The following is a 115,343-nucleotide window of genomic DNA, read 5'->3' as shown; positions in this document are numbered from 1 at the left end:
GTCTACGGCGCGGTGCGCAAGAAAGTCGGCGACGACTTCCCGGTCTCCGTGCGACTCAATGCCTCGGACGGGGTGCCCGGCGGTTTCGGTGAGGAGGAGTCGCTCCAGGTCGCGCAGAAGCTCGCCGAGCTGGGCGTGGACGTCATCGAGATCTCCGGCGGCACGTACGCCACCCCGTTGATGCTCGGCGACGAGGTCGACGCCACCGGCGAGACCGGGGAGATCTTCTTCGGGGACCACGCCCGCGCCGTCCGTGACGCGGTGGATGTTCCCGTCCTCGTCACCGGTGGCTTCCGGTCTGCCGCGGACGTCGAGCGTGGTCTGGACGAGGGGATGGGTGATCTGGTCGGGATGGCGCGGCCCATGGTGCTGCTCCCGGAGCTGGCCAATGAGATCATCAACCACGGTGACCGTGAGCGCGTGCGTCTGCCCCGGTTGACCACGCATCTCGAGTCGTTGGACGAGCACACCGAGTCACTGATGGGGACGACCTGGTACGAGATGCAGATGGACCGGATCACTGACGGGCGTGCCGTCGGGGGCGACGGGCTGGCCGCCCTGTGGTACGCAGCGAAGCGTCACGGGGTGCGGGCGGTGTTCCCGCGTCGCTGACGTCCGTGCCGCCGGGAGTCGCCAGGAGCCGGTCGTTGATGTCGTTGATGTCGTTGACGGCTGCGGTGGACACACCTACACTTGTGAGCACTGTAAACATTTGGTCGACTCCACGGTACGGAAGGCACGATGGCAGAAGCACACGATCACACAACCACCCCGGAAAGCCCGGAACGCCCCTATGACGTGGTGCTTTTCGGAGCGACCGGGTTCGCCGGCGGCCTCACCGCGGACTACATCGCAGGCCGACTTCCGCAGCAGGGTCGGCTGGCCCTCGCGGGTCGGAACCGGAGCAAGCTCGAGGCCGTCCGGGACCGTCTGACCGGCATCAATCCGGCACTGTCTGACATGGACCTGCTGCACGCCGACTCCACGGACCCCGCGTCCCTGGTCAGTGTGGCACGGTCGGCGAAGGTCGTCATCAGCACGGTGGGGCCGTACCTGGAGTACGGCGCCCCCCTCGTCGCCGCGTGTGCACAGGAGGGGACCGACTACGTGGACCTGACCGGGGAACCGGAGTTCGTCGACCGGATGTTCCTGGACCATGACGCCACCGCCCGCAGGACCGGTGCCCGTCTCGTGCACGCGTGCGGTTTCGACTCTGTCCCCCATGACCTCGGCGCCCTCTACACCGCCATGCAGCTCCCCGGGGAGGGGGCGATGGAGATGCGCGGCGTGGTCCGTACCAATGCGGCGCTGTCGGGGGGAACCCTGCAGTCAGGACTGACACAGTTGTCCCGGCTGTGGCCGATGCGTCAGGCGGCGAGGCAGCGGCGGCAGCTGGAGACGCGGCCGTCCGGTCGTCGGGTCCGTCTGTCGTTGGGGCGGCCACGACGGGACACGGTCACGGGCACCTGGCTGATTCCCCTGCCCACGATCGACGGGCAGATCGTCGTGCGCTCGGCGGCGGCGCGGGCCGACTACGGGACGGATTTCACCTACTCACACAACGCCGGAGCGCGGAAGTTCCGGACGGTACCCGCATCCGTTGTCGGCTTCGCGCTGGGGTTGGTCGCCGTGCAGGTCCCACCGGTCCGGCGGGCGATCGCCAGGCGAATCCCCACCGGGGACGGCCCGTCGCAGGAGCGTCGGGACAGGACGTGGTTCACCGTCGACCTCGTCGGATCCGAAGCAGGGGCGACGGTGCACACGCGGGTCAGCGGCGGAGATCCGGGCTACACCGACACCGCGAAGATGCTGGCGGAGTCCGCACTGTCGCTGGCGTTCGACGACAACCCGGATATCGCCGGCCAGCTCACCCCCGCGACCGCGATGGGGGAGAATCTCATCGACCGGCTCTCTACGGCAGGGATCTCCTTCGAGATCGTCGGCTGAGCGGCACCGGACTCCGGCCGTGTCGCTGGGGTACCCTGTGTGGATGACAGCTCCCCTGGATGACGGCCCCTTCTTCCACGGCACCGCAGTACCCCTGCGGCCCGGCGACCTGTTGACCGCCGGTCACCCGTCGAACTACCGTCCCGACGTGGTCATGAACCACGTGTACTTCACCGCGTTGCCGGACGGGGCGGGTCTGGCGGCGGAACTGGCGGTCGAGCTCAGGGTGGAGCGTACGGGGGACGTCGCCGAGGGTGACCTCGGCGAACAGGCCGTCGTCCCTCACGTCTACGAGGTCGAACCGACCGGGTCATTCGAGAATGATCCGAATGTGACGGACAAGAAGTTCCCCGGGAATCCGACGCGGTCGTTCCGCAGCGCGGAACCGGTGCGGATCGTCCGCGAAGTGAGCGACTGGACACGGCTGACCACCGAGGCGCTGCAGGGGTGGCGTGACCGGCTGATCTCGAAGAAGCCGGAGGAACGTGGCGAGATCCTCAACTAGTTGTCCGGTGCCACCGGCGAGGTCATGATAGACCGCATGACTGATTCCCCACGACCACGGCACCGGGTTCTGAAGACCGTCGGTGCCGTTCTTCTGGCCGTCATCGTCGCTGTCGTCGCCGTCACCGTCGTCTCGTCGGTCCGGCACAGCATCCCCGGCCTCAACATCCCCGAGCCGACCCGCCTGGCCCAGATCGCCACCGAGGCGCCGTCGGCACAGGGGCGGCATTTCCCCAGCCGCCCGGTGGAGAACGCCGGTCCCGTCGACGAGATACCTGCGTCTGACGCATCTGACGCATCTGACGCATCGGGTGCCGGCATGCCGGACACCGTGCCGTGGAAGGGCCGTGACATCCCGGTGCAGGAGATGCTCGACACCACTGAGAGCCGGGCATTCGTGGTGCTGCACAAGGGTGCCCTCGTCGACGAGTGGTACGCCGACGATCTCGCACCGGACAGCAGGCTGTCATCCTGGTCGATGGCGAAGTCGGTCGTGTCACTGATGGTTGGGCAGGCCGTGGGACGGGGAGAACTGTCCGAGGACGATCTGATGGTCGACATCCTGCCGGAGTTCCGCGTCGAGAAGAACGCCGACGGCACTGAGCCGGACTACAACCGGATCACCGTCCGTGACCTGCTCGACATGGCGTCCGGGATCGACGTCCCGGAGAACTACAACCCCTGGTGGCCGATGACCGGTACCGCGCGACTGCTGCTCAGCACCGACCTGCCGGGTTACCTGATGAAGCACCGGGAGACCTCCTTCACGCCGGGGTCGCGTTCGGAGTACCGCAGCGTCGACACCCAGATGCTGTCGATGGTCCTGACCCGGGTCACCGGGAAGCCGTTGTCCGAGCTCGCTTCCGAGGGGATCTGGACGCCCGTGGGTGCGGAGTTCGACGCGACGTGGAACCTCGACCGCGACGGGGGGATCGAGAAGGGGTTCTGCGGCCTCAACGCCGCGCCCCGTGACTTCGCGCGTATCGGGCAGATGGTGCTGGACGACGGCGCGGTCGGTGACCGGCAGGTCGTCCCCACCGACTGGATCGACCGGATCTCGACGCCGGGGGACAGGACGATCGACGGATGGGGGTATTCGGCGCAGTTCTGGGCCGCTCCCGGAGGCGACGGTGACTTCAACGCCCTGGGGGTCTACGGCCAGTACATCTGGATCGACCCGGCGACAGAGACCGTGATCGTCAAACTCAGTGACCTGGGTACCGAGCAGGACGAGCTGGAGACCGTGGAGGCGATGAGGTCCATCGCCGCCCAGCTCGACGGACAAGACTGAACCCCCGCACCGTCCCACCGGTGGGTGGGGAGGTGCGGGGGTCCGTCCTTCGGGGTGGCTGACGGGACTCGAACCCGCGACACCCAGGATCACAACCTGGTGCTCTACCAGCTGAACTACAGCCACCATGCATGCACAACGGCAACCAGGCCCGGCGTCGTTGCTGCAGCGGAGTTCATACTAGACCACGGTCGGCAGGCACGCCAAACGGGCCCCTCACCGTCAGACGGGATTCGCGGCGGACGCCTCGTCGGCGAACTCCTTGGCCTCGTTGTTGCTCGGGCCGGGGGCGGCGACGAACAACGCGCGACGATAGTAGTCGAGCTCCCGGATGGACTCGCGGATGTCTGCCAGGGCCCGGTGCTGCATGCCCTTGTCCGGCTGGTTGCTGTAGGCGCGCGGGTACCAGCGGCGGGCGAGTTCCTTGATCGAGGACACGTCGATCATGCGGTAGTGCAGGAAGTTGTCCAGCTCCGGCATGTAGCGGGCGATGAACTTACGGTCGCTGGCGATGGAGTTGCCGGCCAGGGGGGCGGCGCCGGCGACGGGGACGTAGGTCTTGAGGTACTCCACGACCTGAGCTTCGGCGTCGGCGACGCTCACCGGGCTCTCACGGATCTGCTCGGTGAGGCCCGAGTCCGCGTGCATCTTCGTGACGAAGTCGTCCATTCCGGCGAGTTCGTCCTCGGAGGCGTGGATGACGATGTCGATGCCGTCGTCCAGCGGTGTCAGGTCGGCGTCGGTGACGACGACGGCAATCTCGACGAGGACGTGGTGGTCGGGGTCCAGGCCGGTCATCTCACAGTCGGCCCAGACGATACGGTCATTCTTGGCGATCTGATTCGGAGTCAATGCGGTGTCCTTCTGGGTCTTTACTAGTCTTCGGCCATGCGGGAGTAGGCTGCGCCGAACAAGGGGGCGGTCAGGCGTCGGGGAACGTAGGTGGAGATCACGTTCGCCACCTTCGACAGTCCACCGGGGACGACACGGAGCTTGTTCGCCGCCAGGGCGTCGAGGGTCTCGGTCGCGCAGTCCGGGTAGGTCGTCCACACGAAGTCGGGGGTGGCACGGTCGACGATCGTACGCTCCGCGTCGTCCTTCATCTCCTCGCGGACCGGTCCCGGGGCGAGGAGGGTGCAGCGTACGCCGGTCTTCTTCAGCTCGTAGTGCAGGGCCTCGGTGAAGGTGTTGACCATGGCCTTGGTGCCGACGTAGGTGGCGTTGTTCGGGATCGCGGCGTTGCCGGCGACCGACCCGACGTTGACGATGCCGGCGTCCCCGCCGGCCACCATGCCCGGCAGGACCGCGGCGGTGAGTTCGAAGACCGCCGTGGCGTTGAGTTCGAACTGCAGTCGTTCGTAGGACGGGTCGAGCGTGCGGAACTGCCCGAAGGTCGCCACGCCGGCGGAGTTGATGATGATGTGGACGTCGCGCGTCCTGAGCTCCTCGATGAGCGCGGCGCGCGCCGTGGCGTCGGCGAGGTCGCAGGCGCGGATGTCGACGGTCACGTCCGAGCGTGCCGTCGCGAGCTCGTCGCGGATTCGTTCCATCGGCGCGGTGGTGCGGGCGACGAGGAGCAGGTTGTGTCCGCGGCGGCCGAGCTCCTGTGCGATCGCCTGTCCGATGCCGGACGATGCGCCGGTGACGACGGCGACGCGGTCAGGTCCGGGGGAGGGCAGGGAGGTGGTGCGGGGGGAACGTCGGAACACGGTGGGGGAACTCCTCGGCGGTGACGGTGCGAAATGCCTTTCAGGCTACACGGCGGTCCGGACGGGACGTCGGGCGAGTGTGGGCCTTGCGGGAGTTGGTCGGACCACACGGGGAGATGCATGATCCGGGGGAACGGGGTTGACGACAGGGGTGCCGAGTGTGTGACAGATGCCACCGGTGGCTAGGGTTGGCGGGTCTTTGCCGCACAACGGGGGTGGGCGGTGACCCCGTGCCGTCACCCCTGCGGGTAGCCCCGGGCACAGAAAACATTAGCCATGGGATAGTACCCGCCTTACCCTGGTACTGACGTTCACCGACTTCACGAGAGGACACACCATGTCTGCACACACCGACGGCGACGAGCAGCCGTCTGACCAGGACCGTCCGCCGCACGCCGTCGCCACGGACACTGACCCGGCGGGGCCGGCCGGTACCGGCGACTCCGACGCCCCGTCCGACTCCGCCGACTCCGCCGAGGTGGAGCGCGCCACCAACCGCAGGAAGTTCATCGGCCTCGGTGTGGGTCTGCTGCTCGCCGTCATCATCTACTTCGTCTTCCCGTCGAACGGTGCAGACCTGGTCAACGAGGCACATCCGGAGGACGAGAACGGACCGTTCTCCCTCAGCTCGATGAGTATCACCGCTGCGGTGATGGTGCTCATGGGCGCATGGTGGATGACCGGGGCGCTGCCGTTGGCGGCGACCGCCATGGTGCCGCTGGTCGTGTTCCCGATCCTGCAGGTCGCCTCCATGGCGGATGCGGCGTCGCCCTACGCAGACCCCACGATCTTCCTGTTCATGGGTGGTTTCGTCCTGGCTCTCGGCATCCAGCGCTGGGGCCTGCACCGGCGCATGGCGCTGCTGGTGGTGCGTTTCGTGGGGACCAGGCCGAAGCAGCTGGTGCTCGGATTCATGATCGCCACCGGCTTCATGTCGATGTGGGTGTCCAACACCGCCACCGCGGTCGTCATGCTGCCCATCGGCGTCTCCGTCCTGTCGCTGACCGCCGAGCGCGTCGGCGGGTGGGACAAGCAGAAGAAGTTCGCCACCGCACTGATGCTGGCCATCGCCTACTCGGCGTCCATCGGCTCCCTCGGCACGCTGATCGGTACCCCGCCGAACGCCTTCCTGGCGGCGTACATGTCCTCCACCCACGGCATCGAGATCGGTTTCGGCCGGTGGATGATGGTCGGACTTCCGCTGGCGATCGTGTTCACCGTCATCGCCTGGCTGGTGCTCGTGACCGTGTTCAAACCGGAGATGACCGAGATCCCCGGCGGCAAGGAACTGATCCAGAAGGAGATCGACGACATGGGCGCCATGACGGTGCCGGAGAAGGTCGCCGGGGTGATCTTCCTGCTGACCGCCGTCGCCTGGATCACGATCCCGCTGCTCGCCGAGTACACGGAATGGTGGACCATCAGCATCGCGGACGCGGCGATCGCGATGACGGCCGCCGTGGTGATGTTCACCGTGCCGGTGAACAGGCGAGGAACCCGTGTCATGGACTGGGACCACGCCAAGGAGCTGCCGTGGGACGTGCTGATCCTGTTCGGCGGCGGTCTCTCCCTGTCGTCGATGGTGACCGCCTCCGGCCTGTCGCTGTGGATCGGCGAGATGGTCAAGGGGATGGAGGCGCTGCCGTTGGTACTGCTGGTCGTCGCCATCACGGCGGTGGTCCTGGCGCTCACCGAGTTCACGTCGAATACCGCGACGGCGGCGACGTTCATCCCGATCATGGGTGGCGTCGCCATCGGTATCGGACTGACCGGAGACGGGATGATGAACATCATGCTGCTGGTCGCACCCACCGCACTCGCCGCGACGTGCGCGTTCATGCTGCCGGTGGCCACCCCGCCGAACGCGATCGCCTACGGCTCGGGCTACGTCAGGGCCGGGGACATGCTCAAGGGAGGTATCTGGCTGAACCTCGTCGCGGTCGTTCTGATCACTCTGACGGTGTTCGCCCTGGCTGTCCCCGTGTTCGGGCTGACGCTCGGATAACCCCGCTTCGTCGGGTGGCTGCCCGGACAGGTAGCGTCGGACACAGATGTTCTCAGGTAATGCAGGGAGAGTGGACCGAGTGGACGCCGACGCGCCCCAGCCGTCCGACCCGTCCCCGCGGGGGGAGCGTGACGCTCAGAGCGCTCAGAGCACCCACAGCGCTCACCGTGGCCGGCGAGAATACATCGGACGGGTCGGCTGGGTCGATGCCGCGAAAGGCCTGTGCATTCTGCTGGTCGTCGCCGGACATGCCAACATCACCCTGAACAACAACGGGTACGACACCGGCATCTGGGAGAGAGTAAGCCTGATGCTGGGGCCGTTCCGTATGCCGCTGTTCTTCCTGCTGACGGGCCTGTTCGCGGCGAAAGCCCTCTCCGAGCGGTGGCGGTCGTTCGCCGACCGGCGGGTCTGGATCATGGTGTGGCTGTTCGTGTTGTGGGTGCCGATCCGGGAGATCTGGCTGTCGATGGTGCCGCTCACCTCCGTGGGAAACAGTGACGGTGTCCCTGCCCCGCAAGGGCTCGACCCGGAGAACTGGGGGCCGATGGCAGAACGCATCGCGCTGTCGGTGCTGGGGCCGGAGTCCTACCTGTGGTTCGTCTACGCCCTGGCACTGTTCGCGGTGCTGTCGAAACTGACGCGCCGGGTCCCGCCGGTGGTCCAGGTTCTCGTGGCAGGCGCGGTGAGCGTGCTGAGTCCCCTGGCGGAGTTCGGGTGGCCGTGGAACGACATTCTGCGGACGTACGTCTTCTACCTGGTGGGAATGTACGGCGCCCCGTGGATCCACCGGTTGGCGCAACGTCGGTCGCCGTGGATCATCGCCGGCTCAGTGTCTGTCTACGCAGCGGTGGCGATATGGATCGACGCCACCCACGACCACTTCAACTTCGGGCTCAACGGTCCCGTCCGGCTGTTCCTCGCCCTGGTGGGCATCATCGCGGTGGTCAGCATCTTCTCCTACATGGACTCCTGGCGCATCACCGTGCCGTTCAGCATCGTCGGCTCGCGGACACTACCGGTGTTCCTGATGCACATCATGGTGCTGGCGACCGTGGCCTTCGTCCTCGACCTCGTCCTGCCGGCGGACCCGGGGCTGCCACTGCAGCCACTGATTCTCGCGGGCATCGCCGCGGTGCTCTGCCTGGGGCTGCACAAGGTCCTCCTGGTGTGCGGCTTCTCGTGGCTGTTCCAGCGGCCCCGGTGGATGCGGCAGGCACGCTGAGCGTCACTTCCCGTGCGGGTCGGCCCCGTTCAACGCTGCCACCGTGTCCGCGTAGTCACCCCGGGCCTCGGAGTAGCGCAGGAATTTGACGCGCTCGACCTGGATCTCCGTCGCATCCGGCTGTGACTCGATGAGCTGGACGACTTCGGCGATGAACTCGTCCAGCGGCATCGCGATCGAACTCTCCCGCTGGCCGGGCATCAGGTCGGTGGCGACTGACGGTGGTACCAGCTCCAGGACGCCCACCGGAGTGTCGGACAGTTGGAGACGCAGGGACTCGCTGAGCTGGTGGATTGCCGCCTTGGTCGCGTTGTAGGACGGGGTCGCCTTCAGCGGGGTGAACGCCAGGCCGGAGGAGACGGTCATGATCGTCGCGTCCGGACGGGTCTGCAGGTGGTCGATGAAGGCGGCGATGAGCCGGACCGGGCCGAGCAAATTGGTGGTGACGGTCTGTTCGGCACTGGTGAGGAAGCCCTGGGGTGTCGTCCAGTCCTCCACCTGCATGATTCCGGCCATGGTGACCAGTACGTTGAGGTCGGGATGTTCTGCGAGGATCCGGTCGGCCGCGGCCCCGATGCTGTCGGGACGGGTGGTGTCGATCTCGACGGCGTGGATTCCGGGGTGGTCCCCGGTGATCTGGGCGAGGCGTTCGGTGCGTCGGCCGCCGATGATGACCTCGTTGCCTTTCTCCCGGAGGCTGAGCGCCAGAGCCAGGCCGATGCCGCTCGTCGCGCCGGGAATGAAGATGGTGTTACCTGTGATGTCCATGGCTCCGAGTCTCCGCCGGCACCGGACACGGGTCCAGAGACCGGTTATCGGGGGACTGCGGATCCCTGGTTGAGGAGCATCGCATCGGTGATACTGGGTGCCATGGATCAGACCATGGACCGTGACGCACTCGGAGCTTTCCTGTCCCGTCGTCGGGAGTCCCTCCAACCGGCGGATGTCGGTCTGCCCGTCGGGACGCGGCGACGGGCGGTCGGGCTGCGCCGCGAGGAGGTCGCCCTGTTGGCCGGGATGTCGGCGGACTACTACACCCGGCTCGAACAGGGGCGGAGTACCCGGCCGAGTCCGCAGATCCTCGGATCCCTGGCGCGGGGGCTCCGGCTGAGTCCCGATGAGCGGGACTACCTCTTCCGTGTTGCCGGGCTGAGCGCGCCGGAGCGACAGGACACCGGGGACTACGTCCCGCCGGCGCTGCTGAGGGTGCTGGACCGGTTGTCGGACACGCCCGCGTTGATCATCTCGGTGTTGGGGGAGACGCTGGTGCAGAACGGTCCGGCCACGGAGTTGTTCGGGGACCGCAGTCGTTTCACGGGCATGGAGCGCAGCGAAATCTACCGGTGGTTCATCCACCCGGAGACTGAACGGAGTCACTATCCGGTGCACGACCACGGTCGGCAGGGGAGGGCACAGGTGGCCTCGCTGCGCGCCGCGCTCGGAGCGCTGGGGCAAAGTTCGCGGGCCGCGGAGCTCGCCGGTGAGCTCCGCCGGCGAAGCGACGAGTTCGCCGCGTTGTGGGAGGAGCATGAGGTGCACCAACGGTTCGCGGACCACAAGACCCTCGTCCACTCTGAGCTCGGGCCGATCGAGGTCGACTGTCAGTCGTTGTTCACCGAGGACCGGCACCATGCCCTCCTGGTGCTCACCGCCGAGCCCCGTTCGGAGGCTGCCGGCAAACTCGAGCAGCTTGCCGCTCGCAGTGGGTGGTGAGCTGGGCGGGCCGGTGACGCGTGCAGGGAGGAGGTGACCCGCAGATGGTGCCCCCGGCAGGATTCGAACCCGCGACCGACCGGGTAGAAACCGGTTGCTCTCATCCACTGAGCTACGGAGGCTTGCGGTAGTCATCGTAGTGCACAGTGACCCGGTTGTGCGGAATCGGGGTACAGGGGTCCCAGCTAGTAACGTTCAGTGCATGTCCGACGCGGCCGTAGCCACCGAATCAGCCCCCAGCTCTCCAGGCGCCAACTCTCCGTCCTCCGCCCGTCCCGCCGGGCGCATCGGGTCACCGGTCGCCATCTACGTCATCGCGGCGGTGGTGGCGGGCCTCGTCGCTGCCGTCATCAGCGACGCATTCCTCGGCCAGTCGCTCGCCGCCCTCGGCATCCCGGACCCCGGCCCCGTCACGTCCTGGGGCGTGCCGTTGGTGCGGGGAACGGGCACCGTCCTGGCGTGCCTCGGCGTCGGCTCCTTCCTCATGAGTGCCTTCGGTGCGCAACCGCGCAAGGACGGTTACCTCGACCTCGACGGCTACCGGGCGTCCCGGACCGGCACGTGGGCGATGGCCGGGTGGGCGGTGTGCGCCCTGCTGTTGGTGCCGCTCTACCTCTCCGATGCCTCGAGCCAGCCGTTGCAGGACACGCTGCGCCCCGACATGTGGGGTGTGGCGATCGCGCAGGTCTCCACCGCCAAGGCGGTGCTGTGGATCGCCGGTATCGCCGCGGCCGTCACGGTGCTGTCCCTGTTCACGAGGCGCTGGATCTGGCAGCCGGTGTTCTTCGTGATCGCCGTCGCGTCGTTGATCCCGGTCGCGCTCGAGGGGCACTCCGCCTCCGGCGGCAACCACGACTACGGGGTGAACTCCCTGCTGTGGCACATCATCCTCGCCGCGGTCTGGATCGGCGGGCTCATGGCGCTCGTCGCGCACGCCGCGCGGCGTGGTCCGTTCCTCGCCGAGATCACCGGTCGGTACAGCGTCGTCGCCTTGTTCTGCATCATCGGTATCACGGTTTCCGGGCTGATCAACGCAGGCATCCGGCTGTCCTTCAGTGAGTGGTTCACCACCGACTACGGCCGGGTGATCCTGGCCAAGGCGGTGCTCACCGTCATCCTCGCCGGTATCGGGTTCGCCCACCGCCGGTGGACGATACCGCAGCTCGGCGCGTCTGGCGCGGCGTCCGCCAGACCAGCAGTGTGGTGGCGTCGTCCGTTCGTCCGTCTCGCACTGGTCGAGGTCTTCGTGATGGCGGCGACGGTCGGCGTGGCACTGTCGTTGACCCGCATCCCGCCGCCGGCAGAGGTGGTCGCCGACATCACCCCGGCGGAACTGATCATGGGCTTCGACGTCTCCGAGCCGTTCAGTCTCGCCGCGGTGCTCACCAACTGGCGCTTCGACCTGGTCTTCGGCACGATCGCCCTGCTGCTGCAGGCCGTCTACATGTGGGCCTGGATCGTCGTGCGGCGCCGCGGCGTGGAGTGGAAGGTCAGCCGCCTGGTGTGGTGGACACTGGGCAACCTGGTGCTGATCTTCGTTACGTGCTCCGGGCTCGGAATGTACTCCATGGCGATGTTCGCCCCACACATGCTGCAGCACATGGCGCTGACCATGCTCATCCCGGTGTTCTGGGTGTTGGGCGGTCCGATGACGCTGCTGCTGCGCGCGCTGCGCCCAGCCGGGCGGGACGGCCTGCAGGGTCCCCGCGAATGGCTGGTGGTCTTCATCAACAACCCGGTGTCCCGGTTCCTCACGAACCCGATCGTGGCGTCCTTCCAGTTCGTCGTCGGGTTCTACGCCCTGTACCTGTCGGACCTCTACAGTGACCTGGCCTCCGAACACGCCGGCCACCTGTTCATGATGATCCACTTCCTGATCTCCGGGTACCTGTTCTACTGGGTCGTCATCGGCGTGGACGCCGCACCGCGCCAGCTCAGCCCGTTCATGAAACTGCTCATGACCCTGGCCTCCATGGCCTTCCACGCCTGGTTCGGTATCGCGATGATGCAGATGGCACAGCCGCTGGCGGAGTCCTACTACCTGTCGCTGCAGCTGCCGTTCGACGTCGACCTCATGGAGCAGCAGCACACCGGCGGCGCGATCGCCTGGGGGCTCAGCGAACTGCCGCTGCTGGTCGTCAGTACCGCCCACGCGGTGCAGTGGCTGCGGCAGGACCGTAAGGACGCCGCCCGCTACGACCGCAAGGCCGACCGCGACAACGACGCCGACCTCGATGCCTACAACGCCATGCTCTCCGGGCTCGGCGAAGGACGGGACGCCGCTGCGGACGCGTACTACCGCACCGAGTACCGCGGCGACGAGGTCCAGGGCTACGTGCACTCGGACAAGGTGAAGCGGAACCACCACCACGGCCAACGCGACCAGCGCGACCAGCAGTGACCGGGGTTGTGGACAACTCCGGTCGCATTCCTGCGACGTTGTCCACAGGCGGCGGGGAGGACGTTGACCGCGGGATGCGTCCGGCGCGACAATGTGGCCTACCGGGGGCACTGAGGTGGGGGACCACTCCGCCGGCCACCGGGCGACGCCCGACCGCAGAACGATCACGGGGCGCCGCGGATCCCGGGGAGATCCGGGGGGAGGAGTGTGCCGACGATGGCCACACAACAGATGTCCGTGACAATGACGGGGTTCGCCGCCACGCACCCCCAGCGTCACTCGACGGCGCCGAGACTCGTCACCTTCCGGATGGCGTCGACACCGAGCTGGAACGACAACGGTGAGTGGAAGGACTCCGGAACCCTGTTCATCGACGTCCAGTGCTGGGGCAGGCTCGGCGACCACGTGATGCAGAGCGTGGTCAAGGGGGCGCCGCTGGTCATTGTCGGGCGGATGACGTCCTACACCTACGTGCCCGACAACCCCCGTACGGGCAGGGACGGCCAGAACCTCTCCGAGACCATCTGGCGCCTGACCGCGACGAACGTCGGCCTGGACCTCAGCCACTCCACGTCCACGTGGTCTCTGCGCGACAAGAACAAGGAGAACAAGGAGAAAGACAGGGAGTCGCAGGACGCCTCGGCACCGGCACCCGTGGGCGACGGTGCCGACGCATCGTCCTTCGGCGGGTACTCCGCCGTTGCGGTCTCCACCGGTGACGGGGAAGGGAACGGGGACACTCCCGCTGACACCACCGACCCTGAACTCGCGACCGCCGGCGACTCGGCGCCGTTCTGATTCGGGGACCTCGTCGGGACCGGGCCCGGGAAACTCCCGGAAGCTCCCGGAAAGTTCTCCGGGGGGGTTCGAGGGGGAAGAACTACGGATGATCTGGACGACGGCTGAACTTCTGGACGGGCAGACGGAGAATCAGTTGCGTGCCGCGGTGCGGGACGGACGGCTGTACTCGGTCATGCGCGGGGTGTACAGCGACGAAGAGCCCGACGACCTCCTCACCCTCACAGTTCTCCATGACGTCCGGGGCGTGGTGTTCACCGGTCGTACCGCCATGAGTCTCTACCTCGGTGAACCCGTGGCATGGCCGGCCCAGGCCCGGCACCGGAGCTCGGCACGGCGGACTCGGCACGCCGTTATCCGGACCGGGGTCCCGACGCGGTTGCGGGAGGGCAGCGGGCTGACCATCGTCACACCGCTCCAGGCGGCGGTGGACGCGGACATGCCCGACGAGGACCTCCGTGCGTTTCTCGCCGAGGCATACCGCGGGATCGGTGCGCAGAGCGTCCTGGAGCAGGATCTCGTCGCGCTGGTGTCGGGAAGAGCGAAGGCCCGGAAGCTACTCCGGAGCACGCCCGTCGGTGCAGCCAGCCTGCTGGAGAGACGAGCATTCGCGATCATCCGTGACGCACTCGCTGATCTCCCGGTCACCGTCCAGGTTAATCGGATGGTCGGTAACTACTGCTATGACCTAGTGATACCTGAGGCCAGGGTGGTCGTGGAGATCGACAGCTACATGTTCCACGCCGACGGCGGGGCGGGGACCACCGTAGGGAGTTTCGTCAAGGACGCATGGAAAGGAAACGAGGCCACACACCTGGGCTGGATCCTGCAGAGGTACACGAATTACTGCGTCAATGAGGCGCCTGACGAGATAGCCCGTGATATCCGGCGGGCGGTCGTCTCACGGATGAGCAGGCAGGGCGTGGAGTTCCCCGAACCGCAGGACGATCCGATCTGGCTCCGGCACCCGGCGGCACGACGGTGAGTTGTCAGCGGGAGGCCGGGGGAGAGGGGGAGTCGGGGGAACGGTTTCCGAGCATGGATGCGCTGAGTTACCCGACTCAGCGCATCCATGCCCGGAAACCGTCCGGTGAGACGGAGCGGACCTGTGCCGGGCGGGGAGCGCAGCTTCGGGTAACCACCACGTGGTGGGGTAGGCTCGTCAACCGTATACGACAGGGCTGGATGCACCAGGTGCACGCAGCCGCGCCAGACGGAGGGAACACATTGGCCGAGTTCATCTACACGATGAGGAACGTACGCAAGGCTCACGGCGAGAAGGTTGTCCTGGACAACGTCACCATGAGCTTCTACCCGGGTGCGAAGATCGGTGTCGTCGGACCGAACGGTGCCGGCAAGTCCTCGCTCCTGAAGATCATGGCTGGCATCGACCAGCCGTCCAACGGTGACGCCTTCCTCGACCCCGGCGCCACCGTCGGAATCCTGCTGCAGGAGCCGCCGCTGAACGAGGAGAAGACCGTCCGCGGCAACGTGGAAGAGGGACTCGGCGAGATCTTCGAGGTCAAGACCCGGTATGAGGCCATCGCCGAGGAGATGGCCACGAACTACACCGATGAGCTCATGGAGGAGATGACTGAACTCCAGGAGAAGATCGACGCCGCCGACGCCTGGGAGCTCGACTCCAAGATCGAGCAGGCGATGGACGCCCTGCGCTGCCCGCCGCCGGAGGAGATGGTGACGCACCTGTCCGGTGGTGAGCGCCGCCGCGTGGCCATGGCCAAGCTGCTGCTCAGCGAGCCGGACCTGCTGCTGCTCGATGAGCCGACCAACCACCTGGACGCGGAGAGCGTCCTGTGGCTGGAGAGCCACCTGGCGAACTACAAGGGTGCTGTCCTGGCGGTCACCCACGACCGCTACTTCCTCGACCACGTCGCCGAGTGGATCTGTGAGGTCGACCGCGGCAAGCTCTTCCCCTACGAGGGCAACTACTCGACCTACCTGGAGACCAAGGCGGAGCGCCTCGAGGTCGCCGGGAAGAAGGACCAGAAGCTGCAGAAGCGGCTCAAGGAGGAGCTCGCCTGGGTCCGTTCCGGAGCCAAGGCACGTCAGGCCAAGAACAAGGCCCGTCTGCAGCGGTACGACGAGATGGTCGAGGAGGCCGAGCAGTACAAGAAGCTCGACTTCGAGGAGATCCAGATCCCGACGCCGCCGCGTCTGGGCAACCAGGTCGTCGACGTGAAGAACCTCACCAAGGGGTTCGACGGACGCACCCTGATCAAGGACCTGTCGTTCACCCTGCCGCGCAACGGCATCGTCGGCGTGATCGGCCCGAACGGTGTCGGTAAGTCGACGCTGTTCAAGACCATCGTCGGTCTCGAGGAGCCGGACGACGGCGAGGTCGTCGTCGGTAAGACGGTGCAGCTCAGCTACGTCGACCAGAACCGCGAGAACATCGACCCGGAGAAGACGGTCTGGCAGATCGTCTCGGACGGCCTGGACTACATCATCGTCGGACAGAACGAGATGCCGTCACGTGCGTACCTCTCCGCCTTCGGATTCAAGGGCGGCGACCAGCAGAAGCCGGCGAAGGTGCTCTCCGGTGGTGAGCGCAACCGTCTGAACCTCGCGCTGACCCTGAAGCTCGGCGGCAACCTGATCCTGTTGGATGAGCCGACCAACGACCTCGACGTCGAGACCCTCAGCTCCCTGGAGAACGCACTGCAGAAGTTCCCGGGCTGTGCCGTGGTCATCTCGCACGACCGCTGGTTCCTGGACCGGACCTGTACCCACATCCTCGCCTGGGAGGGCAACGTCGCCGAAGGCCAGTGGTTCTGGTTCGAGGGCAACTTCGAGGACTACGAGAAGAACAAGGTCGAGCGGCTCGGGGCGGACGCCGCACGTCCTACCCGGGTAACACATCGTCGGCTTTCCCGATAGAATCCTCTACGAGACAAAACAGGACTACTGCGGCGTAGCCGTCCAGGCAGGGCCTCAGCGTCACACGCTGGGGTCCTTGGCCTGTGTAAGGAGAGACTTCGATGCCTTTTGTTGACCACGAGGCCACCGGTACCCGCTACCACAGCACACGGGTGAACCTCCGCTGGTCGGACTTCGACCAGTTCCAGCACGTCAACAATGCGGCGTACCTGGAGTTCTCGCAGGACGCACGGATCGACTTCGTGCGCGACGTCGTCACCGAGATCGACATGGCGGTGCCGGCCTTCGTCGTGCGGTGGGCCTCGGTGGACTACCAGAAGTCGGTGTCGTCCAGCGAAGTCGCCGTGGTGGTGGAGTCGTTCATTTACCAGGTGGGCGTGAAGTCCTTCAAGATGCGTCAGTACATCAGGAACGGGCAGCACCGCCTGGTCGCTGTCGTGGATACCGTCAACGTCGGTGTCGATCCGATCTCGGGAAAGACCCGGGCATGGTCGGAGAGCGACATCGAGGTGATCGACAAGTTCCTCATCCCGCTCGACGACGACGAAGCCGCGGAGGACGGGGCCTCCGGGAACAACACGGTCGTCGGGGGGCGGCGCCGCTAGCGTCCGTCATGGCCGGCGTTACCCTGGGAGCCATGATGTTCACCCTGCCGGGAGCCGGCCCTGCCGAAGAACTGTCGCTGACCTTCACCACCTCGTCGCAGCCTGCGGCGGTCCGGGCGTCCGCACTGCGCCGGACGGCTGCCGTGGCGACGCGGGCACTGCGGATGGACTCCGGGGCGATGGCCCGCGTCGTGCGGGTGGGGGAGGACATGGCGGACGTCATCTTCTCCACCCCCCTGGGGTGCATCGTCGCCGAGCGCATCCATGCCGTCCCGTCGGTCGACGACGCCGTCGTGCTGGCTGACCCGTTGCCGCGGCTGCTCTCCGGCGCAGCGGACGCACAGGACGCGCAGGGCACAGCCGAGGTGAGCCTCGGAGGGGTGGTCTCGTTGCTGTGGACCGGGACGGCGCCACCGTCGGGCGGTTACACGGTGGTCGACACTGTCCCGGCGGCGGACGTGAGGGCGTTGTTCGCCGGGATGCAGCGGGAGGCAGACGAACACTCCGGGCCCGCGGGGCTTCCCCCGTCCCTGCTGGACCAGACCCTGCTGGAGCTGACCGGCACGTCCGCCGCCGGAACGGTCGAGATCACCGGGCGGGTCGTCGCCGCGCTCGGTGCGCTCGGCCTGGTGGTGGAGCCGAGGCGGGAGGAGTTGCGTGCCCACGACCTGATCAGGGTGAGCACGACCGGTTCGTGGATCCGGATCGACGCACTGTTCGGCACCGCCTACGTCCCGCGGCCCGGTGGTCTGGCACGCATCCCGTCACCGAACTAGCAGCGGCACCGCGGCAGGGACTAGAACCTGTTGACCAGCATGTCGGCGACGCGGATCATGTGGTCCCACATCGCCTGGCGGGGAGCCTCGGGGAGATCGTCCTCGCTGACGGTCTCCAGTGCGTTGCCCATCAGGACGAGCCACCGGTCACGCGCGTCAGGATTGATGGGGAAGTGCATGTGCCGCATCCGCAGGCGGGGGTGGCCGCGTTGTTCGTTGAAGGTCTGTGGGCCGCCCCAGTACTGCACCAGGAACCAGCGCAGTCGGTCCTCGGCGCCGGCGAGGTCGTCGGCGGGGTACATCGGGCCGAGGATGTCGTCGTCGGGGACCTGGCGGTAGAACTCGTGGACGATGCGGCGGAAGATGTCCTCGCCGCCGACAGCGTCGTAGAAGCTCTGCGGTTGAGTCATCAGCGGGCGTCGAACTTCCTGGCCGTTGCGGCGCGGTCGGCACGCGACAGGCCCTCGGACAGGACGCGACGCAGGCCGGCGGGTGTGGACTCGTCGGCGGCGGTGGTGCGCAGGTCGTCGGCGACGTCTTCGTAGCCGGCCCAGGACGGGAACAGTCCGTCGAGGGTGCGCAGCGCCATCTCCGAGGAGAGTTCCTCCCACATGTCCACCGCGCGCTGCACGTACTCCGGTCCGAACGGGGTGAGCAGTTTGTCCTGGCCGACGTGGGTCAGTCCGGCGATCATGTAGCGCAGCTCCAGGTTGCCGAGGTCCCGGCCGTCCAGCGTGATGGTGTTCCAGGCGGTGCGTTTGACCTCGAAGTCCGGTCGTGCGGTACGGGCCTTGACGGCGTTCATGCGCCCCGAGGAGGACCGGTCGGCCTGCTCCTCGGCGGTGATCAGGGCCTCGGCCTCGTCGTCGGAGAGTACGTCGACCGCGCCGACGAGGGCGGTGAGAAGCCGCCAGCGCAGATCCTGGTCCACGGTGAATCCGGGCAGGAGTTCCCCGGCGTCGGTGTCACCGATGCCCAGCAGGCCACGGATCCAGACGGTGGAGTCGGCGTCCTGCGCGGCGTTGGCGTAGGCGCGGACGAACGCGAGCCGGGCCTGGCCGTCGGTGCGCTCGGCACCGGCGCGCAGGCCGTCGAGCAGCAGGGCCCGTCCCTCGCGACGCCACGCCGGGGCGCTGTAGTTCTCCACGGCACCGACGGCCTGCGCGAGGATCTGCTCGAGTACGCCGAGCTGGGTCTCTGCCCAGGCACCGCGGACGACGAGAGCGACGAAGTCGCGGGCACGCATCTGCGCGTTGCGGGTCATCTGCCAGGCCGCGGACCAGATCAGCGAGCGCGCCATCGGGTCGGTGATGCCGGCGATGTTCTCGACGGCTGTGGTCAGCGACGTGTCGTCGAGGGCGATGAACCCGTAGGCCAGGTCGTCGTCGTTGACGAGGACGAGGTCAGCCTTCTTCTCTCCCACCAGGTCGGGGACGTCGGTGGATGCTCCTTCCACGTCGGTCTCGACACGGCGGCGCAGGACGACGGAACCGTCCCGGATGTCGTACAGGCCGACGGCGAGACGGTGGGTGCGTGTCTCGCCGTCGCCCGGGGCGGCCCCGGACTGGGCGACGGCGAAGGAGGTGTAGGCACCGTCCTTCACCTGGGTCTCGGCACTGAGGGTGTTGATGCCGGTGGTCTTGAGCCACTGGTCTGCCCAGTCGGACAGGTCGCGTCCCGAGGCCTTCTCCAGCGCGCCGAGCAGGTCGTCGAAGGTCGCGTTGCCCCAGGCATGGTTGACGAAATGCGCCCGGATGCCGGCGAAGAAGGGCTCCAGACCGACGTAGGCGGCGAGCTGCTTGAGCAGCGACGCACCCTTGGCGTAGGTGATGCCGTCGAAGTTGGCGTCGACCTCGACCAGGTCGTTGGCGCCGGAGAACACCGGGTGGGTGGACGGCAGCTGGTCCTGCGCGTAGGCCCAGGACTTCTCCTTGTTGGCGAAGGTCACCCAGGCGGTGTCGTACTCGGTGGCGTGGGTCTGTGCCATCGCCGAGGACCAGGTGGCGAAGGACTCGTTGAGCCACAGGTCGTCCCACCAGCGCATCGTGACCAGGTCGCCGAACCACATGTGGGCCAACTCGTGCAGGATGGTGTCCGCGCGCCGCTCGTACTCGTAGTGGCTGGCCGCCGAGCGGAAGACGTACTCGTCACGGATGGTCACGCAGCCGGCGTTCTCCATCGCGCCCATGTTGTACTCGGGGCAGAAGATCTGGTCGTACTTGTGGAACGGGTAGGCCACGCCGAAGTTCTCGGCGTAGTAGTCGAAACCTCGCTTGGTGACGTCGAACAGGACGTCGGCGTCGAGGTACTCCGCCAGGGACTGGCGGACGTAGAGGCCCAGCGGGACGGTGATCTCGCCCTCCGGCACCAGGCGGGTGTCGGTGACTCCCTCGGCCTCGGCGGTGGGGGTCAGCGACCCGGTCCACGAGTCGGTGACGTGGTGCCAGGGACCGACGCAGAACGCGATGAGGTAGGTCGACAGCTGGTAGTCGACGACGGCGCGGTGCGTCGTCTCACCGGTCTTCTCACCACCGGTGGTCGTGGTGGACACCGTGTTGTTCGTGACCACGGTCCAGTTGGTGGGGGTGTGGACGGCGACCTCGTAGGTGGCCTTGATGTCCGGCTGGTCGAAGCAGGCGAAGACGCGTTTGGCGTCCGCCGCCTCGAACTGGGTGTACATGTACACCTGGTTGTCGGCCGGGTCCTGGAACCGGTGCAGTCCCTCGCCGGTGGTGGAGTAGAGCGACTCCGCCACGATCGTCAGCTCGTGACGCCCCGGGGTGAGGTCGTCGAGCTGCAGCCCGCGGGACTCGTCGTAGCGACCTTCACCGTCGCCGGGCAGGGCGAGCGGGAGGATGTCACCGCCGTCCAGCTCGACCGTGGAGATCTCCTCGGCGCGCAGGTCGATGAACGTGGACCCGGCCTTCGTGACGGTGAAGGTCACGGTGGTCACCGACGAGAACGTCCGGTGGTCCAGGTTGCCGCCCTCGGTGAGGTCGAGGTCGATGGCGTAGTGGACGTCGGTGATCAGGCCCGACCGTGCGGCCGCCTCGGATCGGGTGAGATTGGTTGAACTCATAGGGAACCACGATAGTCGGGACGGACCGTCCTGTCCGGACATGGGTGGTCCCAGAGGCGGCTCACGGGCGGCTCACAGGCGGCTCAGGTGCGCGTACCCTCGGGTGTCGAATCACTGAATGTACGTCAGAAGGAGCAGTTTCATGAGCACGAGCACCACACCGGTCACCCTGTACTTCGACGCGACGTGCCCGTTCGCCTGGGTCACGAGTCGGTGGATCAAGGAGGTCGAGGCCGTCCGGGACATCGAGGTGACGTTCGCGCCGATGAGTCTGGCGGTGTTGAACGAGGGCAGGGACATCCCGCAGGAGTACGCCGAGGCGATGACCGCCGCCTGGGGGCCGGCTCTCGTCGCGGCCGCCGTCTACACGAAGGAGCCGGAGAAGGTCGACGCGCTCTACACTGCGCTGGGCACGAGGATCCACGACCAGGGCCAGGGCGGACGCAAGGGGGAGGGCGCCTACGACGACCTCATCGCCGAGGTGCTGGAGGAGGTCGGCCTCTCCGCAGACTACGCTGATGCCGCGCATTCACGCGGGGACGACGCGGACGCCTGGGAGCCGACGCTCCGCAGCTACCAGTCGACGGCGATCGCCAAGGTCGGTGACGACGTGGGGACGCCGGTGGTGGAGTTGGGTGGACACGCCTTCTTCGGTCCGGTGCTGACCCGTGTGCCGCGCTCGGAGGAGGCAGGCAAGATTTTCGACGCCGCAGTGACTCTGGGCAGCTACGACCACTTTTTCGAGCTCAAGCGGACGAGGACGGAAGACCCCAGCGCGGAGTAGGTGCCCTGAAAGGGGTTTACTGTTCTGCTGCTCCTCTACCCCCGGGGGTAACGCAGGTTCATCATTGTGGTCCGGTCAGTGTTCCCTGAGGATACAATTTTCCGTATCGGCAGGTCAGGGAATGCTGTGGCGTTGTCTGGTGTCGAATCACTCTCCAGTTCCTTAATCACCACACGTACAAGGGGTATGTAGATCATGGGTTCACTTGAAGGTATCGCGGGCATCACAGACATTCTCGGCGACCTGCTTAACATCTTCGTCGGTCTGCTCAAGGGCGACCTGACTGTGCTCAGCACGGAAGGCTCGCTGGAGGGGATCTTCGACGGCAGTAGTGAATGGGACCTGACCGGGTCGATCGAGTCGGTCACTGGATCGTTGTCGAACGACGGGGCCGAGGGGTAAGCGGTAGAATGGGCGCCATCATAGAGCTGTTGCCGCTGCTGGGGGAGTTGAAGGAGATTCTTGCCGGCGTTCTGGGCGGAGATTTCGACATGCTGAGTACCGAAGGGTCTCTGGCGGGCGACGGTTCTGCCGCTGACGCCGGCGGAAGTCTCGTGGGTTCGCTGGTCGGGTCGCTGGGAGGCGAAGAGTTGGTTGACTTGATTCCCGGGACAATCGGCGAAGCCATCGGCTCCATCGCCGGGAACTAGGTTCGTCCTGAACGGCCCTGCGGGGTCGGCGTCCGCACCGGGCGTCGACCCCGCAGCTGCATTCAGGGGGGGAAACTTCAGCACAATCAACTGCAGGGTCCCGGCGTCCGATAAACTCAGGGTCATGCGTATCTACCTCGGTGCTGACCATGCCGGATTCGAGATGAAGAATGTCATCGCGGACCACCTCAAGGAGAAGGGGCACACCGTCGTCGACTGTGGCGCCCACACCTTCGACCCGGAGGACGACTATCCCGCCTTCTGTATCGAAGCCGCCCGCAAGACCGTCGACGACGAGGGCTCCCTCGGTATCGTCCTCGGGGGGTCAGGCAATGGTGAGCAGATCGCCGCGAACAAGGTCGTCGGTGCCCGCTGCGCCCTCGCCTGGTCTGTGGAGACCGCCAAGCTCGCCCGTGAGCACAACAACGCCCAGCTGATCGGCATCGGCGGGCGCATGCACTCGGAGCCGGAGATCCTGGAGATCGTCGACGCGTTCATCGCCGAGCCGTGGTCGGGTGTCGACCGCCACCAGCGCCGGATCGAGATCCTCGACACCTACGAGCAGACCGGCCAGACGCCGGAAATCCCCGACGCGAAGTAGGGGGCGTCAGTCTCCGGTACCGTCCGCCGACCGACGGTTTCGGGACGTGTGCCATTCCTTGACTTCCTGGGCGTCCCACAGGGTCAGCCCATGATGTTTCGCGACCGGCTTCGGGGCCCGGTCCCGTCCTGCGTAGCTGGTGAAGGTTCCGCGGGACGTGCCGGCGTAGTCCGCGCATTCAGTCGCGGTCCACAGTTCGCGGCCGCTGTCGGCGTCGACGATGGTGGGCTTCATGAGAACTCACGCTACGTTTCTTCCCTCGGGGAAGTAGTTTTATGGCTGAGAATCATGCGGCGGTGCGGTAAAACCGCTGATCGACTCAGTCCCGACACGGGGGTGGAGGGCACGACGGGGGTAAGGGCAGGCCAAATTTATACTTATCTATGGATTAGCTTTGCCTGTCCGGTGAGGGGTGACCAAGCTCTCTGTGCAGCGTTCCCGCTGTCGGCATAACCTCGGAGGGGTCCTTGTCAGCGAAACCCTCATACTCAGGAGGAGCCACATGGCTCGAAACTATGCCGAACAGCTCGTCGCGGCCCTGGAAGCGCAGGGAGTACGGCGGATCTTCGGTCTCGTCGGCGACAGTCTGAACCCGGTGGTCGACGCGGTCAAGCGGAGCAGTATCGAATGGTTCCACGTCCGTAACGAGGAGGCGGCGGCGTTCGCTGCGGGAGCGGAATCGCAGGTCACCGGACGGCTCGCCGTCTGCGCCGGCTCCTGTGGGCCGGGAAACACGCACCTGGTCCAGGGGTTGTACGACTCCCACCGCAACGGAGCCAAGGTGCTGGCCATCGCCAGCCACATCCCGTCCCAGTTCATCGGTTCCCACTACTTCCAGGAGACCCATCCGGAAGCGCTCTTCGCCGAGTGCTCGGGGTACTGCGAGATGGTGAACTCGGCGGCGCAGGGGGCCACGATCCTGCACCACGCAATCCAGTCCACCATGGCGGGCAACGGTGTGTCCGTGCTGGTCATCCCTGGGGACATCGCCAGTGATGACGCCGTGGACTCGCCCCAGCTCGACTCGGCCATCGCCGCGGAGCGTCCCGTCGTGCATCCGGCGCAGTCCGAGCTCGAGAGCCTGGCAGAGGCGGTCAACACGGCCTCGAAGATCACCATCTTCGGTGGTGCAGGGTGCCGCGACGCCCGCGAGGAGGTCTTCGCCCTCGCTGAGAAGGTCAAGGCCCCGGTCGGTCACGCCTACGGAGGCAAGGAGTTCCTCCACTACGACAACCCCTACGACGTCGGCATGTCCGGACTGCTCGGGTACGGCGCCTGCTCTGAAGCCTTCGACGAGGCGGACCTGCTGATCCTGCTCGGTACCGACTTTCCGTACTCGGAGTTCCTCCCGCGCGACACCGTCACCGCCCAGGTCGACATCAAGGGCGCCAACATCGGGCGACGTACTACGGTGACCCATCCGGTCACCGGTGACGTCGCGGCGACGATCACCGACCTGCTGCCGTTGATCGAGGAGAAGACGGACGCGTCCTTCCTCGAGTCGATGCTCAAGGCGCAGGAGAAGAACCTGCGTCATGTCGTCGACGCCTACACGAAGAACATCGAACACCACACGCCGATCCACCCGGAGTACGTCTCCTACGTCCTCGACGACCTGGCGGACGACGATGCCGTCTTCACCGCCGACACCGGGATGTGCAACGTCTGGCACGCGCGCTACATCACACCGACGGCGGACCGCACGCTGCTGGCGTCCTTCCGCCACGGCACGATGGCCAATGCGCTGCCGCAGGCGATCGGAGCGGCCGAAGCTGTCGAGGGCAACCGTCAGGTGATCGCCATGTGCGGTGACGGTGGTCTCGGCATGCTGATGGGGGAGCTGCTGACGATGAAGCTGCACCAGGTACCGGTGAAGGCGGTCGTCTACAACAACTCGACGCTCGGCATGGTCAAGCTCGAGATGCTCGTCGCCGGCATGCCCGACTTCGGCACCGACCACGAGAAGGTCAACTACGCCGACATCGCCGAGGCCTGCGGGATCAAGGCGTTCCGCATCGAGGACCCCACGGACGTGAAGCCGGTCCTCGCCGAGGCCCTGGCGTACGACGGTCCGGCCGTGATCGATGTCGTCACCGACCCGAACGCCCTCTCCATCCCGCCGGAGATCTCGCTGGAACAGGTCGCCGGGTTCGCCCGCGCGGCTACCCGGACCGTCCTCGAGGGTGGGGTGGGAAAGATGTTCACGATGGCGAAGTCGAACCTGCGCAACGTCCCGCGGCCGTCGGGGTTCAAGGGCCTGTAGGTCAACGCGTGCCCGGGGCAGGTGCCTCGCGTATGCGGGCGTACCCGATCCGGCGGACCGGTGGCAGGGTTCCGTCGGATCCGGTACGCCCGCATCGTCCGGTGGCGTACTCGCCCAGGACGACCACACAGGGCACCTCCACCGTCGGGGCCTGCAGTTTTTCCTGCGCCGCAGACGTGGTGTATCGTCGTTTTCGCACCAACGGGAATGTCGTATAGTGGCTAATACCTCAGCCTTCCAAGCTGAAGACGCGGGTTCGATTCCCGTCATTCCCTCCACAGTGAAGCCCCGACCAGGATGGTCGGGGCTTCACTCATGCCCGGGTACACGGCCGGACTGCTTACGGGACCCCGTTGTTGCCGGGTGTTCAGACCATCCCGTAACGTCGTGGCGAGCAGATCCTCCGGAGACGGCGGTTCTGCGGCCGGGATATGGCGCAGTTTGGTAGCGCACTCGCTTTGGGAGCGAGGGGTCGTGGGTTCAAATCCCGCTATCCCGACGGGTATGGACCGGATGCCGGTCAGACAGGGTGTGTGGCAGGACGGCAGTCCCGGGGCTCAGCGTGCTGGAGTTCAGCCGTGGAGTTCCCGGAGAGCCGACCCCCATGTCAACCGTCGTCGGCAACACGATAAAATCGACAGCGACCATCACCGGTGGCAGCCTCCGGCCGTCCTCACCCCACCCTGTGGTTCACCGTCAGGTGAACGTGCCGCAGGAGGGGTGGCGAGACCCGGAGGTGACGCGGACGGACGATCCCGTGGCTCCACCGGCCGCAAGTACACAGACCAAGAACACACAGGAGTGTGCATCCGTGAAGAGCTCCGTTGAACAGCTGAGCGCGACCCGCGCCAAGCTCACCGTCGAGGTTCCCTTCGAGGAACTGAAGCCTGAGTTCGACAATGCCTACAAGTCCCTCGCCCAGCAGGTCAGCCTGCCCGGTTTCCGTAAGGGCAAGGTTCCGGCGAAGATCCTCGAGGCCCGTCTGGGCCGCGGGTCGATCCTCAATGAGGTTCTCAACGAGATGCTGCCGAGCCGCTACAGCCAGGCCGTCGAAGAGCACGACGTCAAGGCTCTCGGCCAGCCCGAGATCGACATCGCCGAGCTCGAGGACAACGACCACGTCACCTTCACCGCCGAGGTGGACGTCCGCCCCGAGATCGAGGTCCCGGACTTCTCCGACCTCTCCGTCGAGGTCGACTCCCTCGAGGCGGACGACGAGGCCGTCGAGTCCGAGCTGACCAACCTGCGTGCCCGCTTCGGCACCCTGAAGCCGGTCGAGCGTGCCGTGCAGGACGGCGACTTCGTCTCCATCGACCTCACCGCCACCGTCGACGGCGAGACCGTCGACGAGGCCTCCTCCGAGGGCCTGTCCTACGAGGTCGGTACCGCCTCCCTCGTCGAGGGTCTCGACGAGGCACTGACGGGTCTGTCGGACGGCGAGTCCAAGGAGTTCACCACGACCCTGGTCGCCGGCGAGCACGCCGACAGCGAGGCTCAGGCGACCGTGACCGTGAAGTCGGTCAAGGAGCGCGAGCTTCCGGAGCTGGACGACGACTTCGCTCAGCTGGCGTCCGAGTTCGACACCCTCGACGAGCTCAAGGACTCCCTGAAGTCCCAGGTCGAGGAGCAGCTCAAGGGCCAGCAGGCCTCGGAGATCCGCGACAAGGTTCTCGAGGCAGCCCTCGGGAAGACCGAGGTCGCACTGCCGGAGTCTGTCGTCAAGGAGCAGGTCGACGGTCAGATCCAGCAGCTGGTCAGCCAGTTCGGTGGCGACGAGGCCGTCTTCGAGCAGATGCTCGCCGCTCAGGACATCAGCCGCGAGAAGTTCGAGGAGGACGCCCGCGAGGGCGCCGAGGACTCCGTGCGCACCCAGCTGTTCCTGGACGCCCTGGCCGACATCGAGAAGCCGGAGGTCTCCCAGCAGGAGCTGACCGACCACATCCTGTTCACCGCGCAGCGTTACGGCATGGACCCGAACCAGTTCGTCATGCAGCTGCAGCAGTCCGGCCAGATCGCGAACCTGTTCGCCGACGTGCGCCGTGGCAAGGCCCTGGCCATCAACATCTGCAAGGTCACGGTCACCGACGACAAGGGCACCTCCATCGACCCGAAGGACTTTTTCGGCGAGGAGGCGGACCTGAACGAGTCCGCTGACGCGACCGACGCCGACGCAGCCGTCGAGTCCTCCGGCGAGGAGAAGGCCGACAACTAGGTCGAGTCTGGTCAGGCCGACCGGCAGACAGCAGAACACCGCCGCGGCCCGGAACAACTGTCCGGGCCGCGGCGGTGTTCTGCTGTCTGCAGCCCGGGCACGCGTCGCTGCCCCGACACGGGTCACCGATTACGCCGACGCACCCGCATTGATCGTTGAAACGGCTGGTCATCGAGGTGTTCGTCGGCGCAGTGGCGTAATCGGCGGCAGCGGAGGAGGACCGGTCGCCCGTCCACCGTGCGCTGTCAGCGAACACGGCCCCAGGGAGGGGCGTGGGCGCACCCGGTTGACTAGTCTGGTGCACAGTCCAACACGTGAACTTGAGCGAGGAGCATAAGTGAGCACTAACGACATGTCTGCCGGTCAGGCTCTGCGCCAGGCGCAGATGGCCTCTACCGCGGGGATGAACCTCAACGACTCGGTGTTCGAGCGTCTGTTGCGCGAGCGCATCATCTTCCTGGGCACCCAGGTCGACGATGAGATCGCCAACAAGCTCTGCGCGCAGATCCTGCTGCTCAGCGCGGAGGATCCCGAGAAGGACATCTCGCTGTACATCAACTCGCCCGGTGGCTCCGTCACCGCGGGGATGGCGATCTTCGACACGATGCAGTTCGCACCCTGCGACGTCGCCACCTACGGTATGGGCCTGGCGGCGTCGATGGGGCAGTTCCTGCTGTCCGCCGGCACGAAGGGCAAGCGCTACGCGCTGCCGCACGCACGGATTATGATGCACCAGCCGTCGGCGGGCGTCGGAGGCACCGCCGCCGACATCGCCATCCAGGCGGAGCAGTTCGCACAGACCAAGCGTGAGATGGCCGAGCTGATCGCCGAGCACACCGGCCAGCCGCTGGAGCAGATCCAGAAGGATTCTGACCGCGACCGCTGGTTCACCGCTCAGCAGGCCCTCGAATACGGGTTCGTCGACCACGTGATCAGCTCGGCGAAGGAGCAGTAAGCAGAGATGGAAAGCAGCAACATGAACGGTTTCACCCACGCCAGCGAACTCACCGGTCAGGTTTCCGGGGCACAGATGCCCACCTCGCGGTACATCCTGCCGTCCTTCGTCGAGCACTCCTCCTTCGGCGCGAAGGAGTCCAACCCCTACAACAAGCTCTTCGAGGAGCGGATCATCTTCCTGGGCACCCAGGTCGACGACGCCTCGGCGAACGACATCATGGCGCAGCTCCTCGTCCTCGAGGGGCTCGACCCTGACCGCGACATCACGATGTACATCAACTCACCCGGTGGGTCGTTCACCGCCCTCATGGCGATTTACGACACGATGCAGTACGTGCGTCCCGACATCGTGACCGTGTGCCTGGGGCAGGCCGCCTCTGCGGCGGCCGTGCTGCTGGCCGCGGGGACGAAGGGCAAGCGTGCCGCGCTGCCGAACTCCCGCGTGCTGATCCACCAGCCGGCGACGCAGGGTACCCAGGGGCAGGTCTCGGACCTGCAGATCCAGGCGGACGAGATCGAGCGTATGCGTCGTCTCATGGAGACGACCCTGGCCCGTCACACCAACCGCACCGAGGAGCAGGTCCGCGCCGACACCGACCGCGACAAGTTCCTCACCGCCGAAGGTGCCAAGGACTACGGCATCATCGACCAGGTCTTCGAGTACCGTAAGCTCTCCGCCCAGAAGTAGGGGAGAAGTACCGAACACGACAGCCGCGCGGGTGGCCGGAGAAGATCCGGCCACCCGCGCGGCTGTCGTCATGGTCGGACGTCATGCTTCGACGTCGGGGTCGCAATGCTGCTGTCCATACGTGTTTCCTCGTACCCTTAGCCACCCCCCTGGGTGACCCCCGATAGAGAGGATCACGCAGGAAAACTGCAGCACAGAGACATGTCAGCGGGGAAAAGTAGTTCGCTGTGTGAACGGCTTGGCGCGTAGCGCACGGACGGTTACGGTGAGATCCACATCACGTTCCCGCAATCCCGCAGAAGGGGTCACGCCCATGGTTCCCATCAGTAACGTCACCGTCGACGGCAGCTTCGCACCGCTGCACTTCCCCGAGTACCGGACGACCGTGCTCCGTAACCCGAACAACGACCTGCTGATGGTGCCCGAGCGTCTCGGCGAGACCACCGGACCGGTGTTCGGCGACGGCGCGATCGGCGCCGAGGACAACGACATGACCAAAGCCAACGGTGGTGAGGCCATCGGACAGCGCATCTTCGTGCACGGTCGTGTCCTCGGTGCCGACGGCACGCCGATCCCGGACACCCTCGTCGAGGCATGGCAGGCGAATTCGGCGGGTCGCTACCGCCACAAGAACGACTCCTGGCCCGCACCCCTGGACCCGCACTTCAACGGCGTGGCCCGAACCCTGACCGACAAGAACGGCGTCTACAGCTTCTACACCGTCCAGCCCGGCTGCTACCCCTGGGGCAACCACACCAACGCCTGGCGTCCGGCGCACATCCACTTCTCCCTCTTCGGCCGACAGTTCGCCGAGCGGCTGGTCACGCAGATGTACTTCCCCGGCGACCCGATGTTCTTCCAGGACCCGATCTACAACTCCGTGCCGGAGGGCTCGCGCGAGCGCATGATCGCCGCCTTCGACTATGACGAGACCCGTGAGAACTTCGCCCTGGGCTTCAAGTTCGACATCGTGCTGCGCGGCCGCGACGCCACCCACTTCGAGTAGACGACAGCCTTTCCCGCCCGCCCATCCCGACAGGAGAAGACAGATGATCGACAGTGACCCGAAGGGCCAGTACCGCTACCCGGTGTCCGACATCAAGGACCAGGACGAGGCGCCGCAGGGCATCATGCCCTCGCAGACGGTCGGCCCGTACGTCCACATCGGGCTGACCACACCCGGGGCCGAGAACCTCGTCGACGAGGAGTCGATGTCGTTCGCCGCCGGTGACGTCGTCGACGTGACATTCTCGGTCACCGACGGTGCCGGTCACCGTGTCAAGGACGCGATGATCGAACTCTGGCAGGCCGACGGCCAGGGCATCTACCCCTCACCGCTCGACGAGCGCTCCGACGAGGGCTCGTTGAAGGGGTGGAACCCCCTGCTCGGCGCCGGTATCGGCCGCGGCATGGCCGACGACAACGGGGAGGTGACCTTCCGTACCCGACGGCCCGGAAGCACGCCGACCACGTCGGGGGCGTCCGGCACGACCGGTACGTCCGCCGCCGGAGGGGACACGGAGGCCCCGCACCTCAAGGTCGGTGTCTTCGCCCGCGGCATCCTGGAGCGGCTCTACACCCGCGCCTACTTCCCCGGCGACGAACTGGGAGACGATCTGGGCGCTGACCCGGTGCTCGCCGTCGTGCCGGAGGACCGCCGCGCCCGCCTGGTGCTGGCCGAGGACGGCGAGAACGCCTACCGCATGGACATCGTCCTGCAGCACGACGACGCCTCCGCCGAGACCCCTTTCTTCCGGGTCTGACACGGTGGACACGGTGAACGACTCAGGAAGGATCCCGGGCGACGGGCTGGCGCGCACCCTCTACGGTGACATCGCCTCCGGCGACACGACGGCGGCCACGGCCCTGTCGGACGCCGCGTTCGTCGCCCGCATGGTGGACGTCGAGGCCGCGCTGGCGCTCGCCGTCGGCGACGCAGGACTGGTGGACACCACGACGGCGTCGGAGACGGCGCGGGCGATCGCGGAGACCACCTTCGACGGCGCTGACCTCGTCGCACTGGCCGAGGCCTCCGTCGCCGGAGGCAACCCCGCCATCCCGCTGGCCCGACGGCTCAAGGCCGCGGCGACGGACGCCGGTACCGGCGTCTCCGCGGTGCACCGCGGGGCGACGAGCCAGGACATCATCGACACCGCGTTGGTGCTGTGCCTGCGCGAGGCGGGCGGGACGATCCTGGCCACCGCCGACGAGCTGGCCGCGGACCTCGCCGGTCTGGCCCGGACGTACCGCACGACCCCGGTGATCGGTCGGACCCTCGGTCAGCAGGCGGTGCCGACGACGTTCGGCGTGATCGCCGCCGGCTGGCTCCGGCAGACCGACGCCGCCGCGACGCACCTCCGGGACGCCCTCGCCGCTCTGCCGGTGCAGTACGCCGGTGCCGCGGGGAATCTGGCGTCGACCGCGCCGTCCGGCCTGGACGTGCACACCGCCCTCGCCCGACGCCTGGACCTCGCCGATGCCCCGCTGGTCTGGCACACCGACCGGCTCCCGCTGGTCCGGGTCGCCACGGCGTTGGCCGCCCTGGCGGGCGCGGTCCGCAAGATCGCCGGTGACGTGATCGTCTTCTCCGCCACCGAGGTGGGGGAGCTGCGCGAGTCCACCCCCGGCGGCTCCTCGGCGATGCCGCACAAGGCCAACCCGGCCGCGGCCATCGCCGCCGACGGTTACGCCCGACGGACCCCGGCGCTGGCCGCGACCATGCTCGACGGCATGGACCAGCGGATGCAGCGGGCGACCGGAGCGTGGCACGCCGAGTGGCAGACCGTCCGCGACCTCGCCGCGGCGACCGCCGGGGCAGTCAACCGTACCCGCGCCAGCATCGACGGCATCACCGTCGACACCGACGCGATGCGCCGCAACCTGGCACTCACCGGCGGCGCGGTCCTCGCCGAGGCACTGGGACGCCACGTCCCGCGCGCCGACATCGACAGGGCCGTCGCCGACGGCACGCTCGGCGAACTGATGGACACGGCGCACCGCGACCACGGTTTCAGCACCGACCCCGCCGACCACACCGGACACGCGGCCGACATCGTCGACGCCGTCCTGGACGGCCTCACCACACGACAGGAAAGGACAACCCCTCATGAGTGACTCCGACGCCTACCTCACCGGACGCGAGGCCGCGCACGAGCGCGGCATGCGTAACCGGCGCGCCGTCCTCGGCGACGAGCACGTCGACCGGTCCATCGCGAAGAAGACCCCGGTCACCGAGAAGTTCCAGGACTTCATCACCCGCACCGCCTGGGGGGACGTCTGGGAGCGTCCGGGACTCGACCACACGCAGCGCCGCCTGCTGACCATCGCGGTGCTCACCGGCGTCGGCAACGACGGTGAGCTCGACATGCACATCCGCGCCGCCCTGCGCGCCGGGGTCGACGCCGACACCATCGGTGAGGTCCTGCTGCACACCGCCGTCTACGCCGGAGTGCCGAACTCGAACCACGGCTTCTCGCTGCTGAACGCCGCCGTGCAGGACATGTCATGACCGAGCACACCCCCGTCGCCATCATCGGCGCGGGGCCCGCGGGGCTGACCCTGTCCCACCTGCTGCACCAGCACGGCGTGGAGTCGGTCGTCCTGGAGTCCCGTAGCCGGGAGCAGGTCGAGACCACCGTGCGCGCCGGCATCCTGGAACAGGGCACGTTGAACCTGATGCGGCGGACGGGGGTCGGTGAGCGCATGGAGCGCGAGGCCGACATCGACGAGGGCATCGAGATCTCCGTGCAGGGTGAGCGCACCCGGATCGCGCTGACCGAACTCACCGGACACACCGTGGCGGTCTACCCGCAGCACGAGTACCTCATCGACCTCATCGCCCGACGGGAGGCCGACGGAGGTACGGTCCTGTTCGACACCACCGTCGACGCCGTCAGTGGGACGGAGGACGCCCCGGTCATCGACTACACCGATGCGTCCGGGCACGCGGTACGTCTCACCGCCGACTATGTCGTCGCCGCCGACGGCTCCCGGTCGCCGCACCGCGGTACCGTCGACGCGTCCGGTGCCGGACGCCACCGCCACGAGTACCCCTACGCGTGGTTCGGTGTACTGGTCAACGCGCCGAAGACACAGAAAGAACTGATCTACGCCACCCACCCCGAGGGCTTCGCGTTGATCTCCACGCGGTCGGAGTCCGTGCAGCGCTACTACCTGCAGTGCGACCCGTCCGACACGGTGGACGACTGGTCCGACGACCGCATCTGGGAGGCACTGCACACCCGGGCCGACTCACCGGACCTGCGCATCTCCGAGGGCGAGATCTTCGACAAGGCGGTGCTGCGTTTCCGTTCCGCGGTCACCGAGCCCATGCAGCGGGGCAGGCTCTTCCTCGCCGGCGACGCCGCCCACACCGTGCCACCGACCGGGGCGAAGGGCATGAACCTCGCCATCGCCGATGTCGCGGTGCTGGCCCCGGCGCTCGTGCGGGCGCTGCGGGGCAGTCCGGAGCTGCTGGCCGACTACTCCGACATCGTCCTGCCACGGATCTGGCGGGCACAGCACTTCTCCTGGTGGATGTCGTCGATGCTGCACCAGGCGCCCGACGCGACGACCTTCGGGTCCCGTCGTCGTCTGGCGGAACTGTCCTCCGTCCTGTCGTCCGAGGCAGGACGCCGCTACCTGGCCGAACAGTATGTCGGCCGCGATCTCCCCGAATTCGAGGTCTGACGCCATGAACACTGCAGCGAAAACACGGTCCACGGCCTATGTCACGGTCCTGTGCTGGATCGCCGTCCTGCTCGACGGGTTCGACCTGGTCGTCCTCGGCACCACGATCCCCTCGATGCTGGATGACCCGGCCTGGGACCTCAGCGGTGCCCAGGCGACCCAGATCACCACCATCGGTCTGGTGGGCATGACGATCGGCGCCCTGGTCATCGGGTTCCTCACCGACAAGCTGGGACGGCGGCGCGTGCTGATCACCGCGGTGTTCCTCTTCTCGGTGTTCACCCTCTTCCTGGCGTTCACCACCAACGTCACCTGGTTCTCGCTCTGGCGGTTCCTCGCCGGTGCCGGCCTGGGTGGCGCCCTGCCGACGGCGATCTCGCTGGTCACCGAGTTCCGGTCCGGCCGCAAGGCGGGGTCGGCGTCGACCACGCTGATGACCGGGTACCACGTGGGCGCGGTACTCACCGCACTGCTGGGCATGTTCCTCATCGACGCCGCCGGCTGGCACGCCATGTTCATCGCAGGTGCGATCCCCGGTCTGCTCCTGGCACCGGCACTGTTCTTCCTGCTGCCGGAGTCCCCGGCGTTCCTGAGGATCAAGGGCCGTGTCGCCGAGGCCGAGGAGATCGAGCGGGCCTACGGTCTGCAGGTCGACACCGAGATGGACACCCTGCAGGAGCAGAAGGAGGGGGAGAACGCCGACGGTATCCGTGCACTGCTGCAGCCGACCTTCCGGGTCAACACGATCGCGATCTGGGGCACGTCCTTCATGGGCCTGCTGCTGGTCTACGGTCTGAACACCTGGCTGCCGCAGATCATGCGTGAGGCGGACTACGACCTGGGCAACTCCCTGGCCTTCCTCATGGTGCTCAACATCGGTGCCGTGGTCGGCCTCTACATCGCCGGACGGGTCGCCGACGTCCAGTCGCCGCGCAAGACGGCGCTGATGTGGTTCCTCGCCTCGGCGGTGTTCCTCGCCCTGCTGGCGATCCGTCTGCCGCTGGTCGGCCTGTACGTCATCGTCTTCCTCACCGGCGTGTTCGTGTTCAGTTCCCAGGTGCTGATCTACGCCTTCGTCGGCGAGAACCACCCCTCGTCCGCACGTGCGACGGCCATGGGCTTCTCCGCGGGCATCGGACGCCTCGGCGCGATCTCGGGGCCGCTGCTCGGCGGCGTCATGGTCACCGCCGGGATCGCCTACCCGTGGGGCTTCTTCGCCTTCGCGGTCGTCGGGGTGCTGGGCTTCGCGATCTTCTCGTTCTCGAGGACGCTGCGACCGTCCACGATCGCCGCGGTGGAGGGAGCGAAGACACCGGCCTGACCCGTTGCCGGCGCGAGCGCCGGCCCGACCGCCCGTCGCCACATCCGTGACCGGGCCACCACTGTCCCCCGACAGAACTCCTGCCCCGGGACCGAGCACAAGGAGTTTCCCGTGAGTACCTCACCAACTGTTCACGACGGCGCACCCGATTCCACACCCGGGGCGACGCCACAGACGACGCCCCAGAAGACCCCGAAACGGGCAGCACTGTCCAGCTGGGTCGGTTCCGCCCTGGAGTACTACGACTTCGCCGTCTACGGGACGGCGGCGGCGTTGGTCATCAACGTCCTGTTCTTCCCCGAGGACACGTCCCCGGGCGTGGCCGTGTTCGCCTCCATGGCGACCGTGGGCATCGCCTACGTGGTGCGCCCGCTCGGCGCCCTGATCATGGGTCCGCTGGCGGACAGGTTCGGCCGCAAGTTCGTCCTGATGCTGTCGCTGTTCATGATCGGTGCCTCCACCTTCGTCGTCGGATGTCTGCCGACCTACGGTCAGGTCGGCCTGCTGGCGCCGCTGCTGCTGGCACTGTGCCGCATCGTGCAGGGAATCTCGGCGTCCGGCGAGCAGGGCAGCGCGATCGCGGTGTCGCTCGAGCACGCCGACGAGCAGCACCGTTCCTGGACCACCGCCTGGACGCTGCACGGCACCCAGTTCGGCACCCTGCTGGCGACCGCGGTCTTCATCCCCTTCACCGCCTTCCTGTCCGACGACGCACTGATGAGCTGGGGGTGGCGGGTGCCGTTCTGGCTCTCCGCCTTCGTCGTGCTCATCGCCTGGGTGATCCGTCGTCGTCTCGAGGAGCCGCCGGCGTTCCAGGAGACCGCGGCCGAGGTCGAGGAGGCCAAGGAGGACGAGAAGGAGGTCGAGCGTGACACCGCCGACAACCTCGACCCGAAGACCAGGGAGCGTGTCGCCGCCCGCGCCGCGGCCGCGCGGCACAACCCCCTGCAGCTGGTGCTGAAGTACCACCGCACCGCCGTCATCCGCGTGGCGTTCGCCGCCATGATCAACACGGTCAACATCGTCTTCACCGTCTGGTCGTTGTCCTTCGCCACCTCGATCGTGGGGCTGGACCGCTCCACGATGCTGTGGGTCACCGTGACCGGCAACATCTGTGCGCTGGTCTCGATCCCGCTGTCCGGGTCGGCGGCCGACCGCTTCGGGCGCAAGAAGGTCTTCATCACCGGCGCCCTGGGCGCGGCCGTGGTCATGTACCCCTACCTGATGGCGGTCAACGCCGGGAACTGGCCGTTGATCTTCATCCTCGGCGCGATCATGTTCGGCCTCTTCTACTCCATGTCCAACGCCACCTGGCCGGCGCTCTACGCCGAGATGTTCCCGACCTCGGTGCGCGTCACCGGTATCGCACTGGGAACCCAGATCGGATTCGCACTCTCCGGTGGTTTCGCCCCGATTCTCGCCTCCCTGGTCGCCGGGGCGGAGGGTGACAACTACCTCGGTGTCGCGATCTTCTCCTCGGTGGTCGCCGTGCTCGTGTCCGTCGCGATCGCGACGACCCGCGAGACCGCCTTCATGACCCTCGACGAGATCGACGCCGGCGACACCTTCGTGCAGAAAGTGAAGCAGAACCAATGAGAACATCCGTAGCCACCGTGTGCCTGTCGGGCACACTCGCCGAGAAACTCCGGGCAGCCTCCGACGCCGGGTACGACGGGGTGGAGATCTTCGAACAGGACCTGGTCGTCTCCCCGCACTCTCCGGAACAGATCCGGGCCAGGGGAGAGCAACTGGGCCTGAGTTTCGACCTCTACCAGCCGTTCCGGGACCTGGACGGGGTCGGTGAGGAGCAGTTCGCCGACAACCTGCGCCGACTGGAGTCCAAGTTCCGCATCATGCGGCGACTCAACGTCGACATGATCCTGATCTGCACGAACGTCGGTACCGCCACGATCGACGACGACGAGGTGTGCGCCTCCCAGCTGCGCCGGGCCGGGGAACTGGCGGCGGGCTACGGCATCCGGCTGGCGTATGAGGCGCTGGCGTGGGGAAAGTACGTCAACACCTACCGGCACGCCTACCGCATCGTGGAGCTGGCCGACCACCCCAACGTGGGAACCTGCCTCGACAGCTTCCACATCCTCTCCCGCGGCGACGACCCCTCCGGCATCGTCGACATCCCGGCGGAGAAGATCTTCTTCGTCCAGCTCGCCGACGCCCCGCGCCGGGACATGGACCTGCTGTCCTGGTCGCGCCACCACCGTGTCTTCCCCGGCGAGGGAGACTTCGACCTGGTGGAGTTCCTCCGGTTGCTCGCCGTCGCCGGGTACGACGGTCCGGTGTCACTGGAGATCTTCAACGATTCCTTCCGGCAGGCCGACGTCTCCCGCACGGCCGTGGACGGGCTGCGTTCGCTGCGGTGGCTGGAGGACCAGGCCTACCGGGCCCTGGAGACAGGGACCGAGACAGGGAAAGGGACTGGGGCAGGGACCGAATCTGGCGCCGACCCGGGTTCGTACCCGGTGGGGCTCGCGGCACTGCCGGAGGCGACGACCCCGGCAGCCTACAGTTTCGTGGAACTGCACACCGGACGACTCGGCGAGATCACCAAGCTGCTCCACCAGCTCGGCTTCGTGCTGGGCGGGTACCACCGCAGCAAGGAGGACTTCCAGGTCTGGGTGCAGGGTGACGCCCGCGTCGTCGTCCGGGACCTCGGGCCCACCGGCAGCGACACCGTCATCGACAGTTTCGGCGTCGACGTCGAGGGCGCGGAGCGTTCGGCGGCCCGCGCGGAGAAACTCTCCGCGGAACCGATCGTCCGCCAGCGCAGGGAGGACGAGGCCGAACTCCACGGGGTGTACACCCCCGACGGCACCGGCATCTACTTCTGCGAGGCCACCGGGGACGGGGTGCCGGTCTGGGCCGAGGAGTTCGGACTGATCGGCGAGGACGTGCGCACCATCGACGCCGTCACCGACGCACACTCCAGGATCACCGGTGTCGACCACGTCGGTCTGGCCCAACGGTGGCACCGTCACGACGAGGCCGCCCTGTACTTCACCTCGGTACTGGGGCTGCAGGCCCACGCCCCGGACGCGGTGCCGAGCCCGGCAGGGTACGTCCACTCCCGGGTGATGTCGGCACCGCAGGGAGACTTCTCGCTGACCCTCAACGTCGCACCGGAAGGCAGCGAGCAGGGCGACTTCCTCGCCGCGTCCTACCCGGAGCACGTGACCCTGGAGGTCACCGGCATCATCGGCCTGGCACGTCGGGCCCGCCGACGGGGACTGGAGATGCTGCCGGTCCCGGAGAACTACTACGACGACCTGGTCTCCCGGTTCAACCTCGATGACCGGACCGTCGCCGAGCTCCGCGAGTGCAACGTGCTCTACGACCGAGACGACCACGGTGAATACCTGCGGTTCTACACCGGCACCCTGGGCACGATGTTCTTCGAACTCGTTGAACGACGCGGTGACTACGCCGGGCACGGGGTCGACAACACCCCGGTCCGCCTCGCCGCCCAGTACCGCGTGCTGCGTGACGCCGCCCGCGGCATCCCCAGCTGACCCACCACACTGAAGGAAGGTTCCCGACATGAACGCCACAGCCACACCCGCCCACAGTTTCCTGCTCGGACTCATCGGCACGGACCTGTCGCTGTCCCGCACCCCGCCGATGCACGAGGCCGAGGGGCTGGCCCAGGGCCACCCCACGGTGTACCGCCGCCTGGACGTGCTCACCGACCGGCTGAAGGACCGTTCCCTGGACGAGATCCTGTCCAGCGCGATCGACCTGGGGTTCGACGGTCTGAACATCACCCACCCCTTCAAACGTGAGGTCCTGGGGCTCCTCGACGAGATCGACCCGGTCGCCGCCCGTCTGGGGTCGGTCAACACCGTGGCGATCCGCGACGGGAGGACCTACGGCTACAACACGGACGTGACCGGCTACGCCCGGGGCCTGGCGGAACAGTTGCCGGACATCTCCAAGCGCTCGGTCGTCCAGGTCGGCGCCGGGGGAGTGGGCAACGCCATCGCCTTCGCGCTGGCGGAGGCCGGGGTCGAGGAGCTGCAGATCCGCGACGTCGACGCCGGCCGTGCCGCCGAACTCGCCGAGAACCTCAACACCGCCACCGGGACCTCGGTGGCCACCGGCGCGGGCCCGGACGGTGTCGAGGAAGCCATCGCCGCGGCAGACGGTGTCGTCAACGCCACACCACTCGGCATGCTCAGTCACCCCGGTACGTCCTTCGACACGTCCTGCCTGACCCCGGAGCACTGGGTCAGCGACGTGGTGTACATGCCGGTCTCGACCCAGCTGCTGCAGGAGGCGGAGGCCGCAGGGTGCCGTACCCTCAACGGCACACACATGGCCGTGTACCAGGCGGTCGACGCCTTCGAGCACTTCACCGGGCTCGCCGCGGACGCCGACCGGATGCGCGAGACGTTCTACTCGCTGGGCTGAGCCGAAAGTATCGCACCCCATAAGTTACTGAAGATAATGAAAGCCCAGGTCGGAATTTCTGCAGTAACTTATGGGGTGCGATATGTGCAGTCGCTCTGTCGCCCCGGCAGTTCCCCGCACGACTAACCGGGTCACCGTTGCTGCAGCGCACCGGACAGCTCGCCGCGGCCACGGATGCCGAGTTTGCGGTAACAGCTGGTGAGATGGTGTTCCACCGTCTTCGCCGACAGCGTCAGTTCCCGGGCGATGTCCCGGTTGGTGGAGCCGTCCGCCGCCATGACCGCGATCTGCTCCTCCTGGGTGGTCAACGCCCCAGGCGTTGCCCCCGTCGGCAGCACCGAAGCGCCCGTCGCCGTGCCTGACGTCGCCGTGCCTGATACTCCTGTGGCACGACGCTCCCTGCGACAGCGTTCGACCATGGCGGGGGCTCCCATTGACGCGAAGACCTCCTCGGCGCGGCTGAAGATCTCGTCGGCGTGCCGACGTCGGCCGAGGCGACGCAGCACCTGTCCGTACTCCATCAGGATGCGTGACTGGTACGCCCGCATCGGGGTGTCCGTGATGATCTCCACGGCCTCGTCGAAGCACCGTACGCCGGCCTCGACGTCCCCGCGACGCAGCAGGATACTGCCGCGGGGGACGCGGAGTTTGGCGGCCAGGGACGCCAGGCCGCCGGTCCCGGCGCGTTGTTCGGCTTCGGCGACCACCGCCTCGGCCGCGCGGATCTTGCCGGCACGCACGAGGCACTGGGCGTAGACGTCCTCCCAGGGCCAGAACCCGGGCTGCTGGGTGTCTTTTTCGGTCCCGATCCTGGCCAGTGATTCGCCGACGCGCAGGGCGGCGACGAGGTCACTGCTGTTCGCCGTGGTGATCATGCGGCTCATGGCGGCGGGGAGTCGTTGGATGAGGAAGGCCTCGGGGTCGTCGGGCAGCCGGTTGGTGTACTGGTGGGCCGCCGACGCATCCCCCTGGAAGGCGGCGACCTGGGATCCTGTCCAGAGCAGGACAGGATCCAGCAGCACACTTCCGTGGGCATCGCCGGTGGCGAGGCCGCGCTCGACCACCCTGCGGGCCTCCTCGAAGTCGCCGAGGACGTAGTGGGTGCGCGCCAGCCACGCGTCGCGCCAGATCCGTAGCAGCGGCGCGACGGTGTCGGCGGTGGACGCCGTCGAGGTGAGGATCTCACGGGCGCTGAGCGGATCGTCGTTGACCAGGGCGAACCACCCGTCGACCATGCGGTGCTGGGCTCCGGGGCGGCCGGACGGTGGATGGGACCCGGTGAGGATTCCGGTGGCGACGGCGGCGAGCAGGTCGTCACCGGCGGCACCGGCGTGGTCGAGCATGCTGTGCGGGTCCCAGTCGGCGAGGGCGAGCAGTGCACGCTGGTGCGCGACATCGGACGGGGTGCCCGCCGGTCGCAGGGTGTCACCGCCGTCCAACGAGGCATAGGCACGGCGGCGGTCTCCGGCGTGCATCGCGAGGTAGGACTCACCCGGCGCCGCCCCGGCACCGGTCCGGGACCACAGGCGGGCGGCGGGCAGGTTCCCGGCCCTGGCCAGTGCGTCGACCCGGTCGGCGCTGAGAGTGGGGCAGCCGGTGACGTCGGGGTTGCCGGTGTCGTGGTTTCCCGGGGGAACCGTGCACAGCAGCTGGGCGGCGACGCCCCAGTCACCGTGGTCCCGGTACCCCGCGGCGAGAGTGAGCACCTGTTCTACGACGCTGTCCACGGAACCGGTGCCGCCGGCCAGCACGGACTGCAGGCGGTGGTACAGCGAGGCTCCGGGATCGGTTTCCCGGCGCGCGGCGCGCTGGTGGATCTCCGCGAGTACCCGCGGTGGTGTCTGTTCCAGCACGGCGGCGCGGTGGCGGGGGTCCCGGAAGTCGACGGCCGGGCCGGGGAGGGTCCGGAGCAGGTGGGTGAAGACGGCGTCGGTGCCCCCGTCCGACACGTCCCACACCAGGTCCAGGGCGACGGGACCTGCACTGGGGCCCGCGCTGACCGCAACGGTGCGGAGCAGGTCGGTCAGGCGCCGTCGGGACTCCGGCAGGGCGTCGGCGGTGGCGGCGTCCACTGCACCGGCGAGCGCGGTGGACCAGGTGTCGGGTACGGCGGGCGCACGGCCCGCCCGGATCTCGGCAGGGGCGCTGGCGATCAGCTCGGTCAGCAGGTCCACGCGGCCGCCGGTCATGGTGTGGAGGGTCACCACCAGGGACGGATGTGGGCGGGTCCCGGTCGAGGACTCCACGACGGCGCCGCTGTCCCCGAGGGTGATCGGTGGCAGGACGACCTCGATGTCCCCGCGCAGGTGGCACGACGACTCGGGAGCCGACGCCTGTGCATTCGCCGCGTCCACCGTGCCGACCACCATCAGGCGCGACGGACGGTCCAGCCGGGAGGTCTCCTCACGCAGGAGGCGCAGCACCGCACTGTCCGCGAGATGGAGGTCGTCGATCAGCAGCAGGGTGTCCTCGGGGCTGTCGAGCAGAGACCGGTCGAGTGGACGGGTGGAGCCGGCGACCGGGCGGATCCGGACGGTGTTCCACGCCGGCGCCCCGGTGGCCAGGTCGTGGAGGAGCCCGACCCCACCGCCACCGGAGAGGTCGCGCACCACCAGGAAGAGCCCGCGTGCGGGTGCGACGGTCTGGGTGTGGGCGAGGATCTCCCTGACCTGCGGGTGGTGGAGGCGGGGAGCGCGTCCGCGGTCGGAGATGGGCACGTCCCGCAGTCTACTGCGGAATCAGAGGAGGAACAGCAGGGAGAGCGCACCAGACAGCGTGGTGCCCGGCAGGGCCGACCGTCGGCGCGACGTCATCTACCGGGCCATCTCCCGGCCGGCGACGTAACCGAAGGTCAGTGCGGGGCCCAGGTTGATGCCTCCTGCGGGGTAGAACCCACCCATGATCGACGCGCGGTCATTCCCTGCCGTGTACAGTCCGGCGATCGGAGAACCGTCCTCACCGAGTACCCGGGCGCGCCCGTCGGCAGAGATACCGGCGAACGTGCCGAAGCTTCCCGGCAGGACCTTCACCGCGTAGAACGGCCCCTTCTCCACAGGAGCCAGCGACGGATTCGGCACCACCTTCGGGTCACCGCCGTACCGGTTGAACTCCGTTTCGCCCCGGTGGAACTCCGGGTCCTCACCACGACGGGCATTGTCATTGAACTCGGCCACGGTGGTCTCCAACCCGTCCGGATCGATGCCGCACCGCTCCGCCAGCTCCCGGAGTGTCCTGCCCTTGACCAGGTAGCCGTTGCGCACATAAGGGAACAACGGCACCGGGAAGGGTTTCGCCATGCCGAGGGGGTAGCGGCGCACGAACGTGGAGTCGGCGATCTGCCACGACTGCACCGGCTCGCCCTCGGGGGCGGCGTTGATCATGCCGTCGACGTAGTCGTAGTAGCCGTTGGCTTCGTTGACGAAGCGTCGACCAGTCGACACCACACCGATAGACCCGGGCTTGGCACGGTCCATGATGTGGGGGAATGTACCGACCTTCCCGTTGAGGTACGGGACCTCGGACACCGGGCACCACGCCGCCGGGGCCTTCAGATCCGTCGTCGCGGCCGCGCCGACAGCCTTCGCCATGCGCAGCCCGTCGCCGGTGGACTCCTTCGGCGCCAACGTCCAGTGCTCCTGGCCGGTGGGTGTGCGGGGGAACAGGTCACGGCGCAGCTCGACGTCGGCCGGGAAACCGCCGGTGGCCAGTACCACTCCGCAGGTGGCGCTGAGGGTGCGGGTACCGTCCGGCCCCTGCACCGTCACCCCGGTGACACGTCCGGACGCATCGCGGACCAGCGCACGGGCGGCCGTGCCCGTCATCAACTCCACCCCAAGGTCATCGGCGGAGGCGGCGAGCCGTCCGATCATCGCGGCACCGTTGACCATCTGCATGTTGCGACGGTGCACCACCATGTCCCAGACGTGCACCACGACACGTCGGGCGGCGTGGAACCATCCACGCACGTCCCCTCGTGAGGCCGACAGGAACTTCTTCAGGTCCGGCCCGGCCATGATCCCCATGCCCAGGAAGGACGTCTCGTAGAGCTGGTGGCGCAGTTTCGCCCGCACGTCCGGGCGTACCGTGCGTCCGTTGAACGGGGTCGGTCCCACAGAGCGGTGTCCGGTGCCGGCCCCCGGCAGGTCACCGTAGATGTCCTTGATCGCCGCCCCCGGGGTGAACTGCAGCCGGGTCTTGGTGTGGAAGAAGTCCACCATCTCCGGCGCGGCGTCGAGGAAGGCGTCGATGTTGTCGCCCTGGTAGTAGTCACCGATGACAGAGCGCAGGTAGGTGCGGACCTCCTCGGCGTCCTCGACGACACCCTCGCGCCGGGCGAAGCTGGTGCCGGGCGTCCAGGCCCACCCGCCGGACCAGGTGGTGGCGCCGCCGAGCACGTCCGCTTTCTCGATGACGGCGACGGACAGTCCGTGGTGGGCGGCGGTCACCGCGGCGGAGAGGCCGCCGGCGCCGGAACCGATGACGATTGCGTCGTAGGCGGTGGCAGGGCTGGTGGCAGGGGTGGGATCGGTCGGTGAGGTCATGACGGGTGGCCTCCGTGGGGTGTGGTGGGCGGGACGGTGGATGTGGCTAGCAGACGCGTCGCGGTGTCGTACAGGTGCCGGATCCACCCCGCGTCGCCGCGGTGGTTCCGCTCCACCTCATTGGGCACCTCGACGCTGACCGGGAGCGCCCGCGGCAACGGACGCAGGAACCGTGCGAGATCCTGGTCGCCGTCGCCCGGTGCCAGGCGTGCCGCCCTCGACTCCTCGACGAGTCCCTCCACCGTGGTCGGGGCATGGGCCGGACTGTCGCACAGCTGCACCATGTCCACCAGGTCACTGATCTGCGCCAGCTCGTCGACGTCGGCGTGGATGCGTGCCAGGTGCAGGGTGTCGGGCAGGACACGGGCTCCGGTGTCACGGGCGACCCGGGCCGCGACCGGCAGTGAACGCACACTGCGGTAGGAGATCGGCTCCAGGGACGGGACCACACCGTAGCCTGCGGCGTCGTCCACCAGGCGACCGAGCGTGTCGGTCAGCCGGGTCAGGTCATCGTCCCCGGCGGCGACGGTGAGCCGTGTGGCACCGAGCGCCGCGGACGCCTCGAGCGCGGGCAGCCACGCGTCGCGGTCGGTGTCGGCGTCGATGCGCAGGAATTCGGCGTCGACCACCGACAGACCCGTCTCGTCGAGGGCGCGCAGTGTGGCGGCCAGCAGTGGCGAACCGGCAGACAGGTCGTAGGACGGTTCCGCCGCGGTGACCGCCAGGACGCGCAGACCGACGAAATCGAAACCGGCGTTGGCGGCGAACCGGACGAGCAGGTCCGGTGGTACGGTCAGCGCCGACAACGGTGCGAGGCCGAGCAGCCTGGCCCGGGGGTTGTTCACCAGGCCGGTCACGGGGAGACCTCCCCGGTCAGCCGTACCGGCGTCCCGGTCCGTGACGACTCGTAGACCGCGAGCAGCACGGCCAGGGAACGGGTGGCGTCGCGCCCGGTCACCGCGGGCGCGCGGCCGTCGCGTACAGCGGCGACGAAGTCGGCGACCTGGGCGGTGTGGTGGGGGATCAACGCACCGTTGATCGTGCGGAGGTCGGCGTTGGCCACCAGTTCCGGCGGGTAGTCGGCGGTGGTGGCCACCGACCCGCCCTCGGCCCGCAGGACGGCCCGGCCGTCGGTGCCCTCCGGGTACTCCAGGATGGCGCGGGTGGCACCGGAGGAGGCGGTGACCTGCACGCGGGCCCCGAGCGCGGTGTCGGCGGCAGTGGTGGCGCTGATGGTGGCCAGGGCGCCCGAGGCGAAGGTCACGGTGGCCACGGCGGTGTCCTCGACCTCGATGTCGTGGGTGAAGGTGGCGATCTTCCCGGAGACCTCCACCGGGTCGCCCATCATCCAGGTTAACAGGTCGATGTAGTGGATCGCCTGGGTCATCAGCACCCCGCCGCCGTCGCTGGCCCAGGTGCCCCGCCAGTCGGTGGCGGAGTAGTAGGTGGGGTCGCGGTGCAGCAGGACGGTGCACTGCCCGAGGACCGGCTCGCCGAGTCGGTCCGCGACCAGGTCAGCCTTCATCTCCTGCGCCGCGGGCCAGAACCGACGCTGGAACATCACGCCGAGCGTCACACCCGCGGCCTCGCACGCGTCGGTCATCCGGCGGGCAGCGTCCAGGTCCACGGCGACGGGCTTCTCGCACAGTACGTGCACCCCGGCGGCAGCCGCGGCGAGCACGACCTCCTCGTGGGTGGGGTGCGGGGTACACACCGAGATGATGTCGACGCCGGTGGCCAGCAGTTCCCCGACGGTGCCGACGGCCCGGGGGATGCCGTAGGTCTCCGCGGCGCGGCGGGCCTGCGCGGGGTCGGTGTCACAGACGACGGTGACCTCGGCACCGTCGACGGCCGCGACGGCCTCGAGGTGGTTGCGGGAGATCGCGCCGCAGCCGACGACACCGACTCTGAGGTCTGGGGCACGGTCTGGGGTGGGGTCCGGTGGGGGCATGGGGCAGCGGTCTCCTCTGGCGGTGGGGTGTGGGTGGCCGGTCTCGTCCACCGTAGGTCGCCGAGCGGCCCTACCCGGTCACCGTCCCGTTGAACGGGACAGCCCGGGGGAGTGGGGGTCGCTCTGCGCCGCGGTCAGGGCGACTGAGAGCTGCCGACCGGCGGCCGTGAGCGCGGCGAGGACCTCGTCGTGGTCGCACCGGTCGGTCCGTGCCACCAGGCCGAGGGCGCACTGCACGGAACGGTCGGTCAGGGTGAAGCACGGCACGGCGAACGACGTGTTCTCGGTGACCATGCCGCCGACGATGTGCCCGTACCCCTGGTGTCTGATCCGCCGTAGTTCGGCCCGGATTCGTGCCGGGTCGACCGGTTCCCCGGTCACCCGGTCGGACAGCGGGCCGTCGAGCACACGGCCGACCGATGCCGCACCCGCGAAGGCGAGCATGGTCAACCCGGCCGAGTTGTCGTGGATCGGTAGCCGTGAGGCGTGCCGGCTCACGATCCGGAGCGGGTACTGCGCGTCGTAGTGCTCCAGGTAGAGCACGCTGAGCTCCCCGAAGTCCGGGACGGCGAGGAAGAGGTGGTGGTCGAAATGGGCGTGCAGGTCCTCGAGGACCGGTCGGGCGAGGTCCCGGAGCTGCTCGAGGGGGCTGCAGCGTACCGAGGTCTCCCAGGAGTGGTCGCTCACCGTGACGCTGCCGTCGGGCAGACGTTGCAGCATGCCCACGGAGGTCATCTCGGTGACCAGGCGGTGGGTGGTGGACCGGGACAGCCCGGTTGCCGCAGCGACCTGCGCGGCGGTCAACCGGGGCTGGTCGGGGTGGAAGCACTCCAGGATGCGCATGGCACGCTGGAGCACCGATTCCCCGGACCGGGAGTTCGCCATGTCGACCGTCCTCCTGTGTCCGGCCTTCAGCCGGCCAGGAACCCGCGGATGAGGGTGTTGACGGTCTGGGGCTGCTCCAGATTCGGCAGGTGTGCCGCCGGTGACAGGACCACGTAGGACGACCCGGCGACGCCGTCGGCGATCACCTTCACCGTCTCCGGAGCGGTGGACGGGTCGTGTTCACCGGCGATGACCAGTGCCGGGACGGTGACCTCGCCCAGCCGGGAGGTGAAGTCCCACTGCGAGAGGGCGTCGCAGCATGCCGCGTACCCCTCGTCCGGGGTGGCGGCGATCATGTCGCGGTAGTGGTCGGTGGTCGCCGGGTTCTGCTCCCGGTAGGCGGGCGAGAACCAGCGGGTGATCACCGCATCGGCCAGGGCACCGACACCGTCGGTGCGGGCGGTGTGTGCCCGCTCGACCCATCCGGAGGGGTCGCCGAACTTCGCGGCGGTGCAGATGAACACGGCGGCCGTCACCCGGTCACTGGTGGCGGCGAGGTACTGCGCGACCGCCCCACCGAGCGACAGCCCGACCACGGTGAACCGTGCGACCCCGAGTCCGTCGAGGGTGTGCAGGACGTCGGCGGCGAGATCGGGGACCGTCGGGCCGTCCGCCCCGGCAGGGGTCAGCGGCGACTTTCCGTGGCCGCGGTGGTCGAGGGCGATGACCCGCCGGTCGTCGGAGAGCCCGTCGAGCTGCGGCAGCCACATCTCGGTGGTCGATCCCAGCGAGCCGAGCAGTACCAGGGGCTCTGCGTCGGTGGGGCCGTACACGTCGGCGTGGAGGGTCAGGGGGGTGTTCGCTGTGGTCCCAGCGGTCATGGATCTGCTCCTTCGTGTGTGGTGGGGTGCGGGGAGTTCGACGGGCCGGTCAGGCCTGCTCGGCGTCGAGGACGGCGGCGAGGCCCTGGCCACCGCCGATGCACATGGTGGCCAGTCCGCGCAGGGGCGCGGAACCGTTCTCGCCGCGGCGACGCAGCTCGTGGCAGAGGGTCACCAGCATCCGGGCGCCGGTGGCACCGACCGGGTGCCCCAGCGAGATTCCGGAACCGTGCGGGTTCAGCCGCGGGTCGTCCGCGGCGACGCCCCACTCCTGCAGGACCGACAGTGCCTGTGCGGCGAAGGCCTCGTTGAGTTCGATGACGTCCAGGTCGTCCAGCGTCATCCCGAGGCGGTCGAGGACCCGGGCGGTGGCGGGGACCGGGCCGATGCCCATGGTCTCGGGGGCGACACCGGCCACGGCCCAGCCGCTGAGGCGGGCGACGGGCTGCAGGCCCAGTTCCTCGGCGCGGGCGCGGGTGGTGACGACCATGGCGGCGGCACCGTCGTTCTGGCCGGAGGCGTTGCCGGCGGTCACGGTGGCTTCGTCGTCCTGGCGCCCCATCACCGGGCGCAGGCCGGCGAGCTTCTCGGTGGTGGTGCCCGGGCGTGGGTGCTCGTCGCGGTCGACGATCGTCTCCGGGTCGCGACGGCGCTTGCCCGGAACCGTCACCGGGACGATCTCGTCGGCGAACAACCCGTCGTCGATGGCGGCGACGGCACGTCGGTGGGATTCGGCGGCCATCTCGTCCTGCGCCTCACGGGTGATGCCGTACTCGCGGCGCAGGTTCTCGGCGGTCTCGATCATCCCGCCGGGGATGGGGTGGTTGCGGCCACCGGCGGAGGCGCGGCCTTCGGCGAGGCGGTCGTGCAGCACGAGGTCACCGCCCTTGACGCCCCAGCGGATGGCGCCGTCGACGGAGTAGCCGGTGCGGCTCATCGACTCGGCACCACCGGCGATGATGAGGTCGGCGGCGCCGGTAGCGACGTGTGCGGCGGCGGTGACGACGGCCTGCAGGCCTGAGCCGCAGCGCCGGTCGAGCTGCATGCCGGGCACGCTGTCGCCGAGGCCGGCGTCCAGTGCGACGACGCGGCCCAGGGCGGGTGCGGCGCCGTCGGGGGAGGCCTGGCCGAGGATGATGTCGTCGATGTCGTCGGCGGTCAGCCCGGTGCGTTCCACGATGGCGGCGACGACGGTGGACGCCAGGTCCTGCACGGGGACGTCAGTGAAGGCCCCGCCGTAGGCGCCGACCGGGGTGCGCAGCGGGGAGCACAGGACGACGTCGGTGGGGGAGGGGGCCGTGGTGGTGTGGCTCATGGGGTTCCTTCGGTTGTCAGGGGTGTTCTGGGGGATGTCAGAGATGCTGTGCGGCGAGGTCGCCGGTGATTGCGCGGGCCGCGGCCAGGAGCTCGGGGACGATGTCGCGGTGCAGCTCGTCGAGGCCGTAGACCTCGGTGCGGGTCGAGACGTTCACCGCGGCCACGGCCCTGCCGCCGGGCCCGTTGACCGGGGCGGCGACAGAGCGCAGGCCGACCTCGAGCTCCTGGTCGACCAGTGACCACCCCTGGTCCCGGACGGTCTGCAGCTCGGCACGGAGCTGGCGGGTGGAGGTGCAGGTCCGAGCAGTCAACGGCTCGAGGGAGACGCCGGCGAGGTAGTCGTCGAGCTCGGACGGGGCCAGGTCGGCGAGCAGGACCCGGCCCATCGAGGTGGCGTAGGCGGGGAAGCGGGTGCCGATGGTGATCGACACCGCCATGATCCGCCGGACGGGAACCCGGCTGACGTAGACGACGTCCGGGCCTTCGAGCACGGACATCGAACTCGACTCGTTGATACGCCGGGAGAGCTCCTCCAGCCGCGGCTGACCGATGTCCGGCAGTGACAACGACGACAGGTAGCTGTGGCCGAGTTCCAGGACACGGGAGGTCAGCCAGAACTCATTGCCGTCGGTGTTGGCGTAGTCGAGGGAGACCAGGGTGTGCAGGAAGCGGCGTGCGGTGGCCCGGGCCAGGCCGGTGCGTTCGGCGACCTGGGCGAGGCTGAGTCGGGAGTGCTCCCCGTCAAAGCAACGAATCACGGCGAGGCCGCGCACGAAGGACTGGACCTGGCCGCCGGGGCTGCCGCCGTGGGCATCGCCGGGACCTCTCGCGGGGGTGCTGCCGTCTGTCTGTGTCACCGGAGTGCTCCTGTCATCCGTTCATGCAGCGAACATTTGTCCATTGCGCGAACACCAGTGTACAGTTTTCCATATGCTTGACAAAACATTCAGCACAGCAGACGAGGCGGTGGCGGACCTCTTCGACGGTGCGTCTGTCGCTGTCGGCGGATTCGGCCTGGTAGGCATCCCGTCGGTACTCATCGAGGCAGTCCGGACACGGGGCGTCGGTGAGCTCACGATCATCTCCAACAACTGCGGAACCGACGGGTTCGGCCTCGGCACGCTCCTGGAGGACCACCGGGTCGCGCGCACGATCGGCTCCTACATCGGATCCAACCGCATCTACGCCCAGCAGTACCTCAGCGGCGACCTCTCGGTGGAGTTCACCCCGCAGGGCACGCTGGCCGAGCGCATGCGTGCCGGTGGTGCCGGTATCCCGGCGTTCTACACCAAGGCGGGCGTCGGCACGGAACTCGCCACCGGCGGGCTGCCGGTGCGTTACCACCGGGACGGCTCCGTCGCCGAATTCTCCGAGCCGAAGGAGACCCGTACCTTCGACGGTGAGGACTACATCCTGGAGACCGCGATCAAGGCCGACGTCGGGCTCGTCCACGCGCACAAGGCCGACCGCCAGGGCAACCTCGTGTTCCGCGAAACCGCGCAGAACTTCAACCCCGAAGCCGCCAAGTGCGCGCGCGTGGCGATCGCGCAGGTCGAACATCTCGTGGACCACCTGGACCCCGACGAGGTCCACCTGCCCGGTATCTACGTCGACCGCGTGGTGCACGTCGGCCCGCAGGAGACCGGCATCGAGAACCGCACCACCCGCCCCGACAAGAATCCGGAGGCCTGACCATGGCTGAGACCACAGGATGGAACCGTGAACAGATGGCGGCCCGCGTCGCCGCCGAACTGCAGGACGGGCAGTACGTCAACCTCGGTATCGGCATGCCGACGCTGGTCCCGGGCTACCTGGACGACGGCATCGACGTCATCCTGCACTCCGAGAACGGTGTTCTCGGAGTGGGGCCGTACCCCACCGAGGACGAGGTCGACCCGGAACTGATCAACGCCGGCAAGGAGACCATCACCGTCAACGACGGCGCCAGTTTCTTCAGCTCCTCGGAGTCCTTCGGCATGATCCGGTCCCGGTCCGTCGACGTCGCCGTGCTGGGGGCGATGGAGATCTCCCGCTACGGCGACCTGGCGAACTGGATGGTCCCCGGCAAGCTCGTCCGCGGCATGGGCGGGGCCATGGACCTGGTGCACGGTGCGCAGAAGATCATCGTGATGACCGACCACGTCACCAAGAACGGCACCCCGAAGATCGTTGAGCAGTGCTCCCTGCCGCTGACCGGGGCGAAGTGCGTCGACCTGATCGTGTCGTCCCACGGCGTCTTCGAGGTCGACCCGGAGAACGGGCTGACGCTGGTCGAATGCGCCGACGGCGTCACCGTCGACGACCTGCGGGAGATCACCGCTGCGCCGTTCGCCGTGCGCTAGAACACGATCGTGGTGTTCCCGGTCCGGATCACCTTGTCCTGGGAGTGCCAGAGCACGGCCCGGGACAGGACGGACCGCTCGACTTCCGCTCCCAGGCGTTTCAGGTCGGGAACGTGGTCCCGGTGACTGACCCGCACCACGTCCTGCTCGATGATGGGGCCCTCGTCCAGGTTCTCGGTCACGTAGTGGGCCGTGGCGCCGACGAGTTTCACTCCGCGCTCCTTCGCCTTGCGGTAGGGGGCGGCGCCGATGAACGCCGGCAGGAAAGAGTGGTGGATGTTGATCACGGGGACGCCGACCTGCTCCAGGAAGTTGCTGGAGATGATCTGCATGTAGCGGGCCAGGACGATGAAGTCCACGTTGCCCTGCAACAGGCGGAGGATCTCCGCCTCGGATTCGGACTTGTCCGGCCCCGCCTGCGACGGGACGTGGAAGAACGGCACCCCGAAGGAACGGACGTCCTCGACGGTCCCGGTGTGGTTGGAGATCACCATGGGGATAGTGACCGGCAGGTCACCGCGACGCTGGCGCCACAGCAGGTCCAGAAGGCAGTGGTCGTCCTTGGACGCCAGGATCGCCATCCGCTTGGGTTGTGAGCGGTCGGACAGCGACCAGGCCATGTCGTAGGGGTCGAGCGTCTCCGCGAGATCCGCCCTGATGTCGTCCATGACGGTGACGAGGTTCTGACGGTGGAAGACGATGCGCTGGAAGAACCCGCCGTCCTCCGGGTCAGAGGAGTGCTGGTCAAGGGAGATGATATTGCCCTTGTTCCGGGTTATCAGTGCGGCGATGACGGAGACCAGACCGGGCTGGTCAGGTCCGTGGACCACCAGACAGGCGTGGTCGGTCAGGGAGGTGATGGACGGGGACAACGGGTTCTTCCTGGTCGTTCGGTCGGGTTCAGCCGGGGGTAGTTCAGCCGGTCGCTCGTCGGTGGCGGCCGCTTCGGTGGCAGTCTACCCCGACGGCCCGGCACCGCGACCGTCCGATGCCGCGATCCGACGGTGCTGGACAGGGCTGGACAGGGCCGGACAGGGCCGGACAGGGCCACCGTGCGTGGGCCGCGTCCGGTGGTTCGAACGTACGGCGGGGGCGTGCACCCCGCCGTAGACAGGGAGCCGGGGCGGGGAGTCGACGACCCCTGTGTCGGGACGCCGCGGCGCCCGGCGCGGGGGTATGATGGGCCGGACGCGTTACCCACGAATCGCCGACACGTTTCCCGACATGTTTCCCAGGAGAGTTCGTCCCACATGCCATCGATGCAGGAAAGCGCCGAACTGCTCAAGTGTTCGTTCTGCGGAAAGAGTCAGAAGCAGGTCCGTAAGCTCATCGCAGGGTCAGGTGTGTACATCTGCGACGAGTGCATCGAGCTGTGCAACGAGATCATCGAGGAGGAGCTCGCCGCCGGTGTGTCGTCCTCGGGTGACTCCGCCGACCTGCCGCACCCGGCTGCGATCACCCGGTTCCTCGACGAGTACGTCATCGGACAGGACGACGCCAAGCGCACCCTTGCCGTCGCCGTCTACAACCACTACAAGCGCATCCGTGCCGAAACCGATGACGCCACCGCCCGCCGCAGCGACGACGCCGTGGAGCTGACCAAGTCCAACATCCTCATGCTGGGACCCACCGGGTCGGGCAAGACCTACCTGGCGCAGTCCCTGGCCAGGATGCTGGACGTGCCGTTCGCCATCGCTGACGCCACCAGTCTCACCGAGGCCGGCTATGTCGGTGAGGACGTCGAGAACATCCTGCTCAAGCTGCTGCAGGCCGCGGACTTCGATGTCGCCAAGGCACAACAGGGCATCATCTACGTCGACGAGGTCGACAAGATCTCCCGGAAGTCGGAGAGTCCCTCCATCACACGCGACGTCTCCGGTGAGGGTGTGCAGCAGGCTCTGCTGAAGATCCTGGAGGGCACGGTCGCCGCGGTCCCGCCGCAGGGCGGCCGCAAGCACCCGAACCAGGAACTCATCCAGTTCGACACGAAGAACGTCCTGTTCATCGTGTCCGGCGCCTTCGCCGGACTGGAGCGGGTCATCGCCGAGCGTCGCGGGCGGAAGGGTGTGGGCTTCGGTTCCGAGGTCCGCGGCAAGTCGGACGAGGACCCGGATCCGTTCCGTTTCGTGGAGCCGGAGGACATGGTCAAGTTCGGTCTGATCCCGGAGCTCATCGGACGCCTGCCGGTGATCACCCACGTCGGGCACCTCGACGAGGATGCGCTGGTGCGTATCCTCACCGAGCCGAAGAACTCCCTGGTGCGCCAGTACCAGCGGCTCTTCGAGATGGACGGGGTCCAGCTCACGTTCGAGGACGACGCCCTGCGGGGGATCGCCCGGAAGGCCCTGGAGCGGGAGACGGGTGCCCGTGGCCTGCGGTCGATCGTGGAGAACCTGCTGCTGCCGCTGATGTACGCCATCCCCGACGACAAGGACACCGGCGAGGTCATCATCACCGGTGCCAGTGTCGACGATGAGGCGGAACCACAGATGCTCACCCACGAAGAGGTTGCTGAGCGGGACCGCCGCAGCGCCTGACCGCCCGCATCACCGATGTCGTCTGAGCCACCGCCGGGGGCAGAAAACAGGCGGAATCTGGCCTCTGCGGTGGCTCAGACGACAGCAGGGGGAGGGGGTACACCGCGCCCTGCGGTGAATCTGCGCCTAGTCGTCGTAGAGGGCGGCGATGTGGTCGTCCACGGTGTCGCCGTCATCCTCGTCGGTGCTGTCGACCCCGTCAGCTCCGGGGGTTCCGGGAACTCCGGGCGTTCCGGTGCGCTCGCTCGCCCCGGTGGTGTACCCCTCGTCCCTGGTGTCCTGAGCCACGCTGAAATCGGGCAGGTCCTCGGGGCGGTAGGTCACGACCTCCTCCACCGACCCCCCGTCCCCGGCGGTGTACAACGACGCCGACACCGACGACGGCGTCGTGGTCGTCGGTGCTGCGTGGGTGTACGAACTGCCCTGCGTCGTCGGCATGGAGGTGGTCAGGAACGCCAGGACGGTGTCGCAGGCCAGTTTCTCGAGTCCGTCGACGGTGGCGGCATGCCCCATGTCCGTGCCGTACAGCATCTGGAACATCGTGCCCTGCGAGGCCGGGAAGCAACACAGTGAGGTGATGAGCACGTAGACGTCCTCGGCGGAGATCCCGGGGCGGAATGCACCGTAGTCCTGGCCGCGCATCAGGACCCGGTCGATCTGCAGGACCACCGGGGACGATTCGAGCACGTCGGCGCGACCCTCCAGGTGGCCGCGGGCCATCACGTTCTCCGAGATGATCAGCCGGACCGCGTCCGGGCTCGCCCGGTGACGGCGGTAGGCGGTGCGCACCAGGGAGCGCACCGCTTCGGCGGGGACGAGCCGCTCGACGTCGAGATCCTCCGGACGCGGCCAGAGCAGGCGGAAAGCGTACCGGACCGCCTCGTCGTACAGCACACCCGTGTCGCGCAGCAGAGGGTGGGTCGCAGGGACGCCGGCACCTACGGCGATGTCCCGGGTGTCCGCGGACAGCCCGGAACGCACCAGTTCCGGGAGAGCGGTCTCCAGGATCTGCTGGTACTCCTCCGGCGGGCAGTCGTAGCGTCGGTGGCTGCCCGGCAGGTCGACGGGGTCGGTCTTCACAAGGGCACTCCTGGCCTTCTCGGGTTGCACTCTGGTGCGAGGGTCGCCTCGTCGCGCGGCACGTCGAGGTGAAGTACCCATGCTAAGCGTTACTGACGGACGAGTTGACCACAATGTTTGCTCTCCCCACCAATGAGGGGGCACCGGAACAGGGGTAGGGGGCGGCGGCGGGGGAAGACGTTTAGATTGGGAGGGTACCGACCACACGCCGGTCCACCACCGAACCCCTATCCAGGAATGAGGTCGCACACCATGTCGACACGCCCTTCCCCTGTCACCGTGACTGTCACCGGAGCTGCCGGCCAGATCGCCTATTCGCTGCTGTTCCGTCTCGCCGCCGGGGATGTCTTCGGCGACCGCCCGGTGGCGCTGCGGTTGCTGGAGATCCCCGCCGCACGGCAGGCCGCTGAGGGGGTGGCGATGGAGTTGTCGGATTCTGCGTTCCCGTTGCTGGACAGCATCACCGTCACCGACGACCAGGACGAGGGGTTCGCCGGGGCGGAGGCGGTCTTCCTCGTCGGCGCGAAGCCGCGGGGCAAGGGTGAGGAACGCTCGGACCTGCTCGTCGGCAACGGGAAGATCTTCGGGCCGCAGGGCCAGGCCATCGCGCGCAACGCCTCGCCGGACGTGCGGGTGCTGGTCGTCGGAAACCCGGCCAACACCAATGCCGCGATCCTCGACGCGCATGCGGGCCTCGCCGCCGGCCAGGTCACCGCCATGACCCGGCTGGACCACAACCGTGCACTCGCCCAGCTCGCCGACAAACTCGGTGCCACGACACCCCGGCTGACGAACATGACGGTGTGGGGCAACCACTCGTCGACGCAGTTCCCGGACGTCGCCGAGCTGCGGCTGGACGGCGAACCTGTCGCTGACTCGCTCGACCGGTCCTGGGTCGACGAGGAGTTCATCCCGCGGGTCGCCCGACGCGGCGGCGAGATCATCGAGGTCCGGGGGTCGTCGTCGGCCGCGTCGGCGGCGTCGTCGGCGGTGGACCACATGCACGACTGGTTCCACGGCACCCCGGACGGTGACTGGGTCTCGGTCGCCCTGCGGTCCGACGGTTCCTACGGCATACCGGAGGGGCTGTTCGCCAGCTTCCCGTGCCGGGCGGTGAACGGGACCTGGGAGATCGTCAGAGACCTTGAGCTCGACGAGCGGCAGCAGGAGCGTATCCGCGCCACTGTCGAGGAGCTGGAGTCCGAGTTGGCCACGGTGCGTGACGGCGGGATGCTGTGACATAGTAGGTAGATGCGCCGAAATAATGATGTGAATCACACTGATGGTGCCGGTGGTACTGTCCGCACGGTCAACGAAGGAAACGGTGCCTACAGGCCCGGCCCCGTCGACGTGGTCACCGGCGTCGGAGCACGGCTGCTCGGAGCGGTGGCGGGGCGGTTCCCCCGCTCGCTCTGGCGCTCACTCGGGGTGCACCGTAACCGGGACGGCGACGTCCTTGAGCCGGATGTCGCGGCGGTCCTGCTCTCCCTCCGCGTGGTCAGCTCCCTCGACATCGTCGACGTCCCGCCGGTGCACTCCCGCAGGATCGTCGAGCGTGAGGCCTTCCTCGCCTCCGGGAACGTCCGGGTCGCGGAGGTGACCGACACCCGCGTCGCCGGGATCCCGGTGCGGGTCTACCTCGACCGTCCGTCCGACGGTACGGCCCGTCCCACCGTGGTCTACCTGCACGGCGGGGGATGGGTCACCGGGTCCCTGGACAGCCATGACGCCGCGTGCCGCAGCCTGTGCGCCGACGGTGGGGTCACCGTGGTCGCCGTGGACTACCGCATGGCGCCTGAGCATCCTTTTCCCGCGGCGCTGGAGGACACCACCGCGGTCGTCACGGCGCTGCAGGACGGTGAACCGGTGGCGGGGACGCCGGTGGACACCGACAGGATCGTGATCTCCGGTGACTCCGCCGGCGGCAACCTCGCGGCCGCGGCGTGCCTGTGGCTGCGGGGGAACGACCGGCCGCAGCCTGCCCTGCAGCAGCTGTTCGTCCCGGTCACGGACCTGTCGGCGCGCTCGGCGAGCTACGAGGAGTTCGGGGAGGCGGGAATGTACCTCACCGCCGCGCAGATGGACTGGTACGAGCACCACTACCTCGGTCGTGGCGGGGACCTGGCGGTGGCGGTCGACCCGACCGACCCCCTGGTCTCACCGTTGCTGGAGCCGGACCTTTCAGGCCTTGCCCCGGCCTATGTCGCGGTCGCCGGCTTCGACCCCCTGCGTGACGAAGGGGAAGCCTACGCCGGACGGCTCAGGGACGCCGGCGTGCCGGTGGTCCTCCGGCGACACCGGGGGCTGGTGCACCCGTTCATCAACTCCGTCGCCCTGTGGGCCGGGGCGCGGCGGGCGATGGCGGACGCGACATCACACATGCGGACTACCCTCGGGTTGCATGGCTGAGAACAACGCACAGAACACGCAGGACGACCGGGACGGACAGGACGGTCCCGGCCCATCGGTCAAGGACCCCGAGCTCTACGAACGACTCCGCGAGGAGGGGGAGTCGAAGGGCAAGTCCGCCCGCATCGCCAATGCCGCGGCGAAGACGTCACGCTCGGAGATGGGGCGCCGTGGTGGCGAGTCGGGGAGCTACGAGGACTGGACGAAGGACGAGCTCTACGGTCGGGCGCAGGAACTCGACATCGAGGGCCGGTCGACGATGACGAAGACCGAGCTGATCGCCGCCCTGCGGGACAGCTGACCGGCACGCCGAGCCGGTCTACCCGAGGTGGTCGAACTTGCTCTCCCAGGCGGAGGCGACCGGGTTGGCGTCGGCGATCATGTGGTTGAAACGGTCGTTGGCGATCTCCACGACCTCACCGAGCAACTGCACGTGCTCCTGGGCGGGCGAGTTCTCCAGGCGGCGGATGCCCTCGCTGATGATCTGTGTGCGGGAGTCCAACCGCCCCAGGCAGGTCACGAAGGGCATTCCGAAGCGCTCACGGTAACGCTCGGAGAGCTCGACGAGCTGCTCCTGCTCCACATCGTCCATCGTGTCGAGGTTCTCCAGCGCCACCGACCCGGCGAATCCGGAGATCCGCTTCGAGGCTTCCGGGTCGAGGAGCAGTTCCGCCATCGAGGGGTAGTCCCGGATGAGGGCCCGCTGGTCGTCGCGCTCCGCGGTGAGGACGGCCTCCTGGACGGCGTCACGCAGATCCTGGACGGTGTCGAAGGGGGCGGCGGCGTGGGCACTGGCCAGCGGCCAGAGGGTGTTGTTGAACAGCGGCGCGAAGGTCTCCACGAAGCTGTCTCGGTCCATGGCGTTGACGTCCTCGAGGGTGATCGTCCGCCCGCCCGCGTCGCGCGTCACATCGGGGGAGGCGCGCCGTCCGACGTGGAAGAACAACAGGTTCAGCAGGATTGCCGCGATCGAGCCGGTGGTGACACCGGAGGCGAAGAACACCTGGGCCCAGTCAGGGAAGAGCTGGGCGATGTCGGGTTTAAAGGCGACCAGCATGCCCAGACCGATGGAGATGGTCATCACCGCGGCATTGCGGTTGTCGGCGAGATCGACCTTGCCGAGGGTCTGGATGCCCACCAGGGCCACGTTGGCGAACAGGGCGAGGCTGGCGGCTCCGAGCACTGGCCCGGGGATCGCGCTGACCACGGCACCGGCCTTGGGGATCAGGCCGATGACGATCATGATCACACCGGCACCGGCGACGACCCAGCGTGAGCGCACGCGGGTCATCCGCACCAGCCCGACGTTCTGGGCGAAGCAGGTGTAGGGGAAGGAGTTCAGCACGCCGCCGAGCGTGGTGGACAGGCCGTCGGCACGCAGCGCGGCGGAGATGTGGTTCTTCTTGATCCGCTTGCCGACGATCTCACCGGCGGCGAAGACGTCGCCGGTGGTCTCGACCATGGTGATCAGCATGACGATGCACATCGAGATGATCCCGGTGAGCACGAACTCCGGAGCACCGAAGTAGAACGGAGTGGTGAAGCCTACCCAGTCGGATGAGCCGACGTCGTTGAACCCGGCGTCGCCGAGGATGACCGCGGCACCGGTGCCGACCACCAGGCCGATGAGGATGGCGAGGGTGCCGAGGAACCCCTTGAAGAAACGCTGGGCGAGCAGGATGACAGCCAGGGTCACCCCGGCGTACGCCATGTCACGGGCGTCCGGGGTGCCTTCGGCGAAGCTGGTGATGTCGTTGGCGGCCACGCCGAGCAGGGTGATGCCCATCGTGGTCAGCACGGTGCCGATGACCACCGGCGGGAAGAACCGGATGAACTTCGCGAAGTAGGGCGCCGCGAAGAACGTGAACAGACCCGCGACGATGATCGAACCGTAGATGGCCGGCAGCGCCTCGACGCCGCCCTCCCCACCGGTCGTCGCCAGGCCGATCGCGATGATCGGCGAGATCGCCGTCGTGGTCACACCCTGGATGATCGGCAGTCGGACGCCCACCTTCCAGAACCCCACGGACTGGATCAGCGTGGCGATGCCGCAGGTGAACAGGTCGGCGTTGATCAGGTGGATCGTGGTCTCGGCGTCCAACCCCAGACCGCTGGCGATGAGCAGCGGGACGACGACGGCACCGGCGTAGAACGCCAGCACATGCTGCGTGGACAGGACGGCCAGTTTGCCCTTCGGGGGGACCTGGTCGACAGGATGCTTGGGAGGTGCGGAGGGCGCGTCGGCGCTGGTGCTCATGTGCGGTTGTTCTCCGGAAACGTCAGTAAGAGAGGTACCGCCACATCATAGCTACCGTGCGCGCGGATCCTGGTCCCGGCCTGTGCTCCGCCCGCGGCCCGGTGTCAGCGTTGCGCCGAGACGCGCACGAGGTGCTCGTTGACGAACTCGCCGACGCCCCATTCGGCGAGTTCGCGTCCGTATCCGGAGCGTCCGACACCGCCGAAGGGGAGACCGGCCGCGGTCACCGAGGCCTCGTTGACGAAGGACATGCCGACCTCCAGGCGGGCAGCGGCATCCTCGGCGGCCGCCAGGTCGGTGCCCCACACCGAGCCGGACAGTCCGTAGTCGGAGTTGTTGGCGATCTCGACGGCCTCGTCGACGTCCTTCGCCGTGTAGACGATGGCGACGGGGCCGAAGACCTCGTTGCATCCCACGTCCGCCGACGGATCGACGTCGGTGAGCAGCGTCGGTTCCATGAATGCGCCGGGACGGTCGATCGAGCCGCCACCGACGCGGACGGTGGCCTCACCGTTGTCCTTCGCGTCGGCGAGACGCTGGACGATCTCGTCGCGGGCCTCGATGGACGACAGTGGTCCGACGTCGGCGTTCTCGTCGTCCCAGGCACCGACCTGCAGGGCGCCGATGCGCTTCTCGAGGCCCTCGACCACCCGGTCGTAGAAGCTGTCCATCACGATCAGCCGCTTCGGGGCGTTGCAGGCCTGCCCGGTGTTGTACATGCGGATGCCGACGTACTGGTCCAGGACGGAGTCGAGGTTGTCGTCGTCGAGGATGATGAACGGGTCGTTGCCGCCGAGCTCCAGCAGCGACTTCTTGTAGTTCTCCCCGGCGGTCTTCGCCACGGCGGCGCCGGCCCCCTCGGAGCCGGTGAGGGAGACCGCGGCGATACGCGGGTCGGCGACGAAGGCGTCCATCTGCGAGCCGGAGGCGTAGACGTTCTGGAAGACGTCCTTCGGCAGACCGGCGTCCTCGAGGATGTCCTGGCACGCCTGCGAGGACAGCGGGCAGATCGAGGCGTGCTTCAGGACGAGTGAATTGCCGAGCAGAAGGTTCGGAGCGGCCCAGCGGGCGACCTGGTAGTACGGGAAGTTCCAGGGCATGATCCCCAGCAGCGGGCCGATGGGGTCCTTACGCACGTAGGTGTGCAGTGCGCCCTGGGCGGGGAGCTGCTTGTCGGCGAGCAGTTCGTGGGCGTGCTCGGCGTAGTAGCGGTAGATGTCGACGACGATGCCGAGCTCGGCTTTGGCCCACTTGTCGAGCTTGCCCATCTCGCGTCCGATGTAGGACGCCAGCTCGTCCGTCTTCTCCTCGTAGAGGTCGGCGGCGCGGTTGAGGACCTTCGCGCGTTCCTCGACGGTCGTGGTCCGCCACGACCGGTAGGCGGCGGTCGAGCGGTCGAGGATGCTGTCTCGTTCGGAGTCCTCGATCCTCGTGAACGTGTCTTCGGTGGTGCCGGTGGACGGGTTGTTCACACTGAAATTGCTCATGTCCCCCGTTGTACGCGCGCTTGTCCTACCTGTCGACACCCGTCCGGGGGAGTGCGGTCAGTCCTCCCAGTAGATGGTGCCTTCCAGACCGAGGTCCTCGAGGGCGTAGCTGTAGTCGAATTTTCCGCCGACGGCCTTGTTTCCGGCGTCGGTACCGGTACCCGTGGTCACGAAGCTGACGTCGGCGTCCCGGTAGACCTTGCCCTCTTCGACCTCGTCGAGTCGGTAGCCGAGGACGTCACCGTCGGAGATGTCACATTCTTCTGCGCCTCCGCCGATGATGCTGTTCGCCATGCGGTCATCCTCGCCCAGGATGCCCATCTCGGGCGCGGAGGGAAGAGTGGAGTAGTCGGTGTCGGCGTCATCCTCGGGATCGGGGGTGAAGTCGGGGTTCTCCGCGGTGCCGAGCAGGGTCATCTCGTAGTTGACGCAGACGAAGTGGTCGACGTCGGTGTCTTCGTCCTGGAGCTCCATGGCATCTGCCGGAAGGTCCTTGAGCCCGGAGACGGTGACATCCCAGAACTGCAGGACGCCGCCACGGTTCTGGGTGAGGACCTGTGCGGTGTCCCCGAAACTGAGCCTAGTGTCTGCCGGGGTGAGCTCGAAGCCGTCTGGTGCGCCGGCGAGGTCGATCTCGATCTCGGCGTTTCCTGCGTCTGCTGCCGACCGGGAGTCGGACGTGCTGCTGTCTGAGTGTGAGCCGGAGTCGTCAGAGGAACAGGCGGTGAGAGCCAGTGAGGGGACGGCGAGACCCGCAATGACGGCGAGTCTGAGCTTCTTGAAATCTGTCATGGCAGGACCATAACGAATGCTGAGTCCGACCGCCTGCCGAATCTCAGAATCAATTGCCCGGTCCTGAAGGTACTTCTACCGTAAGCTCGGGCACTGTGGACGTACCGAAGGGGAAGCCCTCTGACAGTTTCTGGCTGGTCTCGGACCTGCATCTGGGACACCGGAAAGTCGCGGAACTGCGCGGGTTCGGTGATACGGATGAGCATGACCGGGTGATACTGAACAACCTACGTGTGGTCCCTGACGGTGCCACGGTGATCTGTCTGGGGGACATCTCCGTGCGCCGCGACGCCGAGGCTTTGCGGCAGTTGGGGGAGGTCAAGGAGGAGAAGGACCTCCGGATGATTCTGTTGCCGGGGAACCATGACCGGGTGCATCCGATGTTCGGTCTCGAGTCGGTGCTGGAGTGGACGCCAGCCTACCGCGAGGTCTTCGACGTCATTGAGCTGGAGCTCCAGGTCCGGGTGGGACGGTGGGTGGTGCTGCTGACGCACATCCCTGCACCGGACCGGGTGGAGGACCCGTACCTCACACCAGCCTTGGCGCGCTGGTCCGCCCGCGGAGGTACGACGAGTCGCGACGGGTTCGACTGCACGGTGCACGGCCACACCCACTCCTCGGTGCCGGTTCGTCCGAAGAACGTGAACGTCAGCCTTGAGGCGACCGACCTGAGGCCGGTGTCGCCCGCACAGCTGGAGGAGCTGGTGACCCGGGCGGTGAAGTGGAAGCACTGAACGTTCTGTGGACCGGCAGTTCCCTCAAATCTTCGAGTACAGTGTCGCGGATCTGCGATCAACCTTCCCTCAAATCTTCGAGCACAGTGTCGCTGTTTTTCAACTAGCAGATGGGGAACGATACGTATCTCCTGGTAAATTGGCTTCATGAGGAAAGAAGAGCCGGTCCCCAGATTTCAGTCGGCTGCCGTCGAAGAGGCGCTGTCGGACACGCCCGTTGTCGTGGTGCATGGTGCGCGGCAGGTGGGCAAGAGTACCCTCGTTGCGGAGTTGGGTGCACGCTGTCGGGAACCTGTTCTCACGGTGACTTTCGACGACCCGGAGACGCTTGAGTTCGCCAGGCTGGATCCCACCGGATTCGTGGAGCAGGCGGGGTCGGGGACTCTCATCATCGACGAAGTCCAGCGGGTGCCGGAAATCATGCTCCCTCTAAAAGCGAACGTTGACCGTGACCGACGCCCGGGACGTTTCCTGCTTACCGGGTCCGCAGATGTCTTCCGGGTGCGGGGCATCGGGGATTCCCTTGCCGGACGAGTCGAATCGGTCCGGCTCATGCCGTTCAGTCAGGGCGAACGTGCCCGGAGGGAGGTACCGGAAGATTTTGTGGCGGCACTCTTCCGCCGTCCGGCGGTTGCGGACTTGTCGAGAGTTCTCGGGGAGGGTGGCACCGCCATCGGGGGCCCGCTGTCGCCGGACGTGGCGCTTGCGGGCGGTTTTCCTGAAGCTACGGTTCGCACGCCGAGGAGAAGAAACGCCTGGTTTCGAACCTACATCAGGAGGCTCGCCGACCATGACGCCTACGAGTACCGCGGAGGAGGATTCCCTGACGAGATGGAGAGGCTCACCCGTTTGTTGGCGGCTGGTGGAGCTACGGAAATCGTACAGAGCCGCCTGGCGGCCCACCTCGGGACCAGTGACAGCACTATGGCGACGTACCTGCGGACACTTCGGACGATGAACCTGTTGGTCGAGGTACCCTCGTGGACCCGACCTGTCCGAGGCCGGACGGTGCGGCGGCCGAAAGCTGCGCTGACGGACACCGGGTTGAGTGCGTCATTGGGCCGACTGACGCAGGAGAACCTGCAGAAGCCGGGGATGCGTGAGTTCTACGGAGCGGTGGTCGAACAACTCGTCATGCTGGAGCTGCTCAAACAGCAGGGGTGGTCCGCCGAGGAGTTCGAGATCTACCACTACCGGGACAACGACGATCTTGAGGTTGACCTGGTGATCGATCTTCTGGATGGGAGGCTGGTAGCCATCGAGGTCAAAAGTGGTCAGACTGTGAAGACCGACGCCTTCAAGAAGCTGGAACGCTTCAGGGACAAGGTGTCTGACCATGAGGTCATCGGTGTGGTTCTTCACGGAGGGCGGGGAGTGCAGCTGCTTCACGGCTGGATCTACGTACTTCCCGTCCAGGCGCTGTGGACGCTGGACTGAGCCCGCGACCAGCGGTAGGAATCGAGCTGACTCCGGCGCCGGGACGGGGTCGATACTGTTTCATCGGTGCAGGTCAGTAATATTCGAAGTTCCCGTCCGCGTCGGACATCTCCTCGACGCTCCCGTTGATCATCTTCTGGATCGTGGGGGAGAACCCTTCCGGGTTCGTCGCTTCGACGTCAACGGTGATTGCCACCGTTCCTCCAGTTGAAGCGAGGTCCCGGAGGTGTGAGAGTACCTCGTCGTCGATCATTGCGTACCGGCCGACACCGCCGGATATGGGGAGTCCGAAGGTGGCGGTGAACCGGGTGGGCGTACTCGCGCCGGGGGCAGGCGTGGTCCGGGTGGTGTTGCCGTCGCCGGGTCCTTCACCGGTGTCGTTGGTCTCGCCACCACCGCCGTTCTCTTCCCCCGGGAAGACCCCTGATGACCCGTTGCCGTCACCGGTGGTGGCGTCTGGTCCGTCGGTCGCATCCGTCATCTGGCGCTGACGTTCCTCGATGTCACGCCGGAACTGCGCACGGGCGGCATCAGGAGTGACGACGAGCAGAGAGTCGGGTAGCGCACCGGGAGGGAGGTCGGAGCCGTCCTCCGGCCAGCGTAGGTTCTGGTACCTGGGGACGCCCTCACTGTCGGTCACGGTGACCTCGTCAGCGAAGGCGAATGGGCGGTCGTCGAGGTTGAAGGTTCCACCGTCGGCGTACCGTAGGCCTTCCTCCACCACGCGGCGGTTCAGCACCCGCTGCATGTAGAGGTACTTCGGGTACATGTCCCACAGGTTGCCGAAGCGGTAGTGACCGGTCCTCTGCCATGCTCCATTGGTGTGCTGGACGAGTGCGTTGGCGATGAGCGTCGGCGCCTGTTGCGTGGCGAAGGCCGAGACTGCCTGAAGTTTGTCGATCGCTCGTTGGATGATGTCGTTCCCGCCGTGGATCGCCTGGTGGTCCAGGTCTACGTAGTTGTACGTGGAGTCGGACGATTCCACCGGCTCGAGGACCCACTGGTAGGTGTCCATGAGTCGGTCGTCAACGGTCTGAGCAGTCTTCTCCGACTGCGTGGCTGCCTGAGAGGCCGTTGACTGGGTGAGGTCGAGCTTCTCCCGGTCGCGTTGCACACTGCTCCACGCCAGGTACTGGCGGACACCGTCACTGAGGCTCTCGATGCGACGCGCGTCCGCAGCCAGGAAGACCACCGTGTTCTTGAACGTGCGTGGTTTCAGGCCGACATTGTTGGTGGCAGAGCGCGTCCATTCCCCCGCCGCTCCGACGGAGGCTCCGCTGTCCACCGGATGGGTCGGGGGAACGATGACGAGACGCAACTGCTCTTCATCGAGGATGTCACCGTTGGACGTCGGCGTGCACAGTACCTTCACGGAGTTACGGTGGGCGCGGTTCCATTCGTCGGTGAGCACCCGGAGCCGCGAGGAGATCTCACTGTTGATGTCCTCGGTGCTGAGCGCCTCCGCACGTTCACGGACCTCGCTGGTGATGTTGGTGGCGGTGTCGAACCAGTACTGGCTGTTGTTCTCGTAGAAGTGGGTCGACCGATTCGACATGGCGGACAGCGCACTGTGGAAGTTACCGATCTTGTCGCCGGGGACCGCGGTTCCCAGGGTGATGTAGCGGCTCTCTATTCCGGTACCGCGGGTGCGGGGCGCTGCACCGAAGAACACCGTGCGTGCCAGACGGGTGGCGACCCGACGGGGGCCGAACAGGGCGCTACGGTTGTCGATGTCGTGGGGTACCGTGCCGTCGACGTCCGTGGAAATGACTGGTTTCCAGTTGTCGTCGAGGTACTGGGCAAGTTCGTTGGTGACCGACGGCTTCCCGATCGGCACGTCGGACGGCAGGATCAGCGGGCTGTTGTTTTCTGAGCGCCAGAGTTCCGAGATGATGGTGCTCATCAGTCGCAGGACCCCGCGGGTGCGCTGGAAGCGGGGGAGGGTGGCCCAGTCCTGGTAGAGGCGGTCGAAGAGTTCCGGGTGGATCGGGTAGCAGCGTTCGATCTTGCTGGCGTAGTCCGGGCGAACGGCGTCCGGTGGGAAGCTGGACTCGTTCTTGGCGTAGAAGGTCCGCATGGTCTGCGCGATCAGGCGGATCTTCTCCTGGTCGGCGTCGCTGACCTCCTCGAAGATGCGGCGCCGGACGATCTCGAAGCTCTCGTTGGACTCGGCGGGTCGCCACTGCTCGGCCTGACGGTTGATGATCTGGAGCAGGGCGGTCAGCGCTTCACGACCGTTGGCGCCGCCGATCTCCTCGTCGTCGACCATGCCGTCGACGTATTCGCCGGGCTTCATTTCCGCCGAGGCGGGGATGGACACCATCAGCATGCACTGCGGGGTGGCTGCGACCGCCTGGGCCAGTGATTGTGCGAAGGTCTGCTGGGTCGAGAGGTCACCGCCGGCGAGTCCGGTGCGTCCGACCAACTGCCGGGCGTAGGCGACCCACTCGTCGATGAGGATGACGGCGGGACCGTGGGACTCGAGGAGATGGCGGAGGTTCTCTCCCGGATTGGTGCCGCTGAGGTCGGAGTCTTTGACGATCTCGTAGGCCTCTGCACCGCCGAGCTGCCAGGCGAGCTCTCCCCAGATCGTGTTGACCACCGTTCCGTCCGGTTTGGTCATTTTTCCCGAGGCGACGAGTTCGGTGCCGACCAGGGCGACGCGCCGTACGTTCGACGGGATCTGACCGTCGAGAGGGGCGAGCGCCTGGGCAAGTTCGTCGGTGGCGAGCAGGTCCTGCATGTCCTGGGGCAGGGAGGCTCGATCGATTCCTCCGAACAGGTGCCAGACGGCGAGCATGGAGTGCGTCTTGCCTCCACCGAAGTTGGTCTGCAGGTTGATGACCGGGGACGCGTTGGTGTCTCCGGCAGTACGGCGGAGCGCCTTTGTCAGCAGGTCCTTGAGACCCTCGGTGAGGTAGGTGCGGTCGAAGAACCTCTGAGGGTCGGTGTAGTCGGCCCCGGCGGAGACCTGGTTGTCGTCGGTGCCGGCGTCGATGTCCGACCTGGCGCTGTGGCGTCCTGCGGAACGGTGACGATCGTTCGTCGACAGCGCTGCCACGGTGTGGAGGTCGGCGGCGAAGCCGGAGGCGTTGAACGTGCCGTTGGCGACGTCGGGGTGGGGCGTGACGATCTGACGCCAGGGCTGCAGGTTGTCGCCGCTGATGTTGATGTCGGCCGTGCGGTTGGTCTCCTCGTCTTCTTTCCGGCCCTGGATGATGCGGACACCGTTGCGCTGCGCGGCGAGTTCATCGGCGGCTTTCTTGTCCTTGATTGCGGTAGCCAGGCGCTGCATCGTGTCGAGGGCCCGGTAGGTGTCGTCGACGTTGAAGGCGGCGTTGTGTGCCCAGAGGTTTCTGGTTTCACGTAGTTCAGAGGCGAGCGCTTCCTCGGGTCGGTCGAGGTAGCGGCGCAACGGCCACCAGTTGGAACGGAAACGGTTGGTGGTGCCTTCGGTGATGAAGCGCAGGGAGCACTGGGGGTCGGTGGCGGAGTACTCCTGGCGCCCACGACCGTTCGACCGTTGACTGTCCGTGAGCTCGAGGATGTCGATCCAGCCGGAATTGTCGTCGACGGCGATCACGCGGGTGAGGAAGGTGTCGAGGGCCTGGGCGAGGATCTCGAATCCGTCGTTGACGCGGCCGCGGTTGCTCTGTGCCATCGGGGTCCTTTCGTGGTGGTGTGGTGTCTAGAAGAGGGTGTTGGTGTTGTCTGCATGGTCGGAGCTGTCGGCATCCGGCCCCGGCGCATTGCGCGCCGCTTGTTCGATGTCGTTCCACGCGGTACCGAGCTGATTGAACAACAGGGCATTCTTCGCTTCGCCACGCTGTTCGGAGACCTGGAACAGCAGGAAGGCGAGCTGTTTGCACAGGTCACGGTCGATGGAGTCGGGCACCAGAGCGAGCAGTCGCCCGGCGGACTCGACACCGTCCTCGTACTCGAGTGCCTTGGCGAGGTGAACCACGGTCTCCCAGGCACTGGTTTCGTTGTCTTCTGCCGGGTTGTAGCTGACTCCGCGGGAGGTCTCGTCGTTGTGGAGTCCCTCGGGTGAGTGGAGACGGACGTTCCCCTGACCGCTGTGCAGGATGCCGGCGCGGTGGAGATGGTCGACGGAGGTGTTGCGGGCGCGGGCGAGACTGTCGGCGTGGCCGTAGGCCTCTGTGCCGAACCCGTAGCTGCGGAACCATGCGAGCGCGAAGCGGGTGTCCGCGTCGTAGTCGCCTTCCTGTTCGCTGAGGACCTCGTCAAGGATCTCGTTGATGACTCGGAGTGCGGACCGGACGGTCATCTTCTTACCGTCGTTCTCAAGCACACCGCTGTACTTCGAGAACAGCCCGATACCCGGCCCGATGGCGGACTGCGGGAGATCCACCGGTGCCACCGTGCCACGCTGGAGGTCGCGGAGGGCACCGGGGAGCTTGGTCTTCAGCTCGCGGAGGAAGTCACGGCGGGTGGTGGTCGGCGCATCTTCAGGACGGGGACGGAGAACGAGGGCGATGGACGACGCGAGCGCATTGGTTCCGGACGCAACGGACCTGTTCGCCATCTCGGAACGCATTGGCCAGGTCGCAGTGATCTGCCAGCCTGATCGGATTATTCCTTCCAGGATTGTCTCCCAGCCCGTCGAAGAAGAATTATTTTCTGTCTTCACATCGTGCTGCTTAAAGGCGTAATACACAGTAGCGGGATAATCGATCCGTAGCTCACTTCGCGCTTTTGTGAAGAACTCGATGAATCCGCGTTCGAAGTACTGCTGCGCGCCTTCCTTTCCTCCGTGACGATAGGGATTTGCTACTAGTTCTTCGGTTTTTGGGACGAGGGATCGGTTGAATATCTCCGGATGGACATCTCGAAGAATTCTCCGAAGCCAGATGTAGAAGAAGTCTGAGAGGTCGGAGTATCCGATGTAGTCGTAGTACGGTGGGTCAGTGGAAAGTGCCTGGCCGCTGAGATCCGTATTGAGCGCGGATCTTAGCTGTGAAGTTGATTTTCGAATGGCGGGGGATGATTGAACTGACTTGGTTACCCAGTTTAATTGACTCAAGAAGCCGCCACTGGCCTTGGAGAATGGAAAAGCTTCGGCAAAATCCCATATCATGGGAAGCGCTTGAAGCGCGAAAGTATTGCGCATAGAGTCGCGACTTCGGTCCCACGAGCAGAAAGAAGACCAACGATCTGCGCAACGGCTCACAGTTAGGGCAAGCATTGTAGAGACTGCATCTGCTGTGTCGGGCGAACTTTTCACCGATATTGTTTCGTGCACCTCTTTTACGAGTGAGCTGAATGTGTCAAGTGCGACAATTTGGCGGCGAGTAAAAAGATCTGTGTAATTCTTGAAGCCATATGCCTGAACTCGGAAGCCGAGTGCCTTATCTGGGAGTGGGCTGAAAAGAGTATCGGATTCTGGCAATTCAAAGCATTGTCGATTCTCCTGCGGTTCGAGGAATTGGCGGAATGTTTTGTTTCCCTCCCTACCCTGAGTGACTGTGCAGATGAGCTGTGATTCTATTTTTCCTCGCTGACCCTCAGTGCGAATGTGGTCAAAGCTGACTGCCGTCCCGCATCCTATGCAATGGGCACCATTTCGGTCTACGGTTCCATCGTCCTTCTTCTTGGGCCCTCCATCTTTTCCTTTTTTGATCTTGTAATGGACGGTCCCGTTGTTGACGGTGGGGGTGAGGTAGGCCTCATGCCCAGATCTCTTCGACACCCACCAGGTGCTCGTGAGTGGGGCGGCGATTCCACAGGCGGGGTTGGGGCAGGTGACCGTGCGGGCCCAGAGCCACGCGATGACTGGTGCTTTCGTGCCGTCGGGCAGCTCCGCGTCAGGGTAGAGGTGCCCGATGCGTTTCTTGGCTTCCTCCAACATCCACTCGCCGTAGCGCTTCACATCTTCGGCGAGGCCGGTGGCTCCGGGCCACGATGAGTTGTCGTCGCTGTCGAGAAGCTCAGCTGCGCCCGGGAATACCGGAGGCTGGCCGGCAAACTTCGGAGGGATCTCGATGAGTGCCTTCTCCAGGAGGACCGCCACCGGATTCACGTCACTGGCGTGGACCTCCAGGCCCAGCCGCTGAGCTTCCAGCGGGATCGACCCACCTCCTGCGAACGGATCGGCGACAGCCGGCGGGTTGCCATCGGTGTACAGCATGATCTTCTCGCGAGCCTTGTCGAACCAGCCCTCAGGATCATTCTTCACCGTGTCCCAGTTCGAGATCTCCTCGATGATCCGGAACAGTTCGCGACGCTCCGCATCCTGTTCCTCGACCGTCGGGAACAGGTCCGGGCGCGAGCCTGGATCGTCTACGATCTGCGCAAAGAGAACGGCACGTGCCGTGGACGTCGGCTTGCGCGACCACCACAGGTGAAGCGTCGACGGATGCCCGTGGCGAATCGACTTCTCGCGTGCCGACTGCTCGTTGATCTTCTCCAGGGGGATGGATACCTCAATGAGCTTGCGGCGAACGGGGGCGGTGGAGGATGTCATCGGTGTTCTCTCAAGAAATCAAGGGCACATTAAAATGGGCCTACTGGGACAAGGGTGTGCTCGGAGATGGAGCCCGAAGCGGGCTCAGCGTGCTGCCGGCCGGGGTGCTACATGGGATCACCGCCCTGTTCCCAGGTCTTTTTCCAGTTCAGGGTGTATTTCGTTACCGGGAAGCTGTCGTCGAAGGCGGTCATGTTTCGGAAGAAGTCGGCGAGATAGCGGACCCGGTCATGCTCCGGCCCGTCCGGACTGACCTCGACCAGGGCCAGACGGTGATCCTTCTCGGTGTTCTTCCCGGTCACCACCTCCCGGTGGGTGATCGTGAAATCCCCCGCGCCAAGAATTCGCCCCTTGACCTCGATGATCACCGAGGGGTCGACCGACTCTGGTTCCCGCGAACTGACGTCGAAACCGGGGTTGTTGTGCGGCATCTCCCGGGGGATCCGGCCCAGCTGACGCTCGGCAGCTAAGACAGCGTCCACCGCACGTCGATCAACTTCCTCGGTGTCCTTGGCGTGTTGGGCCACCTCGTCTGCGTCGGCTCCGCCAATGAGCCGCAGCAGACCACGGGGCACGATCAACGCCCTGGCTGCGACGACCGGGGGGTTCGGTCGGAGGTGACGCCGACGGGTGATGTCGTCGGTTCGCTGGCGGAGCCTCGTGTCCAGCGCCCGTACCTGATTCATCAGCGCCGAGTGGGACTGAGGCGGTGGTTTCTTCGCATCACCGACGTCATAGGCGTCCTGCTGCTCCTGGGCCGCCGCCGCCTTGGTGGCGTGGTAGTCCATCTGCGCGGTCAGGCGGCGGGTGACAAGTTCCTGTTCACGGTCGAGTTCCGGCAGGATACGAGCCCGGGTCTCGCTCAACGTCTGCCTTACTCGGGTCGCGGTGACTTCCTGGCGCACCGTCGCCGACGGGTCGTCCGTGAGCCAGTCGTTCGCCTCCGTGGCTGCGCGGACGGCGTGCTCGGCGGACACCTCTCCGGGGAGTGGGTCGAAGTCCAGGTACGGGGCCATTCCCGCGTCCTCGACCGACAGGTCAGGATTCAGCCGGACGTAGGCGAACTCACGGTGCTGGGCGGTGCCGGCACCATCCTTTATCTCGAGCATGACCGCGGCGAGCAACCACGGGGTCGTCCCCTCGTCATTGGGGTCCACCAGCACCGCCCCGGTCTCCAGGGTCTCCTGCAACTGACTCGCGGTGATGTCAACCAGGCCGTCGAACAACGGATGGCCAGGGGAGATCAACTCGGTACGGTCGCGGTCGTCTGCGATCTCCGGCTCGAAGGTCACCAGGTCGTAGCGGTCTGCGACGGCGAGCCCATTGCTGCGGGCCCAGTCATGGACCGTGCGAGGGATACGGCGAACCGCGGCAGTGCCTTTCGCCTTCGGCACGTACCTGCCGCCCTGGTGCTCCAATGCCCGCCGAAAGAACTGGGCGATGTAGTGCGGCTGCAGCTTCCGGGCCCGCGCCGCATCCATGGCGTCCCGTAGCTGTTCGAGATCCCGACGGGAGAATGTCTCGGCGGCCAGTGCGCGTTCCTCCATGAGGTCGTCGAGCCCGTGTGCGACCTCGGAGTCAATGATCCGGTCGATCTCCTCCTGTCGTGCCGGATCGTCGATGTAGAGCACCGCGTCCATGATGAGGTCCCTCAGCGACTTGTCCCGGAACGCCTCACCGAGGACGTCGAAGACCTGGGTCCCCAACGCCGCACGCTGAGTCTCCATCTTCTCCAGGAGGCGCTTGTACACCGCACCCTCGCGGGTCTCGTCGGCGACGAGGTTCCACAGCTGGCAGACGTGTCGTTGGCCGATACGGTGAATCCGTCCGAACCGTTGCTCGATCCGGTTCGGGTTCCACGGCAGGTCGTAGTTCACCATGAGATAGGCGGCCTGTAGATTCAGCCCTTCACCTGCGGCGTCCGTGGCGACCAGGTACTGGACGCGGTCGTCGTTGGTGAAGTTGGCCTTGATGCGTTGCCTGTCCAGCCGGTTCGTGCCGCCGTGGATGGCCACGACCTCGCTGCCGGTGGTGTTCCGGATCCGGCTCACCAGGTAGTTGAGGGTGTCCCGGTGTTCGGTGAAGATGATCAGCTTGCGTCGCTCGCCGGTCGTTGAGTTGGTGAGCGTCTCCTTTTCGATGATGCGACGAAGCTCCGACCACTTCCGGTCCTCACCACTGAGAACTACGGTGTGGGCGGTGGAGACCAGGTGGCGGAGTTCGACAATCTCCCTGTCGAGTTCCGGAAGACTCTGGGCCGCCGTCGCAGGGCTGATGACGATCGTGTCCTCGGCGTCCTCGATGTCGCCGGCCGCGACGTCCAGGTCCTCGGTGACGGCGTCCGCCATCACCGACACCGCGTTGTTCACGGCGCTGTCGACGAAACTGCGCCCCGTCCACAGCAGGTCGCGGCCCTCCTCGGAGGCCTGTGCCATCTCGGTGCGGAACGACTCGAGTTTGTCGAGACGACGGCGCAGGGAGTTGTGGATGGCGTTCGGACTGGAGGCCAGACGTCGCTGGAGGACTGTCAGGGCGAATCCGACCGCCCGGCTCGCTGCACTGTTCAGCGACCTCTCCGCCCGCTTCATCTCTGTGCGGACGTACTGGGTCACATCCCGGTAGAGACGGTTCTCCGCGGGACTGAGCTGGTACGGGACGGTCACCGCCACACGTTCGGGGAACAAGGGGCGTCCGTCGAACGTGAGGAGCTCTTCCTTGACCATTCGGCGCATCAGCCCCGAGGTGTCGACAGTCCCGGCGTCGGAGCCTGTCTGAAAAGCCCCCTCGAAGCGGTCTGGATCCAGCAGGGAAAGGAAGGCCTGGAAGGCCTCGTTGTCACCGTTGTGCGGGGTGGCCGTCATCAGCAGGACGCTTCGGGAGATGTCGCGCAGTGACTCGCCGAGCTGAAAGCGTCGCGTCTTCTTCAGTTCCTTCCGGAAGCCCGAGGACGCCGACATCCTGTGGGCCTCGTCCACGATGGTGAGGTCCCACTCGGTGGCTCTGAGAAGGGGAAGCAGCTCGTCATCACTCCGCGCAACCGCGTCCATGCGCACGATCAGAAGGTCGTGGTCCTTGAAGGGGTTGCCGGACCGGGAGTTTTCCATGGCCCCCGGCGAGAGGATGTGGAAGTGCATCCCGAACTTCTCCCGGAGTTCCTCCTGCCACTGGGGTGCGAGTCCGCCGGGACAGACGATCAGGCACCGGTCGACGTCCCCGCGCAGCATCAGTTCCTTGATGTAGAGGCCCGCCATGATTGTCTTCCCGGCACCGGGGTCGTCCGCGAGGAGGAAATGCAGGGGGATGCGCGGCAGCATTTCCTCGTAGACAGCCCTGATCTGATGGGGGAGGGGCTGGATGTCACTGGAGGTCACCGCGAGCATCGGGTCGTGGAGACCGGCGGTCTGGATGCGCAGTGCTTCGGCGGCCAGACGAAACTGTTCGGCATCGCCGGTGAAAAGCGCAGCGTTGTGTGGATTGGCGAGCGACAGGCCGGCGAGGTCGTCGGAGAACAGGACTGCTTCGTCGATGTCGCCACGTGGATGTCGGAAGACGAGGATTGCGCCGTCAGCGGTCGGGGTGACCTGGACGATGTCCACGGCGTGGTCGCTCAGGCCCAGGAGCTTCTGGCCGGGACGGAGATCGTCGACGCTCAACGGCTCCGACGAGACGTCGACGTCGCTTCGGTCGACGTTCATGCAGGCTCCAGCGTGGAAGGTGGGGTACGGGGCGATTGAGGCACAATCTAATGTGCTGACACTACCTCATTGTGCGGGCACATTCTTTTGTATGCAATCCCCGCCGCCGGACCTCGACTGGAAGACCTACGGGTCGGCCCTGGCGCACCGCATCCGTCTACTCCGCGTCGACGCAGAGATGACGCAGGAGGAGCTCGGCGAGCGGGCGGGGATGAGTCGGAATCAGGTTCAGAATTTCGAGCGAGGTCACGGGACGGGGAAGAACGGCCGCGTCCTGAACCCCACCATGGAGAAGATCTACCAGTTGGCGTTCGCGTTGAACGTGCCTCCGGCGGTGCTACTGCCGGATGTCGGACGTAAAGTTGAGACGCGGAGTCGGTCCGCGGAGAATCCCCCGACGCTGGAGGAGATTCAGAATGTCGACATCGTGTGGCCGCACGCGGTGGTCATCGGCGATGAGGACGGGGATGCTCGGCGGTAGTCAGGTATACCGCGAGGTATTCTCGGTGCTTGGCTACCACGACCGAGGTTTCGGTCGAGCTCCGCGAGCGCATCAACCGCCGCGCGCGGGAGTAGGGGGTCACCGCGGCCGGATTCCTGGCCACGCTCGTGGACAACGACGCGAGACAGAAGAGAAGGGCGGCTTTCGGACGCGCCGTCGCCACCGCGGGCGAACCACGATGAGTGAGGTCGACATGTGGCTACGTGACGTCCTCTCTCTTCCCTGACGTCCTGCCCCGCCAACCGGTCTCAACCATGTCCGGCCCCTGCACTAGACTGTGCAACCGTGACTGATCAGACCAGCTCCAGCGCAGCAGCCAGCAATTCCGGGACCGGTAACCGGGCGGACCAGCTCCCGAAGCAGTGGACCCCGGCCGACGTCGAATCCGATCTCTACCAGGGGTGGGTGGACGCCGGCTACTTCCACGCGGACGCCACCAGTGACCGTCCGCCGTACTCGATCGTCCTGCCGCCGCCGAACGTCACCGGCCAGTTGCACATGGGTCATGCCCTGGACCACACGCTGATGGACGCGATGGCACGCCGTAAGCGCATGCAGGGCCACGAGGTGCTGTGGCTGCCCGGTTCCGACCACGCGGGCATCGCCACCCAGACCAAGGTCGAGGGCATGCTCAAGGACACCGAGGGCAAGGACCGCTTCGACTACGGTCGCGAGGAGTTCACCGCCAAGGTCTGGGAGTGGAAGGAGCAGTACGGCGGGGTCATCCAGTCGCAGATGCGCGCCATCGGCGACTCGGTCGACTGGGAGCGTGAGCGCTTCACCCTGGACGACGGGCTGTCCCGCGCGGTGCAGACCATCTTCAAGGAGCTCTTCGACCGCGGGCTGATCTACCGCGCCAAGCGCATGGTCAACTGGTCCCCGGTGCTACGCACGGCGATCTCCGACATCGAGGTCGTCTACTCCGACGACGAGGGTGAGCTGGTCACCCTGCGCTACGGTGACGCCTCCGGCGAGGGCCCGCACGTGGACGTCGCCACCACCCGTGTCGAGACGATGCTGGGTGACGTCGCCGTCGCCGTCCACCCCGAGGACGAGCGCTACACGGACATGGTCGGCTCCCGCCTGCCGCACCCGTTCATCGATGGGCACAGCATGGTCGTCATCGCCGACGACTACGTCGACCCCGAGTTCGGCACCGGTGCGGTGAAGATCACCCCCGCGCACGACCCGAACGACTTCGAGATGGGCCGTCGCCACGACCTGGACATGCCGGAGGTCATCGACGAGACCGGGCACATCGCGAACACCGGCACCCGGTTCGACGGCATGGACCGCTACGAGGCCCGCGAGAAGATCCGTCTCGCCCTGGAGGACCAGGGCCGGGTCGTCAAACGCATCAGCCCCTACGTCCACTCCGTCGGACACTCCGAGCGCTCCAAGGAAGCCATCGAGCCGCGCCTGTCCGAGCAGTGGTGGGTCAAGGTCGGGGAACTGGCGACCATGGCCGGCGACGCGGTGCGCGAGGGCGACACCGTCATCCACCCCGCCTCCCAGGAGCCGCGCTGGTTCGACTGGGTCGACGACATGCACGACTGGTGCATCTCCCGTCAGCTGTGGTGGGGCCACCGCATCCCGATCTGGTACGGACCCGACGGCGAGATCGTCTGCTGCGGCCCCGACGACGAGGCCCCCACCGGCGACGGCTGGCACCGTGAGGAGGACGTGCTGGACACCTGGTTCAGCTCCGCACTGTGGCCGTTCTCCACCATGGGCTGGCCGGAGGACACCGACGAGCTGGCGAAGTTCTACCCGACTTCGGTGCTGGTCACCGGCTACGACATCCTGTTCTTCTGGGTCGCGCGCATGATGATGTTCGCCACCTTCGCCGACACCATCGCCGGGTCCACCCTGGACGAGGGTGAGTCCGGCACCACCGCCGACCAGCGTGCGGGCCGCCCCCAGGTGCCCTTCATCGACGTCTTCCTCCACGGTCTGGTCCGCGACGAGCACGGCCGCAAGATGTCGAAGTCGCTGGGCAACGGCATCGATCCGATGGACTGGGTCCGCGACTACGGTGCCGACGCCCTGCGCTTCACCCTGGCCCGTGGCGCCAACCCCGGCACCGACCTGCCGATCGGCGAGGACTCCGCCCAGTCGTCCCGCAACTTCGCCACCAAGCTCTTCAACGCGACGAAGTTCGCGCTGATGAACGGTGCCCGGGTGCTGCCCACCGACGAACAGGACGCCTTCCCGTCCCGTGAGGCGCTCACCGACCCGGACCGCTGGATCCTCGACAAACTTGAGGAACTGCGCGTCCACGTCGACACCCACCTGGACCGTTACGAGTTCGCCGTGGCCAACGAGGCGCTCTACCGCTTCACCTGGGGCGAGTTCTGCGACTGGTACCTGGAGATCGCCAAGGTCCAGATCCCGCGCGACTGGGACGCCGCCACCGAGGACGAGCGCACCCGCGGCGAGAACACCCGCCTGGTGCTCGGGCGTGTGCTCGACACCGTGTTCCGTCTGCTGCACCCCTCGATGCCCTTCGTCACCGAGACGCTGTGGACCGTGCTCACCGACGGCGTCGCGGGCTACGCAGACAGCCTCGTCGTCACCGACTGGCCCACCGCGGCCGAGACCAACGGTGGGGCCGCCACCGACGCCGACGCCGTGCGCCGTCTCGACGACGTCGAGAAGCTGGTCACCGAGATCCGCCGCTTCCGCGCCGACCAGGGGGTCAAGCCCTCGCAGAAGGTGCCGGGACGGTTCGACGCCGCGGCCGCCGACCTCGCAGGCCTGGAGGACGCCGTCCGCTCGATCGTGAAGCTCACCGCACCGGACGACGACTTCACCCCGACCGCGTCGGTGGAGCTGCGACTGTCGGGCGCGACGATCACGGTGGAGGTGGACACCTCCGGCACCGTCGACGTCGCCGCCGAGCGCAAGCGACTGGAGAAGGACCTCGCCGAGGCGAACAAGGAACTCGAGCGGGCGGACAAGAAGCTCGGCAACGACAACTTCCTGGCCAAGGCGCCGGAGAAGGTCGTCGCCGAGATCCGGGAACGACGGGGCGTCGCCGCCGACGAGGTCGAACGCATCACCGCGCGCCTGACTGACCTGGCAGGGAAGTGACCCGCACACCGTGACTGACAACACCGAGGACTTCGGCGAGGCGACGCTCAACGCCACCGGCCTGGATCTGCCGATCGATCTCACCGAGCCGGCGAACAGCGACGAAGACGCCGCGAAGCTCGCCCGACCGGTGACCGCCGACGACCTCGCCGCCCTGGCCGAGGTCGAGGCCGAACTCAACGAGCGCTGGCCCGAGACCAAGATCGACCCGACGCTGGACCGTATCCGCCGGCTGATGGACCTGCTCGGCAATCCGCAGCGCAACTACCAGGCCGTGCACGTCGCCGGCACCAACGGCAAGACCTCGGTCACCCGCATGGTCGAGGCTCTGTTGCGCGCCTTCCACCGTCGTACCGGACGCACGACCAGCCCGCACCTGCAGCTCGCCACCGAACGCATCGCGATCGACGGCGTCCCGCTGCACCCGGCGGACTACGTGCGCACCTGGCGCGAGCTCGAACCCTTCGTTGCCATGGTCGACGCCGAGTCGGAGGCGGACGGCGGCCCCCGGATGAGCAAGTTCGAGATCCTCGTCGCCATGGCCTACGCCGCCTTCGCCGACGCCCCCGTCGACGTCGCCGTGGTCGAGGTCGGCATGGGTGGCCGCTGGGACGCCACCAACGTCATCGACGCCGACGTCGCGGTGGTCACCCCCGTCGGACTCGACCACACCGACTACCTCGGCGACACCCTCGCCGAGATCGCCGGTGAGAAGGCCGGCATCATCAAGCAGCGCTGGGACGCCGACGACCTGCTCACCCCGCCGGACAACGTCGCCGTCATCGCCGAGCAGGAACCCGAGGCCCTCGAGGTGCTGCTGCGTCAGGCCGTCGAGTCCGACTCCTCGGTCGCGCGCGCCGGCAGCGAATTCGCCGTCGTGGAATCCACCGTCGCCGTGGGCGGGCAGACACTGACGCTGAAGGGGCTCGGCGGGGTCTACACCGACATCTTCCTGCCGCTCTCCGGAGCACACCAGGCCCGCAACGCGGCCACGGCACTCGCCGCCGTCGAGGCTTTCTTCGGTGCCGGTGCCGGACGCATGCTCGACGAGGAGACCGTCCGGCGCGGATTCGCGCAGGTCACCTCCCCGGGGCGCCTGGAACGCGTGCGTGCCACCCCCAGCGTCTTCATCGACGCCACCCACAACCCCCACGGTGCCCGCGCACTGGCGCAGGCCGTCGACCGGGACTTCTCGTTCCGGCGGCTGGTCGGTGTCCTGGGCGTCCTGGGGGACAAGGACGCCCGTGGCATCCTCGCCGCACTCGAGCCCGTGCTCGACGAGGTCGTCGTCACCCAGAACACCTCGCCGCGGGCCGTCGACGTCGAGACCCTCGCCGAGTACGCCCGGGACGCCTTCGGTGAGGAGCGTGTCCACGTCGCGGCGAACCTGCCCGGTGCCGTCGAACTCGCCGTGGAGCTCGCCGAGGACGACGGTGGATTCGGTGACACCCAGGTCTCCGGTGCCGGTGTCCTGGTGACCGGATCGGTCGTCACCGCCGGCGAGGCGCGGACCCTGTTCGGAAAGGACCCGGCATGACCACGGTGTCAGAACTGCATGTGGCGCCGAAGCGCATCGCCCTCTACCTCGGCTCAGCCCACGGCGACAGCCCCGCCTACCGCGACATGACCGTCGCCGTGGTCCGCCACCTGGCGGAGCACGGGCACTCGCTGGTCTACGGCGGCGGCTCTGTCGGACTGATGGGGGTGGCCGCGGACACCGCCCTCGACGCCGGTATGGACGTCCACGGGGTGATCACCCGGCACCTGTACGAGGGGGAGACCGGTCACACCGGGCTGACCAGCCTGGAGATCGTCGAGACGATGACCGAGCGCAAGAACCGGATGGCGGAGACCGCCGACGCGATGGTCACCCTGCCGGGAGGCATCGGCACGCTCGAGGAGTTCTTCGAGGTGTGGACCGCCCAGGTCCTCGGGATCCACCACAAACCCGTCGCGCTGATGGACGTGGACGGTTACTGGACCCCGCTGCTCGGCATGCTCGACCAGATGGTCGCACGCGGGTTCTTCGCCGCCGAACACCGGGACGGCCTCATCCATCTCACCGACGCGGCCGGACTGGGCACCGCGTTGGACTCGTGGGCCCCGGCTGCGGCAAAGTGGTCGTCAACGACCCGTGCCACCGCGGGAACGACGACCAGTGAAACGAGGATGTCGTGAGTGACAACACCACCCCGCTGGGGCCCGCACACGAGATGCAGGTCGACCCCTTCAAGGGGTTGAAGGGCATGATGGCCGGCATCATGCTCATGGAGGCGATCACCGTCCTGCTGGTGCTCGCCGTGGTCGGCGTCATCGATGACGGTGCCCACGCCACGCCGTTCAACATGGGCTATGTCGCTGTCCTGGGGGTGGCGATGGTGGTGGCGTCGTTCCTGCAGTTCCGGCCCTGGGCGGACAGGATGAACATCGGCCTGCAGGTCTTCGCCGTGATCGGGGTGATCGTGCACCCCACGATGCTGTTCGTCGCGGTCCTGTTCATCCTCGCCTGGTGGTACACCTACCACCTGCGGGCGAACGTGAAGAGCCGCATGGAGAAGGGGCTGCTCCCGGCGCAGCACTACTACGTCGCCGAGGAACGCGACTGAGAACGACCCGCGCCCGGTGACGGGGCGCGCGGCGGCCGGTCAGGACTCGCCGGCGTGCTCGAGCACGTACTCGTCGGTCTCCGGGGTGGGGGAGGCGACCGGCCCGTCGTACCCGTTGCGCTCGATCCACGACGCGACGAACTGGCAGGACGGGACGACGGTGAGGTCCTGCGCCTTCGCATCGGCCAGCGCCTCGCGCACCAGGATGCTGCCGAGTCCGCGTCCGGCGAAGTCGTCGCCGACGATGGTGTGGTGGAAGATGCGTTCTGACCCGCGGTCGACGAAGTAGGCGGCGCCGGCGCGGGTGTCGTCCGCGAGGTAGATCGCGTAGGCGTTCCCCTTCGACGTCAACCGGACGGTGACGGCGTTGCCGCTCCTGTCGGTCAGTTCACCCATGATGTGTCTCCTTGCTCCCGTACGCACGCCGAAGCGTTCTGTTCATGTCATTCCAGGGTCAAACCTATCAGGGAATCGCCGGTGCCGGGGGTACGATATTCCTACGATGAATAGCTACCGTCGCGGGGAACGGGTCCTCGCCATGTCTCTCGCCGCTGTCGCCGGATACGCCGACTCCCTCGGGTTCATGTTCTACGGCGGGGTGTTCCTGTCGTTCATGTCCGGCAACAGCACCCGGCTGGCGGTCTCCCTCGTGGAGGACGACGCCGACCTGATGCGGTTGGCCGGACGGTGCATCGTGCTGTTCATGGTCGGGGTGATGTGCGGCGCGCTGGTGCACCGCCTGGTCACCCGCCGGTGGAGCCGGTACAGGGCGCGGGAAGCGGTCCTCACCGCCGTCTGCGTGTTCTTCCTGGCGGCGTCCGCGGCACTGGCCTCCGGTTCGGAGCCGCTGGCCCTGATGCTGCTGTCCGTGGGGATCGGTGCGATGAACTCCGTGTTCGAGCGGGACGGGGAGGTCTCCATCGCGCTGACCTACGTGACGGGGACGCTGGTGAAGGCCGGCCAACGGTTCGTGGACTCCTTCTTCGGTGGACGTGTCTCGGCCTGGGTGTATCCGCTGCTCATGGCGGTCTGCCTGTCGTCGGGTGCGATCGTGGGGGCGGTGGTCTTCTTCAACCTCGGACTGGTGGCGATCTACCCGTTGACCGGGTTCGTGGTCGTGGTGACCGTGGCCAACCAGGTGGTCCGGGACGGTCGTCGACGTCGGGGGTTGCCCCTTTAACTCCCGTTCATCGGTGTTCTGTAGGCTGACACGCATGACTGAACGTACTCTCATCCTCATCAAGCCGGACGGTGTCTCCCGCGGCCTCGTCGGCGAGATCATCGCCCGCATCGAGCGTAAGGGCCTCACCCTCTCCGCCCTGGACCTGCGTGTCGCCGACCGCGAGACCGCCGAGAAGCACTACGCCGAGCACGCCGACAAGCCGTTCTTCGGTGACCTGGTCGACTTCGTGACCTCCGCACCGATGATCGCCGGCATCGTCGAGGGCGAGCGGGCCATCGACGCCTGGCGTCAGCTCGCCGGCGGCACCGACCCGGTCTCGAAGGCCACCCCGGGCTCCATCCGCGGCGACTTCGCGACCTCCGTCGGCGAGAACGTCGTCCACGGTTCCGACTCCCCGGAGTCCGCAGAGCGCGAGATCGGCATCTGGTTCCCGAACCTCTGATCTCCGTACCGGCTCCCCGTCACGACCCCACGAGTGGTGGTGACGGGGAGTTTTCGTCGCTGTCATCTGGGTCGTTCCCCAGGGAGAAAAACGGGCCGTCCGTGACCTGGGGGACGGCTCAGATCGTGGAGCTGACCGGTCCGCGTGCCACTGCGTCGCGTCCTTCCCCGGTCAACGTGATCCACTCGATGACGGTGGTGGCGTTCTTCCTCTCGCGCAGGACGACGGCCAGGCTGCGCGCGGTCAGCGACCGTAGCGCGGCGTCCACCGAGCCGTCCTGCACCAGTGGTGCGGCGAGGTCGGCGAGGACGTCGCGGCGCACCTGGCGTCCCCCGGGGACGGCCTGGGCGGCGTAGAGGGTGGAGGCGACGGCATCGGTGTCGTCGGCCGGAGCCCAGTCCGGCTCGGTGGCGAAGACCCGCGACAGGGGGACGTAGCCGGTGGGGCGCGCGGCCTCCAGCACGAAAGCACGCCAGAACACGAGAACGCTGACGACGGTGACCGCGGCGGCGTAGACCCACCCGACGGTGGTGGAGTTGATCGTCTGGCCGACCCACATCAGGGCGTAGATCCCCGGGGCAGCGAACGACGCCAAGGTGCGCAGGTCCTTGTTCGGGCTGCGCGGTTCCTCCACGGTACCTCCGGCCTCGGAGGACGTCTCGTCGTCGGCGCGCATCGGGGCGTACTCGTTCTTCCTCATCCCCGTCGCCCGCAGCGAGAGGCCCAGGTACAGCGCGGCGATCAGCAGCACAGGAGCGGCGAGGTAGAGCATCCACGGGCCGGCCACCGGTGACGATGAGGCGCCGACGAAAGCGGAGGTGAGGACAGCCGCCAGGATGCGCCAAGGCAGTGCCGGGGTGACAGAGGCCCGGATCTGTTCGAGAGTACGGAGTTCCTGGCTCATATAAGACACATTAACCGGCGGGGGCGGCCGCCGGCGGGGACGGGGCGTGGCGGGACGAACACCGCGGACCCGGTGTGCAACAATGTGCGGAGACACGTGCAGCACCCGGGAGACGGTGTGCTCCGAATGTCGGACAGATTTCTAGGCACGACAACCGTGCAGACAACATCGAATATGAATGCCACGGCGGCAACCCCGTGCGTCTCAGGAAGACCTCGTGTGGCTGCGACCTGATCGGACCGATCACAGCGCCCGCTTTGTCCCCGGAACCAGTTCGGGGTCGTTTTCCCGGGGACGCCGCGAGACCGCCACCCCGACGAGGACGTCGGTGTGGCGGGCGGTCGGGAACCGACGTTGCGTCCGTGGCAGGTCAGAGGAGAAAGTATGGCGAATACAGGCCAGGAACTTGCCGCAGCGGCGGCAGACGTGACGGTCGACGACCTGGGGGAGAAGGTCCGTGTGCACGCACTGGCCAAGGCCCTCGGGATTCCGAGCGCTCAGATGATCACTGTGCTGGGGGAGCACGGGGTGGAGAACAAGCGTGCCACGTCGACCGTGACACGGGCGGACGTGGCGCGTGTGCTCGGCGAGATTATCGCCGCCGAGAAGCCGGTAGAGAAGGCAGCGAAGAAGCCGGCGAAGAAGCGCGCACCGAGGACGACGGCGACGAAGAAGTCGCCCGGTGCAACGACGCCCCGTGAGCCGACGCCCGACGCTGAACCCCCGGCGGTCAGTGAATCCGAGACCGTCACCGAGCCCCCGGCTGCACAGCAGGCGGCCCCGACGCGCCGTCGTGGCGGGCGCTCCGGCAAGGTCACCCGCAAGGCCGCGGCCCCGGTTTCCCCTGTCGAGGCTGTCGAGCCTGCGGCGGAGCCGGCACGGCAGTCCGCCACCGCCACACCTGCGGCGGAGACCGTCGAGTCGGCAGAAGCACCGCAGGAGCAGAACGCGGGGTCGGCGTCACGTCGTCGGCGCCGTCGGCGTGTGAGCCGTCCGGCCACCCAGGAGGCCCCGGCGGAGAACGTGGTGCAGGAGCCGGCACCGAAGAAGCAGGAGCCGAAGAAGCAGGAGGTGGCGGCCGGGGACCCGCAGCCGCAACCTGAGCAGGCTGAGCAACCTGAGCAGGCTGAGCAGGCTGTGGAAGCACAAGAACAGCCCGCACGTCCGGTCGTGCGCCGTCGCATCGTCCGCCGCGTGGGCTCCCGCAGCGCTGCGGCAGGCGCGGAAGAACTCCGCCGGGAGCGGCAGCGGGAGGCGGCTGCAGAGTCGCGTTCCACCGGGGACGACCCGGGCGAGAAGTCCGGGGACGGGCATGGCGAGGCGGCCGCGTCATCGCGTCGTCGTCGGGGAAGTCGGGGTCGGGGCCGTGGGCGCGGTGACCAGGGTGACCAGGGTGACCAGGGCGACCAGAAGGACGGCGGCACTACGTCCGCCGACGTTACGCCGTCCCGAGGCAATGACCGGACGTCCAACGAACCCACTCCGTCCGCCGCGGCCGGCGGGCCGGCGGAAGAGCAGGTCCCGGTCGTCGACGAGCCGGTGAAGCTCAAGGGCTCGACCCGGCTGGAGTCCAAGCGTCGGTGGCGTCAGGAGCAGGGCAACGAGAAGCACCGCTCGGTCACCCGCGCGGAGTTCATCGCCCGTCGGGAGAACATCTTCCGTTCCATGGTGGTGCGCGACGCTCACCGGCACGACGGCAACGGGTGGACCACACAGGTCGGTGTGGTGGAGGACGGTCTGCTCGTCGAACACTTCGTCACCAGTGACGACCAGCAGTCCACCATCGGCAACATCTACCTCGGCCGCGTGCAGAACGTCCTGTCCAGCATGGAAGCGGCGTTCATCGACATCGGAACCGGCCGCAACGCCGTGCTCTACGCCAGTGAGGTCGACTGGCGCTCCGAGCACATCCGTGGCCGTTCCCGACGGATCGAGTCCGCGCTCAAACAGGGCGACCAGGTGCTCGTCCAGGTCATCAAGGAGCCGTTGGGCCACAAGGGTGCCCGGCTGACCAACCGGGTCAGTTTCGCCGGACGCTACCTCGTCTACGTCCCCGGTGGGCGTACACAGGGGATCTCCCGGAAGCTGCCGGAAGCTGAGCGCAAACGACTGAAGTCGGTCCTGCAGCGCGTCGTCCCCGAGGACGGGGGCACGATCATCCGCACCGCTGCGGAAGGTGTCAGCGAGGAGAAGATCGCCGAGGACGTCGACCGGCTGCACCGCCGGTGGGTCGACATCACCGAGAAGGAGAACACGGAGAGGGCGAAGAAGGGCGCCACCCCGGTAACCCTTTACGAGGAGCCGAACCTCCTGGTCAAGGTGGTCCGGGACATGTTCAACGAGGACTTCAACGAGCTGGTCGTGGACGGTCGTCGTTCCTGGCAGCGGGTGCGCGACTACGTGCACCGGATGGCGCCGGACCTGGAGCCCCGGGTGGTCAAGTGGAATCCGGATGACCACGGCGGTGATGACGTCTTCGCCGCCTACGAGCTGGACGCCCAGCTCGCCAACGCCCTGAGCAGGAAGATCTGGTTGCCTTCCGGCGGCTACCTGATCATCGACAAGACCGAGGCGATGACCGTCATCGACGTCAACACGGGCAGTTTCGTCGGCTCCGGCGGCAACCTGGAGGAGACGGTCACCAAGAACAACCTGGAGGCGGCGGAGGAGATCGTCCGCCAGATGCGGTTGCGCGACATCGGCGGGATGATCGTCGTCGACTTCGTGGACATGGTCCTCGAGGAGAACCGGGACCTGCTGCTGCGGCGGTTGACCGAGTTCCTCGCCGCTGACCGGACCCGTCACAAGGTGTCGGAGGTGACGAGCCTCGGACTGGTGCAGATGACCCGCAAACGGCTCGGTGCCGGGCTCGTGGAGACGTACTCCACCGAGTGCGAGACCTGCCAGGGACGCGGCATCGTCCTGCACGATGACCCGGTGCAGCACGACGACGCCGACGACCAGGAACGACGCGACCACGGCGGCCGGGACGGGCTCCGGCAGGCGCGGCACGAGCAGGAGATCCGCCGTCGCTACGAGGACAGCGCGATCGAGGACGCCCCCGCCCCGGCGCAGGAGGACCAGCAGGCCACTTCCGACGTGGCCACGACGGTGCATGCCGCGTCGGACCACCGTCACGGGGAGTCCGTCCACGACATCGTGGCACATGCTCTGAGCCGTGCCGGCGCGGAGGACCCGGACGAGCCGACGGGCGCCGACTATGTGGCCGACGAGCCTGAGGAGACTGGCGAGGCTGGTGACGATGGCGACGCTACGGAGGCGCTGCTGCGCGGGATCGTGCAGGAGGACGCACGGCCGGACAGTGCTGCAGGTGCAGACGAGGCAGACGAGGCAGACGGGTCGGCTGAGTCGACTGAATCTACTGAGCCGGGTGACCCGGGTGAGGCTGCTGCGACGACCCGGCGCAAGGACCGGCGTGGACGTCGGGTGGTGCGCCGCGTGACTCCGGTCGCCGAGCCGGAGCAGGACGTCGAACCGGAGCCGGAGGAGTCGGCGGCCGCCGGGAACTTCGCCTCAGCGAAGGAGGCGTTCGAGCGTTCACCGCGGCGTCGCCGTCGGGTCCGCGGGAACTCGCGCTCCGACGTCGCGCCACGTCCCGAAGATTTCGGTGGCTCTCCGGAGCCCGCTCCCGTGGAGCCGGACAGCACGGAGAAGCCCCGGGAGCAGACCGCGCAGGTGCGGTCCGACCGCCGTGGTCGCCGTCGGGTCGTGCGCAGCGGACGGTAGCGGGCGGCATCGGTGGGTACCGGTGGGTGCCAGCCGACCAGAATCACCGGCGTGTCGTTACCGTCCCCGGAGAGGCAGTGGAGATTTTGTTTTCCCGGGGTAGGGCGGTAGCCTTGCAACGTCGCTGTTCGACCGTTGGTCGATCGTGTCCGTCAGTCCCTGTCCGGGACTGCGGTTGCGCCGCACGTCCGGTGCAGGGTCGTTTACGTCGAACGCAGTGAAATAAGCATTGAAGTCCAGTCAGATTGCCTTTTCAGGCCGTGTCCCGCGAGTACGTCGGGGCGGACGGTGGAGGGGCGGCCTGAGCCGAGTAGAGAAACAAAGGGGTAGCCCTTCCATGTACGCGATCGTCAAGACCGGCGGAAAGCAGTACAAGGTTGCCGAAGGTGACCTCGTCAAGGTCGAGAAGATCGAGGGAGAGCCGGGTTCGTCCGTGGCTCTCACCCCGGTTCTCCTCGTCGATGGCGCTGACGTCACTTCCGGTGACAAGCTCGCCGACAAGACCGTTGCAGCCGAGATCGTCGACCAGACCAAGGGTAAGAAGATCAACGGCATGCACTACCGGAACAAGACCGGTTACAAGCGTCGTTACGGTCACCGTCAGAAGCTGACCGTCCTCAAGGTCACCGGCATCAAGTAAACCCAGCGACCGCTGCGTCCCGCGCAGCGGTACGACCTTTTCCGAGGAGGGAAAAGACCATGGCACACAAGAAGGGTGCTTCCAGCTCCAGCAACGGTCGCGATTCCGAGTCCAAGCGTCTCGGTGTCAAGCGTTTCGGTGGTCAGCAGGTCAAGGCCGGCGAGATCCTGATCCGTCAGCGCGGTACCTCGTTCCACCCCGGTGAGAACGTCGGACGCGGCGGCGACGACACCCTGTTCGCCCTCAAGGGCGGCGCCGTGCAGTTCAGCACCCGCCGTAACCGTCGACTGGTGAACATCGTCGAGAACGAGACCGTCGAGGCCTAAACCTCCGGTAGCCGCCGCGACGGCGGTCCGCCCCGGGAACGTCCACGGACGTCCCGGGGTTTTCGTGTTGTCGCGCATGCGTGCACGCGTACCCGATTCTCCCGACCGGTGCCGGTCGCAGGCCGATTCCGGTACGCTCCCGTGCACCGGCACCGTCGCGGCCTGAGTCTGAGTCGGGGAGTCGGTACGAACCCCGTACCCTGGTCCCGGCCAGGCCGGTCTGGGACGGTGCAGGTGAGCTGACCTGCAGTGCTGAGGCCACCGTCCGTCCCGGATGGTAGGATCGTCGGGATTCCTCAACCACCCCTTTTAACCGCCTGAACTGGAGGGCGTCCAATCATGTCACGCTTCGTGGACCGAGTCGTCCTGCACCTGCAGGCCGGCGACGGCGGCAACGGCTGTGCTTCGGTACGCCGGGAGAAATTCGTGCCGCTCGGCGGACCGGACGGCGGTAACGGCGGTCACGGCGGCGACGTCGTCCTGGAGGTCGACCCCCAGGTCCACACCCTGCTGGACTTCCACTTCCACCCCCACATCAAGGCCGAGCGGGGTGCCGCCGGAGCCGGCGACCACCGTCACGGTGCCCGGGGTAAGGACCTCGTGGTCCAGGTTCCGGCCGGTACCGTTGTCCTCGACGGCAAGGGCGAGGTGCTCGCCGACCTGACCACCAAGGGCCAGCGCTTCGTCGCCGCCGCCGGTGGTCACGGTGGCCTCGGCAATGCGTCGCTGGTGTCCAAGGCACGCAAGGCTCCCGGCTTCGCGCTGCTCGGTGAGCCGGGCGAGATGAAGGACATCACCCTCGAACTGAAGTCCATGGCGGACGTCGGGCTGGTGGGTTTCCCGTCCGCGGGTAAGTCGTCGCTGGTCAGCGTGCTCAGTGCCGCGAAGCCGAAGATCGCGGACTACCCGTTCACCACGTTGCAGCCGAACCTCGGGGTTGTCAACGTCGCCCACGACGTGTTCACCATCGCCGACGTGCCGGGCCTGATCCCCGGCGCCAGCCAGGGCAAGGGTCTGGGGCTGGACTTCCTGCGCCACATCGAGCGCACCGCCGTGCTGGTGCACGTCGTCGACTGCGCGTCGTTGGAGTCCGACCGTAACCCGATCGACGACATCCGGGCGTTGGAGACGGAGCTCAAGGACTACGAGTCCGAGCTGTCCGCGGACGCCGGGCTGGGGGACCTCAGTGACCGCCCACGGGTGATCGTGCTGAACAAGATCGACGTGCCGGACGCCCGCGAGATGGCGGAGCTGATGCGTCCGGAGCTGGAGGAGAGCTTCGGCTGGCCGATCTTCGAGATCTCCACCGCCAGCCACGAGGGACTGGACCCGTTGCGGTACGCGCTGATAGAGATCGTCGGGGAGCACCGTCGTCGCCACCCGGTCGAGGAGGTCGCACCCCAGGTCATCACGCCTAAGCACCTGCGGGGCAGGGGCCGTGGCCGGTTCGCCGACTTCGAGGTGTCCAAGGACCCGGAGTTCGAGGGTTCGTTCATCGTCTCCGGGTCGAAGCTGGAGCGGTGGATCATCCAGACCGACTTCGAGAACGACGAAGCCGTCGGCTATCTGGCGGACCGTCTGGCCAAGGCGGGTGTCGAGGACGCGCTCTACAAGGCGGGGGCGGTCGCCGGTGACGAGGTCACCATCGGTGCGATCACGTTCGAGTGGGAGCCGCAGACCGCCGCCGGCGTGGACCTGCTGCCGTCGGGGCGCGGTACGGACCGCCGCCTGGACCGTACCGGCCGGTCGACGTCGGAGGAGCGGAAGCGGGCGTCCCAGGCGCGGCGCGGACTCATCGACGAGTACGACTTCGGAGACGGCGAGGAGCCGGACCGGGAGCGCTGGCAGGGCTGACACCCCCGCTGGGGTGCACGGTCGCCGACTCGTGGCGAGGACCGGTGCGCCTGGGTCATAATGAAGGGCATGTCTGACACCACTGATGCTTCCGACATGTCCGCTGAGCCGACGGTATTCGAGTACCCGGCGTCCCTGGAATTCGGGACGGACGCTGTGCATCAGCCCGGCCCCGTCATCCCCGCCACGACCAAGGAGTTCCCGGATCCCGAGGTCAGTGAGGACTCCCCGGCGTACGGGCACCACTCCGATGTGCGGCAGACGATCCGCAGCGCCAAGCGTGTGGTGGTCAAGATCGGTTCGTCGAGCCTGACCGACGAGACCGGTAGGGTCAGCCCCGACCGGATCGACGTCATCGCCGACGCGCTCGAGGCGCGGATGGACCGTGACACCGACGTGATCGTCGTGTCGTCGGGCGCCGTGGCCTGCGGGATGGGGCCGTTGGGGTTGGCGCAGAAGCCCACGGACCTCGCCACCAAGCAGGCCGCTGCGGCGGCGGGCCAGGTGCTTCTCGCGCAGGAGTGGGCCCGCAGTTTCGCCCGGTACGGCCGGTCGATCGGCCAGGTGCTGTTGACGGCGTCCGACGCGGCCCGCCGTGACCGGGCGCGCAACGCCCAGCGCACGATCGACCGTCTGCGCCAGTTGCGCGCGGTGCCGATCGTCAACGAGAACGACACGGTGGCGACCTCGGAGATGCGCTTCGGTGACAACGACCGGCTGGCGTCGCTGGTGTCCCACCTGACCTACGCCGACGCCCTCGTCCTGTTGTCGGACGTCGCCGGGCTCTACGACCGTAACCCCGCCGAGCCGGACGCCCGGTTCATCGCCGAGGTCAAGAGCAGCAAGGACCTGCGCGGGGTCGTCGCCGGGGACGGTGGAAGGCTGGGCACCGGTGGCATGGCGGCGAAGGTGTCCGCTGCGCGGCTGGCGTCGCGGGCGGGTATCCCGGTGCTGCTGACGTCGACGGAGAACATCGGCGCGGCGCTGGACGAGGCGATGGTCGGGACGTGTTTCTGGCCGCGCGAGGACCGGCTGTCGGCCTGGAAGTTCTGGGTGCTCTACGCCGCGGACTCCGCCGGGACCCTGCATCTGGATGCCGGCGCGGCCGCGGCGATGGAGCGGCACAGCTCCCTGCTGGCCGTCGGCCTGTCACGGGTGGACGGTGCCTTCACCTCCGGTGAGGTGCTCGACGTGGTGGGACCGGACGGTGATCTGATCGGTCGTGGCGAGGTCAACTACGATTCGGCGACCCTGGAGGGGATGGTCGGGAAGTCCACCGCCGATCTGCCCGACTTCGCCCAGCGCCCGGTGATCCACGCCGACTACATGGCGACGTACTCGAACCGGCAGTCCCGCGTGTACGGCGCGACCAGCTGACCGTCGACGCGCACCGCCTCACACCCGGATTGTTGAACAATCCGGGTGATTTTTGCGGGGACCTCACGTATCCTCGGATGTCATGAACGACGTGAACACCGCCAAGAACTCGTCCTCCGCCCCCGCCACCTCCGGCGACACCGCCGGGCTGACCCCCGTCCGCGCCGCCGAACGTGAGGAGGTCCTCGCCAAGGCACAGCAGGCCCGTGAGGTCTCGCAGCGCCCGGCGTTGACGACGACCCAGAAGAACGACCTGCTCATCGCCGCCGCCGACCGGCTCGTCGCCGAGACCGAGTCGATTCTCGAGGCCAACCAGCAGGACATCGCCGCCGGACGTGAGCGGGGCATGTCCGAGTCACTCATCGACCGTCTCAGCCTCGACGCCGCCCGCGTCGAGGGCATCGCCGGGGGCCTGCGTCAGGTCGCCGACCTGGCCGACCCGGTCGGTGACGTGGTCCGCGGATCCCGGCGGCCCAACGGTCTGGAGATGCGCCAGGTCCGCGTCCCCCTCGGCGTGATGGGCATGGTCTACGAGGCGCGTCCGAACGTCACCGTGGATGCCTTCGGTCTCGCCGTGAAGTCGGGCAATGTCCCGTTGCTGCGTGGCTCGAAGTCGGCCCAGAGCTCGAACACCCGGCTGGTGGAGATCCTGCAGGACGTCTGCGAGGAGCACCGCCTGCCCCGCGAGACCGTCCAGCTGCTGCCCTGCGAGACCCACGACTCGGTCCAGGACCTGATCACCGCGCGTGGCCTGGTCGACATCGTCATCCCCCGTGGTGGGGCCGGTCTGATCAACGCCGTGGTCACCGGGGCGACGGTGCCGGCGATCGAGACCGGCACCGGCAACTGCCACTTCTACGTCGACGGTTCCGCGGACGTCGACGAAGCCATCGAACTGGTCATCAACGGCAAGACCCGCCGCTGCTCGGTGTGCAACGCCACCGAGGTCGTCCTGCTGGACGCCGCCCTGCCGGACGAGGACAAGAAGCGCGTGCTGACGTCCCTGCAGGACGCCGGGGTCACCGTCCACGGTGAGGTCGACGAGCTGTCCGCGCTCGGCGTCGGTGACGTCGTGCAGGCCGAGGACAAGGACTGGGAGGAGGAGTACGGCTCCTTCGACATTGCCGCCGCGGTGGTTGACGGCGTCGAGGCGGCCGTCGCCCACATCACCCGGTACTCCACCGGACACACCGAGGCGATCAGCGCCACGGACTACAAGGCCACGAAGTACTTCGAGCAGAACGTCGACGCCGCTGCGGTGATGATCAACACCTCCACCGCGTGGACCGACGGTGAGATGTACGGCTTCGGTGCAGAGATCGGCATCTCGACCCAGAAGCTGCACGCCCGCGGGCCGATGGGGCTGCCGGAGCTGACGAGCACCAAGTGGATCGTCAACGGCGAGGGCCAGGTCCGACCCTGACGCCGTCAGCGCCGTAGCGCGGCAGCACCGTGGGGAGGGGGTGCAGCGCAAAACTGTGCGCCGGTACAGTTGTCTCCGTGAGGAACATTCATGGAGTCATCGGTTCGGCGGTGGTCGCCGTGGGTATCGCCACAGGCGCAGTTGCAGCCGTCGTCACAGCCTCTCCTGCAGCTGCGGGCGTGGCCCGTGACCAGGTCGACGGAGGCGGCTGCCCTTCCGTGGTCGCCCTCGCCGCCCGGGGCAGTGAAGAGAACGAGGTCTTCGCCCCGGACGCCACCAACGGGTACTCCAACGGCTACGAGGGGGAGACCCTCCACCGCTTCCTCGGTTACGCCACCGCCGTGCACCCGGAGCTTTTCGACCCGGACGACCGCACGGTCCTGAGCATCGACGCCGACCGCTATCCCGCCCGGTTCCCCGTCGGTGAGGCAGGGGAGGACCCGGACCCTGCGACCGTGCTCAACGGGGTCGGTCTGTTCGTCGACTCGATGGCCCGCGGGTTGCCCGGTGGGATCGACATGGTCGAGGAGTACGAGGCGTCCACCGAGTGCCGTCCCGACTACGTCGGACTCGGCTACTCCCAGGGTGTCGCCGCCCTGACTCCGGTGCAGCACAGACTTGCCGCGCAGGGGCGTCTACGTGGGGCCGTGTACCTCGGCAACCCCTTCCACCGCGTCCCGGAACTCATCGGCGGTGGGGCGATGGCGGGTGTTCCGGTGCACAGCTACTGCCTCGCCGATGACTTCGCCTGCGACACCGGGCCCCGCTCGGTCCTGCTCGCCCTCCAGGACGACGACGGGGCGGGCGCGCACGAGACCTACTTCCGTGACGCGGTCGCCGACCCGTCCGCCGCGAGCTCGGCCGAGCAGGCCGCGGTCGAGGCGTTCGCCGACCTTATCCGATGAACAGGATCAACGGTCCGTCGTAGAACAGTGCGGCCATGACTCCGGCGACGGCGATGCCGGCATGCAGCGGTATCTCCCTCATCCCGACCTTCTTCGGCGGCCAGGGGACACCCGCCGCCGCGGAGGCGGGGACGGCCCGGGAGCGCCACAGTGCCGCGGCGAACACCGCCACGGCGAGGATCCAGGCCGCCCAGTGCACGTACCGGACCATCACCGTGGCCACCACGATGACGAGCGCGACGAGGTGGAAGACCTGTGATCCGGCCAGCCAGACGGGATCGCCCTTCTTGCGGATCATCGTCTTGACGTAGGGGATCGTGCCGACCGTGTAGAGCAGCAGCCAGAAGAAGCTGACCCACACCGCCGTCGGCAGAGCTTCGACGACCGCCGGGGTGAACAGGTTGGACGACCACGTCACCCCGCCGGTGACCGGGAGGGTGGCGCCCAGCCCTACCGTCGCCGTGACCGGGACGATGAAAGCGGAGGCGGCCGTCGTCGCGACACCGGAGGCCAACGACCGCGGCGTCCCCCGCCACGTCTCGTAGACCGCGATCGCGATCAACGGCAGGAACACGAACGCCCACCACAGCAGGTGCGGCTGCAGTATCAGTGCCAGTGCCGCCGCCAGGCCGGCGACTGCGCCGTAGACCACCGTCGGTGCGACAGCGTGTCCGCGCATCGTGGCGTTGCGGGCACGCATCAGAATTCCCCCGGCGAAGAAGGCGAGGTAGCCCACCGCCCAGGCGACGGTGACGGCCAGGAAGGTCAGCACCATCCCGGCGGTGCCGTGAACCCCGTCGCCGCGGTCGGTGGGGTTCACGGCGTCCCAGATCTTCAGGCACCAGAACAGTCCGACCAGGGGAGGGACCACGACCATCGGCCACGCGCCGTGCTGATTCGGTACCCACGGGTTCATTCTCATCGCCATAGTGCACAGGGTATCGTGGGCAAACCCCGCCTGTGGTTCCTTTCGGACGGTACTTACCCGTAGCATGGGCGGACGTGACCCAGAACCGCCGACCGGAGCAGCGTGCCGCACGATTCCCGGACAAACCGCCGGAGCGTATCGGCGTGATGGGCGGTACCTTCGACCCGATTCACAACGGCCACCTCGTGGCCGGCAGTGAGGTCGCCGACCGGTTCGGGCTGGACGTGGTGATCTACGTGCCGACCGGCCACCCCTGGCAGAAGCGCGACAAGGTCGTCACCGCCGCCGAGGACCGTTACCTGATGACCGTCATCGCGACCGCGGCGAACCCGCAGTTCCTGGTGTCGCGCGTCGACATCGACCGTCCGGGTGACACGTACACCGTGGACACGCTCAAGGACATCCAGCGTCGCTACCCGGACGCGGAGCTGTACTTCATCACCGGTGCCGACGCCCTGGAACGTATCGTGACGTGGCGGCACTGGGAGGACGTGTTCAGTCTCGCGCACTGCGTGGGCGTCACCCGTCCCGGCTACGACCTCGCCGACGCTGGTGAGGCGCTGCGCAGCCAGGTCGACTCCGACCGGTTGAGCCTGGTCAACATCCCGGCGATGGCGATCTCGTCGACCGACATCCGGGAGCGTGCGGCGGACGGACGCTCGGTCTGGTACCTCGTGCCGGACGGGGTGGTGCAGTACATCGGCAAGACCGCGCTGTACCGGCGGAACAACCAGGACCGTCACGGTGGACTGCCGTGGGCGGTGCCGGACGTCGGCGAGAACGGCGGTACAGGAGCGGCAGGCGACGCCGGGGTCCTCGCAGGCGCCGGTGCCGGTGCCGGCGACAGTGACTCGTCCGCAGACTCGTCCGCAGATCCGCCCGCCGCCGCCGAGCCGGACGTGGACTGGAATCCGGACGCGGACAGCGACCGTTTCCCCGACGGCTGGTTCTGACGGCGACGGCCGGTTCCGGGAGGAACGGCGGTCCTGATGCTGTGATCTGTGCTCCGGCTTGTAGAATCACTGGCGGAAAACATCTGCCCTCTATTTTCATGAAGGATCCGGCACCACGTGACCGCTAGTTCCGACGCCATCAACCACGCGGGGATCGCCGCCCGCGCCGCCGCCGAGCGCCTCGCCGAGGACATCGTCGTCCTCGACGTGACCTCCCGTATGCCGCTGGCGGACTGCTTCGTGCTGGCCACCGGCGACAACGAGCGCATGGTCAACTCCATCGTCGACGAGGTCGAGGAGAAGCTCGCCGAGGTCGGGGTGAAGGCCCGCCTGCGCGAGGGCCACCGCGACAACCGGTGGGTCCTGCTGGACTACGGCACCATCGTGGTGCACGTCCAGCGTCGGGACGAGCGGGAGTACTACGCACTGGACCGCCTGTACCGGGACTGCCCGACCGTCGAGGTCGAGGGCGTCGAGCAGGCGGACCGTGGATTCTGGGCCAGTGACGTCAGCGCCGAGGAGATCGACGCCGATGATCCCTTCGCCGCACAGAGCGCAGCCGACCTGCCGTTGGCCGGTCCGGCACCCGACGAAGACGAGCTCTAGGAGCTGGTGACGGTGCGCCCGGGAGAACCCGGCACGTCCGGTCCGTCAGGGGGCAGGCGGCTGCCTGAACGCCGACTGATCCTGATCCGGCACGGCCAGACCGAGTTCAACCTGGTCGGACGGATGCAGGGACAACTGGACACCCCGCTCACCGAGGCGGGCCGGGCGGAGGCGGAGGCTGCCGCCGCGGAGCTGGGGACCTGGCCGATCGGCACGGTCGTCAGTTCGGACCTGCAGCGCGCCCAGGACACCGCCGCGCTGCTCGCCGACGCGCTCGGGCTGGACTACTCCACCGATTCCCGGCTGCGGGAGACCGACCTGGGCGACTGGTCGGGTAAGGCGCACGAGGACGTGGACGCGGTCTTCCCCGGCCAACGGTCGCACTGGCGGTTGAACCCCACGTGGGCGCCGCCGAACGGTGAGACCCGGCTGGAGGTGTCCGACCGGTCGGCGGAACTCGTCGACGAACTCATGGCCACCGGCGTGTGGGACGCTGGGACGGTGATGCTCGTCGCCCACGGCGGCACCATCGCGGCGCTGACGTCGCGCCTGCTGGGAATCCCGACGGAGCACTACCCGATGTTCGGTGGGCTGGGCAACGCCCGCTGGTCGCAGCTCGTCGCGCGCCCGACCGGGGACGTCACCGCCGCGGACGGTGACCTCTGGAGCCGTCCACGCTGGTTCCTGGAAGGATGGAACGTAGGCGTCGCGGCCCCGGCGCCGGTGGCAGTGGTGAATGCGGACGAAGGTGAGGTGACAGGCCGATGAGTGTCCTGGTGGTCACCGACTCGTCGGCGTGTCTGCCCCCGGCCCTGGCCGCGGAGTACGGCATCACCGTCTTGGACTTCCATGCCGAAGGCGAGGGCGACGACGAGACGACGGCGGGTCTGGGGGCCCTGGAACTCACCGCCTGTTACGCCCGGCTGCTGGAGCGCGGCGGGGACGACGGTGTCGTCGCCCTGCACATCTCCAAGGAGCTGTCGGGCACGTGGTCCTCGGCGTCGCAGGCTGCGGCGGTTCTCGACGGACGGGTCGAGGTCATCGACACGATGTCGGCCGGCATGGTCATCGGCCAGGCGGCGATCGCCGCGGCACGGTGTGCTGACGAGGGCGGCTCCCTCGACGAGTGCCGTGGAGTCGCCCAGCACGCCATCGACACCGGGCAGCTCTGGATGTTCGTGAACCGTCTGGACACGTTGGCCAAGGGCGGGCGACTCACCGCCGGGCAGCGTCTGCTGTCCACGGCCCTGGCGATCAAGCCGATCCTGCACCTCGCCGGCGGCCGGCTGGAACTCGCCGCGAAGACCCGGACGCGGTCGAAGGCGATGGAGCGCCTGGTCACCCTGGCGGCTGACGCGTACCGCCGGGTCGCCGAGGAACAGTTGCCGTCTGCCGGTGATGACGGGGAGCCTGAGGCCACGGAGGCGGTGTCGGGGGAGGACACGGGGGCCTCCGAGGTTGCAGACACCGCCGGGGACGACCCGGCTGCGGCCGTCCCCGCCGAGACCGACCCCGCGGGAGAGCCGGCAGCTCCCGTGGCACAGGAGGGGCCTCCGGACACCATGGCTCAGGCGACCCAGGTGGCTCCGGTGACGTCCACCGGGGAGACCGACGCCGGTGACCACCCCGCCGTGGAGGAGGGCACCCCGGACGTCGAGCCGGTCGATGGCACGGATGCGGACGACGTGAGCTCGGACGGTGCCGACCAGACCGGCTCCACGGACCGTCCCCGGATCTTCAACTTCGGCGGGCGTGACCGGCACGACAAGTCGGAGAGACCCGAGAAAAACGACAAGACCGAGAAGGCGGAGAAGGCGGAGCACGAGCGGCTGCGCCTGCGTCGGCGCACCGAGGAACAGGTGCCCCTGGAGGAGCTGCCGCGGGTGCCGATGCATCTGGCGGTCCACCACCGTGAGGCGGAGGACGCCGCCGAGGAACTGCGGTCCAACCTGCGCGAACAGCTCCCGGCCTGTGTGGTGATCTCGGTGGTGGACGTCACCCACTCCATGGCGGTGCACACCGGTCCAGGGGCCCTCGCGGTGTCCCTGGTGCAGGATTAGGGCCGACCCGGGAAACGGACACACCGACCGCTTTCAGGTGTTGTCCACAGCCGGAGCGTTGTCCACAGTCTCCTGCGCAGATCGGCGGTGACAGACCGTCCGGTGTCCGGCCGTGTACTTACATGGTGACCCATGGGCGGAGACGCAGAGCACAAGACACCGGCACAGCGCCGGGGAAGCGGCACACGGCGGGCGGTGGCTGACAGGGTGGAGGCCCTGACCCAGCCGGTGCCGGGCCATGAGTTGGCGGACGTCCGTTTCGAGCGTCGGACCGTGATCGGTCCCCGGTCCGCCCGGATCATGACGGCGACAGTCGCGGCCCTGGTGGTCGTGGTGGGAGGGGTGATGCTTTTCAGTGACAGCGGTGGTGACGGGGACGGCGGTGGCGCCGATGTCCGGGGGGACGTCGTCGCCGGGCTGTCGCCGGCGGTGTCCGGGGAAACCGGGGTAGAGCTGGCGGGGGACACCGGGGGAGACGAGGGTGCGACAGACGACACCACGGGTGGGGACAGTGGGGGTCCTGTGGTGGTGTCGGTGCAGGGGCTGGTGCACCGGCCGGGTCTGGTCACCGTTGATGCAGGGACACGGGCAGGCGAGGTGATCGACCGTACCGGAGGGGTCCGGGGGGACGGCCGGGTGGAGGGGATCAACCTCGCCGAGCCGGTGGTGGACGGCATGCAGATCGTCGTTGACCCGGAGGGTTCGCACGTGCTGTACCCGGGTCAGGCGGCAGACACGTCGGCGTCAGAACCGACCGGCGGCGCCCCGGGGGCCGGTACGTCCGGCCCGCCGTCGGGGACGGGCGCCGGGGCGGGGACAGCAGCAGGAACGGGGGCGGCAGCCGGCCTGGTGGACATCAACACCGCGGACGCCACGGCACTGACCTCATTGTCCGGGGTGGGGCCGGCGACGGCGGAGGCGATCATCGCGTGGCGGGAGTCCCACGGTGCGTTCGGCGCGGTGGAGCAGCTCATGGAAGTCAAGGGCATCGGGCCGGCGAAGTTCGAGGCACTGCGTGACCACGTCACCGTCTGACCAGCTGCGGCCGAACCCCGACCTCACCCCGGCCCCGGGGAGCGGGGCCGCATGGTCCGTGCCGGACCGGGACCCCGGGAGTCCGGACGTGGTGCGTCGCCGTCGGGGCCCGGACCTGCGGCTGGTCCCGGTCGCCGCCGTGGTCTGGGTGGCGGTGGTGCTGACCGTGATGGCGCGCGGCCCGTGGATCGCCGCCGGAGCCCTGGTGGTCGCACTCGGCGCGGGCGTCTGGATGTGGAGGCTCGGGCCGTTCCGCGCCGGTTCCACCGTCGAGGAGGACCGCCCTCGCGTGCTGGTGCGCACGGTCGCCCTGGTTGGGTTGGTGGCGGCCGCGTGGGCGGGGCGGGCTGCATGGTTGGTCTCCAGGGTGGACCGGCACCCGTTACGGGGGACGCCGGCGCGCCTGGCGGAGACCGTGGAGCTGGCGACTGCGCCGAAGCAGCTCGACGGCGGTACCGTGCTGTTGACGGTGACGGTCGACCGTCTGGGAACCGTCCCGGTGTTCCTTAACGACCGGATCGTGGAGCCGCACGTACTGGCCTGGCAACCCGGCACCCTCCTGGCCGTGGAGGCGTCGGCGTCCGAGGCGGAGCGGGTGTCGATGGTGCCTCTCCGTCTGTCGGCGTCGGTCCTCCCCGAGGTCGTGGCGGCACCGGACGGGGTGGCGCAGGTGACCGCGCACCTGCGTGCCGGGCTGCGGGAGGCGTCGCAGCATCTTCCGGGAGGGACCGGTGATCTGGTCCCGGGGATGGTGGTCGGCGACGTCAGCATGCAGGACCCGTCGGTCCGCGAGGAGTTCCTGGCCACCGGGCTGACCCACCTGACGGCGGTGTCCGGGGCGAACCTGGCGATCGTCACCGGAAGTGTGCTGGTGCTTGCGACGGCGTGCGGGTGGCCGTTGTGGTCGCGGTACCTGGCGGCGTTCCTGTGTCTGGCGGCGTTCGTGCTGCTGGTGGGGCCTGAGCCGAGTGTGCTGCGTGCGGCGGTGATGGGTGTGGTGGGGCTGGTGGCGGCACTGTCGGCACGTCGGGCGCACGGGTACGCCGCGTTGTCGGCGGCGGTGATCGTGTTGCTGGGTGTGGACCCGGGGCTGGCGGTGGAGTACGCGTTCATTCTGTCGGTGGCGGCGACGGCAGGGATCGTGGCGCTCGCGCCGTTGATCACCCGCAGGATCCTGCAGGGGTGGACGGACCGCAGGACCGCCCGGCACGGCGGCCACCACCCGCCCGCGCGGTGGCAGGCGATGCTGGTGGGCCTGGTGTCGGTGAGCCTGGCCGCCGACGTGGTGACGGCCCCGGTGATCGTGCAGATGACCGGTGTGGTGTCGCCGACGGCGGTGCTGGCGAATGTGCTGGTCGGTACGGCGGTTCCTCCCGTGACGGTGGTGGGCATGCTGGGCGCGCTGGTCGCGGGGGTGCACACCGGTGCCGGGGCGGTGGTGCTGTGGGTCGCGGCCGTGCCGGCCTGGTGGATCCTCGCTGTGGCGTCGAGGTTGTCGCAGGTGCCGGTGCTGCACACACCGGGTGGGGTGGTTGCCGCGGTGGTGGTCGCCACGGCGGCGGCGACGGTGGTCCTGGCCGTGGTGTCGGTACGGTGGCGGCGCCGTGCTCTGGCGTGCCTGCTGGTGCTCGGGGTGTGGGTGCTGGCCGGCGTACAGCGGGGTGTGCTGACGACCGGCCCGTACTCGGACGCGACGGGGAAGGACGCGGCGCTGGTGCGGGTGTGGGCCGACGACCTGCGGGAGGTGGAGTGGTGGCTGGGCGTCAGGCCGACCGCGTCGGACGGTCCGGAGGTGTTACGCGGGCCGGCGGGGGAGTCGGCCGAGGTCGTCGTCCTGCCTGATGACGCGGCCGTGCTGCTGCACGAGTACCGTCTGAACGCGGCCGGTGCGGCACCGGGCGCCCGGCAGCGTCCGGACCTGTACGTGGTGTCCGCCTGCGGCCGCAGCCGGGGGATGCCGAGCCGGACGCCGGCCGGTGTGCCGGTGGCGTTCCCCTTCCGGGACGGCACGGTGGTGCTGACGGAGCAGGGACTGTTCGCCGACGGGAGGGTGGGCGCGGAGATGTCCTGCAGGCACTCAGGAGGCTGAGGGGGTGTGCATGCCGACGTTGATGACGCTGCCCTGTGAATCCCGGTAGAAGAAACGGGTCACACCCCACGGCTCGTCGGTGAGCGGGTGGATGACCTCGAGTCCGGCGGCCTCGACGCGCTGCAGCGCCGCGGAGACGTCGTCGACGAAGACCGAGACCGCCGGGCAGACCGGCGCGGTGGCGTCCGCGGTCATGAGGCTGAGCTGGTGACCGGCGTCGTCGCCCAGAGTGACGATCCAGCCGTGGTCCATGAGGACCTCGAGGCCCAGGACGTCCCTGTGTTCGGCGACCGCCCGCGGCAGGTCGTCGACGACGACATTCGGCACCACGCGTTCCACCCGCATGGCATCACTGTATACCGGTCTCTCCCCGTCCGGCCCGGGCGATAGACTGGCGCCCATGGCAACCAGCTCCCGTCCACCGGCACCGGTGAACCTCATCGTCGGCGCCGACAGCTTCCTGGCTGAACGCGCGCGGCAGCGCATCGTCGCCGCCACCCGTGCGCACGCCGGGATCGACGACCTGCCGGTCGACATGCGCAAGACCTCCGAACTCAACGCCGGTGAGCTGGCCGAACTGCTCAGCCCGTCGTTGTTCGCCGAGGACCGCATCGTGGTCGTCACCGGCGTCGAGGACGCCGCGAAGGACTCCGTGGCCATGATCGAGATGGCCGTCTCCGATCCGGCCCCCGGAGTGGTGCTGATCCTGCAGCACACCGGTAAAGGACGGCAGAAGTCGCTGGTCGCCAGCCTTCCGAAGAAAGGGCCGAAGGGTGCTGTCGAGGTGCACTCCGCCGCCGAGCTCAAAGGCCGGGAACGTCAGAGCTTCGTGGAACAGGAGTTCCGGGACCACAAGGTGCGCGTGACACCGGACGTCACCGCCGCCCTGTTGGACTCGGTCGGTACGGACCTGCGAGAGCTCGCCAGCGCGATCAGTCAGCTCGTCGCCGACACCGACGGCCACGTCACCGAGGAGACCGTGCACCGTTACTACCAGGGCTCGGCGGAGGTCTCCGGCTTCGACGTCGCCGACCTGGCCATCGCCGGACGTACCGACCAGGCGTTGGGTTCGGCGCGACGGGCGCTGCAGCTCGGCGTCCCCCCGGTGCTGCTGGCCTCGGCGCTGTCCGGGATGATCGGTGACATCGCCCGCGTCCACGGTGCGCGGGTCAACCCCCGCCAGCAGGCGGGGGAGTACGGGATGCCACCGTGGAAGCTGGAGAAGACGGTGCGTTCCGCGCGGTCGTGGAAGGCGTCGTCGGTGGCGGCCGCGGTGCAGATCGTCGCCGAGTTGGACGCCGGGGTCAAGGGCCATGCCGCGGATGCGGAGTGGGCGGTGGAGGACGCCGTCCGGCGTATCGCGACGCTCGCCCGGGGGTGAGAGTGTCCCACCCCCGCGGCGGGGTCCGCCGCGGGGGTGGACGGTCGGATGACCGGGATCGTTTCGGGAAGAAACTTTATGTCTGCACAATGATGTTTCCAGTGTGGTCGTCAAACATCGGGCGGCGTCCTACCGTTGTCGGCGTCGGTCGGTTGTGATCCACTGCACATCGGGCCGGCTCGCTTTGTTCCGCTCTCCAGCTTCCGCGAACGAAAGGACACCGGTCCATGACCGCCGCCGACACCACTGATCTCCACGAGCACGTCACCGACTGGCTGACCAATTTCGCCGAAGCGCTCAACACCAGCGACCCCGATGCCGCCGCCGACGCCGTCACCGGCCTCTTCGAACCCGACGGATTCTGGCGTGACCTCGTCGTCTTCACCTGGAACCTGCACACGGCAGAGGGGGCGGAGTCGATCGCCGACATGGTCCGGCAGAACAACGACCGGATCGGCGCCACCGACCTCGTCGTCGAGGACGCCACCGACGAAGGCGACGGTGTCACCCGCGGTACGGTCACGTTCACCACCCCGGTGTTCAAGGCCCGTGCGATCGTCCGACTGCGTGACGGGAAGATCTGGACGTTGCTGACCTCGGCCAGGGAACTCGTCGCCCGTCCCGAGCCCAAGGGCCGTAACCGGCCCAAGGGGGTGGAGCACGGACCCGAGGCCGACAAACTCAACTGGGCGGACCGACGTGCGCAGCGGCAGGAGCGTCTGGGGTACGAGGAGCAGCCCTACGTCCTCATCGTCGGTGGCGGCCAGGGCGGCATCGCGCTGGCCGCCCGCCTGAAGCACCAGGGGGTGCCCACCCTGGTGGTCGAGAAGTCCGACCGCCCCGGCGACCAGTGGCGCGGGCGCTACCACTCCCTGTGCCTGCACGACCCGGTCTGGTACGACCACCTGCCCTACCTGCCGTTCCCGTCGACCTGGCCTGTCTTCACGCCGAAGGACAAGATGGGCGACTGGCTGGAGCACTACACCGGCATCATGGACCTGGACTACTGGGCGAAGACCACCTGTGAACGTGCGTCCTACGACGAGGCGACCGGCACCTGGGAGGTCGTCGTCTCCCGTGACGGCGAGCAGGTCGTCCTCCACCCCACCCAGCTGGTGCTGGCGACCGGCATGTCCGGGGTGGCGAACAAGCCGTCCTTCCCGGGAGAGGAGAACTTCCGCGGCGAGATCCGGCACTCCTCGGAACACCCCGGCGGCGAGGCGGACAAGGGACGCCGGGTCGTCGTCCTCGGGGCGAACAACTCCGCCCACGACATCTGCAAGGACCTGCACGACAATGGTGCGCACCCGGTCATGATCCAGCGCTCCTCGACCCACATCGTCAACTCCGACGCCTTCATCAAGCACGTCACGTCCCCGCTGTTCTCCGAGGAGGCGGTGGAGTCCGGCATCGACACCGACACCGCCGACATGCTCTTCGCGTCCTGGCCGTACAAACTGCTGCCGGCCGGGCAGAAGCAGGCCTTCGACGCCGTCCGCGAGGAGGACGCCGACTTCTACCGGGGCCTCGAGGAAGCAGGCTTCATGCTCGACTTCGGCGAGGACGAGTCCGGCCTGTTCCTGAAGTACCTGCGGCGCGGCTCGGGCTACTACATCAACGTCGGCGCGTCCGAACTCGTCGCCGACGGCACGATCGAACTGCACTCCGGGGTCGGCATCGAGCGCTACACCGCCGACGGCGTGGTGCTGACCGACGGCACCGAACTGCAGGCGGATGTCGTCGTGCTGGCCACCGGCTACGGGTCGATGAACGGGTGGGCCGAGATGCTCATCAGTCCCGAGGTCGCCGACACGGTCGGCAAGTGCTGGGGTCTGGGGTCCGACACGGCCAAGGACCCCGGCCCGTGGGAGGGCGAGCTGCGCAACATGTGGAAGCCCACCCGGCAGGACAACCTGTGGTTCATGGGCGGCAACCTGCACCAGGGGCGGCACTACTCGCGCTACCTGGCCCTCCAGCTCGCCGCGCGGCACGAGGGGCTGGACACCCCGGTGTACAAGCTCGCCCCGGTGCACCACACGTCGTGACCGACGGTGACCGGGGGCGCACGTAATCCGTGACGTCCTCACTACCCCGCGTGGGGGCCGACCTGGCCTTTCTCTGCGTGGGCCGTCACGGATTACGCGCCTCCAGCCCGCTCCTCCGCCAGCTCCGTCGTCTTCCCGTCCAGGCGGGTGGACAGGTCCTCGTGGGACAGGGTGGTCACCCGGTGGATGATCTCGAGCACCTGGTCGTAGTGCCGTGAGGAGTTCTTCAGGTACGACGTGTGGTCCTCGTCGCGCAGCATGACCAGCTTCGCGTTGCCGCCGTCGCGGGTGACCGCGGTGACGTAGTGCTCGGAGTTCGCCGGTGGGACGAGGGTGTCCTTCGTCCCGTGCACCGCGACGACGGGGATGTGACGGTTGATGTTCTGGATCGGGTCGATGCTGTCGTAGCGGTCCGGGAGTTCGGCCGGGGTTCCCTTCATGGCCTTGACGATGTTGTCGTCGCCGTGTTCGGCGGCCCACACCAGGTCCAGCGGCCCGGAGAGCGACACCACCCGGTTCGGTGTGAACTTCGGGTCCGCGCCCAGTTCCCCGGTCTCCAGGTCGCCGCGGGTGCCGGCCCAGGCGGCGAGCTGCGCGCCGGCACTGTGCCCGACGACGGTCTCGTCGTCGATCGTGATCTCCGGGTGGCGCTTGTCGATGGAGGGCACGTAGTCCAGGGCGTCGGCGACGTCGGTGAAGGTCTGCGGCCAGCCGCCCCCGTTGCGGACGTCGCGGTACTCGACGTTGAGCACCGCCAGCCCCCGCGAGGCGAGGTCGGCCGCGATATGGCGCGAGCCGGGGGCTCCGCCGTGCCACGCACCGCCGTGGATGAACACCACCAGGGGCACGGTGTCCTCGTCGTGGTCGCCGGTGGGCAGGTAGAAGTCCGCCCAGTTCTGCGTGGGGTCGGGGGCGCCCTCGCGCACCGGGTAGATGAACCGTTCGACGAAACCCTCGGCGACCTGGTCCGACGGGACATCGGTGACGACCGTCGCGCCGTCGAACTCGGCGGTGTCGGAGGGCGTTGACGGATGCGCGTCCTGGTCGGAACGGTCACCGTCGCTGCAGGAGGCCAGCGCACCGGTGAGGGCGACGGCGGTCAGGACGGACGCGGTGCGTCGGGTGCGGGACGGGGACGACAGGATCACGGCAGGTCACTCCTGAGGGGCGTGAGACAGGGCGTTTCTGAGCGTACTGGAGTGGCGGCCAGATCAGGGGATGGGTCAGGAGGTGAACCGGTCGCCGTCGAGGTCGTCGTGGGGGAGGGTCGCGGAGCCGTGGATGATGCGCAGCAGACGGTCGTAGTGCGGCGACGAGGACTTCAGGAACGACAGGTGGTCCGCCCCGCGGAACAGGACGAGTTCCGCACTGCCGCCGGCGTCCCGGGCCGCCTCGACGTAGTGCTCCGAGTTCTCCTGGGGAACGAGGGTGTCGTCGGTGCCGTGCACCGCGACCACGGCGACGTCCGGGTTGATGTTCCGGATCGGGTCGATGCTGTCGTAGGCCTTCGGCAGTTCGTCCGGCGTGGCGTCCATCGCCTTGACGATGTTGTCGTCACCGTTCTCCGCCGCCCAGATTAGGTCCAGTGGGCCGGCCAGTGACACCACCCGGGTCGGGGAGAAGCGGGGGTGCGCGCCGACCTCGTCGTCAGCCAGGTCACCGCGGGAGGCGGCCCAGGTGGCGAGCTGCCCGCCGGCGCTGTGTCCGACGACGGTGCTGTCCTCGACACGGATCTGAGGATGGTGTTCGCCGATGGTCGGCACGTAGTCCAGGGCGGCGGCGACGTCCTCGAAGGTCTTCGGCCACCCCGCACCCTCCTTGACGCCCCGGTACTCGATGTTGATCACCGCCACGCCACGGGACGCCAGGTCGGAGGCGACGTGCCGGGCCCCGTGGGCGCCACCGTTCCACCCGGTGCCCTGGATGTACACGACCAGAGGGATGGTGGAATCGGCCTGTTCTGTGTCGGTACCGCCGTCGGTGCCGGACGGCAGGTAGAGGTCGGCCCAGTTCTCCGTCGGGTCGGAGGCTCCGTCGGTCACGGGGTAGACGATCCGCTCGACGAAACCGTCGGAGACCTCGTCGTCCGGGACGTCGGTGACGAGGGTCAGGCTGTCTGCCGCCCCGTCGGATGCTTCATCGGAGGTCCCGTCCACCTGCGTGGTCTCGGTGGCAGGGGACTCACCGGCGGCAGCCCCGCCGTCGCCGCCGCAGGCGCTGAGCGAGACCGCGCCGACCAGGGAGGTGGCGACGGCCGCGGCTGCTGTCACGGTGCGCGGGCGGTGTCGGGTCGGAAAAGCCACCGGGGTCCTCCTCGGTCAGTGAACGTCAGTCAGTTTCCACCGGAGTGTACTGATTCCGCCAACCGTCGGACGGTCCCGGTGAGGACCTCCACCCCTGCCAGCATGTCGTCGTCCCGGGTCAGTTCCGCCTCGTTGTGCGAGACGCCTTCGACACTGGGGACGAAGAGCATCACGGTGGGGACCCTCTCCTTCATGTTCGTCGAATCATGGCCGGCGACCGTGTAGACCTCGCGGTGACTGAACCCCAGGTCACGGGCGACCTCTCCTGCCAGGGCGACACCTGCGGCGGGATACGGGTTCAGCGCCCACTGGTGCGTCACCTGTCGGTCCACCCGGACATGCGCCTCGTCTTCCGCCGCCGCGACGACCTCTGCCACCCGGGTCTCCGCCCACTGCAGGACGTCGGTGTCGGGGGAGCGCAGGTCGAGGTTCATCGTCACCTCCCGGGCGATGGTGACAGGGGAGTTGGGTTCCACCACCATCTGCGAGACGGAGGCCTGCAATGTGCCTGCCGGAACCTCGTCAGTCATCCGGCGCACCGCGGAGATGATGAGCGAGGCGCCGAACAGCGCGTCCTGCCGGTCGGACATCAGCGTCGACCCGGTATGTCCCTGCTCACCGTGCACGGTGACCCGGAACTTCCTGGCTCCCCAGGTGGCGGACACCAACCCGATGGTGGTGCCGGTGTCCTCCAACACCCGTCCCTGTTCGACATGGATCTCGGCGTACGCGGCGATCTCCGGGGTCGCGGCCACCGGCGTCCAGTCGGCCTCCGCCAGCGCATCGGCCACGGTGACCCCGGCACGGTCAGTGGCGGCCAGCGCGTCGTCCAGTCCCAGTGCGCCGGTGTACACCGAACTCCCCATCATCGACGGGGCGAACCGGGAACCTTCCTCGTTGAACCAGTTGACCACCGCGAGATTGACGCCGCTGTTCCGTGAGGGGTGTGTTTCAGCGGCGAGTGTCGACACGGCGTGCAGGCCGGCGAGGACCCCGTAGGAGCCGTCGAATCGACCAGCCAGCGGCTGGGAATCCATGTGCGAACCGACCAGGACGTACGGCGCACCGGGGGTGCGTTCGAAGAGTCCGAACTGGTTGCCGATCTCGTCGAACTGCACCCGCCCGCCACGTCGGGTGACCTGGTCGGAGAACCAGGACCGGACGGCGCGGTCGTCCGGGGTGCCCGCCTGCCGGTCGATGCCGCCACCGGGTGTGGCACCGAAGGCCGACATGGCGGCGAAGTCCGCGAGAAAGCTGGTGGTGGACGGGGGAACCGTCGAGTCATGCGTGTTCATCAGAGTGTCTCCTCCTGTGCGTGTGGTCGGGTGGCCCAGTGCTCGTCGCCGAAGACGGTGTCGCCACCCACCACAGTGGCCAGGACCGGGATGTCGGAGATCTGTGAGGGGTCGGTGCCGGGATCGGTCGGGTCCTGCCCGAGTACCACCAGGTCGGCCAGCTGGCCGGGGATGATCTGGCCTTTGCGGCCGGCCCAGCCGGTGGCCTGCGCTGACCCCACCGTGTAGGCGTGCACGGCCTGGGCGGCGGTGATCCGGTCGGCGGGGCCGTAGTCCTGGCCGGACTCGGTGCACCGCTCGACGAAAGCCTGGATCACGGACAGGGGCGCTCCGCCGGCGACGGGGCGGTCTGAACTACCCGGCAGGACGACGCCGGCGTCGAGCACCCGCTGGCCCGGGTAGGACAGCAGGCTGCGGTCGGGTCCGAGCTTGTCGATCATCGCGTCGCCGAATTCGGCGATGAACCGGGGCTGCGGGACCAGGACCGCGTCGACCCCGGCGATCGCGGTCAGCTGGTCGTCGCGTACCACGCCACCGTGCTCGATGCGGTGCGGCATGCGGGGTGGCCCGAAGCGACGGCGTGCCTCGCCGATGACGTCGACGGCGTAGTCCACGGCGGCGTCCCCGATCGCGTGCATGGCCAGCGACCACCCCCCGGCGGCAGCCTCGAGCGCATGGTTCCGCATCATGTCGGGGTCGCCCTGGAAGTACCCGCGGTGGTGGGTGCAGTGGTGGTAGTCCTCCGACATGGCCGCGGTGGAGCCGATCAGCGAGCCGTCGGTGAAGATCTTCGCCGGGCCGACCTGGAGCCACTCGTCGCCGACACCGGTACGGACGCCTGCAGACAGTGAACGTACCGTCGGATCGCCCGGAGCCCCGGCCACGTCGTGCAGGGCGTCGATGGTGACCATCGTCTGCATTCTCGTGCTCAGCAGTCCCTTGTCGCGCGCCGTCTGGTACGCGCCGAACTCCCGGGGACTGTGTCCGATCCACCCGCCGGCGATGCCCGCGTCGGTCACCGAGGTCAACCCTTCTGACACATACCGGGAGGTGGCGAGGTCGAGGGCGCGGGTGATGAGGTTCTCCGACTCCGGCTGCAGCAGCGCCTGTACCGGGCGCATCGCGTTCTCGTCCAGCAGGCCGGTGGCATGCCCGTGCTCGTCGACACGGACCTCGCCGCCGTCCGGCTGGTCCGGGTGCTGCAGGGCGATACCCGCGCGACGCAGTGCCCCGGAGCTCACCGTGAGGGCGTGGCCGGAGTTGTGCTTGATGACGACGGGACGCCCGTCGCCGATCTCGTCGAGGCGGTCGATGCGCAGGGGGCCGTCCTGCAGCGCAAGGGGGTGGAAGTTGGATGCGATGATCCACTCGTCGCCGTCGTCTCCCGCCCGTTGCCCGAGCGCGCGGTAGACCTCCTCGGACGTCCTGCACGCCGCCAGGTCGACCTCCATCAGGGTCTGCCCGAACCACACGCTGTGCGCGTGGGCGTCGTTGAATCCGGGGAGCAGCGTCGCGCCGTCGGCGTCGATCAGCCGGTTCGGGGAGGCGAGACCGTCGAGATCCTCGTCGACGCCGATGATCACCCCGTGCCAGAGCGCGACGCGGCTGGCGTAGGGGCGGCCCGGGTCACCGGTGATGATTGTGGCGTTCTCGATGACGGTGTCGGGACGCAGTGGCATTCGAAGGTCACCTCGCGGTGTGTCGGGGCAGGACGGCCTGCCCGGCTGCTGTGTTGTGGTCCACAGCACCGTACGTCCGCGGCCCCGCGGTGTGGGGTATTCCGCGTCGTCCCTGGGATTCTGTCGGGCGTCCCCGGCGTAGGGTTGTGCACGTGCACTCTCATCCTTCCGGTTCTTCCGGCCCTCCTAGCCTCCCCATGTCCTCCGGACGTACGGGGGACACCGGAGGAGACCACGAGTGGCTCGCCCTGGTGGACGAACTCGACGAGGAGGTGCCACTGCTGGTCGAGGAGTTCCTGTCCGAACTGCTCTCCTCCGGGTTGTACTCCGGGGACCTGGTGACCAGAGAGGATCTCGCCGATTCTGCGGCGGAGACCTTCGTCTTCCTCATCGACCGTCTGCGATCGCCACTGGACGCCCCCGACCGCCACCTCATCGCCCGCCGTCTCGGACGGCACCGCGCCCGGCAGGGGGTGGCGATGCAGGACCTGGTCGATGCTGTGCAGCTGGACTTCCCCGTGCTCTGGCGGCGGCTCCGCAGACATGCCGGTGAGGAACGCATGGGTGTCCTCATCGACCACGTCGAGCGGGTGCATGTCGTCGTCGACCGGTACTCGTTCTCGGTGCGGGAGGAGTTCATCCGCGAGTCGGCCAGGATCGCCCAGAACGTCAGTATCGCCAATCAGCGGCACCTGGCGCGGTTGTTCGCCGAAGGGCCCGTCAACGTCGACGTGCTCGGTGACGTCGCCACCGGCCTGGGGGTGGACGTCGACGCGTCCTATGAGCTGGCGGTGATCTCGCCTGAACATGTCGGTGCCGTGGGCCGGGCCATCGGAGATGAACTCGCCGACGGCACCCTCTTCGGACATGAGCTCGGGCCGACGTTGGCGGTTCTGCGTCCTCCGGAGAGAACACTGCCCCTGGACCGCCTGATCGGCGAATGCGCCGGTGTCCTGTTCCGGGACGTCCGTGGCCTGGCGGCAGTCCGGGTGACGGCACGCGGCGCTGTGGAGATGCTGCGGTCCCATCCTGCACTGTCGCGACTCCATCCGTACACGGACCTTCTTCCCGGTGCGGCGTTGCGGTACATCCGGACCCGTCTGGTCCCGGGCTTTCTCCGGGAGGAGAGCGAGGCGATCGGGGAACTGGTCCAGGACGAGTCCGATCAACTCGTGCCCACGGTGCGGACGTTCCTGAGGACGGGGACGGTGAAAGCGACGGCGTCGGCGCTGTACTGCCACCGGAACACGGTGGTCAACCGGTTGAACAGTTTCGCCAGGGCCACAGGTCTGGACGTCGCCCGGCCCACGGACGCAGCGGTGGTCCAGTTGCTCCTGCCCGTCGCACCGTAACCGGCCGGACAGATCCGGAGTGCCTGTGTTGGGCATCTGCACAGACGTGGCGGGGTGCCGTCCGCCCCTTTGACAACGTTGTGTGACAGGCCTCACTGGCGGTGCCCGCCACTGTTTACGCTCGCACCCGTCCCCCGAGAAGAGGAGAGTTCTGTGGCCTATGACGAGAGCCCCGGTTCGACCGGGCCCACCACAACTGCGCACGCGCCCGACGGTGCGGCCGGCGACGTCGGCGCGACGACCGGCGCCGTGGAGGTCAGCGCGAAGGACGTGTCGCGTATCGCCCGCGCAGCCTTCGTCGGTACGGCGTTGGAATGGTACGACTACTTCCTGTTCGGCACCGCGGCGGCCCTGGTATTCAATCATCTGTTCTTCACGGACCTCAATGCACTCGCGGCCACGATGGCCTCCTTCGCCACCTTCGGCGTGGGTTTCGTCGCCCGGCCCATCGGGGCATTCCTGTTCGGGCTGCTCGGCGACAGGGTGGGGCGCCGTCCCACGCTGATCATCAGTATCGTCGCCATCGGTACCGCGACGGGCGTGATCGGTGTGCTGCCGACGTTCGCCGACATCGGTCTCGCCGCACCGATTCTGCTTGCCCTGCTACGGCTGCTGCAGGGGGTCGCCGTCGGTGGCGAATGGGGTGGTGCGACCACCATCGCGATCGAGCACGCTCCGCCGGAGAAGCGCGGACGGTATGCGGCAATGGTGCAGCTCGGCTCGCCGGTCGGTACGTTGCTGTCCTCTGCGGCGTTCACCCTCGTCCTGTTGCTGCCGTCCGATTCTGTCGACGCGTGGGGTTGGCGGCTGCCGTTCCTGGCGGCGTTCCCGCTGCTGGGGATCGCCCTGATGATCCGCCTCCAGGTCGAGGAATCACCGGTATTCGTCCAACTCATGGAGGATGGTGACCAGCCGAAGACCTCGGCGTTCGAGGTCTTCCGGTCCGGCTGGCGGCAGCTGTGCGTCGCCATCTGCGTCGCACTGCTCGGTGTCGGTGGGTTCTATGTGATGAACACCTTCGTCGTCAGCTACGCCACCGGCACCTTGGGGGTGGATCGTCAACCGGTCGTCAACGCGACGCTTGTCGCCGCCCTCGTGCAGATCGTCGTCGTCCTGATTTTCGGGCGCGTCGCCGAGAAGTTCGGCCCCGGTAAAGTCGTCGCATTCGGAGGTGTGGTGACCGCAGTGGCTGCATGGCCGCTCTTCGCGCTCATCGACACCGGCAGCGTCGTCGCGATCACCGTGGCCATCTCGCTCGGAATCGGTCTCCTCACGATCTCCTACTCCGTTACCGGAGCCCTGCTCAGTGAGCTCTTCCCCGCACATCTGCGCTACACGGGGGTGTCACTGGGCTACAACCTCGCCGGCGCCATCACCGGCTTCCTTCCGTTCATCGCCACCGCCCTGATGGGGTTGCAGGACGAGCCGTCGTCGACACCGGCTATCGCGATCCTCGCGATCATCTCGTTGGTCACCGCAGCCGGTGGTTTCATCGGCGAACGGTGGCGTGTCACCGATGACGTGGTCGTGACCACGCACCCTTGATGCTGACCGCCCAGGGCAGGAAGCTACCCCTACGGCACACCCCCACGGTCTGCGCCGGGGACGGTCGAGTGCAGGTAGCCGCCCGTCCGGACATGTGGTCCACGAGTTAACGGGAAAGAAATGTGGGCTGGGTCATAACCGGTGGTCTAGGGTTGTTTCTCGATAAAGACACCACGACAGATCCGGCGGTCCCCATGAACAACCCCGACGCCCCCGACACCCCGAGCGCACAGGGAACCTCGAGCGCTCCGAGTGCCGACATTGACGTCACCACCGCAGACCCCGCGCTGTTCAACGCGGATCTCGCGCCGATCGCGAAGAAGCACCGCAAGTGGGGTGCCTTCGAGATCTTCAACGTCTGGACCAACGACGTCCAGTCGCTCGCCGGCTACACCCTGGCCGCGTCCCTGTTCATCGGGGCCGGAATCAGCGGCTGGTACGTGTTTGCCGCGATCATCCTCGCCGGTGTCATCGTCAACTGGCTGGTGAACCTGTCCGGCGCCCCGAGCGTGAAACTCGGGGTGCCGTACGCGGTGATGGCCAGAATGTCGATGGGCGTGCTCGGTGCACGGTTCCCCGCCCTGGTCCGCGGTATCGTGGCGATCTTCTGGTACGGCGCACAGACCTACTTCGCCTCCACGGCCGTGGCGCTGGCGATCAACGCCGCCTTCAATTCCCCGCAGTCGGGCGAGTTCCTGGGGATGAACGCGGTGTCCTGGATCTCCTACGTGATCGTCGCGGTGCTGCAGGTAGCCCTTTTCAGCAGGGGGATCGACGCGATCACCCGGTTCCTGAACTTCGCCGGGCCCGCGGTGTACGTGGTGATGGTGGTGTTGCTCGTGGTCATCTGGGTGCGGGCCGGCTCCGACATGCTTCCTGCGGTCGGGTCGATCTTCAACAGCGACGACGTCACCGGCTGGGCGGCGGTCTCGGCGTTCATCGGGGTGATCGGCACGATGGTGGCGTACTTCTCCGCGGTGATCATCAACTTCGGTGACTTCTCCCGGTTCTCGAGGTCGGAGAAGTCGATGAAGCTGGGCAACTTCACGGGTCTACCGTTGTCGCTGGCGTTCTTCACGTTCCTGGCGTTGTTCATCACCGCCGGGGCCTACGTGGTGTTCCAGGACGGCCAGGGAACTCCGATGGACAACCCGTCCGACATCGTCGGCCAGGCGGACTCCGTGATCCTCTCGATCATCGCGGCGGTGACGTTCCTGGTCGCCACGGTGGGTGTGAACCTGGTGGCGAACTTCATCCCCCCGGCCTATGACATGGCGAACATGGCGCCGTCGAAGATCAGCTTCCGGATGGGCGGGGTCATCACCGCCGCGCTCGGGTTCATCATCGGCGCACTGTGGGTGGCCGTGATCGACGACATCGGCCTGCCGACGTTCGTCGACACCCTGGGTGCCGTACTGGCGCCGTTGTACGGCGTGCTGGTCGTGGACTACTACCTGATCCGACGCAAGCAGGTGAACCTGCAGGACACCTTCACCCTGGACCAGGACGGACCCTACTACTACCGCGGGGGCTGGAACCTCAAGGGACTGGCGGCGGTGGCCGTCGCCGCGGTGTTCGCGGTGCTCACGGTGTGGGTTCCGGCGTTGCAGGATCTCTCCGGCTTCGCCTGGCTCATCGGTGCCGCCCTGGGTGGCGTGCTGTACTACGTGGTGATGCTGGGGGAGACCTCCCGGGTGCAGGCGGTGGCCGGGTCGGTCAGCTCCGGTTCCTGAACGCCTGCTCGCCGGTGAGTGCCTGCCCGATGGTCAGCTGGTGCATCTCGGCGGTGCCCTCGTAGGTCAGCACAGACTCGAGGTTGTTGGCGTGGCGTAGCGGAGAGTACTCCAGGGTGACGCCGGACGCGCCCAGCAGGGTGCGGCATTCGCGGGTGATCGCCAGGGCGACGCGGGTGGAGTTCAGCTTGCCGACGCTGACCTGCGGGGGTGTGAGTTCACCGGCGTCCTTCAACCGTCCGAGCTGCAGGGCGAGTAGGAAGGACTTGTCGAGTTCCACGGCCATGTCCGCCAGCTTCGCCTGGGTGAGCTGGAAGGAGCTCAGGGGACTGTCGAAGACCTGCCGGGTGGAGACGTAGTCCAGGGCGGTGGACAGGGCGTCGCGGGCGGCACCGAGGGCGCCGAAGATGATGCCGTACCTGGCCTCGTTGAGGCACGTCAGCGGCCCACGGAGGGACTGGACGTGGGGGAGTCGCCGCTCCTCGGGGACACGACAGTTGTCGAGCACGATCTCGCCGGTGACCGAGGCACGCAGCGAGAGCTTGCGGGTGATCTCCGGGGCACTGAACCCCTCGGTGTCGGTGTCGACGATGAAGCCGGCGTAGCCGTCCTCGGTCTGGGCCCAGACGACGGCGACATCGGCGACCGGGGCGTTGGTGATCCACATCTTGGTGCCGGTGAGGACCCAGTCGCCGGTGGCGGTGTCCCGGGTGGCGCGGGTGCGCATGTTCGCGGGGTCGGAGCCGGCGTCGGGTTCGGTCAACCCGAAACACCCGACGGTGGTGCCGGCAGCCATGCCGGGCAGGTAGTGCTCCTTCTGCTCCTCGGAACCCCAGTGGTGGATGGCGAACATGGCGAGTGAGCCCTGCACCGACACCAGGGAGCGCAGGCCGGAGTCCACCGCCTCGATCTCCATGCAGGCCAGCCCGTAGTCGGTGGCGGAGGCGCCGGCGCACCCGTAGCCCTCCAGGTGCATGCCGAGGACGCCCAGGTCGCCGAGTTTCGGCGCGAGGTCACTGACCGGCAG

94 protein-coding genes and 4 tRNA genes (2 of these 98 running past the window's edge) are annotated in these 115,343 nt (G+C 67.6%); 65 read left to right on the top strand and 33 right to left on the bottom strand.

Annotated elements, in window-relative coordinates; translation table 11 throughout:
• The 4 genes from PQI66_RS05900 to PQI66_RS05885 form a co-directional block, all read left to right on the top strand.
• Positions 1 to 612: the 3' end of an NADH:flavin oxidoreductase/NADH oxidase family protein gene (locus PQI66_RS05900; protein ID WP_339996709.1), read on the top strand. The gene continues 618 nt to the left of window position 1, outside the view; 612 of the gene's 1,230 nt are visible here — the last part of the coding sequence; its start codon lies beyond the left edge, outside the window; it ends in the stop codon at positions 610 to 612.
• Between the two features lie 129 nt (positions 613 to 741).
• Complete coding sequence (locus PQI66_RS05895; protein ID WP_339996708.1) at positions 742 to 1,947, top strand: saccharopine dehydrogenase family protein; 1,206 nt, start codon at positions 742 to 744, stop codon at positions 1,945 to 1,947.
• A 43-nt stretch (positions 1,948 to 1,990) separates the two neighbouring features.
• A complete protein-coding gene (locus PQI66_RS05890) occupies positions 1,991 to 2,452 on the top strand; it encodes an NAD(+)--rifampin ADP-ribosyltransferase (protein WP_339996706.1) in 462 nt (153 codons plus the stop codon).
• A gap of 36 nt (positions 2,453 to 2,488) precedes the next feature.
• Positions 2,489 to 3,742, top strand: coding sequence for a serine hydrolase domain-containing protein (locus PQI66_RS05885; protein ID WP_339996705.1), 1,254 nt, complete (start codon positions 2,489 to 2,491; stop codon positions 3,740 to 3,742).
• A 53-nt stretch (positions 3,743 to 3,795) separates the two neighbouring features.
• Here the strand turns inward: PQI66_RS05885 and PQI66_RS05880 are convergent.
• From PQI66_RS05880 to cmrA, 3 genes are all read right to left on the bottom strand, one after another.
• Positions 3,796 to 3,868 (bottom strand) — tRNA-His (locus tag PQI66_RS05880).
• 96 nt (positions 3,869 to 3,964) lie between these two features.
• Complete coding sequence (orn, locus tag PQI66_RS05875) at positions 3,965 to 4,540, bottom strand: oligoribonuclease (RefSeq protein ID WP_420100254.1); 576 nt, start codon at positions 4,538 to 4,540, stop codon at positions 3,965 to 3,967.
• A 77-nt stretch (positions 4,541 to 4,617) separates the two neighbouring features.
• Entirely contained in the window at positions 4,618 to 5,451 is an 834-nt protein-coding gene (gene cmrA / locus PQI66_RS05870; RefSeq protein WP_339996702.1) for a mycolate reductase, read from the bottom strand.
• A gap of 337 nt (positions 5,452 to 5,788) precedes the next feature.
• Between cmrA and PQI66_RS05865 the strand changes: the two genes are divergently transcribed.
• A complete protein-coding gene (locus tag PQI66_RS05865; RefSeq protein ID WP_339996701.1) occupies positions 5,789 to 7,456 on the top strand; it encodes an SLC13 family permease in 1,668 nt (555 codons plus the stop codon).
• 70 nt (positions 7,457 to 7,526) lie between these two features.
• Positions 7,527 to 8,681 (top strand): acyltransferase family protein, encoded by a 1,155-nt coding sequence (locus tag PQI66_RS05860; RefSeq protein ID WP_339996700.1) that lies wholly within the window; start codon positions 7,527 to 7,529, stop codon positions 8,679 to 8,681.
• A 3-nt stretch (positions 8,682 to 8,684) separates the two neighbouring features.
• Here the strand turns inward: PQI66_RS05860 and PQI66_RS05855 are convergent, their stop codons facing one another.
• Positions 8,685 to 9,449, bottom strand: coding sequence for an SDR family oxidoreductase (locus PQI66_RS05855; RefSeq protein WP_339996699.1), 765 nt, complete (start codon positions 9,447 to 9,449; stop codon positions 8,685 to 8,687).
• Between the two features lie 114 nt (positions 9,450 to 9,563).
• Between PQI66_RS05855 and PQI66_RS05850 the strand changes: the two genes are divergently transcribed.
• Positions 9,564 to 10,394, top strand: coding sequence for a helix-turn-helix transcriptional regulator (locus PQI66_RS05850; RefSeq protein WP_339996825.1), 831 nt, complete (start codon positions 9,564 to 9,566; stop codon positions 10,392 to 10,394).
• Positions 10,395 to 10,439: 45 nt separating this feature from the next.
• On the opposite strand, the gene PQI66_RS05845 is transcribed toward PQI66_RS05850, so the two are convergent.
• Positions 10,440 to 10,516, bottom strand: a tRNA-Arg gene (locus tag PQI66_RS05845).
• A gap of 80 nt (positions 10,517 to 10,596) precedes the next feature.
• Between PQI66_RS05845 and PQI66_RS05840 the strand changes: the two genes are divergently transcribed.
• The 6 genes from PQI66_RS05840 to PQI66_RS05815 all read left to right on the top strand — a co-directional run bounded on the left by PQI66_RS05840 (position 10,597) and on the right by PQI66_RS05815 (position 17,872).
• Positions 10,597 to 12,795 carry a cytochrome c oxidase assembly protein gene (locus tag PQI66_RS05840; protein ID WP_339996698.1) on the top strand — a complete coding sequence of 733 codons (2,199 nt, stop codon included), beginning with the start codon at positions 10,597 to 10,599 and terminating at the stop codon, positions 12,793 to 12,795.
• Positions 12,796 to 13,011: 216 nt separating this feature from the next.
• Positions 13,012 to 13,593 (top strand): single-stranded DNA-binding protein, encoded by a 582-nt coding sequence (locus PQI66_RS05835; RefSeq protein ID WP_339996697.1) that lies wholly within the window; start codon positions 13,012 to 13,014, stop codon positions 13,591 to 13,593.
• Between the two features lie 88 nt (positions 13,594 to 13,681).
• Positions 13,682 to 14,578, top strand: coding sequence for a hypothetical protein (locus PQI66_RS05830; protein ID WP_339996696.1), 897 nt, complete (start codon positions 13,682 to 13,684; stop codon positions 14,576 to 14,578).
• Between the two features lie 242 nt (positions 14,579 to 14,820).
• The gene (ettA, locus tag PQI66_RS05825) at positions 14,821 to 16,491 is read left to right on the top strand and encodes an energy-dependent translational throttle protein EttA (RefSeq protein ID WP_339996695.1); all 1,671 of its coding nucleotides are present in this window, start codon (positions 14,821 to 14,823) and stop codon (positions 16,489 to 16,491) included.
• Between the two features lie 101 nt (positions 16,492 to 16,592).
• Positions 16,593 to 17,096, top strand: coding sequence for an acyl-CoA thioesterase (locus PQI66_RS05820; protein WP_339996694.1), 504 nt, complete (start codon positions 16,593 to 16,595; stop codon positions 17,094 to 17,096).
• A gap of 32 nt (positions 17,097 to 17,128) precedes the next feature.
• Positions 17,129 to 17,872 carry a hypothetical protein gene (locus tag PQI66_RS05815; protein WP_339996693.1) on the top strand — a complete coding sequence of 248 codons (744 nt, stop codon included), beginning with the start codon at positions 17,129 to 17,131 and terminating at the stop codon, positions 17,870 to 17,872.
• Between the two features lie 20 nt (positions 17,873 to 17,892).
• Here PQI66_RS05815 and PQI66_RS05810 read toward each other — a convergent pair whose 3' ends face one another.
• Positions 17,893 to 18,282: a globin gene (locus PQI66_RS05810; protein ID WP_339996692.1), complete on the bottom strand. Its 390-nt coding sequence runs from the start codon at positions 18,280 to 18,282 to the stop codon at positions 17,893 to 17,895.
• Entirely contained in the window at positions 18,282 to 20,951 is a 2,670-nt protein-coding gene (pepN, locus tag PQI66_RS05805) for an aminopeptidase N (RefSeq protein ID WP_339996691.1), read from the bottom strand. The genes PQI66_RS05810 and pepN overlap by 1 nt, the downstream gene beginning before the upstream one ends.
• 142 nt (positions 20,952 to 21,093) lie before the next feature.
• On the opposite strand from pepN, the gene PQI66_RS05800 reads away from it, so the two are divergent.
• The 4 genes from PQI66_RS05800 (at position 21,094) to PQI66_RS05785 (ending at position 22,986) form a co-directional block, all read left to right on the top strand.
• Complete coding sequence (locus PQI66_RS05800; RefSeq protein ID WP_339996690.1) at positions 21,094 to 21,735, top strand: mycothiol-dependent nitroreductase Rv2466c family protein; 642 nt, start codon at positions 21,094 to 21,096, stop codon at positions 21,733 to 21,735.
• Between the two features lie 195 nt (positions 21,736 to 21,930).
• The gene (locus PQI66_RS05795) at positions 21,931 to 22,137 is read left to right on the top strand and encodes a hypothetical protein (protein ID WP_339996689.1); all 207 of its coding nucleotides are present in this window, start codon (positions 21,931 to 21,933) and stop codon (positions 22,135 to 22,137) included.
• Between the two features lie 8 nt (positions 22,138 to 22,145).
• Complete coding sequence (locus tag PQI66_RS05790) at positions 22,146 to 22,385, top strand: hypothetical protein (protein ID WP_339996688.1); 240 nt, start codon at positions 22,146 to 22,148, stop codon at positions 22,383 to 22,385.
• Positions 22,386 to 22,509: 124 nt separating this feature from the next.
• Positions 22,510 to 22,986: a ribose-5-phosphate isomerase gene (locus PQI66_RS05785; RefSeq protein WP_339996687.1), complete on the top strand. Its 477-nt coding sequence runs from the start codon at positions 22,510 to 22,512 to the stop codon at positions 22,984 to 22,986.
• Between the two features lie 6 nt (positions 22,987 to 22,992).
• Here the strand turns inward: PQI66_RS05785 and PQI66_RS05780 are convergent, their stop codons facing one another.
• A complete protein-coding gene (locus PQI66_RS05780) occupies positions 22,993 to 23,220 on the bottom strand; it encodes a hypothetical protein (protein WP_339996686.1) in 228 nt (75 codons plus the stop codon).
• Positions 23,221 to 23,488: 268 nt separating this feature from the next.
• Here PQI66_RS05780 and PQI66_RS05775 point away from each other — a divergent pair, with 268 nt between their 5' ends.
• The 15 genes from PQI66_RS05775 to PQI66_RS05705 all read left to right on the top strand — a co-directional run bounded on the left by PQI66_RS05775 (position 23,489) and on the right by PQI66_RS05705 (position 39,541).
• The gene (locus tag PQI66_RS05775; RefSeq protein ID WP_339996685.1) at positions 23,489 to 25,249 is read left to right on the top strand and encodes a pyruvate dehydrogenase; all 1,761 of its coding nucleotides are present in this window, start codon (positions 23,489 to 23,491) and stop codon (positions 25,247 to 25,249) included.
• Positions 25,250 to 25,452: 203 nt separating this feature from the next.
• Positions 25,453 to 25,527 (top strand) — tRNA-Gly (locus tag PQI66_RS05770).
• 147 nt (positions 25,528 to 25,674) lie between these two features.
• Positions 25,675 to 25,748 (top strand) — tRNA-Pro (locus PQI66_RS05765).
• Between the two features lie 312 nt (positions 25,749 to 26,060).
• Positions 26,061 to 27,461 carry a trigger factor gene (tig, locus tag PQI66_RS05760; RefSeq protein ID WP_339996683.1) on the top strand — a complete coding sequence of 467 codons (1,401 nt, stop codon included), beginning with the start codon at positions 26,061 to 26,063 and terminating at the stop codon, positions 27,459 to 27,461.
• Between the two features lie 352 nt (positions 27,462 to 27,813).
• Positions 27,814 to 28,416: an ATP-dependent Clp protease proteolytic subunit gene (locus PQI66_RS05755; RefSeq protein WP_339996823.1), complete on the top strand. Its 603-nt coding sequence runs from the start codon at positions 27,814 to 27,816 to the stop codon at positions 28,414 to 28,416.
• Between the two features lie 21 nt (positions 28,417 to 28,437).
• Positions 28,438 to 29,106: an ATP-dependent Clp protease proteolytic subunit gene (locus PQI66_RS05750; protein ID WP_445228005.1), complete on the top strand. Its 669-nt coding sequence runs from the start codon at positions 28,438 to 28,440 to the stop codon at positions 29,104 to 29,106.
• A gap of 313 nt (positions 29,107 to 29,419) precedes the next feature.
• Positions 29,420 to 30,112, top strand: coding sequence for a protocatechuate 3,4-dioxygenase subunit beta (pcaH, locus tag PQI66_RS05745; protein ID WP_339996680.1), 693 nt, complete (start codon positions 29,420 to 29,422; stop codon positions 30,110 to 30,112).
• Positions 30,113 to 30,155: 43 nt separating this feature from the next.
• Positions 30,156 to 30,869, top strand: a complete 714-nt coding sequence (gene pcaG / locus PQI66_RS05740; RefSeq protein WP_339996679.1) for a protocatechuate 3,4-dioxygenase subunit alpha — start codon at positions 30,156 to 30,158, stop codon at positions 30,867 to 30,869.
• 13 nt (positions 30,870 to 30,882) lie between these two features.
• Positions 30,883 to 32,220 (top strand): lyase family protein, encoded by a 1,338-nt coding sequence (locus tag PQI66_RS05735; protein ID WP_339996678.1) that lies wholly within the window; start codon positions 30,883 to 30,885, stop codon positions 32,218 to 32,220.
• Positions 32,213 to 32,614, top strand: a complete 402-nt coding sequence (pcaC, locus tag PQI66_RS05730) for a 4-carboxymuconolactone decarboxylase (protein WP_339996677.1) — start codon at positions 32,213 to 32,215, stop codon at positions 32,612 to 32,614. Before PQI66_RS05735 ends, pcaC begins: the two co-directional genes overlap by 8 nt.
• Positions 32,611 to 33,795, top strand: a complete 1,185-nt coding sequence (locus PQI66_RS05725) for a 4-hydroxybenzoate 3-monooxygenase (RefSeq protein WP_339996676.1) — start codon at positions 32,611 to 32,613, stop codon at positions 33,793 to 33,795. Before pcaC ends, PQI66_RS05725 begins: the two co-directional genes overlap by 4 nt.
• 4 nt (positions 33,796 to 33,799) lie before the next feature.
• Positions 33,800 to 35,116 carry an MFS transporter gene (locus PQI66_RS05720; protein WP_339996674.1) on the top strand — a complete coding sequence of 439 codons (1,317 nt, stop codon included), beginning with the start codon at positions 33,800 to 33,802 and terminating at the stop codon, positions 35,114 to 35,116.
• Positions 35,117 to 35,227: 111 nt separating this feature from the next.
• Positions 35,228 to 36,712 carry an MFS transporter gene (locus PQI66_RS05715; RefSeq protein ID WP_339996673.1) on the top strand — a complete coding sequence of 495 codons (1,485 nt, stop codon included), beginning with the start codon at positions 35,228 to 35,230 and terminating at the stop codon, positions 36,710 to 36,712.
• A complete protein-coding gene (locus PQI66_RS05710; protein ID WP_339996671.1) occupies positions 36,709 to 38,643 on the top strand; it encodes a sugar phosphate isomerase/epimerase and 4-hydroxyphenylpyruvate domain-containing protein in 1,935 nt (644 codons plus the stop codon). The genes PQI66_RS05715 and PQI66_RS05710 overlap by 4 nt, the downstream gene beginning before the upstream one ends.
• Before the next feature lie 28 nt (positions 38,644 to 38,671).
• Positions 38,672 to 39,541, top strand: a complete 870-nt coding sequence (locus PQI66_RS05705) for a shikimate dehydrogenase (RefSeq protein WP_339996669.1) — start codon at positions 38,672 to 38,674, stop codon at positions 39,539 to 39,541.
• A gap of 131 nt (positions 39,542 to 39,672) precedes the next feature.
• Here PQI66_RS05705 and PQI66_RS05700 read toward each other — a convergent pair whose 3' ends face one another.
• From PQI66_RS05700 to PQI66_RS05665, 8 genes are all read right to left on the bottom strand, one after another.
• Positions 39,673 to 42,258: a LuxR C-terminal-related transcriptional regulator gene (locus tag PQI66_RS05700; RefSeq protein ID WP_339996667.1), complete on the bottom strand. Its 2,586-nt coding sequence runs from the start codon at positions 42,256 to 42,258 to the stop codon at positions 39,673 to 39,675.
• A 96-nt stretch (positions 42,259 to 42,354) separates the two neighbouring features.
• Positions 42,355 to 44,082, bottom strand: a complete 1,728-nt coding sequence (locus PQI66_RS05695) for an FAD-dependent oxidoreductase (protein WP_339996665.1) — start codon at positions 44,080 to 44,082, stop codon at positions 42,355 to 42,357.
• Positions 44,079 to 44,939 carry a sugar phosphate isomerase/epimerase family protein gene (locus PQI66_RS05690; protein ID WP_339996664.1) on the bottom strand — a complete coding sequence of 287 codons (861 nt, stop codon included), beginning with the start codon at positions 44,937 to 44,939 and terminating at the stop codon, positions 44,079 to 44,081. Before PQI66_RS05690 ends, PQI66_RS05695 begins: the two co-directional genes overlap by 4 nt.
• On the bottom strand, positions 44,936 to 46,033 hold the full coding sequence (locus PQI66_RS05685; protein WP_339996663.1) for a Gfo/Idh/MocA family protein: 1,098 nt from the start codon (positions 46,031 to 46,033) through the stop codon (positions 44,936 to 44,938). The genes PQI66_RS05690 and PQI66_RS05685 overlap by 4 nt, the downstream gene beginning before the upstream one ends.
• 78 nt (positions 46,034 to 46,111) lie before the next feature.
• Positions 46,112 to 46,918 carry an IclR family transcriptional regulator gene (locus tag PQI66_RS05680; protein WP_339996661.1) on the bottom strand — a complete coding sequence of 269 codons (807 nt, stop codon included), beginning with the start codon at positions 46,916 to 46,918 and terminating at the stop codon, positions 46,112 to 46,114.
• A 26-nt stretch (positions 46,919 to 46,944) separates the two neighbouring features.
• Positions 46,945 to 47,739 (bottom strand): 3-oxoadipate enol-lactonase, encoded by a 795-nt coding sequence (pcaD, locus tag PQI66_RS05675; protein WP_339996660.1) that lies wholly within the window; start codon positions 47,737 to 47,739, stop codon positions 46,945 to 46,947.
• A 49-nt stretch (positions 47,740 to 47,788) separates the two neighbouring features.
• Positions 47,789 to 49,054 carry an acetyl-CoA C-acetyltransferase gene (locus PQI66_RS05670; RefSeq protein ID WP_339996659.1) on the bottom strand — a complete coding sequence of 422 codons (1,266 nt, stop codon included), beginning with the start codon at positions 49,052 to 49,054 and terminating at the stop codon, positions 47,789 to 47,791.
• A 37-nt stretch (positions 49,055 to 49,091) separates the two neighbouring features.
• Positions 49,092 to 49,913, bottom strand: coding sequence for an IclR family transcriptional regulator domain-containing protein (locus tag PQI66_RS05665; protein ID WP_445228000.1), 822 nt, complete (start codon positions 49,911 to 49,913; stop codon positions 49,092 to 49,094).
• A 73-nt stretch (positions 49,914 to 49,986) separates the two neighbouring features.
• Here PQI66_RS05665 and PQI66_RS05660 point away from each other — a divergent pair, with 73 nt between their 5' ends.
• Both PQI66_RS05660 and PQI66_RS05655 read left to right on the top strand, forming a co-directional pair.
• Entirely contained in the window at positions 49,987 to 50,748 is a 762-nt protein-coding gene (locus tag PQI66_RS05660; protein ID WP_339996658.1) for a CoA transferase subunit A, read from the top strand.
• Between the two features lie 2 nt (positions 50,749 to 50,750).
• Positions 50,751 to 51,398, top strand: a complete 648-nt coding sequence (locus tag PQI66_RS05655; RefSeq protein ID WP_339996656.1) for a 3-oxoacid CoA-transferase subunit B — start codon at positions 50,751 to 50,753, stop codon at positions 51,396 to 51,398.
• Here the strand turns inward: PQI66_RS05655 and purU are convergent.
• Complete coding sequence (gene purU / locus PQI66_RS05650; protein WP_339996655.1) at positions 51,395 to 52,270, bottom strand: formyltetrahydrofolate deformylase; 876 nt, start codon at positions 52,268 to 52,270, stop codon at positions 51,395 to 51,397. The two genes, PQI66_RS05655 and purU, sit on opposite strands and share 4 nt — an antisense overlap.
• A gap of 387 nt (positions 52,271 to 52,657) precedes the next feature.
• Here purU and clpX point away from each other — a divergent pair, with 387 nt between their 5' ends.
• Entirely contained in the window at positions 52,658 to 53,935 is a 1,278-nt protein-coding gene (gene clpX / locus PQI66_RS05645) for an ATP-dependent Clp protease ATP-binding subunit ClpX (protein ID WP_339996820.1), read from the top strand.
• 126 nt (positions 53,936 to 54,061) lie between these two features.
• On the opposite strand, the gene PQI66_RS05640 is transcribed toward clpX, so the two are convergent.
• Positions 54,062 to 55,015 carry a TetR family transcriptional regulator gene (locus tag PQI66_RS05640; RefSeq protein ID WP_339996654.1) on the bottom strand — a complete coding sequence of 318 codons (954 nt, stop codon included), beginning with the start codon at positions 55,013 to 55,015 and terminating at the stop codon, positions 54,062 to 54,064.
• A 252-nt stretch (positions 55,016 to 55,267) separates the two neighbouring features.
• On the opposite strand from PQI66_RS05640, the gene PQI66_RS05635 reads away from it, so the two are divergent.
• Genes PQI66_RS05635 through PQI66_RS05625 form a run of 3 tightly spaced genes read left to right on the top strand, consistent with a single transcriptional unit; the run spans position 55,268 to position 57,725 of the window.
• Positions 55,268 to 56,254 (top strand): malate dehydrogenase, encoded by a 987-nt coding sequence (locus PQI66_RS05635; protein ID WP_339996652.1) that lies wholly within the window; start codon positions 55,268 to 55,270, stop codon positions 56,252 to 56,254.
• A gap of 30 nt (positions 56,255 to 56,284) precedes the next feature.
• The gene (locus PQI66_RS05630) at positions 56,285 to 57,424 is read left to right on the top strand and encodes an alpha/beta hydrolase (RefSeq protein WP_339996651.1); all 1,140 of its coding nucleotides are present in this window, start codon (positions 56,285 to 56,287) and stop codon (positions 57,422 to 57,424) included.
• Entirely contained in the window at positions 57,417 to 57,725 is a 309-nt protein-coding gene (locus PQI66_RS05625) for a DUF7218 family protein (protein WP_339996649.1), read from the top strand. Before PQI66_RS05630 ends, PQI66_RS05625 begins: the two co-directional genes overlap by 8 nt.
• A gap of 18 nt (positions 57,726 to 57,743) precedes the next feature.
• Here PQI66_RS05625 and PQI66_RS05620 read toward each other — a convergent pair whose 3' ends face one another.
• The 3 genes from PQI66_RS05620 to PQI66_RS05610 all read right to left on the bottom strand — a co-directional run bounded on the left by PQI66_RS05620 (position 57,744) and on the right by PQI66_RS05610 (position 61,960).
• The gene (locus PQI66_RS05620; RefSeq protein WP_339996647.1) at positions 57,744 to 59,681 is read right to left on the bottom strand and encodes a solute carrier family 23 protein; all 1,938 of its coding nucleotides are present in this window, start codon (positions 59,679 to 59,681) and stop codon (positions 57,744 to 57,746) included.
• A gap of 104 nt (positions 59,682 to 59,785) precedes the next feature.
• Positions 59,786 to 61,168, bottom strand: a complete 1,383-nt coding sequence (locus PQI66_RS05615) for an NAD-dependent succinate-semialdehyde dehydrogenase (RefSeq protein WP_339996646.1) — start codon at positions 61,166 to 61,168, stop codon at positions 59,786 to 59,788.
• A 57-nt stretch (positions 61,169 to 61,225) separates the two neighbouring features.
• Positions 61,226 to 61,960 carry a hypothetical protein gene (locus PQI66_RS05610; RefSeq protein WP_339996644.1) on the bottom strand — a complete coding sequence of 245 codons (735 nt, stop codon included), beginning with the start codon at positions 61,958 to 61,960 and terminating at the stop codon, positions 61,226 to 61,228.
• A gap of 95 nt (positions 61,961 to 62,055) precedes the next feature.
• On the opposite strand from PQI66_RS05610, the gene PQI66_RS05605 reads away from it, so the two are divergent.
• The gene (locus PQI66_RS05605) at positions 62,056 to 62,694 is read left to right on the top strand and encodes a metallophosphoesterase (protein WP_339996642.1); all 639 of its coding nucleotides are present in this window, start codon (positions 62,056 to 62,058) and stop codon (positions 62,692 to 62,694) included.
• A gap of 147 nt (positions 62,695 to 62,841) precedes the next feature.
• The gene (locus PQI66_RS05600; RefSeq protein ID WP_339996641.1) at positions 62,842 to 64,131 is read left to right on the top strand and encodes an ATP-binding protein; all 1,290 of its coding nucleotides are present in this window, start codon (positions 62,842 to 62,844) and stop codon (positions 64,129 to 64,131) included.
• A gap of 73 nt (positions 64,132 to 64,204) precedes the next feature.
• On the opposite strand, the gene PQI66_RS05595 is transcribed toward PQI66_RS05600, so the two are convergent.
• The 3 genes from PQI66_RS05595 to PQI66_RS05585 all read right to left on the bottom strand — a co-directional run bounded on the left by PQI66_RS05595 (position 64,205) and on the right by PQI66_RS05585 (position 74,310).
• Positions 64,205 to 67,792 carry a Swt1 family HEPN domain-containing protein gene (locus tag PQI66_RS05595; protein ID WP_339996639.1) on the bottom strand — a complete coding sequence of 1,196 codons (3,588 nt, stop codon included), beginning with the start codon at positions 67,790 to 67,792 and terminating at the stop codon, positions 64,205 to 64,207.
• Between the two features lie 27 nt (positions 67,793 to 67,819).
• The gene (locus PQI66_RS05590; RefSeq protein WP_339996638.1) at positions 67,820 to 70,615 is read right to left on the bottom strand and encodes a DUF1156 domain-containing protein; all 2,796 of its coding nucleotides are present in this window, start codon (positions 70,613 to 70,615) and stop codon (positions 67,820 to 67,822) included.
• A 107-nt stretch (positions 70,616 to 70,722) separates the two neighbouring features.
• The gene (locus PQI66_RS05585; RefSeq protein ID WP_339996636.1) at positions 70,723 to 74,310 is read right to left on the bottom strand and encodes a helicase-related protein; all 3,588 of its coding nucleotides are present in this window, start codon (positions 74,308 to 74,310) and stop codon (positions 70,723 to 70,725) included.
• A 91-nt stretch (positions 74,311 to 74,401) separates the two neighbouring features.
• On the opposite strand from PQI66_RS05585, the gene PQI66_RS05580 reads away from it, so the two are divergent.
• The 5 genes from PQI66_RS05580 (at position 74,402) to PQI66_RS05560 (ending at position 80,511) form a co-directional block, all read left to right on the top strand.
• On the top strand, positions 74,402 to 74,791 hold the full coding sequence (locus PQI66_RS05580; protein ID WP_339996635.1) for a helix-turn-helix domain-containing protein: 390 nt from the start codon (positions 74,402 to 74,404) through the stop codon (positions 74,789 to 74,791).
• A 306-nt stretch (positions 74,792 to 75,097) separates the two neighbouring features.
• Positions 75,098 to 77,905, top strand: a complete 2,808-nt coding sequence (locus PQI66_RS05575; RefSeq protein ID WP_445227999.1) for a valine--tRNA ligase — start codon at positions 75,098 to 75,100, stop codon at positions 77,903 to 77,905.
• Between the two features lie 10 nt (positions 77,906 to 77,915).
• Positions 77,916 to 79,442 carry a bifunctional tetrahydrofolate synthase/dihydrofolate synthase gene (gene folC, locus PQI66_RS05570; RefSeq protein WP_339996634.1) on the top strand — a complete coding sequence of 509 codons (1,527 nt, stop codon included), beginning with the start codon at positions 77,916 to 77,918 and terminating at the stop codon, positions 79,440 to 79,442.
• Positions 79,439 to 80,083, top strand: coding sequence for an LOG family protein (locus PQI66_RS05565; protein ID WP_339996633.1), 645 nt, complete (start codon positions 79,439 to 79,441; stop codon positions 80,081 to 80,083). Before folC ends, PQI66_RS05565 begins: the two co-directional genes overlap by 4 nt.
• Positions 80,080 to 80,511 carry a DUF4233 domain-containing protein gene (locus PQI66_RS05560; protein WP_420100368.1) on the top strand — a complete coding sequence of 144 codons (432 nt, stop codon included), beginning with the start codon at positions 80,080 to 80,082 and terminating at the stop codon, positions 80,509 to 80,511. Before PQI66_RS05565 ends, PQI66_RS05560 begins: the two co-directional genes overlap by 4 nt.
• Positions 80,512 to 80,550: 39 nt before the next feature.
• On the opposite strand, the gene PQI66_RS05555 is transcribed toward PQI66_RS05560, so the two are convergent.
• Positions 80,551 to 80,907 (bottom strand): GNAT family N-acetyltransferase, encoded by a 357-nt coding sequence (locus PQI66_RS05555; RefSeq protein WP_339996632.1) that lies wholly within the window; start codon positions 80,905 to 80,907, stop codon positions 80,551 to 80,553.
• Between the two features lie 106 nt (positions 80,908 to 81,013).
• On the opposite strand from PQI66_RS05555, the gene PQI66_RS05550 reads away from it, so the two are divergent.
• Together PQI66_RS05550 and ndk are read left to right on the top strand one after the other, a co-directional pair.
• Positions 81,014 to 81,691 (top strand): YoaK family protein, encoded by a 678-nt coding sequence (locus PQI66_RS05550; RefSeq protein ID WP_339996631.1) that lies wholly within the window; start codon positions 81,014 to 81,016, stop codon positions 81,689 to 81,691.
• Positions 81,692 to 81,725: 34 nt separating this feature from the next.
• The gene (ndk, locus tag PQI66_RS05545) at positions 81,726 to 82,136 is read left to right on the top strand and encodes a nucleoside-diphosphate kinase (RefSeq protein WP_339996630.1); all 411 of its coding nucleotides are present in this window, start codon (positions 81,726 to 81,728) and stop codon (positions 82,134 to 82,136) included.
• Between the two features lie 118 nt (positions 82,137 to 82,254).
• On the opposite strand, the gene PQI66_RS05540 is transcribed toward ndk, so the two are convergent.
• A complete protein-coding gene (locus PQI66_RS05540) occupies positions 82,255 to 83,040 on the bottom strand; it encodes a hypothetical protein (RefSeq protein ID WP_339996629.1) in 786 nt (261 codons plus the stop codon).
• A gap of 384 nt (positions 83,041 to 83,424) precedes the next feature.
• Here PQI66_RS05540 and PQI66_RS05535 point away from each other — a divergent pair, with 384 nt between their 5' ends.
• The 7 genes from PQI66_RS05535 to PQI66_RS05505 all read left to right on the top strand — a co-directional run bounded on the left by PQI66_RS05535 (position 83,425) and on the right by PQI66_RS05505 (position 93,312).
• On the top strand, positions 83,425 to 86,787 hold the full coding sequence (locus PQI66_RS05535; protein WP_339996628.1) for a translation initiation factor IF-2 N-terminal domain-containing protein: 3,363 nt from the start codon (positions 83,425 to 83,427) through the stop codon (positions 86,785 to 86,787).
• Between the two features lie 337 nt (positions 86,788 to 87,124).
• Positions 87,125 to 87,427 carry a 50S ribosomal protein L21 gene (gene rplU, locus PQI66_RS05530; protein ID WP_339996627.1) on the top strand — a complete coding sequence of 101 codons (303 nt, stop codon included), beginning with the start codon at positions 87,125 to 87,127 and terminating at the stop codon, positions 87,425 to 87,427.
• Positions 87,428 to 87,486: 59 nt separating this feature from the next.
• On the top strand, positions 87,487 to 87,753 hold the full coding sequence (gene rpmA / locus PQI66_RS05525) for a 50S ribosomal protein L27 (RefSeq protein ID WP_038549531.1): 267 nt from the start codon (positions 87,487 to 87,489) through the stop codon (positions 87,751 to 87,753).
• Between the two features lie 339 nt (positions 87,754 to 88,092).
• Positions 88,093 to 89,607: a GTPase ObgE gene (gene obgE / locus PQI66_RS05520; protein WP_339996625.1), complete on the top strand. Its 1,515-nt coding sequence runs from the start codon at positions 88,093 to 88,095 to the stop codon at positions 89,605 to 89,607.
• A gap of 69 nt (positions 89,608 to 89,676) precedes the next feature.
• Entirely contained in the window at positions 89,677 to 90,984 is a 1,308-nt protein-coding gene (gene proB, locus PQI66_RS05515) for a glutamate 5-kinase (RefSeq protein WP_445227998.1), read from the top strand.
• 82 nt (positions 90,985 to 91,066) lie between these two features.
• Positions 91,067 to 92,407 (top strand): glutamate-5-semialdehyde dehydrogenase, encoded by a 1,341-nt coding sequence (locus tag PQI66_RS05510; RefSeq protein ID WP_339996623.1) that lies wholly within the window; start codon positions 91,067 to 91,069, stop codon positions 92,405 to 92,407.
• A gap of 77 nt (positions 92,408 to 92,484) precedes the next feature.
• Positions 92,485 to 93,312, top strand: a complete 828-nt coding sequence (locus PQI66_RS05505) for a hypothetical protein (protein ID WP_339996622.1) — start codon at positions 92,485 to 92,487, stop codon at positions 93,310 to 93,312.
• Here the strand turns inward: PQI66_RS05505 and PQI66_RS05500 are convergent.
• A complete protein-coding gene (locus PQI66_RS05500; protein WP_339996621.1) occupies positions 93,302 to 94,240 on the bottom strand; it encodes a YwiC-like family protein in 939 nt (312 codons plus the stop codon). The two genes, PQI66_RS05505 and PQI66_RS05500, sit on opposite strands and share 11 nt — an antisense overlap.
• Positions 94,241 to 94,386: 146 nt before the next feature.
• On the opposite strand from PQI66_RS05500, the gene nadD reads away from it, so the two are divergent.
• From nadD to PQI66_RS05470, 6 genes are all read left to right on the top strand, one after another.
• On the top strand, positions 94,387 to 95,193 hold the full coding sequence (gene nadD / locus PQI66_RS05495; RefSeq protein WP_445228004.1) for a nicotinate-nucleotide adenylyltransferase: 807 nt from the start codon (positions 94,387 to 94,389) through the stop codon (positions 95,191 to 95,193).
• Between the two features lie 117 nt (positions 95,194 to 95,310).
• Positions 95,311 to 95,799 carry a ribosome silencing factor gene (rsfS, locus tag PQI66_RS05490; protein ID WP_339996618.1) on the top strand — a complete coding sequence of 163 codons (489 nt, stop codon included), beginning with the start codon at positions 95,311 to 95,313 and terminating at the stop codon, positions 95,797 to 95,799.
• 6 nt (positions 95,800 to 95,805) lie between these two features.
• Positions 95,806 to 96,567 carry a histidine phosphatase family protein gene (locus PQI66_RS05485; RefSeq protein ID WP_445227997.1) on the top strand — a complete coding sequence of 254 codons (762 nt, stop codon included), beginning with the start codon at positions 95,806 to 95,808 and terminating at the stop codon, positions 96,565 to 96,567.
• Complete coding sequence (locus PQI66_RS05480) at positions 96,564 to 97,859, top strand: DegV family protein (RefSeq protein ID WP_339996617.1); 1,296 nt, start codon at positions 96,564 to 96,566, stop codon at positions 97,857 to 97,859. Before PQI66_RS05485 ends, PQI66_RS05480 begins: the two co-directional genes overlap by 4 nt.
• A gap of 132 nt (positions 97,860 to 97,991) precedes the next feature.
• Positions 97,992 to 98,894: a helix-hairpin-helix domain-containing protein gene (locus PQI66_RS05475; protein ID WP_339996616.1), complete on the top strand. Its 903-nt coding sequence runs from the start codon at positions 97,992 to 97,994 to the stop codon at positions 98,892 to 98,894.
• Positions 98,875 to 100,983: a ComEC/Rec2 family competence protein gene (locus PQI66_RS05470; protein ID WP_339996614.1), complete on the top strand. Its 2,109-nt coding sequence runs from the start codon at positions 98,875 to 98,877 to the stop codon at positions 100,981 to 100,983. The genes PQI66_RS05475 and PQI66_RS05470 overlap by 20 nt, the downstream gene beginning before the upstream one ends.
• Here PQI66_RS05470 and PQI66_RS05465 read toward each other — a convergent pair.
• Positions 100,972 to 101,328, bottom strand: coding sequence for a VOC family protein (locus PQI66_RS05465; protein ID WP_339996613.1), 357 nt, complete (start codon positions 101,326 to 101,328; stop codon positions 100,972 to 100,974). The two genes, PQI66_RS05470 and PQI66_RS05465, sit on opposite strands and share 12 nt — an antisense overlap.
• 55 nt (positions 101,329 to 101,383) lie before the next feature.
• On the opposite strand from PQI66_RS05465, the gene holA reads away from it, so the two are divergent.
• Positions 101,384 to 102,364, top strand: a complete 981-nt coding sequence (gene holA, locus PQI66_RS05460) for a DNA polymerase III subunit delta (RefSeq protein WP_339996612.1) — start codon at positions 101,384 to 101,386, stop codon at positions 102,362 to 102,364.
• Between the two features lie 227 nt (positions 102,365 to 102,591).
• Positions 102,592 to 104,409: an NAD(P)/FAD-dependent oxidoreductase gene (locus PQI66_RS05455; RefSeq protein WP_339996611.1), complete on the top strand. Its 1,818-nt coding sequence runs from the start codon at positions 102,592 to 102,594 to the stop codon at positions 104,407 to 104,409.
• Positions 104,410 to 104,501: 92 nt separating this feature from the next.
• Here PQI66_RS05455 and PQI66_RS05450 read toward each other — a convergent pair whose 3' ends face one another.
• The 4 genes from PQI66_RS05450 to PQI66_RS05435 all read right to left on the bottom strand — a co-directional run bounded on the left by PQI66_RS05450 (position 104,502) and on the right by PQI66_RS05435 (position 109,686).
• Entirely contained in the window at positions 104,502 to 105,557 is a 1,056-nt protein-coding gene (locus tag PQI66_RS05450; RefSeq protein WP_339996610.1) for an alpha/beta hydrolase family protein, read from the bottom strand.
• Between the two features lie 75 nt (positions 105,558 to 105,632).
• Positions 105,633 to 106,712, bottom strand: a complete 1,080-nt coding sequence (locus PQI66_RS05445) for an alpha/beta hydrolase family protein (RefSeq protein ID WP_339996609.1) — start codon at positions 106,710 to 106,712, stop codon at positions 105,633 to 105,635.
• A gap of 29 nt (positions 106,713 to 106,741) precedes the next feature.
• Entirely contained in the window at positions 106,742 to 108,007 is a 1,266-nt protein-coding gene (locus PQI66_RS05440; RefSeq protein WP_339996608.1) for a M20 family metallo-hydrolase, read from the bottom strand.
• Positions 108,007 to 109,686 carry an amidohydrolase gene (locus PQI66_RS05435; protein ID WP_339996606.1) on the bottom strand — a complete coding sequence of 560 codons (1,680 nt, stop codon included), beginning with the start codon at positions 109,684 to 109,686 and terminating at the stop codon, positions 108,007 to 108,009. The genes PQI66_RS05440 and PQI66_RS05435 overlap by 1 nt, the downstream gene beginning before the upstream one ends.
• Before the next feature lie 197 nt (positions 109,687 to 109,883).
• Here PQI66_RS05435 and PQI66_RS05430 point away from each other — a divergent pair, with 197 nt between their 5' ends.
• The 3 genes from PQI66_RS05430 (at position 109,884) to PQI66_RS05420 (ending at position 114,316) form a co-directional block, all read left to right on the top strand.
• A complete protein-coding gene (locus tag PQI66_RS05430) occupies positions 109,884 to 111,038 on the top strand; it encodes a helix-turn-helix domain-containing protein (RefSeq protein ID WP_339996605.1) in 1,155 nt (384 codons plus the stop codon).
• A 153-nt stretch (positions 111,039 to 111,191) separates the two neighbouring features.
• Positions 111,192 to 112,583 (top strand): MFS transporter, encoded by a 1,392-nt coding sequence (locus PQI66_RS05425; protein ID WP_339996604.1) that lies wholly within the window; start codon positions 111,192 to 111,194, stop codon positions 112,581 to 112,583.
• A 194-nt stretch (positions 112,584 to 112,777) separates the two neighbouring features.
• Positions 112,778 to 114,316 carry an NCS1 family nucleobase:cation symporter-1 gene (locus PQI66_RS05420; RefSeq protein WP_339996603.1) on the top strand — a complete coding sequence of 513 codons (1,539 nt, stop codon included), beginning with the start codon at positions 112,778 to 112,780 and terminating at the stop codon, positions 114,314 to 114,316.
• Here PQI66_RS05420 and PQI66_RS05415 read toward each other — a convergent pair.
• Positions 114,300 to 115,343 carry the 3' portion of an acyl-CoA dehydrogenase family protein gene (locus PQI66_RS05415; RefSeq protein ID WP_339996602.1) on the bottom strand. Its footprint extends 138 nt past the window's final position, so 1,044 of the gene's 1,182 nt are visible here — the last part of the coding sequence; the start codon falls outside the window, past its right edge; it ends in the stop codon at positions 114,300 to 114,302. The two genes, PQI66_RS05420 and PQI66_RS05415, sit on opposite strands and share 17 nt — an antisense overlap.

Origin of the sequence: Corynebacterium sp. USCH3 (assembly GCF_037619475.1) — a bacterium.
In the GTDB taxonomy this organism is placed as follows: Bacteria; Actinomycetota; Actinomycetes; order Mycobacteriales; family Mycobacteriaceae; genus Corynebacterium.
The sequence above is the reverse complement of the archived record's forward strand: the minus strand, read 5'-3'. Positions and strand labels throughout refer to the sequence as shown.

Excerpts from the sequence above, each read along its gene's own strand:
- PQI66_RS05595 (WP_339996639.1), bottom strand. The coding sequence starts at position 67,792 with ATGGCACAGAGCAACCGCGGCCGCGTCAACGACGGATTCGAGATCCTC.
- orn (WP_420100254.1), bottom strand. The coding sequence starts at position 4,540 with ATGACCGGCCTGGACCCCGACCACCACGTCCTCGTCGAGATTGCCGTC.
- rpmA (WP_038549531.1), top strand. The coding sequence starts at position 87,487 with ATGGCACACAAGAAGGGTGCTTCCAGCTCCAGCAACGGTCGCGATTCC.
- PQI66_RS05835 (WP_339996697.1), top strand. The coding sequence starts at position 13,012 with ATGGCCACACAACAGATGTCCGTGACAATGACGGGGTTCGCCGCCACG.
- PQI66_RS05510 (WP_339996623.1), top strand. The coding sequence starts at position 91,067 with ATGAACGACGTGAACACCGCCAAGAACTCGTCCTCCGCCCCCGCCACC.
- PQI66_RS05695 (WP_339996665.1), bottom strand. The coding sequence starts at position 44,082 with ATGACCTCACCGACCGATCCCACCCCTGCCACCAGCCCTGCCACCGCC.
- PQI66_RS05420 (WP_339996603.1), top strand. The coding sequence starts at position 112,778 with ATGAACAACCCCGACGCCCCCGACACCCCGAGCGCACAGGGAACCTCG.
- PQI66_RS05430 (WP_339996605.1), top strand. The coding sequence starts at position 109,884 with ATGTCCTCCGGACGTACGGGGGACACCGGAGGAGACCACGAGTGGCTC.
- clpX (WP_339996820.1), top strand. The coding sequence starts at position 52,658 with ATGCAGGAAAGCGCCGAACTGCTCAAGTGTTCGTTCTGCGGAAAGAGT.
- PQI66_RS05830 (WP_339996696.1), top strand. The coding sequence starts at position 13,682 with ATGATCTGGACGACGGCTGAACTTCTGGACGGGCAGACGGAGAATCAG.
- PQI66_RS05535 (WP_339996628.1), top strand. The coding sequence starts at position 83,425 with ATGGCGAATACAGGCCAGGAACTTGCCGCAGCGGCGGCAGACGTGACG.
- PQI66_RS05685 (WP_339996663.1), bottom strand. The coding sequence starts at position 46,033 with ATGCCCCCACCGGACCCCACCCCAGACCGTGCCCCAGACCTCAGAGTC.
- pcaG (WP_339996679.1), top strand. The coding sequence starts at position 30,156 with ATGATCGACAGTGACCCGAAGGGCCAGTACCGCTACCCGGTGTCCGAC.
- PQI66_RS05670 (WP_339996659.1), bottom strand. The coding sequence starts at position 49,054 with ATGAGCCACACCACCACGGCCCCCTCCCCCACCGACGTCGTCCTGTGC.
- PQI66_RS05475 (WP_339996616.1), top strand. The coding sequence starts at position 97,992 with ATGGGCGGAGACGCAGAGCACAAGACACCGGCACAGCGCCGGGGAAGC.
- PQI66_RS05590 (WP_339996638.1), bottom strand. The coding sequence starts at position 70,615 with ATGACATCCTCCACCGCCCCCGTTCGCCGCAAGCTCATTGAGGTATCC.
- PQI66_RS05625 (WP_339996649.1), top strand. The coding sequence starts at position 57,417 with ATGGCTGAGAACAACGCACAGAACACGCAGGACGACCGGGACGGACAG.
- holA (WP_339996612.1), top strand. The coding sequence starts at position 101,384 with ATGGCAACCAGCTCCCGTCCACCGGCACCGGTGAACCTCATCGTCGGC.
- PQI66_RS05550 (WP_339996631.1), top strand. The coding sequence starts at position 81,014 with ATGAATAGCTACCGTCGCGGGGAACGGGTCCTCGCCATGTCTCTCGCC.
- PQI66_RS05710 (WP_339996671.1), top strand. The coding sequence starts at position 36,709 with ATGAGAACATCCGTAGCCACCGTGTGCCTGTCGGGCACACTCGCCGAG.
- PQI66_RS05615 (WP_339996646.1), bottom strand. The coding sequence starts at position 61,168 with ATGAGCAATTTCAGTGTGAACAACCCGTCCACCGGCACCACCGAAGAC.
- PQI66_RS05850 (WP_339996825.1), top strand. The coding sequence starts at position 9,564 with ATGGACCGTGACGCACTCGGAGCTTTCCTGTCCCGTCGTCGGGAGTCC.
- PQI66_RS05885 (WP_339996705.1), top strand. The coding sequence starts at position 2,489 with ATGACTGATTCCCCACGACCACGGCACCGGGTTCTGAAGACCGTCGGT.
- PQI66_RS05790 (WP_339996688.1), top strand. The coding sequence starts at position 22,146 with ATGGGCGCCATCATAGAGCTGTTGCCGCTGCTGGGGGAGTTGAAGGAG.
- PQI66_RS05755 (WP_339996823.1), top strand. The coding sequence starts at position 27,814 with ATGTCTGCCGGTCAGGCTCTGCGCCAGGCGCAGATGGCCTCTACCGCG.
- PQI66_RS05705 (WP_339996669.1), top strand. The coding sequence starts at position 38,672 with ATGAACGCCACAGCCACACCCGCCCACAGTTTCCTGCTCGGACTCATC.
- PQI66_RS05780 (WP_339996686.1), bottom strand. The coding sequence starts at position 23,220 with ATGAAGCCCACCATCGTCGACGCCGACAGCGGCCGCGAACTGTGGACC.
- pcaH (WP_339996680.1), top strand. The coding sequence starts at position 29,420 with ATGGTTCCCATCAGTAACGTCACCGTCGACGGCAGCTTCGCACCGCTG.
- pcaC (WP_339996677.1), top strand. The coding sequence starts at position 32,213 with ATGAGTGACTCCGACGCCTACCTCACCGGACGCGAGGCCGCGCACGAG.
- PQI66_RS05775 (WP_339996685.1), top strand. The coding sequence starts at position 23,489 with ATGGCTCGAAACTATGCCGAACAGCTCGTCGCGGCCCTGGAAGCGCAG.
- PQI66_RS05500 (WP_339996621.1), bottom strand. The coding sequence starts at position 94,240 with ATGGCGATGAGAATGAACCCGTGGGTACCGAATCAGCACGGCGCGTGG.
- PQI66_RS05555 (WP_339996632.1), bottom strand. The coding sequence starts at position 80,907 with ATGGGTGAACTGACCGACAGGAGCGGCAACGCCGTCACCGTCCGGTTG.
- PQI66_RS05540 (WP_339996629.1), bottom strand. The coding sequence starts at position 83,040 with ATGAGCCAGGAACTCCGTACTCTCGAACAGATCCGGGCCTCTGTCACC.
- PQI66_RS05440 (WP_339996608.1), bottom strand. The coding sequence starts at position 108,007 with ATGAACACGCATGACTCGACGGTTCCCCCGTCCACCACCAGCTTTCTC.
- PQI66_RS05680 (WP_339996661.1), bottom strand. The coding sequence starts at position 46,918 with ATGGCGAACTCCCGGTCCGGGGAATCGGTGCTCCAGCGTGCCATGCGC.
- rplU (WP_339996627.1), top strand. The coding sequence starts at position 87,125 with ATGTACGCGATCGTCAAGACCGGCGGAAAGCAGTACAAGGTTGCCGAA.
- PQI66_RS05660 (WP_339996658.1), top strand. The coding sequence starts at position 49,987 with ATGCTTGACAAAACATTCAGCACAGCAGACGAGGCGGTGGCGGACCTC.
- proB (WP_445227998.1), top strand. The coding sequence starts at position 89,677 with ATGTCTGACACCACTGATGCTTCCGACATGTCCGCTGAGCCGACGGTA.
- nadD (WP_445228004.1), top strand. The coding sequence starts at position 94,387 with ATGGGCGGTACCTTCGACCCGATTCACAACGGCCACCTCGTGGCCGGC.
- PQI66_RS05895 (WP_339996708.1), top strand. The coding sequence starts at position 742 with ATGGCAGAAGCACACGATCACACAACCACCCCGGAAAGCCCGGAACGC.
- PQI66_RS05580 (WP_339996635.1), top strand. The coding sequence starts at position 74,402 with ATGCAATCCCCGCCGCCGGACCTCGACTGGAAGACCTACGGGTCGGCC.
- PQI66_RS05620 (WP_339996647.1), bottom strand. The coding sequence starts at position 59,681 with ATGAGCACCAGCGCCGACGCGCCCTCCGCACCTCCCAAGCATCCTGTC.
- PQI66_RS05750 (WP_445228005.1), top strand. The coding sequence starts at position 28,438 with ATGAACGGTTTCACCCACGCCAGCGAACTCACCGGTCAGGTTTCCGGG.
- obgE (WP_339996625.1), top strand. The coding sequence starts at position 88,093 with ATGTCACGCTTCGTGGACCGAGTCGTCCTGCACCTGCAGGCCGGCGAC.
- PQI66_RS05800 (WP_339996690.1), top strand. The coding sequence starts at position 21,094 with ATGAGCACGAGCACCACACCGGTCACCCTGTACTTCGACGCGACGTGC.
- PQI66_RS05610 (WP_339996644.1), bottom strand. The coding sequence starts at position 61,960 with ATGACAGATTTCAAGAAGCTCAGACTCGCCGTCATTGCGGGTCTCGCC.
- PQI66_RS05655 (WP_339996656.1), top strand. The coding sequence starts at position 50,751 with ATGGCTGAGACCACAGGATGGAACCGTGAACAGATGGCGGCCCGCGTC.
- PQI66_RS05795 (WP_339996689.1), top strand. The coding sequence starts at position 21,931 with ATGGGTTCACTTGAAGGTATCGCGGGCATCACAGACATTCTCGGCGAC.
- PQI66_RS05820 (WP_339996694.1), top strand. The coding sequence starts at position 16,593 with ATGCCTTTTGTTGACCACGAGGCCACCGGTACCCGCTACCACAGCACA.
- PQI66_RS05865 (WP_339996701.1), top strand. The coding sequence starts at position 5,789 with ATGTCTGCACACACCGACGGCGACGAGCAGCCGTCTGACCAGGACCGT.
- PQI66_RS05585 (WP_339996636.1), bottom strand. The coding sequence starts at position 74,310 with ATGAACGTCGACCGAAGCGACGTCGACGTCTCGTCGGAGCCGTTGAGC.
- PQI66_RS05565 (WP_339996633.1), top strand. The coding sequence starts at position 79,439 with ATGACCACGGTGTCAGAACTGCATGTGGCGCCGAAGCGCATCGCCCTC.
- PQI66_RS05465 (WP_339996613.1), bottom strand. The coding sequence starts at position 101,328 with ATGCGGGTGGAACGCGTGGTGCCGAATGTCGTCGTCGACGACCTGCCG.
- PQI66_RS05455 (WP_339996611.1), top strand. The coding sequence starts at position 102,592 with ATGACCGCCGCCGACACCACTGATCTCCACGAGCACGTCACCGACTGG.
- PQI66_RS05840 (WP_339996698.1), top strand. The coding sequence starts at position 10,597 with ATGTCCGACGCGGCCGTAGCCACCGAATCAGCCCCCAGCTCTCCAGGC.
- PQI66_RS05725 (WP_339996676.1), top strand. The coding sequence starts at position 32,611 with ATGACCGAGCACACCCCCGTCGCCATCATCGGCGCGGGGCCCGCGGGG.
- PQI66_RS05815 (WP_339996693.1), top strand. The coding sequence starts at position 17,129 with ATGATGTTCACCCTGCCGGGAGCCGGCCCTGCCGAAGAACTGTCGCTG.
- PQI66_RS05810 (WP_339996692.1), bottom strand. The coding sequence starts at position 18,282 with ATGACTCAACCGCAGAGCTTCTACGACGCTGTCGGCGGCGAGGACATC.
- PQI66_RS05600 (WP_339996641.1), top strand. The coding sequence starts at position 62,842 with ATGAGGAAAGAAGAGCCGGTCCCCAGATTTCAGTCGGCTGCCGTCGAA.
- pepN (WP_339996691.1), bottom strand. The coding sequence starts at position 20,951 with ATGAGTTCAACCAATCTCACCCGATCCGAGGCGGCCGCACGGTCGGGC.
- PQI66_RS05720 (WP_339996674.1), top strand. The coding sequence starts at position 33,800 with ATGAACACTGCAGCGAAAACACGGTCCACGGCCTATGTCACGGTCCTG.
- ndk (WP_339996630.1), top strand. The coding sequence starts at position 81,726 with ATGACTGAACGTACTCTCATCCTCATCAAGCCGGACGGTGTCTCCCGC.
- PQI66_RS05635 (WP_339996652.1), top strand. The coding sequence starts at position 55,268 with ATGTCGACACGCCCTTCCCCTGTCACCGTGACTGTCACCGGAGCTGCC.
- PQI66_RS05890 (WP_339996706.1), top strand. The coding sequence starts at position 1,991 with ATGACAGCTCCCCTGGATGACGGCCCCTTCTTCCACGGCACCGCAGTA.
- pcaD (WP_339996660.1), bottom strand. The coding sequence starts at position 47,739 with ATGACCGCTGGGACCACAGCGAACACCCCCCTGACCCTCCACGCCGAC.
- PQI66_RS05785 (WP_339996687.1), top strand. The coding sequence starts at position 22,510 with ATGCGTATCTACCTCGGTGCTGACCATGCCGGATTCGAGATGAAGAAT.
- PQI66_RS05480 (WP_339996617.1), top strand. The coding sequence starts at position 96,564 with ATGAGTGTCCTGGTGGTCACCGACTCGTCGGCGTGTCTGCCCCCGGCC.
- PQI66_RS05435 (WP_339996606.1), bottom strand. The coding sequence starts at position 109,686 with ATGCCACTGCGTCCCGACACCGTCATCGAGAACGCCACAATCATCACC.
- PQI66_RS05855 (WP_339996699.1), bottom strand. The coding sequence starts at position 9,449 with ATGGACATCACAGGTAACACCATCTTCATTCCCGGCGCGACGAGCGGC.